A 113,307-nucleotide genomic window follows, 5' to 3' on the forward strand; every position below is an offset into this window, starting at 1 on the left:
AGATCCCCTACGATGACCGACTGGCTACCCGTCGAGCCCCCTACGCTCGGGGCGTTGGTCGCGTTCCGCCCTGGACCGTTTCCGCTGCTTCCGGTGCTCGCGGCTGTGCTCGCGGTGCTGTATCTGGCCGGGGCAGTTCGGCTGTGCAGGATGCGACGCCGCTGGCCTGTGTGGCGCGCCGTCAGTTTCCTCACCGGCTGCGCGCTGCTCGCCGCGGTGACCGGTCTCGGGGTGGAGGCGTACGGCTATGCCCTGGTGTCGGTGTTCATGTTCCAGCAGCTCACCCTCATGATGACCGTGCCCCCACTGCTGGTGCTCGGCTCCCCGGGGACGCTGCTTCTTCGTGCCACACCACACCACGGTCTCGGACGACACGTTCTGCATTTCACGCATCGCGGTTTGCGGAGTCGCGTCGTCGGCTGGGTGCTGAGTCCCTGGTGCATCATCCCGCTGTATCTGTTCGCGTTCTACGGCCTCTACCTGGCGAACGCGGCTGACGGGATCCTCACCCAACCCGGAGGGCATCTCATCCTAGAACTGGTATTCCTCGCCGCCGGTGTGCTGTTCACCATTCCCGTGCTTTCCTCCGACCCGTTACCGGTCCGATTGGGACACGGCGCCCGCGCTCTCGACGTGTTCGCCGAGGCCGCCCTCCACGCGTTCTTCGGCGTGTTCCTCATGATGGGGAGCACAATCCTCGTCGCGTCTTTCGTCACTCCCACCCTGGCCCTGGGCCTGGATCCGCTCGAGGATCAGCGGCTTGCCGGTGGGCTGGCGTGGTCGTACGGGGAAGCTCCAACCGTGTTGATGCTGCTGTACGTCATGCACCGCTGGTTCCGGGAGGACAGCGCCTCCGCGGCCGCCACCGATCGCTACGTCGACACCCACGGGAACGCTGATCTCGACGCCTACAACGCCTATCTGAACAGACTGAGCGCCCGTGATCCGGAACCCTGAACCCGCCACACACGGATCTCCTCAGGCGGCACCGTCCTCCGTTGCTCGGCCAGCCGCGAAACGAACCATCCCAGTACCGGGCGCTGTCGTTGTAGCCGCGGTCGCCGGGTTCTGTCTGGACCTCGCCTACCCGGAGACGGGATGGTGGCCTCTGGCGTTCGCCAGCGTCACCGTCAGCTTGTGGCTGCTGCGCGGTCGCTCCCTCCCAGCCTCATTCGTCATCTCCCTCACCTACGGGGCCACGTTCTACGTCACCCACCTCTCGTGGGTGTCCACCTTCCTCGGGCCTTTGCCTTGGGCGGCGCTGTCAGGACTGCAGGCTCTTCTCTTCGCTGCAGGCGGCCCCCTCATCACGCTGGCATATCGCTACAGTCGCGGACGACTGTGGGCGCTTGCGCCCGCGTGGGTGGCGGGAGTCTGGGTGCTGCGGGAGACCGTAATGGGTACCTGGCCGTACGGCGGCTTCCCGTGGGCCCGCCTCGGCGTCGTTCTGGTCGACACCCTGTTTGCCGAGGCGGCCTCTTGGCTAGGAACAACCGGGCTATCGTTCCTGATCGTCTTCCTCTGCGCTGGAGCCTTGGACGTGGCGCTCCGGCGACGCCTGAGCCACCTCGTTGCCCTCACGCTGATCGGCGCCGTCGCCGCGCTCGTCCCCGCATTCCCGACCACCTACATTGGTGATCTACGCGTCGGGTGGGTGCAGGGTAACGGGCCCAGCGCATACTTCGATCCCCGATCGGAAGGCGACATCTTCGATGCACAGCAGACCGCCACTACATCGCTGATCGGTGAGGACCTCGACCTCCTGGTGTGGCCGGAAGGATCGGTCGACAGCGACCCGCTCCGCGAAGCCGATACTGCCGAACGCTTGGACGCCCTCACCCAGACGATCGGGTCGCCGCTGCTGGTGAACTCAGCCACCACACGGGAAGGCTTGACGTTCAACACCTCTCTACTCTGGACCGGAACCACCGCCCCACAGGCGTACGACAAAGCCAACCCGGTGCCCTTCGGGGAGTACGTGCCCGACCGTTGGTTCTACGAGCTCCTCGCCCCAGACCTCGTCGGCATGATTCAAAGGGAATACACGCCGGGCACCAACCTTCCTGCGATGAGTGTTGCGGGCTCGCGCGTCGGCCTCGCAATCTGCTTCGACGTCATCTACGACCGGGTCATTCACGACAGCGCTGTGAAGGGTGCGGAGGTTTATGTGTTCCAAACCAACAACGCCGACTTCCGCGGCACGGACGAGAATTTGCAACAACTCGCCATCGCCCGCATGCGCGCCCTCGAAACCGGCCGCACCGTGGTGAACGTCTCCACCACCGGCACCAGCCAAGTCATCCGCACCGACGGAACAACCGTCGCCGCCGTCCCCGCAGACACTGCGGCCGCGAAGGTCAGCAGCGTTCCACTGCACAGGGGGATCACGCCGGCTGTCATCCTGATGCCCTGGATCGGTCCCGCGATAGGCGGACTGAGCGTATTGATGTTGATGCTCTCGATAGCAGAGCGGCGCCTTCGCTCACGGTCGCCTCACGTTAGATCGAAGTGAACGGTATTCCAGACGAAACCCATTGAACGCGACCGCGTAATTGGTCACTTATCGCTGTATAGTCATCTTGTGCTGACTATTGCTTCTCGTCTCGATGTGATGAATCGTCTAGGTCGCGCGATGGCGGATCCGTCGCGCTCGCGGATCTTGCTCACGCTCTTGGACGCGCCTGGCTACCCGGCGGAACTTTCACGTGATCTCGGTCTGACGCGCTCGAATGTCTCCAACCACCTAACGTGTCTGCGGGGGTGTGGTCTGGTCGTTGCGACGCCGGAAGGGCGTCGTACGCGCTACGAGATCGCCGACGCACATATCGCGGTGGGCCTGCGGCACATGCTGGAAGCGGTCGTCGCCGTCGACGCGGGCGTTCCGTGTGCGGACGAGAAGTGTGAGTGCTGCGCGTGAGTGAGGAGTGCTGCGGCCCGGATGAGCCCCGCAAGCCCCATACCGCCGGTGACGCGTGCTGTGTTCCCGAGCCGGTGCAGACTACCGTGCCCCCGGCTCACGAGGAAGGCGACGCGTGCTGCGGCCCAGCCCTGCCGTCCAAAGACAGCACGGGCGACGATGAACACGAGGTCCGTCCGCCGTGGTGGCGCGACATCGCCCTGCTCCCGTCCGCACTCTCTGGCCTGTTCCTGAGCGCCGGCTACGCGCTGGAATGGGCGGGTATCGAGATCCCCGCGCTCGTTCTGCAGTGGGCTGCTCTGCTGGCCGGGGCATATACGTTTGTTCCCGGTGCGATCCGCCGGCTGCTCCGGGGTCGGCTCGGCGTCGGGCTGCTGATGACCATCGCCGCGATCGGTGCGGTTCTGCTCGGCCACGTCGGTGAGGCTGCGACATTGGCGTTCCTGTTCTCGCTGGCGGAAGCTCTCGAGGACCGCGCGATGGATCGGGCGAAAGAGGGTCTGCGTGCGCTGCTGTCCCTGATTCCCGAGACGGTGCGTGTCTCTCGTCTCGCTGGTGACACGACGCTCCCGGTCACGGATGTCCGTGAGCTTGACATCCTCATCGTCGGGGCGGGTGAGCGCGTCGCCACCGATGGTGTTGTCGTCGAAGGCCGATCAAGCCTGGACACCTCGCCGATCACAGGAGAGTCCATCCCTGTCGACGTGTACCCCGGCAGTGCGGTCGCGGCGGGCTCGGTGAATGGTGCATCGACGCTGCGGATCGAGGCGACCGCGGATGGGCGCGACAACTCGCTCACTCAGATCGTGTCCCTCGTGGAGCAGGCCCACGCACGAAAGGGCGACCGCGCACGGCTTGCTGACCGGATCGCCCGCCCTCTCGTGCCCGTGGTGCTGATCGCAGCGGCCCTCGTCGCCGTGTTCGGGTTCGTCGTGGGAGATCCGTCGACGTGGATCGAGCGTGCACTCGTTGTTCTGGTCGCGGCGTCTCCCTGTGCTCTTGCGATCGCGGTGCCGGTCACGGTGATCAGCGCTATCGGTTCCGCGTCGAAGTTCGGCGTCGTGATCAAGTCCGGGGAGGCGTTCGAGCAGCTCGGCACCATCCAGGCAGTCGCGCTGGACAAGACCGGCACCCTCACACGCAACGAACCGACCGTTGTCGACGTGCGCCCCGCAGGCGGCATCTCACGCGACGAGCTGCTGACCTGGGCGGGAGCAGTCGAAGCGACAAGCAGCCACCCTCTCGCTGCCGCGATCACCGCGGCCGCACCCAGTTCAGCTGCGGCCGTGGACGTGGTCGAAGACGCCGGCCACGGCATCACCGGCCGCGTCGACGGCACCCTGGTCCGCGTCGGCAACGTCCGCTGGCTCGCCCCCGGCGTACTCGCCACGGCCGCTGACGAGATGGCCGAAGACGGCATGACCGTGGTCGTCGTTGAAGCGGACGGCACAATCGCGGGTCTCATCGGCATCCGTGACGAGCTGCGCCCCGAATCCGCAGAGACCTTACGGCTCCTGCAGGATGCCGGGATCAGGATCACAATGATTACCGGCGACAACCAGCGCACCGCCCGTGCGATCGCCGCGCAGGCGGGCATCACCGACGTCCGCGCAGAGCAGCTGCCCCCGGACAAGGCCGCGGTCATCGAACAACTCGCAGCCGGGCGCCCAACGGCCATGGTCGGTGACGGCATCAACGATGCCCCCGCCCTTGCGACCGCGACCGTCGGGATCGCCATGGGATTGAAGGGGTCGGCTGCGGCGATCGAGTCCGCCGACGTCGCCTTCACCAGGAACGACCTGCGACTGATCCCTGGCGCCCTCGCCCACGCCCGTCGCGGCCGCCGCATCATGACCGCGAACATCGTGCTCGCCCTCGCGATCATCGTCGTCCTCTTCCCACTCGCGCTCTTCGGTGTGCTCGGGCTAGCCGGCGTGGTCCTCGTGCACGAGATCGCAGAAGTGTTCGTGATCCTCAACGGCGTTCGTGCTGCGCGGCGCCCTGCAGCCCTGCGCGCCCTTGCAGCAACGCCCGAATCCGTCCGCGTCTGACCCACCCGACCTCGACGACAACCGCGCCACCGATCTGGAGATAGCCATTCAGGCGGCTCTTCGAGGCTGAACAAGTCACCCGTCGGCGACCCATCAGTGGGCGAGCCACCCTGCTGCGCGAAGCGAGAGACCGCGAACGCTTCGAAGCGGGGCGGTAGCACCGGAAGCGGATCGATTCGCCAGCTACATAGTCGGCCGAGTTTCCCGCAAGGGGCTGTCCCTCTATCGAGCGACGGGCCGACGATGAAGCTCACGACGAAAGGAGCAACATGCCTACCGGAGACGTTGAGACCTTCCACGAGGACGGCGCATGGCACAACCGCGTGACCGGCGACAGCTCGACCACAGGCGGCCCGCATCAGACGAAAAAGGATGCCGTGGCCGCGGGGCGTGACCTCGCGAGGGAACGTAAGGTTGAGCACATCATCAAGAACGAGAACGGGCAGATTGCGGAGCGCAACAGCTACGGCAACGACCCGCGAGACGTGAAGGGCTGAGCTGTGCCCCTGCCGGCCGGGCTGCGTCCGCCGCTAGGCGTGGCGTTGGCCCGGCCGGTGGAAACGGTCCCGGCCGCGGATGCGCTGCCCGGCGGGGCGAGGTATGAACCGAAGTGGGATGGATTTCGGCTGCTGCTCGTGGTCGACGACGACATCACTTTGTGGTCGAGACAGGGTAAGAACCTCACCCGCGCCTTTCCCGAACTGGTAGCGGCGGCCGCGCAGCTTCCCAACGGTGTCATCCTCGATGGTGAGGCCGTGGTGTGGTCGGACGACCGCCTGGACTTCGATGCGCTGCTGCGCCGCACGAACGGCAGCTCCAGCACCGTCGCAAAGCTCTCCCGCGCACAGCCGGCATCGTATGTGGCCTTCGACATTCTCGCGATCGCGGATCGTGACGCACGCGATCTACGCCTGGACGATCGGCGCACGTTGCTCGAAGAGTTGGCGCGGGAGTGGTCTCCGCCGCTGAACCTCTCTCCTGTCACCGCGGATGCTGCGGAAGCCGCACGGTGGTTCCGTGCGCTCGTGGCGTCGGGGATTGAAGGGCTCGTCGTCAAGGGCGGGGCACAGCCCTACGTCGGCGGCGATCGAACGTGGGTGAAGGTGAAACACCATGACACGCTGGACGTCATCTGTGCCGCCGTGATCGGATCGCGCGAGCGTCCCGAAGAACTCGTGGTCGGGCTGCCGATAGACGGCGAGCTGCGGATCGTGGGCCGCTCGGCACGCCTGGCGGCGAACACGGCGCGGAAACTGGGCCGACTGCTGCAGGAGCCTGCGGCATCTCACCCGTGGCCGCAGGAGGTGAAGCCGGGAGCCCTGAGCCGTTTCAACCGATCAGGACGAGAGCCGGTACGACTGACGCTCGTGCAGCCGCTGGTCGTCGAGATCTCAGCGGACGTGGCGATGGCGGGCCAGTCCTTCCGCCATGTCGTGCGGTTCGTCCGCGCCCGGCCGGAGATCCCCGTCGCGGAGGTCGAGCCCTCCCGCTGATCCAGGGTCACCAGACGTCGGTCGGCGCCGAAATGCGCTGGCACGCTCCCTGCCATATCCAGCACCGCAGCGTCTCATCGTCGATCGTCACCTCGACGCCCACGGCATCCGCGGTCCAGCGCTTCACCTGCACGACGCAGCGCACGTTCGTATCCCCGAACTGCAGCCACGCGTGACCCCATAGGCGCGTTTGCTCGGGAACGATCGTGAGAGGCTGCCCGTGCAACCGCAGCTGGAGTGCGTCGAGGGTACGCAACGGCCCGCGCTTGCGAGCCTCGCGCAGCTCTCGCTGTTCGCCCCTCTGCGCCGGCAGATGCGGGTAGCGCTTGTTCGTTCCCACCGCTACATCGTGGCGTCAGCAGCGGACGTTCGGGGTTTCGGTTAGCCGGCCCTATCGGTCCATCCCGCGATAACGTGTCCTCTGACGCTTGGCAGCGTCACGTGCAACCCGGGTGGCTTCGGCGTCGCGGGCGGTGCAAGCCGTGGCTTCCGCGGCTCGCGCGCTCTGCCGCTTGCGGGCAGTCTCGGTATCGCGCGCCCGTCGTTGCGTCCGATGAGCTGAAGACACGCGGCGGCGATCGATTTCTTCTGTTCGGCGTGCGAAAATCGTCACTGTAGTCGGACGAGCTGCGCAGGATCTTCAATCGCGACATCGCGTCCACTAACTGCAGGCGGTGCCGCCGAACTGCACCCCTCCGTGGTGTTCGTTGGCGCCCAGCCGGGAGTGGTGGGTACAAGGCTGCTCAGGCCGCGCTCTGAAGGGATGGATCGCTCGCCGTGAGTGAAGCGGTCGAAGTGGTCCTCCGTCAAAGCGCCCCCGATCTCCGATAAGGGTGCTCGAAAGTCGGGGAGGGTAGCGCGAGAGAAAAGTATGATCGCGTTCATGGTCTCGTCGGACACTGTCGATCTCACTCGTCGTCTCACCGCCGCCCTCGGTCCGACTCTCGTTTCAACGCTGGCAGGTTCCAGAGACACGCGAGCTGCGCTCAGTTGGAGCGAGGAAGGTGGGAACCGTCCTAGCCAGGACGCACTCCGGCGCCTCGAGTGCGCCGACGCGGTCTGGCGCACGGTTAGCGGCGCCGAAGGTGACCAGGTGGCCCGGCTGTGGTTTGTCGGCGCCAATCCGTTTCTTCATAATGAGGACACTGCGATCACTGCGATCCGTGACGGCCGATTCGATGAAGTCATCGGTGCTGCTCAGGCGCTGGCGGACGATTCATTCACGGGGTAGGCGGCTGCGATCGGTCGTTGTCGACTAGCGCTCGAAGTGCCGCCCGCATTTCGACTCGAGCTGCTTCTGGCGACAGGTTCCCAGCTAGTATTCGCCGAACGCGATCGACCTCCTCGCGGGCCAGTCGATGACCTCCGAGCTGGTGCCCAACCTCGATCGCAGCCAGCACTCGTCGCGCTTGTGGATCCAAAGACGAGTCATTGTTCATTGCTGTCCTCTGAGAATTGATAGCGAGCCCGCGACCCCGGGGGCACTGCCCACGAACGATCTCGTCATCGCTTTGGCGGTCGTCGCAATCTGAGTCGATGTTCGGCCCAGGCCACCTCAAGTCACCTGTCTGCAATTGAGGCGATGACTGCCGCAACCCGGTGAGGGTCGCGGTGGCCGAGCAACCACTGTGCTGGAGTTAGGTGCCTGAGTTCGAGGGACGGGTCCGTCATGAATGCATAGACACGGTCAGCCGGCCAGGACTTTGGGAATGCCTGTCCTACCACTGCGATGCCCTCGACAACCGTGCAGAATCTGTCGAACTGCCACACCGGATATCGACGTTTACGGTTCACGAGGAAGTAGTAGAGGGAGCCCTGCTGCGCGCGCCGTCGGACCTGGCGCAGGCCGATCATCAGGAAGTCGGCTGTTTCGTCATCGCTCCAGGAATCGATGACGGCTTCGAGCCGAAGCCGGTATTCGACGCGAAGCCGGCGGTTCGACCTACCGGGCGCTATGGTCTGGGCTGCCGCTGACTCACTGTCGGTGAGCGCCTCGGCGACGGACGTTTCAGGCGGCGCGAACAGATCGCCTGAGGTCTCGAGTACGAGGTCCACCATCGTGTGGAGCAGTGCGTCGACGAGCTTCCAATCGCGCCCAGCTTCCGCCGCGGCCTGCACAAGGCGCGTGAACGATTCGAGAACTGCTTCGATCCCCTCCTGGTCCTGGTCCTGGTCCTGGCGGTGGTCCTGGCCGTTGTCGCGATCGCGACTGCTGTCTTGATATGAGAGGGAACCTCCCTCAGGGTCTTGCGGCGCGCCGGGCACTGGACACCTCCGATGCCTCAAGCGCGTCGGCGACGCGGCGCGGATCGTTTCCGCGCATCAACCAATCGACCGGGGAAACTAAGCCGCCGTCTCCCTCAAGGTGCCGGTTCGGGGTCGTCATGAACGAGTTGATCGTCACTGTTGCCCAGTGCTTTGGGATGGCGGGAACAACGGTTGAGGCTCCCGGCACAACTTTGAATTTCGGGCGCCCGGCGAACTGCCAGGACGGGTACCGCAATTGCGAGCCGCATCCCACAGCATGCAGGTAGCCACGGCGGGTGAGCCGTCGCAAGACAGTCGGAGTCACACGCAGCAGCACGTGCGCGGCGTCCGCACTCAGCGAGTCCTCCGACTCAACGCGGTTCGCCAAGGACTCCCCGGGGCGCTCATGGCTGCTTTCGCGCGCTCGGGTGTTCCGCGCTCGAGACTGCGCGCGGAAGCGCGGACCTACTCTCAGACTCCGCGCCACTTGCTTGTCGTACCCGATATAGCCACGACGACGCCATTCGATGGCTACATGCCGACGGAGATCATTGGCTGCGCGTCGGCGATCCGAAGCGTCCCAATCCGTCGGAAGACGAGACGGTATTCCGCCCGACTCGGGGAGCAAGTGTTCGAAAAGCTCCCGAAACGTAGGTCCCTGCGAGTGGCGACGCCGATACTGGGCTATGAAGATCGCGGCGGCCAGCGCCCATTCGTCAGCTGTGTCGTCGCTTGTGAGCTCCTCGAAGGCGTAGCTCCAGGCTGCGGGCGGGGGGTGCTTTGTGGTTCGCCACCAAGCCGACCATGCCGTTTGTGCCACGATCACCCTCACAATCGCGGTCGCACGCGACGGGCCTGCCCTGCGGTGCGACCGCGGTGTCCGAAGGGCGGGCAGCACACGTGCAGAGTGGAGAGGATCCGGCAGAAGTCGATTGTTTCGTATGGCCACCAAAATTATGGCATACCTGTAAGCCCATACCGGTAAGCAATCCCGGAAACGCTAGAGACGTGACTGGGCGCAGGCGGACGAGCGACGTCGAATGGGCTGTGTTCGCACAGAGCCTCGGCGTGCGCCTCCGCCAGCTTCGGCAAGAAGCTGGATTGAGCCAGGAAGAGGTGGCTTCACGCGCGAACCTCAGCCGTTTCATCTATCGGCAGTACGAGAGCGGTGAGTCGAGGCGAGGCGAGCCGATGAACCCGGCGTTGCGTTCTATCATCGCGATCTCGCAGGTATTCGAAGTGTCGATCGACACGCTGCTTCCGCACCCTTTTCCCGACCTTCGCAGTCGTTGAGCCGCTGCTGTCGGGAGACGGTGACCTGGCCCTCTGCTGAGCTTCCAGAGCGCCAGCAGGACTCTCAGATCGATCGGAGATGTGGGCGCCCGGTGGACCGAAGGGGTGCGGGTGACCGGCGCCCACGTCCGGCAGAGTCCGCAGTATCCACCAACCTCCGGAATCCTGCTTTCTCTGACCTGGCGTTCGGAATGCCCTGCGCATTCGAGGGCACCTGCAACCGCGACACCCTCGCAGGCTCTCAATGAGTCACCGATCGATGTGTCAGACACGCTCTAGGTGGTCGGGGACAACCGGCCGTCTTCGAGCAACGCCGCAACGTACGTGGAGCGGGAAACAGCGAGCGCTTCATACCACTTGACGGCTGTGCGAATGTGTATGCCTGTGAGCGCCGCGAGGATAGTGGGATGGAGCTGGCCGGCCAGCGACGTGCGAGCGCCCCTGCGGGTATTCGCAACGGAAAGCCCTGCCCGATGCAACCTCGAGGTCAAGGTGGTGTTTGCGAGGTGGTACCCCGATCGCGTGCCCGGGAATAGCCAGAAGGTGTCTTCGACGGTGTGCTGTAAGCGCTGAGCTTCTCTCGCCTCCTGGGTTGCCAACGCAACGAGCCCGAGTTCCTCTGGCAGGTAGAGCGTCTCCGGGCCGAGGTCGATTCGCGCCAAGCCGTCCGAAGTGTCGATCTGATCCAATGTGATGCGAACGAGGCGATACGGATCGACTCCGTAGAGCAGCAGCAGCGCTCCCGCGAGCTTCGTCCCCGGCGCGAGAGACGCATCGTGCAGGATCTGGTGTAGCAGCGACTTTCGTTCCTCATCTGCTGGTCCTCCTGGTGTGGGGCCGGGGGGCTTCCTTCGGAAAACCGTCAACTCTCTGGCGAGACCGTTCCGCCTTGCCCACCTCAAGAATCCCGTTACACGATGCCGCTCCGTTCCCGTGAGCGCCCACTCATCGAGTTGCGACTGAGTGATATCGCGTAAGGAGATCCTGCGTTGATCGAACCAGCTCAGCAGGTCGATGACGATATACAGCTCACGTCGGCGTGACGTGGTCCGCGACCCCATGATCGGTGCAGGCAGTGCCTGGAGCTCCCGCACGTGCTTCCATCGTGCGTATTGAATGAACGCCGTTCTCTCAGTTGCGCCAGCGATATTCTCTGCGATGTCTGGTATCCACAGTTCGAATCTCCTCAGGTGGAAATCGACTGGCTCGAGAACTCCGTACTCGACGAGGAGAGAGCGAACGTGTCGCGTTGTCTGATCGACTCCGATGTCGTCGAGAGCTTCGTGCGTGATGGGGGTATCGGCCGAGAGCAGCGTCTCTAGTATTCGAAACGATTTCGTGCTGAGGAAGACATGGAGGTCCTTGCCCGCGGAATGCGCCAACAACCCGTCGCGAACTGCCGTCATCTCAGGGTGGAGTGAAAGCGCTTGCGAGGAGAACAGGGACGCAATGATGTTCCTGATCGTGCATCGGTCGCACAGTCCGAACCGCCGAACTCGTCCACGCTCGCCACACACGGCACAGTCATTGAAACTCGCCGGGTGATGGCGCCAACAGTGGTCACAATATGGCGCCCCGTCGACTCGGGCTATGACAGGACGGATGTTGCCGCAGCCTGCGCATTGATGGCCGGGTTTACGTCGACACGTGGCGCAGAGCGGGTTGCCGAGATCGTCTCGGGCGTGTACTCGGCGCATGGCCCCGCAGCTGAAGCATCGCACGACCTTACGACGGCACTTCTCGCAGACAGCGCGCGATGTGCCTGCGAATCGGCATTCTCCTATTAGGCCGCACCTGGTGCAGGTGTCCACTGCGGCGGCGAGACGGCACGATGAGCAGAGTGGCTCCTTGTCGCGCCATGAAGCTACCGGGCGTAGTTTGTGACAGGAACTGCACGTGCGTAGCCTATCCGGCAGCGTACGAGCACAGGTCTGACATAGCGGTGAGCCGTCCGGGAGTCTGGAAGAGACCGGGGCAATCTTCTTGCATTTGCTGCAGCTCTGCGCCCGTGCCTTCGTGGCGCACGGTGTGCAGGTTCGGCCCTGACTCGTTCGGTTCGGGAGTGGCTTTTCCGTCCGGCACACTGCGCATAGGACGGGAGGTAGGTCAGGAGAGTGTTCTCGCAGCTCGAGGTACAGGCGACCGAGAGCGGGGGTGCCGCTGGCCGGGTTGCTCAGCAGGGCTATTGGGTCGGATGCGAGTTCGAGTGCTACCTGAAGCTGTTTGGCGACGTTCGGAGACGCCGCCTCCAGTGCTCGTTCGACCTCCGAAGCGGTCACAGTGAGTCCGGCAGTTTCCGTCGCGGTGACCGCGATCCTGGTGCGTCTGTCGCAGAGACTGCGCCAGCAGGGTCGGCAGTACGCCAATTCGCCCGAACGCCGCGCGTTGCGGACGCTGTTGCCGCACTCCGCACAGTCGAGAGTCGTGCGCGTAAGCGTCTGGGCACAGGAAGGACACATCCGCGCCGACGCAACGCTAACGAGCGAGCGCTTGGGCGTAGCAGAGCATCTCTCGCAGGCGGGCAGGCGAAAGTGTTGCTGCGACGGGTCCGCTTCCCACACGATTCTGTGTAGCGCGCGTGGCATGCGAACATCACCGCGGATGGGCATAGAGGGATCATCCGTCAATGCAGCGAGCAGGCGGCGCGCCTGTGAGGTGCTGGTCAACACCGCAGTAGTGGCTGCCGCCACTGCGTCTGTGAAGCTCGGCTCGGCGTCGGGCGTAAGGATTGCTATGACTTTTTGGACAAGTTCATCAAGTGGGTGCATCTGGGAGGATTTGGGCTCGTTTGGGCCGCGCGCCGCTGGCTCTCAAGGCCGACGACCCGCCGGGGACATCGGCGTTGAGGGCGGTTCCCGTGCGTACGGAAGGGGTGTTGGCGGCGACTGGGCGGATGAGGTCGTCCGCGCTGCACTTCAAGATGTCCATGAGAGCGACGAGCACGTGGAGGTTGAGCCGGTCGGGCTTCTCAGTGACGAGTCGGTAGACCTGGCTGTAGGACATGTCGACGTCCCGAGACTTGAGCGCCCTCTGGATGTCGGCCGCTTTGAAAAGGCGCGCGGAGTTCATCAGGTCACGTAGGCACCACTCGTACTCGATCACTCTCACGATTTAACCGTGTTCAGGCTCTCCTGTGACCTTTCGAATCGCGTCTCGCATCATGCTGTTCATAAAATCCGATGCGAGGTGCGTGTAGATCGCGGTCGTGGACGCGTAGGTATGGCCGAGTTGTTCCTGGATGAACTTTGCGTCGACCTTCTGCAGCGCGAGGCCTGTGGCATAGGAGTGACGGAGCGAGTGGGGGGTCAGCGAGGGGTCGAGGGACAGCTCGTCCCGATAGAACGCGAAGCGGTCAGCGATGTCACGCGGCTTCATTCGGGTGCCTCTCTCGGTGAGGAATATGGTGTTACCGGAGATCCCCGGCTTCGCGAGGAGCGGCCGCACCTCGCTGAGGTAGTCCTGTAACGCCTCGACAGCCCACTCGTAGAGGGTCGCGACTGTGCGACTCTTCGGACCGCTCCCCTGGGAACCTTTGCCCATCCGAACTTGGACAACGCCGATGTTGCCGAACTGCGGTTGTCTCGGGGATCGGAATAGGTCGGTGATCTCGAGGTGGCATGCCTCATTTGCCCTCAATCCCCATGCGAATATCACTTTAAAGAGAGTGGCGTCTCGGTATGCGAGCGTGGCGCCCTTCCTCTTCTCTGTTAGTCGAATGTCTACTTCCCGATCCGCTCGGTCAAAAAGCAGCTGTAACTCATCCGACGAGAGTCCACGACGCCTGGGGTCGCCATCCACTCCCGGAGTGTGCCGAATGGAGTTCTCTTCGTGCACGATCTGGACCGGGTGCGTGCCAAATCGGTCCTCGCACTCCTCGACCCACGCGTAGTGAGGCGACAACAAGTACTCGCAGAAACCACGGATCGAGTATTGATAGTTGCGGCGCGTGGACAACGCTAGCCCCCGCGCTTCCAGTTCCGACGCCCACTCGTCGAACATCCGCGACGACCAGTTCCAAGGCCACTCGTCTACGAACTCTTGAAACGCGCACACCTGCGACTGGCTGCGAGCTACGAACGCCTTCCGGAGGCCGCGGCCGCCACGCATCTGAGCCCCCCACCCCGCGACCATGCCCGCGAAAACTGTCTCCCGCTCGTGTAGAAACTCCACCCCGGGGGTCAGGTGCAGCTTCGCTGAACCGGGGGGCAACTCGTTCGCGGCCATGAGACTCCTTCCGTTTAACGGTTCAATCATGCGTTAAGCGGAAGATTTTCGCAAGAGTGTCCATCCGACGCGGTTCGGGACGTGGCTCACAGTGCAAAGATGTAGGCTGGATGCACCTCGAAGCGCCGGAATTTCTTTCTTTTAAAGGAACTTCGCTCGCTCCAGGTTGTAGATGCAGAACCATCCGACTCCCCACGCGGCGATCAGCAGCCAGTGGCGGCGCTCCGGGAGCCGGATGCCGTGCCGCAGCGCGATGATCGTCAGCACGAGGGTGCCCACGGCCATGCGCAGCAGCGCCAAGGCCCCGGGGTCGTAGTGCGGCCCAGCGCCACGGATCCCGATGAAGGCCGAGGCCCAGAGCACCACCGTCACCGCTGCCGCGAGCAGGACCAGGGCGCCGCGCGATCGCGCCGGCGAGCCCTGCGGGTCGAGCCGCTCCGATGCCCTGATGTCCTGTCGCACCGTCCGATCCTGGCACCGGCCGCCGACATCGGCGATGCGCGGAAGCGACAGCCGTCGTCGCATTCCCGCCAGCGTCGCCGCGGGGCACTGCTAACGTCGAAGAGCAGCCACTGTCCGGGCAGGTCGAGCGTTCCGCTCCCACCGGGGAAGAACTGTCCTCCTCTCCCGGATACGGCTGCGCCCGATACATGACGGAAGAGTTTGAGGACGATACGTGACGAACAGTGAACGAGTAGCGATCATCGGCGCCGGCCCCTCGGGGATGGCGCAGCTGCGGGCCTTCGAATCCGCAGCCCGTGCGGGGGCGGAGATCCCCGAACTGGTCTGCTTCGAGAAGCAGGCCGACTGGGGCGGCCAGTGGAACTACACCTGGCGCACCGGGCTGGACGAGTACGGCGAGCCCGTGCACTCCAGCATGTACCGCAACCTGTGGTCGAACGGCCCGAAGGAGGCCCTGGAGTTCGCCGACTACACCTTCGACGAGCACTTCGGACGGCCGATCTCGTCGTACCCGCCGCGTCCGGTGCTGTGGGACTACATCGCCGGGCGCCTCGCGAAGACGCAGGTGCGCGACCTCATCCGCTTCGAGACCGCGGTGCGCTGGGTGGAGTTCGACGAGGACCGTGAGGTGTTCCGTCTCACCAGCGAGCACCTGCCGACCGGGCGCACGACCACGGAGGAGTTCGACCGGGTGGTCGTGGCCAGCGGGCACTTCTCCTTCCCGAACGTGCCGCACTTCGACGGCATCGAGACCTTCCCCGGATCCGTCGCCCACGCGCACGACTTCCGGGGCGCGGAGGCCCTCGTCGGGCGGGACGTGCTCGTCATCGGGTCGAGCTACTCGGCGGAGGACATCGGCAGCCAGGCCTTCAAGATGGGCGCCCGCTCGGTCACCGCGAGCTACCGGACCGCGCCGATGGGCTACGACTGGCCGGAGGGCTTCGAGGAGCGCCCGTGCGTCGAGCGCTTCGAGGGCCGTACCGTGCACTTCGCCGACGGCACCTCGAAGGAGGTCGACGCGGTCATCCTCTGCACCGGCTACCTGCACAAGTACCCGTTCCTGCCCGCGGAGCTCGCCCTGTCCTCGCCGAACAACGTCTACCCCGACGGGCTGTACCGGGGCGTGCTCTGGCAGGGCAACCCGCGCCTCGCCTACCTCGGCGCGCAGGACCAGTGGTTCACGTTCAACATGTTCGACGCGCAGGCGTGGTTCGTGCGCGATGTCATCCTGGGCCGGATCGCCCTGCCCGACGAGGGCGAGCGCGCCGCGTCCATCGCCGCGTGGCGGAAGCGGTTCGCGGAGATCGACTCGGCGGCGACGGAGATCCGCTTCCAGGCCGACTACATCCGCGACCTGCTGGAGTGCACGGACTATCCGGCGTTCGACCTCGATCGCGTCGTGGAGATCTTCCTCGCCTGGAAGCACGACAAGAAGGCCGACATCATGGGCTACCGCGATCGCGTGTACCCCTCGGTCATGACCGGGACGCTCGCCGCCGCACACCACACCCCGTGGCTGGACGAGCTCGACGACTCCCTCGAACGCTATCTCGAGGCCGACGCGCTCCTCGTCTGATCGCCGACCCACCCCCTTCCGGCCGTCCCACCCCTTTTCGCACGTTCGCGAGGGGGTGGGGCGCACGGGAAGGGGTGGGTCACGGCCGGGCCCGACGCCGCCCGATCCCCACGACGAGCGCGGCCGTGGCGAGGATGATCGCGGCGATGAGGAGCACCCAGAGGGCGACGCCGCCGTAGCCGCCGTTCAGCGCGGGATCGAGGAAGGGGTACGGGTACCACCACGGGTTCCCGGTCGCGGGTGCGGTCACGAGGTTCGCGCGGAGCAGGGTGTAGACGACCCACACGATCGGGAAGATCGCGGCGATCCCCACGGTGCCCCAGCCGAGCGCCCGACGACGCGGCGCGAACAGCACGTCGGCGAGCAGGACGAGCGGGATGACGACGTGCAGCACCTCGTTCGACCAGGCGACCGTGGCCCCCTGCGGCAGCGCGATCCCCCGGAGCAGCGTGTTGTAGACGACGCCCGTGACGATCATGTAGGTGCTCGCGCACACGAGCAGCGTTGCCAGCCACGTCGGCTCGACTCTGGCGTCGCGGTGCGTCAGCCCCCAGATCCCGCCGACGGCCAGCACCACCGCGGCCAGCACGTTGGAGAGGATCGTGAAGAAGCTGAAGAAGTTCGCGAAGACGGTGGGCAGGTGCGCGCCCCACGCGGTGTCCGCGGCGAGGGCGATCTCCAGCGTGCGCACGAGCTGCGCGACGATCGCCGCCACCGCGAGCGCCGCCGCCGAGAGTCGGACATAGGGCCACCACCGCGTCATCGCCACCTCCGTCGCCACTGTAGCGGCCCCCCGCGCCGTCCCCGTTACGCGCTCGACCCCGCGCCCCTCCCGGCACGATGCGGGACCGAAAAGGTGCCTCCGCGGCCCCGGGAAGGTGCGTGTTCCGTCCCGTATCGGCCTTCCCGGGGGCTGTCCGAGGCCTGCCGATAGGATGGGAGCGCCCGAAGAGGGCCAGCTCATCGGCCGGTGCAAACCCGGCGAAAGCCAAGGGGTTACCCATGCCAGGAATCGTTATCGTCGGCGTGCAGTGGGGCGACGAAGGAAAGGGCAAGGCCACCGATCTGCTCGGTGAGCGCACCGACTGGGTGGTGAAGTTCAACGGCGGCAACAACGCCGGGCACACCGTCGTCGTGGGCGATGAGAAGTACGCCCTGCACCTGCTGCCCTCCGGCATCCTGTCGCCCGGCGTGAACCCGGTCATCGGCAACGGCGTGGTCATCGACCTCGAGGTGCTCTTCTCCGAGCTGGAGGCCCTGTCCGCCCGCGGTATCGACGTCTCGCGGCTCAAGGTCAGCGCCAACGCGCACATCATCACCCAGTACCACCGCACACTCGACAAGGTCACCGAGCGCTTCCTCGGCAAGCGCAACATCGGCACCACCGGCCGCGGCATCGGTCCGGCCTACGCCGACAAGATCAACCGCGTGGGCATCCGCGTGCAGGACCTCTTCGACGAGAACATCCTGCGCCAGAAGGTCGAGGGCGCCCTCGACCAGAAGAACCACCTCCTGGTGAAGGTCTTCAACCGCCGCGCCGTCACCTGCGACGAGATCGTCGACGACCTGCTCTCCTACGCCGAGCGTCTGCGCCCGATGGTCGCCGACACGGGCTACCTCATCGACCAGGCCCTGAACCGCGGCGAGGTCGTCGTGTTCGAGGGCGGCCAGGCCACGATGCTCGACATCGACCACGGCACCTACCCGTTCGTCACCTCGTCCTCGGCCACGGCCGGCGGCGCCTCGACCGGCTCCGGGGTCGGCCCCGGCGCCCTCGACCGCATCGTGGGCATCGTCAAGGCCTACACGACCCGCGTCGGCTCCGGTCCGTTCCCGACCGAGCTGTTCGACGAGCAGGGCGAGTGGCTGCGCAAGCAGGGCTTCGAGTTCGGCACCACGACCGGGCGTCCGCGCCGCGTGGGCTGGTACGACGCCCCCATCACGCGGTACGCCACGCGCATCAACGGCATCACCGACCTCGTGCTCACGAAGCTCGACATCCTCACCGGGCTCGAGAAGATCCCGGTGTGCGTGGCCTACGACGTGGACGGGGAGCGGTTCGACGAGGTGCCGGTGAACCAGACCGACTTCCACCACGCGAAGCCGATCCTGGAGTACTTCCCCGGGTGGAGCGAGGACATCTCGACCGCGCGCACCTTCGAGGACCTTCCGCAGACGGCGCAGGACTACGTGCTCGCGCTGGAGGAGATGAGCAACACGCGCATCTCGGTGATCGGCGTCGGTCCGGAGCGCGATCAGGTGATCGTGCGTCACGACCTCCTCGACTGACCGGCATGACGCGGTTCTGGCTCGGGGGCTACGGCCCGGCGATGGAGGGCTCCGCCGAGGGGATCGGCGTGCTGGCGGGCGACGAGGGCCGTGAGGCCACGACGCTCGCCTACCGCGGACCCGTGACGCAGACGCCGTCGCCGTCGTGGCTCGCGACGCATCCGTCCCTCGACGTCGTGTACGCGGCGTTGGAGGGCGACGCCGCCGTGCAGGCGTTCGCGCGCACGGGGGAGCTGGCGCTGACGCCGCTCGGCGATCCGGTGGCGACGGGGGACGGCGTCTGTCATCTCGCGGTGTCGCCGAACGGCCAGACGCTCGTCGCCAGCTGCTACGGCGACGGGCGGGTCGTCCGTTTCGGACTCGCCGCGGATGGTCGTCTCGTGCCGGCGAAGGAGGATGCGGCGGCAGCCCTGCGTGCCGCCCTCTTCGGCGACGGCGACCCGGATGCGGCCCCCGCCACGCCCGCCGGGGACGGCATCGCGGCGGTCGACCCGTACGGCGCCACGGGCCGCGCATCTCACGCGCACGCCGCCGCCTTCCTGCCGGACGGCCGCGTGGCGACGACCGACCTCGGCTTCGATCTCGTCCGGTTCTGGCGCCTGCAGGGCCCCGGGCTCGTCCTCGACCAGGAGGTCGTGCTCCCGCGCGGCACCGGTCCGCGCCACATGGTCGTGCATCCGAGCGGTCACCTGCATGTCGTGACCGAGTACTCCTGCGAGGTCTTCACGCTCGCGGCCGCCGCCGACGGCACCTGGGGTGTCGTCTCCTCGGCTCCGGCCAGCCCCATCGCGCAGGTCGGCGTGGACTTCCCCGCCGAGCTCACCCGCTCCAAGGACGGTCAGTTCCTCTACACCGCCCTCCGTGGCAGCAACACCATCGCGGCGCTGCGGGTGCGCGGCAGCGGCGAGGCCCTGGAGCCGGTCGCGCTCGCCGACTCCGGAGTCGACTGGCCGCGACACCACCTCGTCTACCAGGGCAAGCTCCTCGTCGCCGGTCAGCGCTCCGACACCGTCACGCTGCTCGACCTCGACGAGCGGACGGGAGCACCGCTCGGAGTCCGGCACGAGGCGCAGGCTCCCGCGCCGACGAGCATCCTCCCGCTCCGCTGACTCCTTTCCGGACCTGCGTCCATCCGGGACTTGACCTCAACCATTCTTGAGGTTCTAGCGTCGTCCTCATGACGACCGAGACCGGGCGCACCGCGCCGTCCACGCCCGCCCCGTCCCGCATCCTCGGCGGCGAGTACGTCTGGATCACGATCGGCGCGTGCGCCCTCGTGTTCCTCGGCGCCTTCGAATCGCTGGCGGTCACCACGGTGATGCCGGCGGTCAGCGCCGACCTCGACGGCGAGCGGCTGTACGCGCTGGCCTTCGCCGGACCGCTCGCGACGAGCGTGATCGGCATGGTGGTCGCCGGCAACTGGTCCGATCGGCGGGGCCCCGTGGCGCCGCTATACGCGTCCGTCGCCCTGTTCACCGTGGGACTGCTCGTCGCGGGGCTCGCGCCGACCATGGAGGTCCTCGTCGCGGGACGCTTCGCGCAGGGGCTCGGCAACGGCGGACTCATGGTGGCTCTCTACGTCGTGGTCGCCCGGGTGTACCCGACGTCCCTGCATCCGGCGATCTTCGCGGGGTTCGCCGCCGCGTGGGTCATCCCCTCGCTGATCGGTCCGACGATCGCGGGTGCGGTCACGGAGGTATGGAGCTGGCACTGGGTCTTCCTCGGGGTCGTGGTGCTCGTCGTGCTCGCGCTGCTGATGGTCGTCCCGGCCCTCCGCGGCCTCGCGCGCAGCGGAGACGCCACCACGCCGTGGGCTCTCGGACGGCTGGGGTGGTCGGTGCTCGCCGCCTCCGCCGTGCTCGCCCTCGACCTCGTGGGCGAGGTCCCGGTCGCCGGGCCGTTCCTGTCGGCGGCCGCGGTGGTGATCGCGATCGCGGCGGTGCGCCCGCTCCTTCCGCGGGGCGCGCTCATCGCCCGCCGGGGCCTGCCGTCGGTGATCCTGGTGCGCGGTCTCGGGGCGGCGGCGTTCTTCGGGGCGCAGATCTACCTGCCGTACCTGCTCACCGATCGGTACCTGCTGTCGCCGACCCTCGCCGGGCTCGCGCTGACCGGGGGTGCGCTCGCCTGGTCGGCGGCGGCGACCGTCCAGGGGCGGATGGGCGAGCGCCTGTCGAGCGTGACCGCGGTGCGGGTGGGGACGGTCCTCGTGGTCATCGGGATCGCCTTGATCCTGGCGATCACGGTCACGCAGGCCACCCCGCTGCTCGCCGCCCTCGCCTGGGTCGTCGCGGGTGCGGGCATGGGGTTGATGAGCCCGCGATCCAGTGCGCTCGTCCTCGCGATGTCCTCCCCGGCGGAGCAGGGGTTCAACAGCGGGGCGATGACCGTGGCCGACTCCTTCGGAAGCGCGCTCGCCCTCGCCGTCACGGGCTCGCTCTTCGTCACGCTCGGGCCATTGCCGGAGTGGATGCGTTCGCGGGAGTGTTCGCGCTCGCCGCGGTGATCGGTGCGGCGGCGGCCGTCCTCGCCCCGCGGACCAGGAGTGTGGAGCCCGCTGCGGAGTGATTTGCGCGGGATGTGCGGGCGCCCCTACCCTGGTGAACGGTGTTCAGGTGAACACCGTTCAGGAAGGGACACCCGATGGCATCCACCCCCCGCGACACCTCCGCGACCCTCGGCCGCGTCGCTGTCTTCGCCGCGCTCATCATCGTGCTCGGCACGGTCGTCGTCCCGCTGCCCGGTGGGGTGCCCATCACCGGACAGACGCTCGCCGTCATGCTGGCCGGTCTCGTCCTCGGCCCCCGGGTCGCACCGTGGTCGGTCGCCCTCGTCCTCGTGCTCGCGGCGGTCGGTCTTCCCGTCCTCGCGGGCGGACGCGGAGGTCTCGGGGTCTTCGTCGGCCCCACGGCCGGGTACCTGCTCGGCTGGATCGCGGGCGTCGTCGTCATCGGACTCCTGATGCGCACCGGCCGCCCGACCTGGTGGCGTACCGCGCTCGCGGCCCTCGTCGGCGGTGTGCTCGTCGTCTACGCCTTCGGCATCCCCGTCCAGGCCCTCGTCACCGGCGTTCCCCTCGACCTCACGGCCCTCTCGACCCTGGCCTTCCTCCCGGGCGACCTCATCAAGGTGACCGCGGCGACCCTCATCGTCGTGGCCCTCCGTCGCGCCTATCCCCGGGCCTTCGCCGACACGCGTCCCGCGCGCCCCGCCGTCGTCGCCTGACCCCAGTACGGTCCCGGACGGTCCCGTCGGCACCGTCCGTCCCGTCGACTCCGTCTGTCCCGTCGACTCCGTCGGTCCTGTTGCGGATGCACGACCAGGACACGGCTGCCGGCGGATCGCCCCGTCCCGGTCGTGCATCCGTCCCGAGGTCGTGCATCCGGAACGTCTGCCCGACCCTTCTGACCCGACCCTTCTGACCGGACCCTTCTGACCGGACCCTTCTGACCCGACCTCTCTGACGGGACCCCGAAGAACGACTCGGCTGGGATCGAACCACCCCCGGGCTGGTCCGGGCAGTCCCGGTCGTTCAGGTTTCGGATGCACGACCGGGGCACGGCCGCCGGCGGATCGTCCCATCCGAGTCGTGCGGCCGTCTCCAGGTCGTGCATCCGGAGCGTCGGAATCAGGAACGTCGGAATCGGAAACGTCGGCGGAAGGAACGTCGTGCATCCAGGTCGTGCACCCGGAACATCGGAACCGGGAACCGAACGGGAAGGACGGGCATATCGGCGGACGGGAACAACTCACCCGTGACTCGACGTTCCTCATGAGCGAGACTGGGCCACGGACCGCCGCGGCCACGAGAGGGGCGAGCATGACTGCTGCCGACAAGACCGACGAATACGACCTCATCGTGCTGGGCGGTGGTCCGGTCGGGGAGAACGTGGCGGACCGTGCCGTGCAGGGCGGTCTCACAGCGATCATCGTGGAGAGCGAGCTCGTCGGCGGGGAGTGCTCGTACTGGGCGTGCATGCCGTCGAAGGCGCTGCTCCGCTCGGCCCAGGCGCTCCGTGCCGCGCAGCACGTCGCCGGCGCCGCGCAGGCCGTGACCGGATCCCTCGACGTGCGCGCGGTGTTCGAGCGTCGCGACTCCTTCACGAGCAACTGGTCCGACGACGGGCAGGTGAAGTGGCTGGAGTCCGCCCACATCGACCTCGCCCGGGGGCACGGCCGGCTGACCGGCGAGCGCGAGGTGACGGTGACCGACCAGGACGGCGGCACCCGGGTGCTGCGCGCGCGCCACACGGTCGCCATCAGCACCGGTTCGGATGCGGTCATCCCGCCGATCGAGGGTCTGCGGGAGGCCTCGCCCTGGACGAGCCGCGAGGCGACCAGCGCCGAGGAGCTGCCCGACAGTCTCGCGGTCATCGGCGGCGGCGTGGTCGCGGTCGAGATGGCCACCGCGTACGCCGCGCTCGGCTCGTCGGTGACGCTGCTGGCGCGCAGCGGGCTGCTGGGCGGGATGGAGCCCTTCGCCGGAGAGCGGGTGGCCGACGGCCTGCGTGAGCTCGGCGTCGACGTCCGCACCGACACAGGTACGACGGCGGTGCACCGCGACGGTGAGCGGGTCACGATCACCCTCGACAACGGCGAGACGGTGACCGCGGCGGAGGTGCTCGTCGCGACCGGACGCTCTCCCCGCAGCGCCGACATCGGGCTCGAGGCGGTCGGGCTCGAGCCGGGCCGCTGGATCGAGACGGACGACACCCTCCGCGTCCCCGGGCATGACTGGCTCTACGCCGTCGGCGACGTCAACGGCCGCGTGCTGCTGACCCACCAGGGCAAGTACCAGGCGCGCGCCGCGGGCGACGTCATCGTCGCGCGGGCGAAGGGCGACGCGGTGGACGACGCACCCTGGGGCCGTCACGTCGCCACGGCCGACCACGCCGCGGTGCCCCAGGTCACCTTCTCGATCCCGGAGGTCGGGTCCGTCGGGCTCACCGAGGCGGCGGCGAAGGACGCCGGCACCGCCGTCCGCGTCGTCGACTACGACCTCGGGTGGGTGGCGGGCGCGAGCCTGTACGAGGACGGCTTCGCCGGGCAGGCGCGCCTGGTCGTCGACTCCGACCGCGACGTCGTGATCGGTGCGACGTTCGTCGGCCCCGAGGTCGCCGAGCTCGTGCAGGCCGCGACCATCGCGATCGTCGGCGAGGTCCCGATCGCCCGACTCTGGCACGCCGTGCCCTCCTACCCCACGATCAGCGAGATCTGGCTGCGGCTGCTGGAGGGCTACGGCCGCGACTCGGCCTGATCCGGGCAATCCGATCCCGGTCGCGTGACGAACAGAACGCGCATTGTGTCCCAGATTGACGACCACGCGCGCAACCCCGTGCCGGATGTCGCACCCGTCTTATACGCTCGAACCCACATCCGAGGAGGCAGGACCATGAAGGCTGTACTCGCAGGAAACGTCATCGCCGAGGCCGACCAGGACGACCTCATCCGCATCGAGGGGAACTGGTACTTCCCGCCGGCAGCCGTCGCGCCGGACGTCCTCGTCGAGAGCCCCACGCCGTACACCTGTCCGTGGAAGGGCGAGTGCCAGTACTACTCCGTCCAGGTCGACGGAGAGCTGCACAAGGATCTCGCGTGGTCGTACCCGCACCCGTACCCGTCGGCGTTCGACCGGGTCGGCAAGGACTTCTCCGGCTACGTCGCCTTCGCCCCGGGCGTCGAGGTCTCGGTCTAGTCCCACACGACCCACGACCGCACGTCCGCACGACCGTCGGAGAGACACCCTCATGATCGAGTTCCGCAACGTCACGAAGCGCTTCCCCGACGGAACGCTCGCCGTAGACGACTTCAGCCTCGTGCTGCCCTCCCGCAAGACCACCGTGTTCGTCGGCTCGTCCGGCTGCGGCAAGACCACCCTGCTGCGGATGATCAACCGCATGGTGGAGCCGACGTCGGGAGAGGTCGAGATCGACGGGGAGAGCGTGCTCTCGGGCGACCCGGTCGCCCTGCGCCGGCGCATCGGCTATGTGATGCAGAACTCCGGGCTCATGCCGCACTTCACCGTCATCGACAACGTGGCCACCGTGCTGCGGCTGAACGGAGTGAAGCGCGCGCAGGCGCACGAGCGTGCTCGCGAGCTGCTCACGACCGTCGGCCTCGACCAGGCGCTCGCCGACCGGTACCCGAGTCAGTTGTCGGGTGGTCAGCAGCAGCGTGTCGGGGTGGCCCGCGGGCTCGCCGCCGATCCGAATATCCTCCTCATGGACGAGCCGTTCGGTGCGGTCGACCCCATCGTCCGCGCCGACCTCCAGCAGGAGACCCTGCGGCTGCAGCACGAGCTCGACAAGACTGTCGTGTTCGTCACGCACGACATCGACGAGGCCTTCCTCCTCGGCGACCAGGTCGTCATCCTCGACAAGGGCGCCCGGATCGTGCAGGTCGGCAGCCCCAGCGAGATCATCGAGAACCCGGCCGACGACTTCGTCTCCTCCTTCATCGGGGCCGACCGAGGCCGCCGCGCGCTGCACCTCAAGCAGACCCCTCGGGGGACCGTGGTCGTCGACTCCGAGGGCCGCACGCAGGGGGCGATCGTCGATGCGCCGGAGGGCGTGGTCGACGGAGCCGACACGGTGAAGGCGGCCCCGTGAACTGGGTCGGCGACAACCTCGGGCTGATCCTCGAGCTCACCGCGGTGCACCTGCAGCAGAGCGCGATCGCGATCGTGCTCGGTTTCGTGCTGGCGCTCCCGCTGGGGTGGGTGGCCTGGCGCTATCAGCTCGTGAAGGGTCCGGTCATCGTCCTCACCGGGCTGCTCTACACGATCCCCTCTCTCGCCCTCCTCATCCTGCTGCCGTCGGTGGCGGGCTACCCGGCGCGCAGCCCGGCCAACCTCGTCATCGGCCTGACGATCTACGCGATCGCGATCCTCGTCCGCGCGGTGTCCGACGGCCTGGACTCGGTCGACCCCGCGATCCGACAGTCGGCGGTCGCGATGGGCTACGGCGGGTTCCGCCGCTTCTGGACGGTCGACTTCCCGCTCGCCGGGCCGGTCATCCTCGCGGGCCTTCGAGTGGCGGCGGTGAGCACCATCTCGCTCGCGACGGTCGGCATCCTCGTCGGCGTCACGAACCTCGGCTACCTGTTCACGAACGGCCTCCAGCGCCGCATCCTCGCCGAGGTCTTCACCGGCATCGTCGCCGTCGTCGTCATCGCCCTGGTCATCGACCTCCTGCTGGTCCTCCTCGGGCGGGCTCTCATGCCGTGGACGCGGGCGGCGGCCACCCCTGCCGCTGCGCGGCGGACGATCACGTTGAGGACGGCCGCATGAACGTGTTCACCGAGGCCTTCGCCTGGCTGTTCTCTCCCGACCGCTGGGTCGGGACGTACTCGCTCCCCGTCCTGTTCGGCCAGCACGTCTTCTACACGGTGGTCTCCGTGCTGATCGCCGCGGTGATCGCCGTACCGCTCGGCTGGCTCATCGGGCACACCGGGAAGGGGCGGGAGATCGCGGTCGCCGTCTCCGGAGCGGCCCGCGCGATCCCGTCCTTCGGCCTCATGGTGCTGCTGGTGCTCCTGCTCGGGGTGCTGCGCACGCCCCTCGCGGCGATCATCACCTTCGTCGTCCTGGCGATCCCGTCCCTGCTGGCCGGCGCCTACACGGGCCTGGAGGCGGTCGATCGCCGCACCATCGACGCGGCGCGGGCGATGGGGATGACCGGCTGGCAGGTGTTCTGGAAGGTCGAGGTGCCGCTCGGCATGCCGCTGCTGGTCGGCGGCCTCCGCTCGGCCCTGCTGCAGGTCATCGCCACGGTGACGATCGCGGCCTACGTGAACCTCGGCGGCCTCGGCTGGCCGATCATCCAGGGCATCCCGCTCCGCCGCTTCGACCAGGTGCTCGGCGGCGCGATCCTCGTCGCGGTGCTCGCGCTCCTCGTCGACCTCCTGCTCGCGCTCGCCCAGCACGCCGCGGTGCCCCGCGGTGTGCGCACCCGTCCGCAACGCCGCCGCGCTCGGGCGACCGCCCCCGCGGCCGCACCCGCCTGAACCACAGCATCGTCCCCCAGAGAAGAGGAAGTCCATGTTCACTGCACGAAAGTCCCGCCTCGCCCTTGCCGGCGGCGTCGCGCTCGCCGCCGCCCTCGCCCTCTCCGGCTGCGCCAACAGCAACCCGCTGGACGCGCCCACCGACGACGCCGGCGACGGTGGCGGCAGCGACACCATCGTCATCGGTTCGCAGGCCTACTACTCGAACGAGATCATCGCCGAGATCTACGCGCAGGCGCTCGAGGCCGCCGACTTCGACGTCGACCGTCAGTTCAGCATCGGCCAGCGCGACGCCTACATGCCGGACGTCGAGTCCGGGGCGATCGACCTCTTCCCGGAGTACACGGGCAACCTGCTCGAGTACCTGGACAAGGATGCGACCGCCACGAGCCCGGACGACGTCTACGCGGCCCTGAAGGACGCGCTCCCGGACGGCCTCACCGCGCTCGACTACGCCGAAGCCTCCGACCAGGACACCTACACGGTGCTCAAGAGCTTCGCCGAGGAGAACGACCTCACCTCGATCGCCGACCTCGCGGACGTCACCACCCCGGTCACGATCGGCGCGGCTCCGGAGTTCGAGCAGCGTCCGTACGGTCCCGCCGCGGCCAAGGAGGTCTACGGCGTCGACCTGGCGTTCTCGGCCACCGGTCCCACGACGCTGGAGTCGCTGCTCGCCGGCGAGATCCAGGTCGCGGACATCTACTCGGCCGACCCGGCCTTCCAGACCGAGGACATCGTGGCGCTGGAAGACCCGGAGAACATCATCCTGGCCTCGAACGTCGTCCCCATCGCGTCCAGCGACGTGGCCGACGAGATCGCCGACGTCATCAACGGCATCAGCGCCAAGCTGACCGCCGAGGAGCTCGTCGCCCTCAACGTGCAGAGCACGGTCGACCAGAAGTCGGCGGAGGACATCGCGAAGCAGTGGCTCACGGACAACGACCTCATCTGAGTCGTCTCCCCGCGAAGCGCCCGGCCCTCAGGGGTCGGGCGCTTCGTCGTTCTCGACCGCCGCGTGCACAGCTTCGGAGATCTCGCCCGACACGCCGCGGAGGACCCTGGGCTCACGGCGTGTCGCCTCGGATCTCCGAAGTTGTGCAGGGGTGGGGTCAGGTGCGGGAGTCCTGCTTCGGCACGACCACCTGCTTGACGATGATGAGGATCGAGGCGGTGACGGGCACGGCCACGAGGGCGCCGAGCAGACCGAGGAGCGTGCCGCCGGCGAGGGCGCCGATGACGACGAGCGAGCCCGGCACGGCCACCGCCTTGTTCATGACCCGGGGGGTGAGCACGTACGCCTCGATCTGCATGTAGACGAGGTAGATCGCGGCGAAGACCAGCGCGGCGATCGGGTTCGTGAACAGCGCGAGGATGGTGCCGATCATCCAGAACAGCACGGAGCCGACGAGCGGGATGAGTGTGACGCAGAAGGCGATCGCGGCCATGAGCGGCGGGAACGGCAGGCCGAGCACGGTGTAGAGGATGAGGGCGAGGGTCGCGTTGCAGAACGCGAGGACGACCATCCCCATCACGTAGCCGCCGACCGAATCGGTGATCTGCTGGGAGATGTCGCCGGCGCGGTCGCGGTCGCGGGCCGGGACGAGACGCAGCATCCCCTGGCGCATGGCCGGCAGGGTCGCGAGGAAGTACAGCGTCAGCACGAGCACCACGATCGCGCCCGAGATCCCGCTCGCGATGGACGCGCCCACCTGGAGCGCCCCGCCGCCGATCGTCGCGAGGTTGCCGAAGTCGGAGAGGAACTTCTGCACCTCCGACACGAGGTCCTGGAACTGGTCACCGAACTGGTTGTTGAGGGTGGCGTAGAGGTCGGACTTCGTGAAGTCCTGGATCATGCCGGGGACCGACTTCACGAACCCCGCGATCTGATCGACGACGATGGGCACGATCATCCAGAGGACGAGGGCCACGACGACGATGAGAGCGAGGATCGTCACCACGACGGAGAGCGCGCGGGAGATACCGCGGCGTTCGAGGAAGCGGACGGCCGGGTCGAGGCCGAGCGCGGCGAACAGGGCGAGCGCGATGTAGATGAGGACGGTGGAGAGGTTGTAGAGCGCGCTGCCGATCACGATCGCCCCGAGGCCTCCGAGGGTCACGAGGAACCCGAAGACGAACGGCCGATCGATCCGCGTCCAGAACGAGCGGCTGGGCGTGGTCGGCTCGATCACCACGGGGACGGACGGCTTCGCGGCGGCATCGGGCGCCTCCACCGCGGCTCCGACCAGCGCGGCGTCGACGGGGGCGGGGACGGAGTCCGGGGCGGGACCGCCCTGGCCGTCGTGCGGAGCGGAGGCCGGCGACTGGTCGTTGCTCATGAGCACACGATAGCGGTGCCCCTCGTCGGAGGCCGGGTGATCCGCGGCTCTAGAGTAGGGGCATGACTGCCGCTGAGGATCCGAAGGCCGAACTGCTCCGGCTGCGTGCGAGCATCGACAACATCGACGCGGCCCTGATCTTCCTGCTCGCGGAGCGGTTCCGCGCCACACAGCAGGTGGGCCACCTCAAGGCCGAGCACGCGATGCCGCCGTCCGACCCGAACCGTGAGGAGCAGCAGGTCGCCCGGCTCCGCGCGCTCGCGGAGGACGCCCACCTCGACCCGGAGTTCGCGGAGAAGTGGTTCAACTTCGTCGTGGCCGAGGTCATCCGCCACCACACCGAGGCCGCCGAGGGGCGCTGAGCCCGAGCGTCAGGCCCCGCGCTCGGCGAGCAGCCGGTCGCGCACCTCGCGCCGCAGCACCTTGCCGATGAGCGACCGGGGGAGGTCGTCGACGGCGGTGATCCGGCGCGGCACCTTGTAGGCGGTCAGGTGGGTGCGGCAGAAGTCGCGGAGCCCGTCCATGTCCGCCGCCGCGCCCTCGCGGAGCACCACTGCCGCGGCGACCTCCTCGCCGCCGCTCGCCCGAGGGAGCCCCACGACGGCGGCGGCGACGACGTCCGGGTGGGCTTCCAGCGCGCTCTCCACCTCGCTGGGCGCGACGTTGAAGCCGCCGGTGATGATGAGCTCCTTCCGGCGGTCGACGATGGTGACGAACCCGTCGGGAGAGACCTCGGCGATGTCGCCGGTGCGGAGCCAGCCGTCCGGCAACAGCGTCTCAGCCGTATCGCCGGGGCGCCCCCAGTACCCCTGGAAGACCTGCGGTCCGCGCAGCAGCAGCTCACCGGGCTCGCCCGTGGGCACGTCGACATTGGGGTCGTCGGGGTCGACGACACGGATCTCCGTGCTCGGGAACGGGACGCCGACGGTGCCGGGGCGCCGCGTCGGACCCATCGGGTTGCCGAGCGCGACAGGGGAGGCCTCGGTCATCCCGTACCCCTCGACGAGCAGTCCCCCGGTGGCCTCCTCCCAGCGTCGCACCGTCGCCACGGGGAGGCTCATGGCCCCGGAGATCGCGAACCGCACCGTCGAGAGGTCGACTGTGCCGCGGCCGGCCGCGCGGGCCAGCTGGTCGTAGATGGGCGGGACGGCGGGGAGGAAGGTCGGCGGGCTCGTGCGGGCGGCGTCCGTGACCAGGCTCACATCGAAGGCCGGGAACAGCACCACCTTCGCCCCGATGCTCAACGCGAACGTGAGGCACAGGGTGAGTCCGTAGGCGTGGAAGAGCGGAAGCACGGCGTAGAAGGTCTCCTCGCCGTCGCGGAGTCCTGGCACCCAGGCCCGCCCCTGCATCGCGTTGGCCCGCAGATTCGCGTGGGTGAGGATGGCGCCCTTGGGGATCCCGGTCGTCCCGCTCGTGTACTGCAGGACGGCGGTGTCGCCCAGCGACGGCCCGGGGGTGCGGCGGGGGAGCCGCCGGTGCGACACGAGCTTCTTCCACGGCGTCAGGTGCCGCGCGCGGGGCGTGCCGGTCAGCTTCGCCCGCGATGCCCGGGCCTTCGGGACGGGGAGTCGCAGCAGGAGGCGCTTCGACAGGGGCATCGCCGCCGTGAGGTCGACGCTCACGATGTGGCCGACCCGGAGGTCGTCGGGGAACCCCGCGACGGTGTCGGCGACCTTGTCCCACACGATCGCGACGCGGGCCCCGTGGTCCTCGAACTGGTGGCGCAGCTCCCGCGCGGTGTAGAGCGGGTTGTGCTCGACGACGATCGCGCCGAGGCGCAGGACCGCGTAGAACGCGACGACGTGCTGCGGGCAGTTCGGCAGCACCAGCGCCACCCGGTCGCCCTTCGTGACCCCGAGGTGGCGGAGTCCCTCCGCGGCGCGGTCGATCTGCTCGCCGAGCTCCCGGTAGGTGGTCACGGCACCGAAGAACTCGAGGGCGGGGCGGCGCGCATACCGCCGGATGCCGGCGGCCAGCATCTGCGGCAGGGTCTGCGTCGGCTCGTCGATGTCGGCCGGCACGCCCTCGGCATATGAGCGGAGCCAGGGACGGGAAGACAGCGGCGCGTCGGTCATGCCCTCATCTTCCGACACGGACCTGTGCTCCGCCTCCCCCTTGCGCTCACCACCGTTCGGCGTGCAGTCACCCGTCCGCGAGGACGCTCATGACGATGGCGTCGACCCACTCGCCGTCCCAGCGCAGCGCCTCCCGACGCCGGCCCTCGACGACGAACCCGGCCTTCTCGTAGGCGCGCTGCGCCCGCGGGTTGAACGCGTACACCTCGAGCTCCACGCGATGCAGTCCCACGGTGTCGAAGGCGTGCCGGATGACCGCGCGCGTCGCCTCGGTCCCGTATCCGGCGCCGAACCACCGCGGGCCGGCGAGGGCGATGCGGAAACCGGCCGAGCCGTTGTCCTCGTCCAGGTCGCTGAGGACCACCTCGCCGATGTGCGCGCCGTCGTCGCGACGGAGGATCGCCCAATCCGCCCGGTCGTCCCGGTCGGCGAGCGACCGGAGCCAGGTCTCGACGCCCTCGCGGGTGAAGCGCGCGTGGGTGCCGGTCAGCCGCAGCACCTCGGGCTCCTGCAGGGCCGCCCAGGTGCCGTCGAGATGCTCCGGTCCGAGCGGCACGAGGTCCAGCCGCTCGGTGGTCAGGGTGGGGACGGGAGTGAGGGAGAGCGCCATCAGACGGGGAGCACCCGCCCCGAGACGATGCCCTCGACCGCGCGCACGTACGCTTGGCCGACCTCGTCGTCGGTGACAGGGCGGTGGCCGGGGAAGGTCGAGAAGTACCCGGGGGAGTTCGCCAGCACGTCGGGGGAGACCGCATTGATGCGGATCCCCCGCGGGGCCTCGGCCGCCGCCGTGATCACGAACGACTCCAGGGCGCCGTTGGCCATCGCCGCCGCCGCTCCCGTCGCGATCGGCTCCCGCGCGAGCACGCCGCTGGTGAGGGTGATGGAGCCGCCGTCGGTCACGTGGTCGAGGGCGACCCGCACGACGTCGAGCTGCGCGAGGGTCTTCCCGGTGAAGGCGGCGAGATAGTCGTCGCGGTCGAGATCGGTGAGCGGCTTGAAGGGCACGGAGCCCACGGCGACCACGACGGCGTCGACCGGGCCGACCCGCTCGAAGAGGCTGCGGATGGAGGCGGGGTCGGTCACGTCCACGTTCTGCTCGCCGGAGCGGGACGCCCGCACGACCTCGTGTCCCCGCACGTCGAGGGTGGCGGCGACCACCCCGCCGATGCTGCCGGTCGCGCCGATCACGAGTACCTTCATGCGGATTCCCTCCCAGGACGGATCGAGACGACGGACGGCCGCCTCGCGGGATCGAGTCTCCCATCCCTTCCGGGCGGGAGGGGACGGATGACGGGCGCGTCCGTCAGCGCGGGCTGAACTCGGCGGCCACCACGCGGGTCGCCGCGCCCAGCAGGACGGCGTCGTCGAGCGCGCTCGGCACCACGGTCGGTCCGAGGGAGGGGTGCGAGGCGGCACGGACCGCGGCGGCCGTCGCGTCCACGAACTCCGGGGAGACGATCCCGTCCGGACCGCTCAGGACGATCGTGGGCAGGTCGACGGCGGCGGCGATGACCGAGAGCGACGTGCCGAGCCGGGCGCCGGCGGCGGTGAGCACCGTCGCGTGGTCTGCGCCCGGCGTCTCCAGGCGCCGGGCGATCGCGGGAGCCGCGGCCCACGCGTGGACGCAGCCGTCGCGGCCGCACAGGCACAGCTCACCGGGGTCGCCACCCGCACCGACGTGCGCGAGCTCGCGGGCGCCGATGGAGCGTTCCACCGGGGCGCCGTCGTCGCCGACGACGCGGATCGCGGTGCCGATGCGGGTGCCGATGCGGACGAGCAGGAAGTCGGTGCCGACGGAGCCGAACCGCTGCGCGGCGTCGGCCACGAGATCGGCGTCGTCGAACAGGTGGACGGGCGCGTCGAGGACGTCCGCGAGTCGAGGGCCGAGACCGAGCAGCGCGGAGGAGCCGGTGGGCACGCCGATGCCGATGCCGAGCGCGGGACCGTCGGCGAGGGCCCGCAGCTCGGCGACGAGACCGGCGATGGCGGCGGCGGCGTCCGGGGTGCGCGGCCGGCGGAGGCGGTGCGCGATGCGGCCGTCCGGCGAGGCCAGTGCGCCGACGATGTCGTCGGGTGCGGAGAGGTCGAGTGCGATGACCTGGACGGCACGCTGGTCGAACTCGAGCATCACGGCGGGCTTCCCCGGCCGGGACTCCTGGCTGGGTCCGCTCTCCCGGATCACACCGTCGGCGAGCAGGTCGCGCACGACCTCGGAGACGGTGGGGCGGGCGAGGCCGGTGAGCCGGGACAGATCGGCGCGACTCAGGGCGGACTGCTCCATGAGGGTGCGGAGGACGAGGGCGCGGTTCCGCTCCCGGATACCGCGGGCGTGACCGTTGCCCGGTGGCTGCGCGGCTCGTGCCCGATCCGCGGGGCGCTCTAGGATCTGGGGGTAGCGCACGATGCTCCTCCCGATCGACGCTCGGGCTGACTAAGTTCAATGAATAAACTAACGGACCGAGCGTACGGAGCGGTACGCGCGCTGTCAATCGACGGACCTCGGCCCCGAGAAGGAACCCGCAGATGTTCACCCACGACGACGCGCTGGACACCCAGGCGGCGGTTCGGCGAGCGAACCTGCGACGGGCGCTCCAGCTCGTCTTCCAGGCCTCCGGTTCGCAGACCCGCGCCGGCATCGCGCGGGCGACCGGCCTCACGGCGGCGACCGCGTCGTCCCTCGTCGCCGAGCTCATCGAGAACCGCTTGATCGCGGAGGGTGAGCAGGCGGTGAGCACGGGGGGCAAGCGCGCGACCACGCTCAGCATCGACGCGGAGCACCACCTGATCCTCGTGCTCGTCGTGCAGCCGACCAGCGCGTACCTGGCGCTCGTCGCCCTCGACGGCTCCGAGGTCGAACGACGCAGCATCTCCTACACGATGCAGACCCGGGACCGGGTCCTCGACGAGACGGTCGCGGAGGTCGTCGCCGCAACCGGGTCGCGGCTGCTCGCGGTCGGTGTGCAGGTCCCGGGGACGACGGACGGGCGCACCGTGCTGGAGAGCGTGCAACTGGAGTGGCACGAGGTGCCGCTGGCGGAGCGCTTCGAGAGCATCGCGGGCGTCCCGGTCCTCCTCGTCAACGACGTCGACGCCGAGGCCATCGCGGAGGCCGGGCTGGACGCCGCCCCCTCGGGCTACCGCCTGTTCATCCACAGCGGCGGGGGCATCGGCGCCGCGGTCACCCTCGACGGGGAGCTCGCGCCCGGACCCCGCGACCGTGCCGGGGAGATCGGGCACGTGCAGGTGGTGTTCGGCGATGCCGCCCGCCCGTGCCGCTGCGGGCGGCGCGGCTGCCTGGAGTCGGCGGCCGCGATGGGACCGATGCTCGGCGAGGAGTTCTCGGACGCCCTGGACGCGTCGGCGGTCCGTGCCCTCGTCGCCCGGGCGGATCAGACGCTGATCGACGACGGGGCGCGGGCGCTGGCCCGCGCCATCAAGCTCATCGGGGCGCTGCTCGATCCGATCGAGGTCGTCATCGGCGGCCCCGCGACGGAGCTCGGCCCCCGGTTCCTGGAGCGGGTGCGGGCCGAGAGCGGCTACCCCGCGCGCGGCACCGCTGACATCCCGATCCGGTACGCCGACCCGCGCGTGGCCCCCTCCGCCGGCCCCGCGCAGGCCGCCCTCACCGCCGTCCTCGGCGTGCGATGGAACCCCGAGCAGCTCCGCGCCGGCGGCCCCCGCCCCTGATCCCGCCCCCGACCCGCCCCTGACCACTCCCGTCGGATGTTCCGGCGGCACGATCCGGGTACGGGCGCACGACCGGATCCGCCCGGAACCCCTGCCCGCGCGCCGCGGTCGTGCAGGGGCGCCGGACGGGAACCCGGGGGACGGGAACCGGGACGGGCTACTTCACGCTGCCGGCGGTGAGGCCGCCGACGAGACGCTTCTCGATGAGCATGAAGAGGATGATGACGGGCAGGATCGCGACGATCGAGACGCCGAACACGTACTGCCAGCTCGTCTCGTACTGACCGACGAACTTCGTGAGCGCGACCGACAGCGGCTGGTTCTTGTCCGTCGACAGGATCACCAGCGAGGCGGCGAACTCGTTCCAGCAGGCCACGAACGTGAACACGATCGCGGTGACGATGCCCGGCCAGACGAGCGGGAGGTTGATCCGGAACAGGACCGTCAGGCGCCCGGCGCCGTCGATCTGCGCCGCCTCGTCGACCTCCTTGGGGATGCCGGCGAAGAACGAGTGCATGATCCACACGGCGAACGACAGGTTGAAGGCCGCGTTGATGAAGATCATCGCGGTCCAGGTGTCGCCGAGGCCGAGGACGGTGAACTGCCGGAACAGGCCCGACGTGAGCACCGCCGGCTGCAGCATCTGCGTCACGATCACGAGGAACAGGAACACCATGCGGCCGGGGAACCGGAACCGGGCCGTGTAGTACGCCGCCGGGAGCGACACGAGCAGCACCAGGAGCGTCGCGAACACGGAGATGACGATGGTCGAGACGAGGTTGTACGGCAGCGGCGTCTCGGGCGTCGACCACATCGTGAGGTAGTTCTCCCAGTGCCACTCCACCGGGAGGTAGGTCGGGTCGACCGAGCGGATCTGCGCCTTCGTCTTCACCGATCCGAAGAACATGATGAGGTACGGCAGCACGAAGATGGCGAGCACGAGGAACCCGGCGGCGGTGCGCAGGATCACCCGGGGCAGCGTCACCTGATCCGCGGTGTAGCGGCGCCGGCGGCCGGGGATCGGCGGGGTGCGTCGTCCGCGGGAGTCGGCGGTGGTCACGAGGGCGGTCTCGGTCACGGTCATGATCAGACCTCCTTCATGGGCTTGACGATCTTGACGTAGGCCGCGACGATCGCGATCACGATGAGGAAGGCCACGACCGACAGGGCGCTCGCGACGTCGACCTTCTTCTGCAGCTCGATGTACTTGAAGATGAGCGTCATGATCGTGTCGGCGCCGTAGCCCGGGATCGACCCGGTCATCACCTTGAGGATCGGCAGCGAGTTGAAGACGTTGATGATGTTGATGAGGATCGCCACGGCGAGGGCGCTCCGCAGCTGCGGCAGGACGATCGACCAGTAGGTGCGGGCCGCTCCGGCGCCGTCCATCTTGGCCGCCTCGATCGCGTCGGCGGGGACGGACTGCAGCCCCGCGAGGATCGTGTAGGTCGTGAAGGGCAGCGACACGAACACCGCGATGACGATCGACCAGGCGAACGCCGTCGTCGGGTTCTTCGTCCAGCCGTAGCCCACCGCGTCGTCGGAGAGCCCGATGTCGTAGAGGAACTTGTTGAAGACCCCGAAGTACGGCTCGAGGCTGTAGTAGAAGACCATCGTGGTCATCACCACGGACGCGGCCCACGGCACGATGACCGCCATCCGCACGAGCTGGCGCCCCGGGAACGCCTTGTTGAGGATCTGCGCGAGTCCGAGCGAGATGACGACCGTGAACAGCACGACCGACACGACCCACACGATCGTGCGGACGAAGATCGGCCAGAACTCCGGGAACGTGAAGACGGTCACGAAGTTGTCGAAGCCGACCGAGCCCTTGTCCAGGCCCGAGAGCGAGATGTCGCGGGTGGAGTTGAAGAACATGACGCCGGCGGGGAACAGCACCACGCCGATGATGAGCACCAGCGCGGGGGCGATCCACGGCAGCGCCTGCAGGAGGTCCCGCCCGCCGGGGCGACCGCGCACGGCCGTCCCGGCGTCCGGGGTGCGGGGGCGGCCGGTGGCCGCCCCCGCGAGGTTCGAGGATTCTGTCGTCTGGCTCATGGGGGATTCCCGAACCTCTCCGTTCCGCGGGTCAGCCCGCGTCCACCTGGTCCTGGATCTGCTTCAGCACATCGGCGGCCGGCTGATCCTGGATCTGTCCGAACAGCGACTTGAAGGCGCCGTCCGCTGCCGACCACTTCGGGTTGGTCGACGGGTAGAACTGCGCGTCGGGCAGCACGTCGAGGAACGGCTTGAGGGCCTCCTCGCCGGACAGCTCCTCGGCGCCGGACTTCGTGACGGGGAGGAAGCCCTCCGCCTGCACCCACGGCACGTAGACCTCGGGCGAGTAGAAGTAGTCGAGGAACTTCGTGATCGCCTCCTGCTTGTCGCCGTCGTTCTCGAACGCCATGAGCTGGTCCATGACGCCGAGGGTGAACGGCGAGCCGTCCTCGGTCGGGATCGGGACGATCGAGTAGTCGAGGTCCGGGTTGTTGTCGGCGATCTGGCCGACCGTCGGCGGCAGGCCGACCTGCATGCCGATCTTGCCCTGGATGAAGATGTCCATCAGCGGGGAGCGCTGCGTGGAGCCGGGGTCGGCCTGGGTCGCCCCGGCGTCGATCATCTTCTTGATCTGCTCGGCGCCGACGAGGTTCTCCGGGGTGTCGATGGTGATCTCCGACGCGTCGCCGAAGGATCCACCGCCGCCCCAGAGCCAGACGGCGGCCTCGGCCTGCGCCTCCTCCGAGCCGAGCGGCATGCCGTAGCCCGCGACACCGCCGCCGAGCCCGGACACCTTGGTCGCCGCGTCGAGCAGGGAGTCCCAGTCGGTCGGCGCCTCGACGCCCGCCTGGGACAGGAGGTCGTTGTTGACGAACAGGGCACGCGCGGAGGCGATCATCGGCAGGGCGTAGGCGGTGCCGTCGACCTCGGCGTTGGCGAGGAAGGAGTCCTGGAAGTCGGAGTAGACGTCGTCCGACACGACCTCCTCGACCGGGTAGAGCAGCTCGTCCTCGACGAAGCCCGCGAAGGGGCCGCCGTTGTAGATGTCGGGCGCCTCGCCGGCCTGGACCTTCGTGGAGATGACCTTCTCGAGGTTGTCCCACGACTGCACCTCGAGGTTGACGGTGATGTCGGGGTTGTCCTTCGTGAAACCGTCGATGACGTCTTCCCAGAGACCCTTCGTGGCGTCGGAGTAGCTGGGGACGAGCAGGTCGAGCGTGCTGGCGTCGTCGCCGCCGCCGCTGTCTCCTCCCGATCCACCGAAACCGCAGGATGCGAGCGACAGCGTGGCGACGGCCGCGACCGCTGCGGCCCCGTATCGCCGTGACTTGTTCATGGGCATTGCATTCCTCACTGTGGGTGCTGCTCCAGCGGGCGGGATCCGCTCTCCGGAGAGGGGGGTGGTGCACAGTCGCAGAACACTCCACGCGACGGTGCGTGTTGATCACGCCGCCGAGGTGGTCGCGATCGTCCGAGCGGGGGCTCGGGGGAACTCGTCCCGATTATTTGTCAGGCAAACAAACAAATCAAGATGTTGCTCTCTTGGGACGAAATACTATGATCGGATCACGCCCGAAACAATCACAAGTACGCAACAACTCGTCCGAAAGGCCTCCTCATGACCGATTCGCTGCCCGGCGCGCACATGCGCGAAGAGCTCCGCTCCCAGCCGCAGATGTGGGCCACCGCCGCCGAGCTCACCGCCGAGCAGGCCCTCCTGCCGACCCGCGGGGCACGGGTCGCGGTCGTCGGCTGCGGCACCTCGTGGTTCATGGCCCAGTCGTACGCCGCGCTGCGCGAATCGTCCGGCCATGGCGAGACCGATGCCTTCGCGGCGTCCGAGGCCTTCATCGACCGCGGCTACGACGCGGTCGTCGCCCTCACCCGCTCCGGCACCACGACCGAGGTGCTGGAACTCGTCGACCGCATCAAGGCGCGCACCCGCACGATCGGCGTGATCGGCGACCCCGACTCCCCGCTCGTCTCGCTCGTCGACGACGCGGTGCTGCTGCCGTTCGCCGACGAGCAGTCGGTCGTGCAGACGCGCTTCGCCACGACCGCGCTTGCCCTCTTCCGCGCGTCGCTGGGCGAAGACCTCTCCGGAGCCATCGCCGACGCCACCACCGTGCTCGCCGAGGAGGGCGACGACACCGAGCTGCGCGACGCCGAGCAGTACACGTTCCTCGGGCGGGGCTGGACGATCGGCCTGGCCCACGAGGCCGCCCTGAAGCTGCGCGAGTCCTCGCAGTCGTGGACCGAGGCGTACCCGTCGATGGACTACCGTCACGGTCCGATCGCCATCGCCGCGCCGGGCCGGGTGACGTGGCAGTTCGGAGAGGCACCGGAAGGCCTGGCCGCGGAGGTGCGCGCCACGGGCGCCCGTTTCGAGCACCGGGCTATCGACCCGCTCGCCGACCTCGTGCGCCTGCACCGGACGGCCCTCGACCGTGCCGTGGCCCGCGGGCTCGACCCCGACCAGCCGCGCAACCTCACGCGATCCGTCATCCTGGATGCATGACGCCAGCGATCCCCGGAGCCGAGCGATGACCCCGAACGACGCCGCGGACGCGATCCCCGACGTCGCGAGGGACGAGGCCGGCGAGAAGCTCGCCGCGGTGCGCACGCTCGGCGCCGGGTCGCCCGTCCTGGCCTTCGACGTCGGCGGGACGGACATCAAGTCGGCGCTGTTCGACGCGGAAGGGCGGGCGCTCGGCCTCCGTCGCACGCCCACCCCCACGGCCGACGGCGACCGCACCCCCGCGCTGCTCGACCGGCTGCAGGTGCTCGCCGCGCACCTCCGCGACGAGCATCCCGACGTGACGCCGCGCGCCGCCGGGCTCGTGGTGCCGGGGATCGTCGACGCGGCCGCCGGGGTCGGCGTCTTCGCGAGCAACATGGGCTGGCGGGACGCGCCGCTGCGCGCGCTCGCCGCGGAACGTCTCGGCCTTCCCGTCGCGTTCGACCACGACGTGCGCGCCGCGAGCTGGGCCGAGCACGAGCTGGGCGGCGCGCGGGCCTACGACGACGCGGTGATCCTCGTGATCGGCACCGGCATCGCCGGCGCCCTGCTCGTCGGCGGCCGCCCCTACACGGCCGGGGGCTACGCCGGCGAGATCGGGCACTCGCCGATCGCCGACGGACCGGTGTGCCCGTGCGGTGCCCGCGGCTGTCTGGAGGCCGTCGCCTCGGCGGGCGCCATCGCGCGCCGCTACCGGGAGGCCACGGGGACGACCCCGGACGGCGCCAAGGACGTCATCGCCCGAGCGGCCGCCGGGGATCGGGTCGCCGCCGACATCTGGGACTCGGCTCTGGACGCGCTCACCCTGTCGCTCGCGCAGCTGACCGCCGTGGTCGCCCCCGAGGCCGTGGTGATCGGCGGCGGACTGTCGCGGGCGGGCGGCGCGCTCTTCGACGAGCTGCGCACCCGCCTCGCCGCCCGCCTCAGCTTCCACCGCCTCCCCGCGCTCGTCCCCGCCGAGCTGTCCGGCAACGCGGGCCTGATCGGCGCCGCCCTTCGCGCCCGGGAGCTCGCATGATCCTCACCGTCACCCCGAACCCCGCTCTCGACCTCACCTGGCACGTGGAGCGCCTCGTGGAGGGAGGGACGCACCGCGCCGACACCGGGGCGTCCCGCGCCGGCGGCAAGGGTCTCAACGTCGCGCGGGTCGCGCATGCCGAGGGGGCCTCCGTCCTCGCGCTGACCACGGCCGGCGGTCCGGTCGGCGCGGAGTTCGCCGCGGAGCTCACGGCCAGCGGGGTGCCCCATGTGCTCGTGCCCGTCGCGGCCGACACGCGTCGCAGCATCGCCCTCGTCGACGAGGCCGCGGGCGACACCACGATCGTCAACGAGCGAGGGGTGAACCCGACCGATGCCGAGTGGGGCGGGCTTCTTGCGGAGGTCGTCGACCGGCTTCCCGGCGCCGCGGTCCTCGTCGTCTCAGGGAGCCTTCCGCCCGGGGCGCCGGAGTCGCTCGTGCCGATGCTCGTCGCGGTGGGTGCGGACGCCCGCGTCCCGGTGATCGTCGACACCTCCGGCCCGGCCCTCCTGCGCGCCGCCGACGCCGGGGCGACCGTGCTCAAGCCCAACGCCGCGGAGCTCGCCGAGGCCACCGGGATCGCCGACCCCGTCGAGGACGCGCGCTCGCTGCTGGCCCGCGGTGCCGAGCTCGTGCTCCTGTCGCTCGGTGCCGACGGCATGCTCGCGGTCACCGCGACCGATCTCCTGCACGCCCGACTCGACGAGCCGCTCTCCGGCAACCCGACCGGCGCCGGAGACGCCGCGGTCGCGGCCTGCGCCGTGCTCACCGCGGAGGGCGAGCGCGACCCCGAGGTCATCCTCCGTCGCGCGACCGCGTGGTCGGCAGCCGCCGTCCTCATGCCGCTCGCCGGCGACATCTCCCCCCGCTGGCGCGCGCTCGAGGAGCAGCTTCGCGTCTCCCGCCCCGACCCCGCCTCCTTCCGGAAGGACCCTTCGTGACCCTCGTCTCCGCTCGGGAACTCGTCTCCGCGGCTGCCACCGCCGGCACCGGCATCGGCGCGTTCAACGTCATCCACCTGGAGACCGCGGAGGGCCTCGTGCGGGCCTCCGCGCTCGCCCAGCTCCCCGTGATCCTGCAGATCTCGCAGAACTGCGCCGACTACCACGGCGGTCTGGAGCCGGTCGCCCTCGCGACGCTCGCCGCGGCACGACGCGCGGAGACCCCGGTGGCGGTGCACCTCGATCACGCGGAGCGGCCGGAGCTCGTGGACGAGGCCGTGGCCCTCGGCTTCGGCTCGGTCATGTTCGACGGCGGCGCGCTGCCCTACGACGAGAACGTGGCGGTCACCGCCGAGGTCGCCGCCCGGGCCCGCGCGGCGGGGGTGTACGTGGAGGGCGAGCTCGGCGAGGTGGGCGGGAAGGACGGCGCCCACGCCCCCGGTGTGCGCACCGATCCGGACGAGGCGCGGGCGTTCGTGGCCGCCACCGGCGTGGACGCCCTCGCCGTGGCCGTGGGGTCGTCGCACGCCATGACCGACCGCACCGCCTCCCTCGACCTCGACCTCATCGGCCGCCTGCGTGCGGCTCTGCGTGGCGCCGCCGCGGACGGGACCGACGTGCCCCTCGTGCTGCACGGCTCGTCCGGAGTGGCCGACGCCGTGATCGCCGATGCCGTGCGCGCCGGGATGACGAAGGTCAACGTCTCCACCCACCTCAACGGCTTCTTCACCCGGGCGGTCCGCGAGGTGCTCGCCGCCGACGACCGTCTCGTCGACTCCCGCAAGTACCTCGCTCCCGCCCGCGCCGCCCTCGCGGACGAAGCGGCCCGGATGCTGCGACTGTTCGCCCTGCTGCCGTCGCAGAATCCCGCTCCGGTCGCAGAGGTTCCCGGCACGGCTGCGACCTCGACGCGAAACGACGACCGGTGAAGCGCGCGGCCCGACTGCACGCGATCCTCGACCTCCTCGCGGCGGACGGAGAGGTCACGGTGGAGGAGCTGGTGGAGCGGTTCGGTGCCTCCCCGGCCACCACCCGCCGCGACCTCGACTCCCTCGCCGAGCAGCGGCTGCTCACCCGCACGCACGGCGGTGCCGTGGCCCAGACCGTCGCCTATGAACTGCCGCTCCGCTACAAGAGCCATCTCCGCACGCACGAGAAGGAGAGCATCGCGCAGACCGCGGCGGGGCTCGTCACCCCCGGCATGGTAGTCGGCCTCTCCGGAGGCACGACGACCACCGCCATCGCGGCCGCGCTCGCCGCCCGCGAGGACCTGGCGGCGGAGGGCGGGATCACGGTGGTCACCAATGCCGTGAACATCGCCGCCCAGCTCGCGACCCGGCCGGAGATGAAGGTGGTCGTCACGGGCGGGGTCATCCACTCGCGCACCTACGAGCTCGTCGGCCCGTTCGTCGAGCAGCTCCTCCGCGGGGTGCGGCTGGACCTCGCGTTCATCGGCGTGAACGGGATGGACGCGGCAGCCGGGGCGACCACGCAGGACGAGCGCGAGGCGGCGGTGAACCGGATGATGGCGGAGCGGGCGCGGCGGGCGGTCGTCGTGACCGACGGCAGCAAGCTCGGGGCCGAGGCCTTCTCCACCGTCGGCGGGGCGGAGCTCTTCGCCACGGTCATCACGGATCGAGGGGCCGACGGGGCCGCCGTCGACGCGCTGCGCGCTGCGGGCTACACGGTCCTGCTCGCCTGAGGCCTCAGGCCGCACGCGGACGCCCCGAGGGCCTCGGCGTCCCCAGATCGCCGAGGCCCTGCGGGAGCATCGCGGCTGCATACCGCGACGCTCCCGGAGCAGATGGTGTCCGTCTCGTCTTCCCGCTCCCCAGCGGCGTTTCCCCAGAACCGACGGCGCCTCCCTCGTGCCTCTCCCTTCGAGGCCTTTCGCTCGACACCTTCCGAAGAACAGGAGAAGGCGGGTGCGATTCTGATACCCCGATCCGGGAAAAAAGTCAGAATCCGTTGCCGTGACACTGGAACGGGGCGGAAACCCCCGTCCTGAGCGCGGCGCTCGCCAGGGCGTCGGCGGGGGACGCGCCGCCGGCGAGGCCCTCGTGGACCGCCGTCAGGAGCTCGCACGCGTCGTCGTCCGGCACCGTGACGGGAGCCGCGATCACCGCCTCCGCGCCCGCGTGCAACCACACGCGCGTCATGCCCAGGGCCTCCTCGCCCCAGCGCACGGAGGACCGACCCAGCTCGCACGCCGAGAGGATCACGGTCCGCGGCACCCGGTCGATGAGGTCGACGTCGTAGCCGAAGAGCACGCCGTCGGCGAGTTCGAACCCGGAGAACAGCGGATTGTCGACCGCGTGACGCCCGTGCGCGGCGATATGGAGCACGTCGACGGAGGCCGCCAGCGCGGTGACGGCGCTCACGGTCGCGGTGGTGTCCTGCAGCGTCCGGGTCGTTCCCCGTCCCGCCCACGACTCCGCCGCGCGCTGGACCTCTTCCGCCGCCCGCGGCACGCGCGGTCCCGCCGCGAACCCGACGCTCGGGGCTGAGGGAGCAGAGGCCTCCCCGTCGAACCAGCGCGAGACCGAGGTCGCGAGGGTGAACGGCACGCCGTGCATGCCAGGGAGCATGGCCCACGGCACCCCGCCGAGGATCCCGGGAACGGTGATCACGAACCGCGCGGCGCCCGCGGCGGCCCGGCGCATCGGCCCGAGTAGCTCGTCGTCGAGGACAGCGAGACGCGCCGTCAGAGCGCGCGCGGTCACCGGCCCCATCGCGCCGTCCCGGGTGAGGGCGGCCATGTCGAGGTCGGCGCGCAGGCCGTCGAGAGCGGCCCGCACCCGCGGCCAGGACAGGTCGACGAGGGTCGCGCCGTCCGGCTGCACCACGACCCCGTGCAGTCCGGTGACGGTGTAGACGTAGGCGAGCACCGCGGTATCGGCGGAGAGGAGCGCGGTGGTCTCCGCCAGTGTTCGGCGCTCCCTCGTCGCCCCGGAGCCGGTGGCCGACCACTGCCGCTCGCGCACCCGGTCGCGGAGCGCGCGCACGGTGGGGTCGGTCGTCCAGTCCGCCCCCGCGAGGTCGGCGCGCAGCATCCGGAGCTCGGCGAGGTCGGCGGCGAGGGCGTCATCGTGCGGGGGACGGACCGGGGCGACCTGCTGACTGAGGTGCCGGGCGCGCTCGGACCACTCGAAGAGCGTCGCCGGGTCGCGGCGGCGGACGGCAGCGGCGAGTCCCGTGAACACGAGGTCGCTGGCATGCATGGCGACGGAGGCCTGCAGGTCGAGGGCGCCGAACGAGCGCTGCCATGCCGACAGCAGGTCGAGCCCCGTGGCCGCGGCGCGCAGCGCCTCCCCGTCGCGACCGCGTCCGGCGGCGCGGGCCGCGCGCACCTCCTGCGCGCGGAGTCGGAGCGGCGTCGGGGCCGAAGCGGGGATGCGGGGGAGGCGGCCGGTGCCGTCGCGGCGGGCGCTCAACCGCAGGGCCGTGGCCTCGGTGCGGAAGCCGCTCCGGTCGAGCTCCTGCGCCACCTGCTCCCACGCGGCGGCGTCGAGCGGGCGATCGGGCCGGATCCGCTGTCGGGCTTCCAGCTCCACCGCCGCGGCGCGGGCCGCCCAGCCGCTGCTGCCGAGGGCGGTGAAGCGGCGGGCGGCCGTCCTCGCCGCCCGCGCCGCGGCTCGCGGATCGTGGCGGACGAGTGAGCGGGCGAGGTGGAACTCCGCCTCCCCACGGGCCTGGCGCATCCGCTGGGCACCGAACTGCACGGCCACGCGGGCGAGCAGCGCCTCCGCCTCGGTCGTCAGCCCGGCGTCGCGGAGCACCTCGGCGCGGTCGAGGTCGCTGATGGCGGTGGCGAGGGCGCTGGTGGCGGCGAACGTCGGCCGGGATTCGGCCATCAGGCGCAGCGCCGACACGAGGTCGCCGCCGAGGAGTGCGGCATAGCCGAGGTTGTGCGTGGCCTCGGCGAGCGAGTCCCGTTCGTCGTGCGCCTCGTAGATCGAGATCGCACGGCGGAGATCGGCCATGCAGGTGTCCAGCTGATGGCGCTGCATCCGCACCACCGCCCGGTTCATCAGGCAGTTGGCGAGGGCGGGGGTCTCGGTCCCGGTCGCGGCCAGGGCGTCGATCGCGGTGGTCAGGCTCGCCTCGGCCTCCTCCATCCTGCCCCCGTGCATGAGGAGGGCGCCGAGCTGCCCGCCGAGGAGGGCGACCGTCTCGGCCTGCAGCCCGTCCCTGGCCAGCGCCTCCCGGCACAGCGCCTCCGCGGCCGCGGGCTCACCGGTCTGCGCGAGCACGTAGGCGGCCGTCCCGTCGATGCGGGCGCGGAGGTCGGCGTCGTCGGTGCGGGCGGCGGCCTTCTCCAGTTCCCGCCTGGCACGGGTGAACTGCCGGGCGTTGGCCGCCTCGACGCCGCGTCGGTGCAGCGCGCTCGCGGACAGGGGCATCCGTCCAGGATGCCGTGCCGGAGCGGTCGTGCGGAAGGGTGCGAGGGGTCAGAGCCGCTCGTGCGGCGTCGGCAGGGACTTCAGCACGGCGGCGACGGCCTTCCCGGCGACGGCGGGCTTCACCCCCGCGGCCGGGACGGCGCCGAGCTGGGCCGCGACCCGACCGGCGATGTACGGAGCGGCGAAGGAGGTGCCGCTCCACACCGCGAAGCCGCCGCGGTAGTCGTCCGGGTCGAGCGTCTCGCGCGGCAGCCCGTCGATGTCCGCGCGGGTCGCGGCCTGCGCGCCGCCGACGAAGGCGGGCGAGGTGCTGACCACGGCGGCGCCCGGGGCGTACACCTGCACCCAGGGGCCGACGTTCGAGAACAGGGCGACGGAGTGCGCCGACGGGTTCAGGGCGCCGACCGACACGTGCGGAGCGCCGTCGTCGGACGGCAGCCCGTTGTCGGCGCCGGGCCACGGCCACAGCGAGGCGGGGAACGAGGGCCGATCGATCGCGTCGTTGCCGGCCGAGCAGACGACCACGCAGCCGAGCTCCCTGGCCTTCGCGAGCAGCTCGTACAGAGTCCTGCTGAAGAGCCCGTCGGTCGGGGTCTCGTGGTAGTAGCTGAGGGAGAGGTTGAGCACGTCGATCGGGAAGCCGGTCGTCGGATCCTCGCGGTGCCGCCGCAGCAGTTCCACGACCTGCGCCACGGTCTCCAGGAGCGTGCTCTCGTCGACCACCCCGAGCGCGCCGGCGACGCGGATGGAGAGGATGTCGGCGTCCGGGGCGGCCTGACGCACGAGGCCCGCGATGAAGGTGCCGTGACCGGCCACCGCGTCGATCTCGCCGTCGAGCTGCCCGTACAGGTCGGGGTAGCGTTCGGGGTCGGCGTCGTCCGTGAAGCCCACGGGGACGCCGTCGAGTTCGACGTGCCGGGTGACGATGTCCGACGGCAGCCAGGCGTGCTCGCCGCAGCCGGTGTCGAGGATCGCCACGACCGGTCGTCGTCCGCGCTTCGGAGCGGCGGCTCGAGCCGGAGCGGGGCCGAGCCAGGTGACCGGCTGCCGGGCCCCGCGTCCGGGCTCCAGGTAGTCGTCGCTGCCGCCTCCGCCGGGAGCGGCACCGCGGACGGGATTCGTCCGGGTGAACGGGTTGGTCCGGGTGAACGGGTTCGTCCGGGTGAACGGGTTGAGTCCGACCGGATCGATCGACAGCACGTGCTCCAGGCTGGTCCGCGGCATGGTCGAGCGCGACAGTCGGCGCGCGCGCTGCAGCACCCGCCAGGCGTCGGGCGCCACGGGGGACTCGCCCCTGGTCGGCTCATCCGGCGTGGTCAGGCGCGCCCGCAGGAACCCCGCGACACCCGGGACGAGCTCGCCGTTCCCGATCTCTCGCTCCGGCGACTCCAGCTCCAGCCGCCAGCCGAAGGAGTCCGCGGCATCCCTCAGGGCGCGCAGCTCGCGGTCGTACGCCTCCTCCTCGCCGAGGGCACGCGTGATGAGCAGCCGCTCGGGCAGGTACGCGGTGGGGAACGCGCGGATCCCATCCACCGGTTCCGTGCTGGGGTCGAGGGCGGTGCCGCGGCGGATCGATCCCTCCGCGCGGTCCTGCCAGGTCCATCCCTGGGGCTGCTCCATCGGTCATCCTCTCCGTGGGCATCGCCGGCGACGGCGCCGGCGATGCGGGGTCACAACTCGAACTGCGGGGTCTCCAGGGTGCGGGTCTCATCGCCGACCGTCGCGGTCAGGCGCACGCGGCTGAGCCCAGACGGCACCTCGTCGAACACGAATCGGCCGGTCTCCGCCGGGGTCGTGCGGCGCTCGCGCTCGCCCTGCAGCAACAGGATCTCCGCGGCGGCGGTGTCCACCCAGCCGTCGATCCGCCGTCGCCCGGACGCGGTCGTCGTGACGTGGAGGAGGATGCTCGTGCTGCCGTCGCTGAACTGCAGGGTGAGGGCGTCGGTCTCGCCGCGGACCGCGCCGAGCTGGCCTTCCACGAGCGTGAGCAGAGCGTACTCGCGGTTGAGCCCGTCCGCGGCGACCGCGGCGACCATCCGGTCGATCAGCCCGGCCGGGACGGGATCGACCTCTCTCCAGAGGCTGCGCAGGCGGGCGAACAGCCGGGCGTCGTCCTCATCGCTCATGATCGTCCCTCCGTCCGGGTGGCCGGGGCGTCGAGGAGGTCGCGGAGCTTCGCGAGGCAGCGGCTGCGGGTCGGGCCGATGCTGCCGACCGGCATGGAGAGGTCGCGGGCGAGGCGCGCGTAGTCCGGGCGGTCCTCGAAGGCGATCACCCGGAGCAGGCGCTGACAGCGCTCGGCGAGGCGGCGGACGGCGGCCCAGAGTCGGCGGTTCTCGTCGTCGAGCGCGGCGTGCTCCTCGGCGGACGCCTGCTCCGGAAGGAGGGCGTCCAGGTCGTCGGATTCCGCGGTGTCGACGCGACCGACGGCCTTGCCGACCTTCCAGGCCTCGCGGCGGGCGGTGGTCGTGAGCCAGGCCGAGACGGCACGCGAGTCGGCGATGGCGCCGTGGCCGCGCACAAGCTGGAGCCAGGTCGTCTGCACGACGTCTTCCGCGAGGGTGCGTTCGAGGCCGTAGGCGCGCACGACGTGCCAGAGCACGGGCGTCATCAGCCGCACCAGGTCGTCCATCGAGCGGCCGTCGCCATCGCGCCACGCATCGAACAGGTCCGCGGCGCGTTCCCAGCGTGCGCGCCCGTCGTCGGATGCCGGATCGAAGGCGGCGCCGGGGGCACCGTCGATCATGAAGCCCATTGTGATCACAGCTACCAGGAGCACGGCAAGGGCTCGGTGATACATGTCGCCGTCCAAGAATTCCGGCAGCCCGATCCGTGGTGCGACGACGCCCTCGCTAGCGTGGAGGGGTGATCGCTCTCGTCGTCGTGCTGTTCCTCAACGCCGGTTTCAACGTGCTCGTCTGGCCGCGGTTCTACAGCCGCGTCGCGAAGGACCCGCGTGCCAGGGACGAGAACGGCAAGGCCACCCCGTTCCTCCGCGTGCACGTCATCCTCATCGCGATCGCGCTGGTGCTGGCCGTGGCCTCCGCGGCGGCGGGGATCACCGTGCTCGCGCTCGCGCCATGAATCGGTGGTCTCCTATCGGCTCTGATGTGACGGCGACCGACATCGATCGCGACCACTGTCCCGGGTGAGCCGCCGGCGAGATGTGTTCAGCTCTACGCGTTAGACGTCTTTGAACAAGACGAGAATCGGGAGAATCGGCACGGCGGTTGTTGTCGCAGGATTGGTTGCTGAAGGGTGATTCGTGCGGATCGGTAGCCTGGGAGCATGCCGGAACTCTTCCGAAGTGCCGCCGGAAGCTTGCAGGAAGCCGGGTGGACGTTTGAGCCGCCGACGTCGATGGAGAACGGCGTTCCCTCCCCGCTGCGCGCGGCACCCGAAACGGTGATCCGCTGGGTGTCCTCGTTCTCACTCCTGTCGAGCTCAGACGAGACGGTGTGGTTCTTGTCCCGCGACGACTACTCGACCGGCGCGGAGGGGGCGTTCGCGTGGAACGAGTGTGAACTGCTGAGCATCCAGGCTGCGACGACGGATGATGAGGCGGTCGCGGTCTCCCGTTTCTGGAGGCGCCACGCACCCATCCTGCTTTCCGTTCGCAACGGATACGAGTACCTGGCGGTGCGAGACGACGGAGCAGTCGTCCACGGTTCCGAGCCAGAGTTCGAAGAAGCGGTCGTCGTGTTCTCTCACTTCGAAGATCTGCTGAGGTACACCACCGCGCGGCCGGCCCGGCGCGACCAGGTCGTCGACAGCTTGCTGTTCGGTGCCGCCGACGTCACTGGCCCGACGCCAGGCGACTAGCGCAGTGTCTCCACCTCAGTCCCCCTCGTACCGGGCGGCGTGCGCGGCCCAGCGAGACTCGACCGGGAGGCTGCGGAGGGCGCGGTTCCCGATCGCGAGGGCGGCGGCGACCACGCACAGGGCCGCACAGATGAGGATGGTGCCCTGTCGTCCGAGCCCGGCCAGGCCGAAGCCGGCGATGAGCGGGGCGAGCGGCATCGCGCCCATCGCGAGGACCCCCATGGCGCTGTTCGCGCGTCCCAGCAGACGTGACGGCGTGGCCACCATGAAGTAGCCCATCATCCCGGCGTTCAGGGCGGGGACGAGGAGCACCGTAGCACCGAGGACGGCGGCGACGGTCCACGGTGCCGACGCGAACGACAGCACGACGGCGCCGAGGGCGACCACTGCGAGCCCGCCGATCGTGAGCACGCCCGCCGGGATCCGGGGCACGAGGAGCGGGGCGACGATCGCGCCGACAAGCATCACGGCGCCGATGGCCGCGCTGACGGTTCCGATGAGGAGTTCGGAATGGCCCGCCTGCTGCAGCGCATAGACGGCCGTGGTGATCGCGGCGTTGAAGCCGAGGTTCACGATGGTCATGATGAGCATGACGCCGCCGAGGTCGGGGCGGGACAGCAGCCAGCCGAAGCCCTCGCGGAACTCCCGCCAGGCGTTCGGGCGCGCGGGGGGCGCGCCGCCGTCGTCCTCGTCCAGAGCGCCGACGTCGGCGATGCCCGCGCGCCGGACCTGTCGCCCGAGGAGCCCGGCGGTCACGGCGGCGACGAGGTGGCACAGGGTCATGACCGCGCCGACGAGCCAGCCGCCCACCCCGAGGAGCAGGCCGCCCAGCGGGCCGCCGGCGAGCTGGAGGGCCGCATCGCGCCCCTGGTTCGCGGCCTGCGCGCGCCCCATCGCGTCGTCCGGGACGATCTCCTTCAGCGCGCTCTCGCCGGCGACGTCGAAGAGGCCGCTCCGCGCGGCCAGCAGCACGTCGATCACGAGGAGGGTCGCGAAGGTGAGGGCGCCGCCGAGGGCGAGGAGGGTGAAGGCCCCGGCCAGCACGATCCCCAGAATCGAGCCGACGAGCATGAGCACGATGCGCCGGTGCCGGTCCGCGATGATCCCGCCCACGAGGGTGAGCAGCACCCGCGCCACCATGCCCGCCCCCGCGATGATGCCGGCCTGTGCGGGGTCGTTCGTGATGACGAGCGCGAGGAGCGGGACGGCGAACCCGAAGAGCGCCGAGGCGAGCCCCTTGCTCGTGTCGCTGACGAGCCAGGTGAGGTAGCGCGTGTTCTGCCACAGGCGGTGCGGCGTGGTCGTCGTGCTCATGGCTCGACGATAGTTCCGCAAGAATAATTGCGCAACTGTTCGTGCGCATTTGCGTGACTAGGATCGGGGAATGGCTGACGACGCGGAGAAGACCTCTCGGGAGGACGCCGCCTTCATGACCTCGGCCATGCTCAAGGCCTACTCGCACCCGCTGCGCCGCCAGATCCTCCGCCTCATCGCACGCCGCGGTTTCCTGCGCGCCGCGGACATCGCCGGTGCGCTCGACGTGCCGGCCAACAGCGCCAGCTTCCACCTGCGGGTGCTCGCCGAGGCGGGGCTCATCGAGGAGGCTCCGGAGCAGGCCAGAGACCGCCGCGACCGCGTGTGGACGGGACGCAAGGGGGCCCTCACCGTCGGCGGTCCGGAGAATCCGGTCGCGGACGAGGCGCTCGGCGATGCGGTGGTGGCCGCGCTCGCAGAGGACCACGTCGACCTGCTGCGCCGGGTGGTGGCCTGGACGCCCGAGTACGTGTCCGGTCGCACCGCCGAGGTGCATGCGTCGTTCGTGCAGCGCACCATCCGACTGACCGAGGCCGAGTTCGACGACGTGATGCACAAGATCGATGACGTGCTCTCCGCCGCCGACGACGCGCACGACGACACCGACCCCGCGGGCCGTCACTGGCAGCTGGACATCGTCGTCGCCGACGACACCATCTGACTCACTCGTCTTCGTCGTCGAGGCGCTCGCCGCTGAGGATGAGGATGCGGCGGAGGTGCATCGCCGTGAGCACGCCCGGTCCCATCGAGCTGCGCACGTCGAACGTGCGGTCGTCGACCTTCTCCAGCAGGAGCCGGATCGCCCGCGCCGCCTCCGCGCGGCGGCGGTGCGCCGCGCTCGAGGCGGGGTCGTCCTCCGCGATGACGTCGGCGACGGCGTGGCAGGCCGCCGACAACGGCTCGGGCAGCGCCGGATCCAGGGGCATGGCCGCCGGACGCTTCCAGATCGTGTCGGCCGTCGCGTCGGCGATGTCCCGGATGAGGTGCGCGATGCGGTCGAGCGTGGAGAGCTGCTCGTGGATGTGGGCGGTGCCCGCATGCCGGCGTCGCGCGCGCGGGTTGTAGCGGACGCTCTCGTCGGCCTCGGCCAGGGCGGCACGGAGGTCGGCGGTGGTCTCGGCGAGCGCTGCGGCATCGTCGGCCCACTGTGCGGTCTCCGGCGGCCAGGACTCCGAGACCGCGGAGCCGATGTCGTGGAGGTGCCCGGCGAGCTGTCGTCGGAACTCCTCCACCCGCGCCTCGGCCGATCCGATGAGCGGGGCGGGGGCGAAGAGGAGGTTCACCACCAGACCGATGACGATCCCGACCCCCATCTGGGCGAGGTAGCCGAGGGAGTAGTCGTCCGCGTTCTGACCGCCGATGATGAGCACGAACAGCGCCGCCATCGGGACGTACTCCTTGCCGACGCCGAACCAGCCGGTGCCGGAGACGAGGACGCCGAGGCCGACCACGAGGGGGATCGTCCACCACGTCGGCCCGACCGTGAGCACGATCAGCGCGGCCAGACCGATGCCGGTGGCCAGACCGAACAGGGTCTGCAGGCTCGACCGCATGGATCCCATGAGCGTGGGGTACATGCTCACGAGCGCGCCCAGGGGAGCGTAATACGGGTACTCGTCGGTGACCCCCGGCATGTGCGGCGCGATCGTCCACGCGAGCCCGACGGCGAGTGCTGTCTTGGCCACGAGGAGCAGACGAGCGGGGCGGACGGCCTCGCGGACGGTGCGGGCGAGGTACGAGCGGCGTTCGCGGACGCGCAGGCGCGAGAGATCGGGCGTCACGTCATCCTCTCCTCGCGGCGGTCGGGTGGTCCTGTCCGGCGAGGATAGGGCCGCAGGCGGCGTGCGGCCACCGGGTTGCCCCGGCTCCGGTCGCCGGGTAGAGGGCGGCTGGACGCGGATGCCGCGACCGCGCGGGGTGCGCGGCCGCGGCATCCGCGGATTCCGGACCGTCCCTCAGGGCGTGGCTCGACGGAACGCGAGGAACGAGATGACGCTGAGGACGGCGACGACCACGAGCCCCCAGAGGGCGAGGCCCACGGCCCCGAGGTCGAGGATGCCGAGCCACACGTCGCCCCATAGCTCGAGCCGTGTCACGAGGAACACGACCCCCACGAGGAGGAGCGCCAGGGCGACGCCGACGATGGTGAGCACCATCGGACCCCAGCTCTTGTAGATCGTCGCGCCGGTGAACCCGACCACGAAGAAGAACAGCGCGAGCGTGAAGTAGACGACGAAGGCGCCGAGCGGGCCGGCTTCCCACAGCCACGGCAGGTGGAACACCCAGCCGTTCACTCCGTACCCGTTCGTGGCCAGCTCGATCGCGCCGCCCAGGAGGAAGAGGATCCCGAGCAGCGCGCTGCCGAGGATCGCGGTCAGCAGCGTTCCGATGAAGAACTCGCGCCGCGTGACGCTCATGGCCTGCGAGAACGGGAAGGTCAGCGTCATGGCCGACAGCCCGATTGCGAAGAAGTACCACAGCGGGGCCTGGCCGCCTCCGCCGTACTTGGGGGCGTCGCCGGGGATCATCGCGTAGATGAGGACCGAGATCACCACGGCCGAGGCGAGGATGATCAGCGGCACCCAGACGAAGGTCTGCCGGTTGATGAGCTGCAGGCGGATGACGTTGAGTGTGCGTCGCATCAGCGGACTCCTTCCGTGGTGGCGTCGGCTCTGGTGCCGGAGCGGGTCTCGGCCTTCTGGGTGAGGCGGACGATGAGCTGCTGCAGCGAGACGGGGGCGAGGTCGAGGCCGGCGGCCCGCACCTCCGCGCGATCGTCGGCGGTGAGCGCACCGAGCACGGTGACGGAGGCGACGCGGCCGAGCTCGTCCCGGTGCAGCACCTCGCGATCGCCGACCCAGGCGTCGACCTTCGCGGCATCCCCGACGACGGTCACGGCGCGGTCGCGGACGGCATCCGTGTCCTCGTTGAGGAGGATCTGGCCGTTGTCGATCACGATGACCTTCTCGATGAGGTTCGCGACCTCGTCGATCAGGTGCGAGGAGAGGATGATCGTGCGCGGGTGCTCCGCGTAGTCCTCCACGAGGCGGTCGTAGAAGATCTGCCGGGCGACCGCGTCGAGCCCGAGGTACGGCTCGTCGAAGAACGTGATCTCGGCGCGGGAGGCCAGGCCGATGATGACGCCGACCGCGGAGAGCTGCCCGCGGGAGAGCTTCTTGATGGTCTGCTTCATCGGCAGCTGGAACTCCGCGATGAGCTCGTCCGCGAGGCCCTGGTCCCAGTGCGGGAAGAACAGGCGCGCGGCGGCGAACGCGTGCCGCGGGGTCGCATCGTCCGGGTACTTCTGGCTCTCCCGGACGAAGCAGATCCGGCCGAGCACATGGGCGTTCTCGTACGGGTGCTCGCCGAACACCTTCACGGTGCCGGAGGATTCGAAGTTCTGGGCCGTGAGGATCGACATGAGTGTCGTCTTCCCGGCGCCGTTGCGGCCGAGGAGCCCGTAGATCGAGCCTCCCTCGAGAGCGAGCGACACGTTGTCGAGCGCCCGCTTCTCCTTGTAGCGCTTGGTGAGGTTCTGCACCTCGATGACGGCGGTCATGCGGGGTTCTTCCCTTCTGGGGTGGGGGCGGATGCGGCGCGCTGCCGGAGCAGGTCCGCGAGGTCTTCCGCGCCGAGGCCGAGCGTGCGGGCCTCCGCGAGGAGCGGGTCGATGTAGCGGTCGGCGAAGGCCGCGCGGCGCTCGCCGAGGAGCAGCTCCCTGGCGCCTTCCGAGACGAACATGCCGATGCCTCGGCGCTTGTGGAGCACTCCCTTGTCGGTGAGCATGGCGACTCCCTTCGCAGCGGTGGCGGGGTTGATGCGGTAGAACGCGGCGAGCTCGTTCGTCGAAGGGGCCTGCGCCTCCTCGGCCAGCGAGCCGTCGAGGATGGAGTCCTCGATCTGCTCGGCGATCTGGAGGAAGAGCGGCTTGCCTTCTTCGATCACGAGTCCTCCGTGGTTGCTGGGTTACTTACTTGACTAAGTAACCACGGAACCGGCCACGGTGTCAACCCCTCTGGATGTGGGCGGGCACAGCTTCGGAGATATCCGTCGACATGCCGCCCGTCGGTCGGTTCCGGCGGCGTGTCGGCGGTCAGCTCCGAAGTTGTGCACGGGGAGGGGGGTGGGGCGGGCCGCGTACAGTGGGCTGGTGCCGGAGTTCCCCTACAGCCGCCTGCGTCGCTGGCCCGACGTCGAGGCGGACAACCTCCAGGCCCACGATGCGACCGACCTCCTGCTCGTGGAGCGCGCACTCGCGCTCGACGTGCCAGGGGCGGAGACGGTCGTGATCGGTGACGAGTACGGCGCGATCACGCTGGCGCTCACGGCGGCCGGGCGCTCCGGTGTCCGGGTGCATCAGGACCTCTCGACCGGACGCCGCGCCCTCGCACGCAACGCGGAGGCGCTCGGAATCGGCGGGTTCGCGCCGCATGAGCTCGATGCCGATCTGCTCGCCGGAGCGAGACTGGTGCTGCTGCAGCTGCCGAAGGCCCTCGCCGAACTCGAGGAGATCGCCGACGCCGTGGCCCGCTGGGCCGCCCCGGAGGTGGTGCTCGTCGCGGGAGGCCGCGTGAAGCACATGTCCCTCGGTCAGAACGACGTCCTGGCGCGGAGCTTCGCCCACGTGCAGGCGCAGCGCGCCGAGCGGAAGTCGCGGCTGCTCGTCGCCGCTGGACCCCTCCCCGTACCGGAGTCCCCGTCGTTCCCGGTGTCGGCGCGGCACGGCGATCTCGTCCTCGTGGCCCACGGCGGCGCCTTCGCCGGACCCCGTCTCGACATCGGCACCCGCACGCTGCTCGATGTGCTCGACCTCGACGGGAACGATGCCGGCCGCCGCGTGCTCGACCTCGGCTGCGGGACGGGAGCGCTCGCCGTGTCCTGGGCGCGTGCTCGCCCGCAGGACCGGGTCGTCGCCACGGACCGCTCGGCCGCCGCCGTCGCCTCCGCCCGCGCCACCGCGTCGGCGAACGGGGTGGCCGATCGGGTCGAGGTCACGCACGATGATGCGGGCTCGGCGCTCGCCGCGGGGAGCTTCGACACGGTGCTCCTGAATCCGCCGTTCCACCTCGGCGCCAGCGTGCACACCGGCGCCGCGACCCGCCTGTTCGAGGCCGCCGCGCGCCTGCTCCGACCGGACGGGGAGCTGTTCACGGTGTACAACTCGAGCCTCGGCTACCGGGCCGAGCTGACACGGCTCATCGGCCCCACCGCGCAGCTCCGGCGCACCCCGAAGTTCACGGTGACGCGCTCCGTTCGTCGCCCGTGAGCACGGTGCGCCGAGATTGCTAGACGCTCGTACTATCCCCCGGTCAGCGCCGGAAACCCGGGCACGTCCGCAGTGCAGGATTTGCCGCTGACCGGCCATTTCGTTACGTTGGTCTGCGGGCCTGACGGCCCATAGACCAGTCCGCGGTCACGTCCTTCCTTCGATGAGCTGTGCGGCGAAGAGGCGTGGGCGTACGGTCGATCCCCTCTGCGGCGGATCCGAAATCCGCCGCCTGTGCCGCCACAGCGAAGACGTCGAACGGCCTCGTGAGGATCACCCGGGCGTGACCGAAGCAGGCTCAGCCACCCGAAGGCCGAGCCGCAGGGGAAACGTGTCCGAAACAGCACTCGAAGCGCGCCATCTGTACAAGGTGTTCGGGAGGAATCCGAGCGCCGCCGTCCGCCGGCTGAAGGCAGGGGAGAGCCGTGCCGCCGTCGCCGACGCGGGGACCGCCGCCGTCATCGACGCCAGCTTCACCGTCAACCGCGGTGAGATCTTCGTCATCATGGGCCTGTCCGGATCGGGCAAGTCCACCATCATCCGCATGCTCAACGGGCTGCACGACATCACCGCGGGCACCGTCACCGTGGGCGGCGACCCGATCACGGGCATTCCGGCCGCCCGCCTGCGGGAGATCCGCCGCGACCGCATCTCGATGGTGTTCCAGCACTTCGCGCTGCTGCCGCATCGCACGGTCGCCGCGAACGTCGCCTACCCGCTCGAGCTCAAGGGCGTCGGCAAGGCCGAGCGCCAGGCCAAGGCCGAGGAGATCCTCGCCCTCGTCGGGCTCGAGGGTCAGGGCGACAAGCTGCCGTCCGAGCTGTCCGGCGGCATGCAGCAGCGCGTGGGCATCGCCCGCGCCCTCGCGGCCGACAGCGACATCCTGCTCATGGACGAGGCCTTCAGCGCGCTCGATCCGCTGATCCGCCGCGAGATGCAGGAGCAGCTTCTGGAGCTGCAGCAGAAGCTCCAGAAGACCATCGTCTTCATCACGCACGACCTCAACGAGGCCATGTTCCTCGGTGACCGCATCGCCGTCATGCGCGACGGCCGCATCGTGCAGATCGGCACGCCGGAGGACATCCTCATGGACCCGGCGAACGACTACGTCGAGCAGTTCGTGCAGGACGTCGACCGTGCCCGGGTGCTCACCGCCGCCAACGTGATGGAGCGTCCGCGCCCCGTCGTCGCCGAGTCGGCCGGTCCTCGCACCGCGCTCCGCCAGATGCGCGACGCCTACATGTCGGCGACCTACGTGGTCGGCAAGGACCGCCAGCTCGTCGGCGTGGTCACCGACCGCGACGCCGTGAAGCTCGTGCGACAGGGCGCCACGCGCCTCGACTCGATCATCAAGCCGGTGCTGCAGAGCGTGCGCGAGGACGACGTCCTCATGAACCTGTTCGTCCCCGCCGTCGAGTCGCCGCTGCCCCTCGCGGTGACGGATGCCGACGGCCGCCTCGCGGGAGTGATCCCGCGCGTCACCCTGCTCGCGGCGCTCGGTCCCGGGCCCGGAGCGACCGAGGAGATCCTGCTGCCGATGACCCCCATGCCCCAGGCCGAGATCGACGCCGTGCTCGACGACGGATGGACAGCCGAGCCCGGTCCTTCGACGAGCTCAGGGACCCAGGATGGGTTCGGCTCAGGGACCCAGGGTGGGTTCGGGTCAGAGGCACAGGCGGAGGAGGTGCGCTGATGGACGGTTTCCGCATCCCCGTGGGCGACTGGGTCGCCGCCGGTGTCGACTGGATCACCGCCAACCTCGACGGCCTGCTCGACGCGGTCTCGTTCGTGGTGAGCTTCCTCGTCGACGGTCTCACCCGTCTGCTCCTCACGCCGCACTTCGCCGTGATCATCGTGATCGCGGCGCTGATCGCCTGGCTCGTGCGCTCGTGGCAGCTCGCCATCGGCACGATCCTGTCGTTCGGGCTCATCGTCGCCATGGACCTCTGGGTCCCGGCGATGCAGACGCTCGCCCTGGTGCTCGTCGCCGCCGTCGTGGCCGTGCTGATCGCGGTGCCGCTCGGCATCTGGTCGGCGCGCAATGCGACCGTGCGCGCGACGCTGAAGCCGGTGCTCGACTTCATGCAGACCATGCCGGCCTTCGTGTACCTGATCCCGGCGATCGTGTTCTTCGGCATCGGTGTGGTGCCCGGACTCGTCGCCACCGTGATCTTCGCGCTGCCTCCCGGCGTGCGCCTGACCGAGCTGGGCATCCGCGGCGTCGACGCGGAGACCGTCGAGGCCGGACACGCCTTCGGAGCCACGCCGGGGCAGATCCTCCGCGGGATCCAGCTTCCCCTCGCGATGCCGACCATCATGGCCGGCGTCAACCAGGTCATCATGCTCGCCCTGTCGATGGCGGTCATCGCCGGCATGGCCGGTGCCGACGGGCTCGGGAAGATGGTCGTCGAGGCGATCTCGACGATCAACATCCCCAAGGGTGTCGAGGCCGGACTGGGCGTCGTGCTCATCGCCGTGTTCCTCGACCGGGTGACCGCCGCTCTGGGCGCGCCCGGCGAGAACCGCTCCTCGCTCCTCGGCATGCTGAAGCGCCGCGGTTCGTCCCGGCCGTCCGCTCCCGTGGCGTCGGAGTCCGCAGCCTCCGCGCCCGCCGAGGAGGCCCCGACCGAATCCGAGCTCGCCCGCGCCTGAGCCCCCGCGTCCCCGTTTCCCTCCCACCCCGCTACGTCCGGTGCGGGACGGAAATGGGGCGCTGGGGCGCGGATCCCGGCACGGTTTCGATCCCGGCACAGCTGTCCCGCGGCCTCGTCCGCACCTCCTGAACCACATACGGAACGCAAGAGAGAGAGTCACATGAAGAAGAAGATCCTGACCATCACCGCCCTCGGGGCTGCCGCAGCGCTCACCCTCGCCGGATGCAGCGGCGACGGCGCCGGTGGCACGAGCGGCGGCGGCGACGGTGCCGAGGACAAGGGCACCATCACCCTCGGGTTCCTGCCCTCCTGGACCGACGGCCTCAGCACCGCCTACCTCCTCCAGGACCAGCTCGAGAAGATCGGCTACACGGTCGAGATGAAGACGCTCACCGAGGCCGGCCCGCTCTACACCGGGCTCGCACAGGGCGATGTCGACATGTACCCGTCGGCGTGGCCGGAACTCACCCACGCCTCCTACATGGACAAGTACGGCGACGACATCGAAGACCTCGGCACGTACTACGAGAACGCCAAGCTGACCCTCGCGGTGCCGGAGTACTCCGAGCTCACCTCGATCGAGGACCTCGCGGGCAAGGGCGCCGACTTCGACGGCAAGATCTACGGCATCGAGCCGGGTGCGGGCCTGACCGCCCAGACCCAGAAGATGATGCCCGAGTACGGCCTCGACGGCGAGTACGAGCTCGTCACCTCGTCGACCGCGGCGATGCTCACCGAGCTCAAGACCGCGACCGACAAGAAGGAGGACATCGTCGTCACGCTGTGGCGTCCGTTCTGGGCCAACGACGCCTTCCCCGTGAAGGACCTCGAAGACCCGAAGGGCGCCATGGGCAAGGCCGAGGGCCTGCACTTCCTCGGCACCGCGGGCTTCGCGGACGAGTTCCCGGAGGCGGCGGAGCTGATCGAGAAGATCAAGCTCGACGACGAGCAGTACGGCGCGCTCGAAGACCTCGTGGTCAACGAGTACGGCGAGGGCAAGGAAGCCGACGCGGTCGACGCCTGGCTCGAGGAGTACGGCGACCAGTTCGACTGGACCGTCACGAGCTGACACCCGTCGCACGTCTCGAAGGAGGGTCTCCCGCAGCGGGAGGCCCTCCTTCGTCATGGGTGACCCCACTTACATTCGGGGGCGGAAGGTGGAAGCATGGCGCGAAACCGGCGGGTCGACCGGCCCGCGGATGGGGGACACGACCATGTGCACAGGACTGAGCTTCACGACCGCCGACCACTACTTCGGGAGGAATCTCGATCTGGAGTTCTCGTACAACGAGACCGTGACCGTCACACCGCGGAACTTCCCGTTCCCGTTCCACCGGCTGCCGTCGATGCCGACGCACCACGCGATCATCGGGATCGCGACGATCGCCGACGGCTACCCGCTCTACTACGACGCGGTCAACGAGAAGGGGCTCGGCATGGCGGGGCTCAACTTCCCGGACAACGCGCACTACCCGGCGCCGGGGTCGGGGGACACCGAGGTCACCCCGTTCGAGTTCATCCCCTGGGTCCTCGGGCAGTTCGAGACGGTGGCCGAGGTGAAGGAGGCCCTCCGGTCGGTGAGTCTCGTGGACATCGACTTCAGCCCGGAGTTCCCGCTGTCCCCGCTGCACTGGATCATCGCCGACAAGAGCGCATCGATCACGGTCGAGAGCGTGCGCGGCGGCCTCAAGGTCTACGACAACCCGTGGGGCGTGCTCACGAACAACCCCACGTTCGACATCCAGAGCTTCCGACTCAACGACTATCAGCACCTCTCAAAGCGGCAGCCGGAGAACACGTTCGCCTCGGACGTGCCGATGGACCTCTACAGTCGCGGCATGGGCGGGATCGGGCTGCCGGGCGACCTGTCGTCGTCGTCGCGGTTCGTGAAGGCGGTGTTCACGCGCATGAACTCGGTGTGCGGCACGTCGGAGTCGGAGTCGATCAGCCAGTTCTTCCAGATCCTCGGCTCTGTCGCCCAGCAGCGCGGGTGCGTGCAGGTCGGCGACGAGGAGAAGTACGAGATCACCATCTACTCGTCGTGCGCCAACACGGCGACGGGCGTGTACTACTACACGACCTACGAGAACAGCCAGATCACCGGTGTGGACATGCACAAGGAGGATCTCGACGGCTCCGAGCTCGCGGCGTACCCGCTCGTGAAGGGGCAGCAGATCGCGATGCAGAACTGATCTCCGCTCCGCGCAACCCCCTCATCGGGAGGGCGGCCGCGGCGTAGCCTGTGGCCGTGGACGGGTTCGCGGCGGTCGACTTCGGGTTCGCCCGCGAGGTCCTGCAGCGGGGCATCGCGGCGCTGTACCTCGTCGCGTTCGTCTCGACGCTCAACCAGTTCCGTCCGCTCCTCGGTGAGCACGGACTCCTGCCCGCGCCCGTGCTGCTGGACTGGGTGGCGCAGAAGCGCGAGCGCCGGAAGCTGCTGCACCCGACGCTCTTCACCCGCGTTCGCTACACCGACCGGCGTCTGGTCGCGCTGTGCGGGGCGGGAATCGTCATCGCCGCCCTGCTCATCGCCGGGGTGCCGCAACTCGGACCACCGTGGGTGCCGATGCTCGCCTTCCTCGTCCTGTGGTTCGGCTACATGTCGGTGGTGAGCATCGGGCAGACGTTCTACTCGTTCGGGTGGGAGATGCTGCTGCTGGAGGCGGGGTTCCTCGCGGCCTTCCTCGGCTCGAACGACCAGCCGCCGCCGACCGTGGTGATCGTGCTGTTTTGGTGGCTGCTGTTCCGGCTGGAGTTCGGCGCCGGGATGATCAAGATCCGCGGCGGACGGGAGTGGCGCGACCTCACCGCGATGACCTTCCACCACGAGACCCAGCCGATGCCCGGGCCGCTGAGCCGCCAGGCGCATCTGCTGCCGCGGTGGTTCCACAAGCTCGAGGTCGTCGGGAACCACGTCGCGCAGCTCGTGGTGCCGTTCTTCCTCTTCGCCCCGCTGCTGTCGCTGTGGCTCCCCGACAGCGGTGGCTGGGCCCCTGAGCTTGTCGAAGGGGTCGCGTGGGTCGGCGCCGTCGCCGCCGGGATCGTGATCGCGACGCAGCTGTGGCTCGTGCTCACCGGGAACTTCGCGTGGCTGAATTGGGCGACGATCGTGCTCGGGTTCTCCGCGATCGGCCTCCCCGGCATCGGGGCTCCGGAGCGGACGCCGGAGACCTCGCTGCCGTGGACGGTGTCCGGCATGCCGCTGTGGTGGGTCGTGGTGACCTCGGCGGTCGGCGTGCTGTTCGTAGTGCTGAGCGTGCCCGCCGTGCGCAACCTCTTCGCGCGACGACAGCTCATGAACGCGAGCTTCCACCGCTGGCAGCTCGCCAACGCCTACGGAGCCTTCGGCACGGTCACGCGGGAGCGGATCGAGATCGTCGTGGAGGGGTCGGACGATGAGGAGGGCCGGCACTGGCGCGAGTACGAGTTCCGCGGGAAGCCCGGGGACGTGCGGCGGATCCCGCGGCAGTTCGCCCCGTATCACCTGCGGCTGGACTGGCTGATGTGGTTCCTGCCGCTCGGGCACTCGCTGGACGACTGGTTCTCCGTGTTCCTCGTGCGGCTGCTGGAGGCGGATGCCCCGACGCTGCGGATGCTGCGCGTGGACCCCTTCCACGGCGAGCGGCCGCGGTGGGTGCGCGCCGTGACGTACCGCTACCGCTTCACGACCCGCGCCGAGCACCGTGCCGACGGCGCCGTCTGGGTCCGGACCGGTCGCCGCGTGGTGCTCGGTCCGGTCGGCCTCCGCTGACTTCGAGTCGCGCACTGTGCGGCAAATCCGGGCCGGATGGAGCCATTCAGGCGATTCGAACGGCCGCCGAGCGCGGCGAAACGCCCCGGCCGGGGAGAGTCCCCGGTCGGAGCGTTCCGTCTCGCTGAGCGTCGATCAGCTGACCTTCTTCCGGTACGAGATGATCGCGAACACGTAGGCGACTACGAGGATCCCGACGCACCAGGCGAGAGCGACCCAGATGTCGGACCCGACCGGCTCCCCCGCGAACAACGCCTGGATGGAGTCGACGATCGAGGTCACCGGCTGGTTCTCGGCGAACCACTGCACCGGTGCCGGCATGGTGTCGGTCGGCACGAACGCCGAGCTGATGAAGGGGAGGAAGATCAGCGGATACGAGAAGGCGCTCGCGCCGTCGACCGTCTTGGCGTTCAGGCCCGCGATGATCGCCAGCCACGTGAGTGCCAGTGTGAACAGCATCAGGATGCCGATCACTCCGAGCCAGGCCCAGACGCTCGCGCCGGTGCGGAAGCCCATGAGGAACCCGACCCCGAAGATGATCGCGAGGGTGATGGCGTTCGCCGTGAGAGATGTCAGCACGTGGGCCCACAGCACGCTCGACCGGGCGATCGGCATGGAGTGGAACCGCTCGAAGATGCCGCTCTGCATATCGGTGAACAGCCGGAACGCCGTGTAGGCGATGCCCGACGCGATCGCGATGAGCAGGATGCCCGGCAGCAGGTAGTTCACGTAGTTCTCGGCGCCGGTGCTCTGCTGGAGCGCGCCGCCGAAGACGTACACGAACAGGAGCATCAGAGCGATCGGGGTGACCGCGGTGGTGATGATCGTGTCGGGGCTGCGGAAGATGTGCCGCATCGAGCGGCCGGTGAGCGTCGCCGTGTCGGCGGCGAAGTGCGTGGTCATGCTGCATCTCCTCTCTGGACCTGGGTCCCTGCCTGGGTCCCTGAGCTCGTCGAAGGGGTCGAAGGGGATGAGGGGCCGATGAGGGTGAGGAAGATCTCCTCGAGCGTGGGCTGCTTCTCGACGTACTCGACCTTCGCGGCCGGAAGCAGCCGCTTGAGTCCGGCGAGCGTGTCGTTCGCGATGATGCGGCCCTCGTGCAGGATCGCGGTGCGGTCGGCCAGCTGCTCCGCCTCGTCGAGATACTGCGTGGTGAGCAGCACGGTCGTGCCACCGCCCGCGAGCTCCTTCACGACGTCCCACACCTCGATGCGCGACTCGGGGTCGAGGCCCGTGGTCGGCTCGTCGAGGTAGATGACCTCGGGGTCGCCGACCAGGCTCATCGCGATGTCGAGCCGTCGCCGCATCCCGCCGGAGTACGTGCCGACCTTGCGGCCCCCGGCCTCCGTGAGCCGGAAGCGCGCGAGAAGCCGATCGGCCACCGCGCCGGCGTCGGGCAGATGCCGCAGCTTCGCGACCAGCACCAGGTTCTCGCGTCCGGTGAGGATCTCGTCGACCGCGGCGAACTGTCCGGTGAGGCTGATGCGCTCGCGCACTCCGACCGGGTTCGCCGCGACGTCGATGCCCTGCACCGTCGCCGTGCCCGCATCGGCCGTGAGCAGCGTGGAGAGGATGCGCACCATGGTGGTCTTGCCCGCGCCGTTCGACCCGAGGAGGGCGAAGATCGATCCCCGCTCCACGTCGAAGTCGACGCCGCGCAGCACGTGCAGATCCTTGTACGACTTCTCGATGCCGTGCACCGAGAGGGCTGGCGTCGTCATGACTCGTCCTCCTTCTTCCTCGCCTCCGCGACCGCCTTGTTCAGCCGCGCGCGCTCCTTGTCGACCCACTGCGTGCCGCCGTAGGCCTCGGCGTAGTTCTCGGCGAACTCCACGGGGTCGTCGCCGATGATGTCGTCGATCGGGGTGCCGTCGATCGCGGCGCGCTCCCACAGGTCGGCGAGGTCGAGGAAGATCTGCACGAGCGTGTCTCCGTCGGTGATGCCCCCGTAGTACATGGTGTAGCGGTGCTGGGCGTTGGCGACCGTGCGGTACGGCTCCGGCAGAGCCTCGATCCGCGCCTTCGCCTGCTTGTACTGCTTCTTCTGCTCGAGCGATCCGGTGAGCGCTTCGATCCACTTGGCGGCCATGTCAGTTCTCCTTGTTCGTGGTGTTCGTGGTGTTCGTGTTGAGTCGTTCGATGTGCGTCCGGAGGAAGTCCCAGGTCGTCCAGAACTCCTCCAGCTCCTGGCGGCCCTGCGCGTTGAGGGTGTACACCTTGCGGGGCGGTCCCTTCTCGCTCGGCACCTTCTCGACGTCGACGAGCTTCTTCTGCTCGATCCTGACCAGCAGGGCGTAGACGGTGCCCTCGGCGGTGTCGGTGAAGCCGTGCTCGCGCAGCCGGGTGGTGATCTCGTATCCGTAGGCCGGCTGCTCGGCGAGGAGGGCCAGCACGATGCCCTCCAGGGTGCCCTTGAGCATCTCGGTCATCTGCTTGCCCATCGTCCCCTCCTCTCATTCCTGTGTCTTTCATTCGGTACTCAGTGTTGCTGGGTACCGGTACAAAGTAACACTGAGTACCGGTACTTAGCAACACCGAATACTGAACTTTCTCATCCCTCTTTTCCGCCGAGACCCCGGGTACGCGGCGAGACCCCGGGCGACAGACGCAGAAACCCCGGGGTGTCGACGACAACCCGGGGTCTCGGCAGAAAGAAGAGGAGGGCGCATCGGGATCCCGGTGCGCCCTCCGGCGTGCGCCCGGGGTGAAAACGAGGGGTGAATTCCTCCGCTTCGGCCGGAGGGCTCCGCGGCGGACCGGCAGGCTGGCGGAGGCCCGGACCGAGTCCACCCTGCCCGAAAGGGTGCTCGGCGGTCGCCTGAGGGGGCGGGGGCTTCCGTGTGCGCGGATGCGTGCCGGAACGCGATGAATGGGGAGAGCAGTCATGGGATTCCGTGTTGCCCGCAAGGACCGCACGTCCGATGGCCTTCCGCCGGAGCGGCACAGCCGCTGGCGGGGCCGGACGAAGAGGCTGATCGGCGGTGCCGTGAGCACGGCGCTCGTCGCGTCGTCGATGATCGTCGTCGGCGGGACGCTGACCGCCGCACCGGCCGCCGCGGCGGAGCCGTTCCTGTGCACGCCGGGAGCGGTGTACGTGCAGAGCGCCACCGAGGTGCGTGAGTTCGCCGTGAACGAGCAGGGCGGTGCCCCCGGCGACGGCGGCACGCTCAGCTCCATCAACCTCGGCACCAACCACTCGAACAACGCCCTCGGCCTCTCGTCGAGCGGGCGGTACGCCTACACGGTCACCAACGCCGCCGGTACCAAGACGCTCGCCAAGCATGACCGCGTCACCGACACGACCGCGCAGACGACGTTCACGCTGAACTCCTCGGTGCTGCGCGGCGCCGTGCACCCCGTGACGGGCGTTTACTACTTCGCCAGCGGCACGGTGAACGGCGCCATCAACCTCTACGCGTGGAACGAGAACGTCACGCCGCAGACCTACACGCAGGTCGGAACCCTCCGTCCGACCACGGGCAGCAGCGCGTTCGGCGCCAACGGCGACATGGCCTTCAGCGCCTCCGGTCAGCTCGTGCTCGTCGCCGACAACTTCATCTACTCCTCCGACCTCCCGGCCACGCTCGAACCCAGCACCGCGACGATCGACGCCAAGCAGGTGCACGACATGGGCGCCGGCGTGCAGGGCAACGGCATCGCCTTCGGAAACCTCGGCCACATCTTCGTCTCGGTCTCCGGTGGCGGCAACCGCATCATCGAGGTCGACCTGCCGCGCGGGGAGACGGTCAACACGACCCAGCTGGGCACCTTCTCGCCGACCGACATGGCGAGCTGCACGTTCCCGAACACGCTGACGCTGAAGAAGGACCTCCCCGAGGGCCGTCACGCCGCGACGGACCAGTTCGGGCTTCGCGTGCAGTCCCCGGCCGGTTACCAGGTCGCGCAGACCGACGCCGTCACCCGCGGCGACCGCTCCGGTCTGCAGCCGGACTACGCCGGTCCCGTCTTCACGAATCAGGGCGACACCTTCCGGCTCTCCGAATCGGCGGCGGGCTCGACCGACCTCACGAAGTACGACGCCTCCCTCGTCTGCCGGCAGGTGAACGCCGACGGCTCGACCACCCCGGTGGCCGTCACCGCGGACGGGCAGGTCACCCAGCCGGCCGGGCCGCTCGGCACCGACGTCACCTGCACCTACACGAACGTCCGCCTCGCGCCGGACCTCGCTCTCCGCAAGACCTCCGACCCCGCCGACGGCACTGCGGTGCAGGCCGGCCAGCGACTGACCTACACGGTGCAGGCCGAGAACACCGGCAACACCCGCCTCGACCCGGTCACCGTGACCGACGACCTGTCGGGTGTGCTCGCCAACGCCGAGTACCAGGGCGACGTGGTGACGGCGATCGACGGTGACCCGGTGTCGTCCGGCGCCGCCACCGTCACGGGCGACGACCTGTCCTGGACCGGCGCCCTCGAGCCCGGGCAGGTGCTCACGATCACCTACTCCGTCGTCGTCGACGAGGGCGTGGAGGGCGAGCGCATCGCCAACCGCGTCACCGCATCCGGCACCCCGCCCGGGGGCCTGCCCCCGACGACCCCACCGGCCGTCACCACCGAGCACCCGGTCGCCGGCTTCGAGGTCGCGAAGACCTCCGATCCCGCCGCAGGCACCGTGGTGGAGCCGGGCCAGACCATCGAGTACACCGTCACCGGCACGAACACCGGCGCGACCGTCCTCGACCCGGTGACCGTCACCGACGACCTCTCCGGCGTGCTCGCGAACGCCGCGTTCAACGACGACATCACGACCACGGTCGGCGGCACGACCGTGACCACGGGCGGTGCGACCCTGACCGGCAACGACCTCGCCTGGACCGGAACGCTCCAGCCCGGACAGACCGTGACGATCACGTACTCGGTGACCGTGGGCGACGACACCTCCGGCGAGATCCTGCGCAACAGCGTGACCGGATCGGGCACCCCGACCACCCCGAACCCGGGCGACCCGACCGGGCCGCAGGTTCCCGGTGAGCCGATCGTCCCGCCGACGGTCACCACCGAGCACCCCGTGATCGGCTCCGGCTTCACGATCTCGAAGTCGGCCGACCCCGCCTCCGGCACGGCCGTGTCGGCGGGCGACACGATCACCTACACGATCATCGGCACCAACACGGGCGACACCGACCTCGATCCCGCGGAGATCGTCGACGACCTGTCGGGCGTGCTCGGCTCCGCCGGCTACAACGACGACGTCACGGCCGACCGCGGCTCCGTGCGGGTCGCCGACGCCACCCTCACCTGGACCGGGGCCATCCCGCGCGGGGAATCGGTCACGATCCGCTACACGGTGACGGTGGATGCGGGTGTCGAGAAGGCCCTGCTGCACAACGTCGTCACCGGATCGGCCACGCCGCAGATCCCGACCGACCCCGCCGACCCCTCCGGAGCGAAGACCCCGGGGACCCCGATCGTCCCGCCCGCGGCGGAGACGGAGCACCCCGTCGTCGACACCGGCTTCGAGGTCTCGAAGTCGGCCGACCCGGCCTCCGGCACCGCCGTCCGCGCGGGCGACACCCTCACGTACACGGTCTCGGGCGTCAACACCGGCAACACGGTCCTCGACCCCGCGACCATCGTCGACGACCTCTCGGCGGTCCTCGCGAACGCGGAGTACGGCGGCGACGCGAAGGCCTCGTCCGGATCCGTCGCGCTCTCCGGCACCACGCTCACCTGGACCGGGACGCTCGCTCCCGGCGACCGCGTCGACATCACCTACACGGTGACGGTGGACGAGGATGCGACCGGCGTGCTGCTCCGCAACACGGTGTCCGGTGAGGGCACCCCGCTGATCCCGACCGACCCGACCGACCCGGAGAGCCCGACCACGCCGGGCACCCCGGTCGAGACCCCGCCGGCGACGACGGAGCACCCCGTCGCGACCCCCGGGTTCACCGTCACCAAGACGGCCGACCCGGAGTCGGGCACGCGCGTCGACCCCGGCAGCGTGATCACGTACACCGTGACCGGCCGCAACACGGGCGACACCGTCCTCGACCCCGTCGAGATCGGCGACGACCTGCGCGCGGCGCTGGCCCACGCGTCGTACAACGACGACGTGTCCGCCACCCGCGGCGCCGTCCGCGTGGCCGACGGCGCCCTCTCGTGGAACGGCGTGCTGCGTCCCGGCCAGGACGTCGTGATCACCTACTCGGTGACCGTCGACGCCACCGCCGGCGGCGAGACCATCGCGAACACGGCCACCGGAGAGGCGACCCCGCTGATCCCCGCCGACCCGAGCGACCCCGAGAGTCCCACGACTCCCGGCACGCCGATCACGCCGCCGCCGTCGAGCACGGAGCACCCCGTGAACGAGCCCGGCTTCACGTTCGCCAAGACCGTCGACCCCGCCGCCGGTACCGCTGTCGACCCGGGTGACGTGCTCACCTACACGCTGACCGCGGCCAACACGGGCCAGACGGTGCTCGACCCGGTGACGATCACCGACGACCTGTCCGGTGTGCTGCCGTACGCGACGTTCAACGCGGACGCCGTGGCGAGCATCGCAGGTGCTTCTGCGGCTCCCGCGACCCTGGACGGCACCGAGCTGTCGTGGACGGGAGCGCTCGCAGTCGGCCAGACCGTGACCGTCACCTACTCCGTGACCGTGAGCGCCGACGGCGTCGGCACCGTGATCGAGAACGCGGCGTCCGCGACGGCGACCCCGCCGGGAGGATCGACGATCACGCCGCCGCCCGGTGTCACGACCAACCCGGTCAACGAGCCCGGATTCTCCGTCTCGAAGAGCGTCGACCTGGCTGCGGGCACGGCGGTCGACCCGGGCACCGTCCTCACCTACACGGTGACCGGTGTGAACACGGGCGAGACGGCTCTCGACCCCGTCACCATCGCCGACGACCTCTCCGGTGTCCTGGCGCACGCGGAGTACAACGACGACGCGACCGCGACGATCGGCGGCACGGCGACGACCGCGCCGACGGTGGCCGCGGACCGGCTGTCCTGGACGGGTGCGCTGCAGGTCGGCGAGAGCGTCACGATCACGTACTCGGTGACCGTGCGCGCCGAGGCCGGCGGCGCCGTCCTCGAGAACTCGGCCTCCGGCTCGGCGACCCCGCCGGGTGGGGTGCCGCCGATCGAGACGCCGCCGGCGACGACCGAGAATCCCGTGAACAAGCCCGGCTTCGAGCTGCGCAAGTCCGCCGATCCCGCGTCCGGCACCCGGGTCGACCCGGGCAGCGTCGTCACCTACACGGTGACCGGCGTGAACACGGGGGAGACGGCGCTGACTCCGGTCCGCATCCTCGACGACCTGTCGGGCGTGCTCGCCCACGCCGCCTACAACGGCGACGCGACGGCGACCCTGAGCGACGGCACCGCGCCTGAGCCCGTCGTCGCGGACGACGAGCTCACCTGGGCCGGTGACCTCGCGGTCGGCCAGCGTGTCACGATCACCTACTCGGTGACCGTGCACGGCGACGCGGGCGGTGCGATCATCGCGAACACCGTCGAGGGCACGGCCACGCCTCCCGGCGGCGCCGAGCTGACCCCGCCGCCGGTGACGACGGAGAACCCCGTCGGCACCCCGGGCTTCACGTTCGTCAAGTCGTCCGACCCCGCGTCCGGCTCCGCCGTCGCGACGGGCAGCGTCGTGACGTACACGCTCACCGGCACCAACACCGGCGAGACGGGTCTGGACGAGGTCGTCGTCACGGACGACCTGACCGGAGTGCTGCGGCATGCCGACCTCCGCGGCACGGCGACCGCCACGGTGGGTGACCGTGTGGTGGCCGCGCCGACGATCGACGGCACGACGCTGCGCTGGACGGGCAGCCTCGCCGAAGGAGAGCGCGTCGTGATCACCTACGCGGTGACCGTGCACGCCGACGCGGCGGGGGCGACGCTGCGGAACGTGGCCACCGCCTCGGCCACGCCGCCGGGCGGGGAGACGATCACCCCGCCGACGAGCACGACCGAGAACCGGGTGCTGACGCCGCTCGCCCTCACCGGCGGACAGCTGGCACCGTGGATCCTCGGCCTCGCGATCGCCCTGCTGATCGGCGGCGCGGTGCTGCTGCTGGTGCGACGTCGCCGCATGCAGAGCTAGCGGTTTCCGAAGAAGGCCCCGCCCGTCGTCTCCGACGGGCGGGGCCTTCGTCATCCCGGGAGGAGTCCGTGCCGGGCGGCCTGTTCGAGCGCCTCCGTGCGGTTGGCCACGTCGAGCTTGCGGTAGATGCTGCGGAGCTGCGTCTTCAGGGTGTTCGGCGAGATCCGCAGCTCCGCGGCGATCTCGGGCAGCGGCGCCCCCGTGGTGAGTGCGTGCAGCACCACCTGCTCCCGCGAGGAGAGCTTCGGGCGCGCCGCGAACGACGGCAACGCCGAGCGGGTGGGCAGCGGCGGGTCGCCGACCGGAGCGAGGTCGGCCCGGACGGCGGCGAAGTCCTCGGCACCGAGCAGGGCCAGCGGAGTGCGCAGGTCCCGGTCGGCGAGCTGAGCGTGCAGCGCCTCGGTCACGGCCTGCGCAGCGGCGGGACTGACGCGGTGGAGCGCCGCACTGTGCACCGCGGCGGCCTCCGCGCGCTCGCGGGAGGTCGTCGGCTCGAGGCGCGTCGCGGCGAGCAGCCGCACCGCATCCGGAGCGCGACCGTCGATCAGGGCGATCCTGGCCCGTTCCAGGAGGGTGCCGAAGCGGTCGGTCCCGGCGTCGCGCTGCTTGATGCCGCGCGCGGCACGGACATCGCCGAGCGCCAGGTGCAGCAGGATCCGGGGGCGGCTCAGCGCCTGGCGCGCCGACGTCGACCCGGCCTCGCGCCCGCGCATCCGGGCGAACGACTCCAGCCGCTCCAGTCCGCCGGCGGCCTCGCCGTCGTGCAGCGCGATCCACGCCTCTACCGCCGCCATCGTCGTCCAGTGCTCGCTCGTCGCCCGGTGCGGCAGGAAGGCGCGCACGTGCTGCTTGGCCGCAGCGAGGTCGCCCTCCTCGACCGCGAGCATCGCCTCCGCGACGCGGTAGAACGTGCCGCGGTACCCGTCCAGCAGCGCGGGGTCCCACGAGCCGTCCCGGATGATCTCGACGTAGTGCCGCGCCTCCGGGAGGTCGCCGTTGAGGGCGTGGATCCCGCTGAGCAGGCTCACGGCGTGGAAGGCGTTTCCCGTGCCCTGGGACGCGGCGAGGGCGGCGGCCTCGGCGAAGAGGCGGAGGGCCTGCTCCCGGCGACCGCCGTAGTACAGCGAGATCCCGAGGTGCGTGCAGAGCAGCGGCATCTCGATCGCGTACTGCTCCCACTGCGACTCCGAGGTCTCCGTGTACAGCGCGAGCGCGCGGGCCGCGACCTGCCCGGCCCGCTCGGGCATCCCGACCACCCGCAGCGCCGCGCTCTCCGCGGTCCAGATGAACAGGCGCTCCGTCGGCGAGAGGGCGCTCCGCCGGGCGTTCGCGGCGGAGATCGCCATCCGCAGCAGCTGCAGGCCGCGCACCCGTCGGAGTCGGTTGGCGTTGAGGCAGATGCCCAGCAGCATCGCCACCAGCGGCTCCTGCTTGAGCCGAGCGAGGGGCAGGTCGCCCAGCAGCGCCACGACCCGGCGACCGTCGTGATCCAGAAGGTGGCTCCAGCCCGACATGATGACGTGGGCGGCGAGGTGGAGGTCGTCCTCCTCCATCGCCAGGCGGAGCCCCTCGAAGGGGGCGTCGCGCCGCAGCGCACCCTCGATCGCGAGGCGTCGGAGCAGGCGGATCTCGGCCGGGAAGCGCTCCAGGAGGTCGCGGCGCAGAAGGGCGCGAGCCGGCGCGGCGATCGTGAAGGTCCGGCGCCCGGATTCCGTGGACCACCGCCCGAAGCCGAACGCCTCGGCCTCGTCGAGGGCGGCGCCGATGTCCGGATCACTGCTGAGAGCCTGCGCCAACGGCAGATCGACCGTGTCCGTGATGCTGATCCGGATCAGGCCCTCGAGGACGCCGGCGCCGAACGTGCCCTCCTCCATGCGGCTGCGGAGGTAGTCGTCGACCGCCGCGGTCGCGACCTCCACGATCGTCGTGCCGTCGGGGACACGGCCGCGGAGGGCGACGGCGCGGATGACCGCCGCGAACCCCTCGGTCGCCTCCCGCACGGCGAGGGCGGTGTCCTCATCGACGTCGAGCGCGCGGCGGATCTCGTCCGTGTCGAAAGCGAGGTCCTCCGGAGAGATCAGCGCGGTGTCGATCACGAGGCCGATGCCGTCGCTGTCGAAGGGGCTGGGGCGGTTCGTGGCGACGATCAGGCGGACGTGCGGGGGGCCGGCGACCGTGCGGCACAGGTCGAAGACCGCATCCCGGTCGAGCGCGGCGGCGTCGTCGAGCACGAGGACGAGAGGCTCCTCGTGATCGCACAGGTACTGGGCGACGGCTGGCCATCCCTCCCCGGCGTCCGAGGCGGGATGACGGCCGCCGACGGCCTCGCCCGCGCTGCGCAGCACCCGCAGCAGGGCGGCGGCGAGGGCCGCGCTCGTCGCGAGCGCGGGCGTGGCCGTGAGCCACACGACGCGGTCGCGGGAGGTGAAGGCCCAGCCCACGAGGGCGGTGGTCTTCCCGGAGCCCGCGGCTCCGCGCAGCAGTGTGAGCGGAGCTCCCTCGTCCAGCGCGGCGTTCACCCGCGGACGTCCGATGACGTGCGCGGAAACCCGCGGCAACCTCTTGTCCCCTTGCGCGCCGAAAGCCGGCATCGTCCCTCCCCAGGTACGCATCCCCACCCCTACGATATCCAACCCGCCCGCGGTTCTAGGCTCGGAGGGGTGAGTGGTCCGACAGTCCCCGTGTCCTCCCGCCGCGTGCCGACCAGCGCCCTCCTCGTGAGCGCCGCGCTCGGCGCGGTCCAGGCCCTCGTCTTCCTGGCCGTCGTGCCGATCACGAGCGTGCTGGCCGCCACGTCCCCTCCCGCGTACGCGGTGGTCGCGGGCGTCCACACCGCGCTGCCGTTCCTCGCGCGCGTCGTCACCCGCGTGCCGGGGATGGCGACACTGGCTGCCTTCGTGACCGGCGTGCTGACGGTCGCGGTGTCGCCCATCGGGCTGCTCGGCGTCGTGCCGCTCGTCCTCGGCGGCGTGGTCCTCGACCTGGCGCTGCCGTTCCGGCGGGACGCCCCCGTCCGCCCGGCCCGGGTCCTGCTCGCCGGCGCCGTTACCGGTGCGGTGCTCTTCGTCGTCGCCCTCCCGGTGTTCTCGCCCGAGCACCTCGTTCCGCCGGTGCTCGTCGCCACGCTGTTGGGCCGGGTGGTGGGGGAGCTCGCGGTGGCGGGTGTCGTGCTCGCCGTCCGCCGACTGCTGCGGCGCGCTGGCGTCGCCCGCTGAGCCGGCATGCCGGTCGACATACCCCCACGGGGTACCATGAGCACATGGTCGGTCGTCGCGTGCTCCAGGGGGCGCTGCTCGCCGTCCTCCTCGTGGGCGGCGTCCTCCTCGGCCTCCTCGGCATGCACGCCCTCGACACCCACGGCACCCCGGGGGCGCATGCCGTCGCGGGGCACGCGGCCCCCGCGCACCCTGCGGCGTCGGCAGCGCATGAGGCGGGCGGAGCGGATGAGGCCGTCGTCCCGGATGACCCTGCGCACGACGGCGGGGCGGCCTGCGTCCTCGCCCTGCTCGGCGGACTCCTCCTGCTGCTGCGCCCCTCTCGCGCTCTCCTGACCGGACCTCTGCTCCGCGCTCTCCGCTCGCTCGTGGACGCGGCCGCCGCCCCGCTTCGTCCTCCCTCACTCCACGTCCTCTGCATCAGTCGGACCTGATCGGCGCCGATGCGCCCGGGCGCCGCGACCGCGGACGCCCTTCCGACAGACAGAGATGAGAGAGAAATGACCAATCGAACCACTGCCGCCGCTGTCCTCGTCCTGGCGGGAACCCTCGCGCTCGCGGGATGCGCCTCGACGGCACCCGCGGGGCCGGCCGACCACTCCGGCATGGGGCACTCCACCTCGGACGCTCCGCTGGCCGGCGCGAACGAGGCCGATGCGATGTTCGCGTCCATGATGATCGTCCATCACGAGCAGGCCGTCGAGATGTCGGACATCGTGCTCGCGAAGGACGACGTCGACCCCCGGGTCGCCGACCTCGCGGAGCGGATCACGGCCGCTCAGGGTCCGGAGATCGAGAAGATGCAGGGCTGGCTCGACGACTGGGGTGCCGAGGCCGGTGACCCGGCCGCGATGGACCACGGCGACGGCATGATGAGCGACGACGACCTCGCCGCGCTCGAGGCCGCGGCGGGCCCGGAGGCGTCCCGGCTGTTCCTGGAGCAGATGATCGCGCACCACGAGGGCGCGGTCGCGATGGCCGAGGCGGAGGTGGCGGACGGCGAGAACGCCGACGCCGTCGCCCTCGCGCAGGACATCGTCGATGCGCAGACCGCCGAGATCGCGGAGATGAAGGAGATCCTCGCCACGCTCTGATCGGCACCCGGCCCCGCGTCGCCTCCGCGGCGCGGGGCCCGTCGCCCGTGTGCGATCGTCCTTACCGCGCTGTTTTGTACGTTTCGCACTATCATGTACTCATGAGCGAGATCGCGATCACGGAAGCCCGGGCGCGGCTGGCGTCCATCATCGACGAGGCGCGTGACGAGCCCGTTTACCTCACCCGACGAAACCTCCCGGTGGCGGCTGTCGTCGATGCCAGCCTGCTGGAGCGACTCCTCGAAGATGCGGAGGAGCTGGCCGACATCCGCGCGGTCGATGCCGCCTGGGACGAGACCGCGCGACTCGACGAGACGCCGATCCCGTGGGAGGAGGTGAAGCGGGACCTCGGGCTCGTGCCGTGACCTACGACGTCCAGGTCCTGCCTGTCGCCGTGCGGGCGATCCGCAAGCTCCCTCCCGAGGCGAGGCGACGTATCCAGGCCGTCATCGAGCTCCTCTCCGAAGACCCGCGGCCCCCCGCGGCACGCAGGCTCACCGGCCGACCGGAGTGGCGGGTGCGGACGGGTGACTACCGGGTGCTCTACCGGATCGAGGACGGGATCCTGACGGTCGTCGTCGTGCACGCCGGCCACCGTCGCGAGGTCTATCGCTAGCGATCGCGGCGGCGCAAGCGGCGCAGCGGAGCAGACAGGCGGTGCCACAGCGTCGGTGCGGGCTCCTCGTCCTCGGCGGGAGGCGGGGCGACGGCGAACTGGACGAACTCCTCCGCGCCATGGTGCACGACGCGATAGAGCGCCGTGCCGATGAGCACGCCGAGCGCGATCGACATGACCGACACCAGGGCCGCGGTGAAGTCGGCGAGGCCGTTGTCGGTCGCGACCGCCTCGGTGAGCCCCACCAGCCCGGCGGCGCCTGGCACCAGCAGCCAGAAGGCCGGGAGGAACGTCAGCTGCGACGGGGCTCCGTGACGCAGCCCGGCGATCCAGAACACGACCGGCGTGACGGCGACCGCGCCGACGAAGCCGCCGACCGCCGGGTCGATGAACTCGGTTCCCGCCCACTGGCCGAGGTACGCGACGACCAGGGCGAGCAGCACCCACCCGAACGTGGACGGCGGGGAGGAGAAGTGCAGGTAGTTGCCGAGTGCGAACACGAGGATGCCGAGCAGCGGCACCCACCAGGGGAGGTACGAGGAGGAGGCGTCGAGAGCCTCGTACGAATCGCTCGAGACGCCCACCACGGCGCCGGCGGCGAGGATGCCGAAGGCGAGGAGCGCGAGCTGCACGAACCCGTAGATGAGGCGGGATGCACCGGAGATCATCTGCCCGGCCGCGAGCTCGACCGTCGCCGTGGTCAGCACGCCACCGGGGAGGAAGGTGACCAGCGGGGCGATCAGGAGGCGGATCGGGTCGCCGATCTCGATGACCTCCGCGAGCAGGAACACCGCAGCCGCGCACACGAAGGCCGCGGCGATGGGCATGACGAGCTGCAGGGTGGGAGAGCGCACGAGTTTGAGCAGGCCGATCCCGAATCCGAGCACGAAGGCGACGAGGGCGCCCTGCCAGGTCGGTGCGAGCAGGAGGGCCAGGCCGGTCGTGAGGATGGCATGGCCCAGCGTCCGGGTGAACCAGCCGAGGCGCGGACGCATCGCACCGATCTCGTTGAGCCGCCGGATGCCGTCCAGCGGGTCCACGTCGCCGGTCTTCGCCTGCGCGATGAGGTCGTACAGCGCGGCGATCTGATCGAAGCGGAACGAGGCGTTCGTGGCCGAGCGGAAGGCGACCCGCTGCTCCTCCGCGTCCCCCGTCTCCACGATGATGATGGTGGGCAGGACGACGAAGTCGGCGCCGTCTCCGCCCGACGCCGTGGCGACCTCGGCGATCGTGTCCCGGATGCGGTCGACGGACTCCGCCGACGCGTTCATCCCCTGGGCCAGCCCCAGCAGGAACTGCCGCAGCGCCGAACGGTCGACGACGTCGGTCATGTCACCAGAACAGGAACGACAGCGCCACCCCGACGACGATGGCCGTGCCGACGTAGACGAGGTTCGGCAGCTGGAACGAGTGGTCCAGGACGAACTTGCCCATCTTCGTCGTCCCGGTCTGGTCGAACGCGACCGTGGCCACCTGGCTGCCGTTGGCGGGCAGCGTGTAGATGCCCATCGCCGCCGGCCACAGCCCCACCAGCAGCGAGGCGGGCAGCCCGATCGTGATGCCGATCGGGACGATCGCGTTCGTGGCGCTCGATTGGCTGGTCGTGAGCATGGCGACCGCGAACAGCGCCAGCGCGAACAGCAGCGCTCCGAGGAAGGCGGAGGATCCGGAGACCACAGAGCCGAGTCCGTCGACGATGAGGGTCTGGTTCGCGGCGACGAACGTGTTCGCGAGCCAGGCGATGCCGAACAGGGCGATGGCGCCGACGATGCCCGCGGGGAAGGTGGACTGCTTCGGCACGTCGGCGGCCTTCACCTTGCAGAACACGAAGATCAGTGCGGCGATGATGCCCATGACGACCTCGATGATCACGGTGACGCTCAGGCGCAGCGGATCGCCGTCGTCGTCGGTGCCGATGACCGGACGGAGGTTCTCGAACAGGCCGAAGAAGACGATCACCGCGACGCCGGCGAGGAACAGCGAGGCCGAGAGCACGGCGGTCGCCGGGAGCTTGTTCTCGTGCGCGTCGACCACGGGCGGCTTGATCTGTCCCTCCGCCAGGCGCTTCTGGTACTCCGGGTCGTCCTCGAGGTCCTTGCCGTGGCGCATCATGACCAGCGCGGCGACGAGCAGGCCGGCGATCGAGGCCGGCCACATGATGAGGAGCAGGCCGCCGAGATCGACGCCCTGCGGTGCGAGCAGCACGACCATCGATGCGGTGGCCGCGGAGACCGGAGAGCACAGGATGCCGACCTGCGAGGCGACGGCCGAGACCGACAGTGCCCGCTCCGGCCGGATCTTCTGCTGGTACGAGACGTCGTAGATCACCGGCAGCAGCGGATAGAAGATGTTGCCGGTGCCCGCGCCGACCGTGAAGAGGAACGACATCGCCGGCGCGAGGAAGACGACGGACTTCGGGCGTTTGCGGATGACCTTGGCGGCCACCGACACCATCCAGTCGATACCGCCAGCGGCCTGCATGGTCGAGGCCGCGGTGATGACCGTGATGACGATGAACACGGCGTCGACCGGGGCGTTGCCGGGGGCTTCCCCGAACACGAACACGAGCACCGCGACGCCGACGAGGCCCCACACGCCCAGGCCGATCCCGCTCGTGCGGGTGCCCATGAAGATCGCCAGGACGACGACGATGAGCTCGGCGACGAGGATCCAGACGCTGTCGTTCACGACGACGGCCCCTTCACGATCGGCGCCGATCCGGTGAGGACCTCCACCGGCAGCTCGGTCTCGACGATCGCCCCGTCGACCGCCTCGACCTTCAGCGCCAGCGGGTTCTCGACCGGGCTGACCGCGGTGACGAACTCGCCGTTCTCGAAGTGCAGCGACTGGAGGTTGCCCACCGCATAGCCGGTGGACAGCTCACCGCTGAGGAGCGAGGCGTGGAAGAGGGGCCGGCGCTGGTCCTCCGCGTCGTAGTGCGGGCAGAAGCTGCCGTGCAGGAAGCCCAGGCCCTCCGGGAGCACCTGCAGCGTGGGCCCGTAGCTGTCGGTCGTGCCGCCCTCGAACCAGCAGATGCCGCCCGCGCTGCCGCCGGTGAACACCACGTTCGAGGAGGGGTCCTCCCACATCTCGCGCATGATCTCGTCGAGGCACTGACGCTTCCACACGTCGAGCATGTTGGCGGTGTTCCCGCCGCCGACGTGGATGACGTCGAAGCCCTTCACGAAGCCGGCGAGGTCGTCGACCGCGCGGTGGAACAGCGGCAGGTGGTGCGGCGCGCATCTGTCGGAGTCGTACGTGGAGTAGAAGCTCACGATGTAGGCGGTGTCGTCGCCCGTGGCGGTGCCGACGAAGAGGACCCGGGGCCGCTCCTTGCCGGTGAGCTTCAGGATGTACTCGTGCGTCGGATCGTTCCGACGTTCCATCATGGCCTTGCCGGCCCCGGTTGCGACGACGTGCGACATGCCCCCACCTCACTGTCGGATGTGAATGCGCTCAACCTAGCGTCGCGCCGTCACCGCCGTCCAGAGCGGTCACCCGGGGCGGGTGAAATGCCGGCCTCTCAGCCGAAGACGCGGGCCGTGCCGACCAGGCCTTCGAGGAGGGCGGCCGTGCGGGCGCGCGGACCCTGCGGCGCGATGCCGAGGACGCGGGCGAGCTCGAGGGCGAGAGCGGCGTGGCCGACCGCGCTGGGGTGGAACGGGTCGTTCATGAGGCCCCACGGCACGCCGCCGTTCCCGAGCTCCGCGAAGTGCGCGTGCTGGTCGACGAGGATCACGTCCTCCGCGGCCGCGACCTGGCGGACCGCCTCGGCGAAGTCGGCGATCCGCGCCCGCTCCGGCGCATTGCGGACGTCGATGGCGGGCGGCGTCTGGAGCACCGGGATGGCGCCGAGCCCGCGCACCCGGCGCACGAAGTCGTGGAGGGAGGCGGCGTAGTCGTCCGGCGAGATGACCGGTCGCGGCCCGCCGTCCGAGGCGTCGTTGGTGCCGACCATGAGGGTGACCACGTCCGGCTGCCAGCCGGCGACCCGACGCTCCCAGTCGTCGAGGATGTCGACGATCCGGTTGCCGCTGATCGCGGTGTTGAGGACGATGTCGCGGACGCGCTCGAGCTCGCCCCTGATCAGCTCGTGGAGGTGCTCCGGGTAGCTGCGCCCGCCCTGGGTGTGCACCAGGCCATGGGTGATCGAGTCGCCGGTGATAATCCAGTTCAACGGTGCGGGGTCGCGGAGGGCGGCGGCGAGGCGGCCCAGGTCGTCGGAGGCGGTGGCGGGGGAGGCGGAAGCGGCGATCGGCACGCCTCAGAGCTTATCCGTCGCCCGCCTTCTGCTTCGCGCGGGAGCGTAATGCCCCGGCGCCGTCTCCGTCCTGTTTGCCGCGGGGCGTGGGTCTCAGGCGCTCGCGCGAGGTCAGGCAGTTACCGCTGGCGTGGCCTGTTGCCCGGTGAATGCCTGTTCCGGCGGGTCAGTCCCGGTCGGCGCGACTGATGAGGTCCATCAGCTCGTCGAGCGTGTCGACGTCGATGACCTCGGTGCCGTCGGGCTCGCGCACCTCGATGCCGTCGACCTCCAGCTCCTCGTCGAGCTGCACGAGGATGCGCGACTCCGGGAACTGCTTGGGGGCGACGAACGCGAGCAGCACGGCATCCGCGAACACGACGACCGAGGTGGCCTCGAGGTCGTCCCGCAGGTCGATCTGTTCGACGACGGGCTCGTCCTCCACCGCGTCCTCGATGTCGAGCGCGACCTCCTCGACGATCGCCCGCCAGCGCTTCTCGCTCATCGAGAGCACGCGCGCGATGGCCGCGACGAGCTCGTCGGGATCCAGGTCCTCCGCGGTCTCATCGCCCTCCAACTCGGGGTCGACGTTCACGTTCACTACGGTGCCGGCCGCATCCAGGCTCGCCCGGCCGTAGACGAGACCGTTCTCGGAGACGGGGTCTTCGAGCAGACCGCTCTCGACGATGCGGGACAGGAGGAGATCGAGCGCCATGCTTCCAGTCTCGCGCATCTCGCCCGCCGTGGGCCCTGGTTCTTCACGCCGGAGGGAGCTCCTGGGCGCGCTCCGTGCCCGCAGACCGGCCGCGTTCCGGCGTTCCCCGTGACCGCCTGCGCGTCAGAGCCACCTCTTGTACTTGAACACCCCATAGAGCCCGACCGCGAACGCGGCCATCGCCCCGATCGCCATCGGATACCCGAACGCCCAGTGCAGCTCGGGCATCACGTCGAAGTTCATGCCGTAGACCGTGCCGACGAGCGTGGGCGCGAAGATGATGGCCGCCCACGAGGAGATCTTCTTGATCTCGTCGTTCTGGGCGAGCCCCGCCTCCGAGTGCCGCCGGGCGACCAGCGCCGACTGCACCGTCAGGGCGTTCTCGAGGATCGCGCGGAACGAGTCGACCCGCTCGTTCACGCGGATCGTGTGGTCGAGCACGTCGCGGAGGGAGCGCTGCAGCTCCTCGTCGATGCGGTACTTCTCCGATCCGCGGCGCAGCCATTCCAGCATGCCGCTCAGCGGGTGCACCGCGCGCTGGAAGTTGATGACCTCGCGGGAGAGCTCGTAGATGCGGCGGGAGAGGGCGTCGTCGTCGCTGTCGCCGAAGAGCTGGTCCTCGATCTCGTCGATGTCGTTCTCCAGGCCCGCCACCACGGGCTCGTACTCGTCCACGACCTCGTCGAGGATCGCGTAGAAGACCGCCTCCGGTCCCATCGCGAGCAGCTCCGGGTTCGCCTCCATCCGGCGGCGGACCGCGGCGAGGTTCGGCGACTCCGCGTGGCGGATCGTCACCACGAAGTCGGGGCCGATGAACAGGTGCAGCTCCCCGAACTCGATCGACTCCTCCTTGTCGCGGTAGCGGGCGGGGCGCAGCACGGCGAAGAGGGTGTCGCCGTAGCGCTCCACCTTCGAGCGCTGATGCCCCGAGAGCGCGTCCTCGACGGCGAGCGGATGCAGGTCGAACTCGCGGGCGACGGAAGCGACCTCTTCGGGACTCGGCCGGTACAGGCCGATCCACGCGATCCCGCCGGCGGCATCCAGCATCCGGTAGGTCTCGTCCAGGTTCTTCGGGGTCTCCACGCGACGTCCGTGGACGTACACGCCGTTGTCGATGAGCGCCATGATGCGGCTCCGTTCTCGCGGGCGCACGGATGCGAGGGTCCGTGCGGATTCGTCAGGGGGCGGGAGACGCCGCCGATGACTGCGAGGCGAGAGGCGCGCACGCGGAGCAGGAGCTCAACGCGTGGGCGCGGGGAAGCGCGACGCAGCGAGGGCGGCGTCGTTACTATCGTCGGACATCGCCATCACCGCCTTTCCGTGCTTCTCCGGGGGCCAGCTTACTCCTCCGTTTCGAATCGCCCGAATGGCCCCATTCCGGCCGCAGATGCCGCCATGTGCGCGATTCGAAAGGTCAGGGGACGATCGCGTCGATGTAGCCGCCATCGACCCGGACGGCGGCACCCGTCGTCGCCGAGGCGAGAGGGGACGCGAGGTACGCGACCATGTTCGCGATCTCCTCCGGTTCGATGAGCCGCTGCAGCAGGGACTGGGGGCGGTGCACGCGCATGAACTCGCGCTGCGCCTCCTCCCACGGCAGCTCCGGGTCCACGAGCGAGTACACGAAGTCCTCCACGCCGCCGGTGTGGGTCGGCCCCGCGAGCACCGAGTTCACGGTCACCCCCGTGCCGGCCGCCTCCTTCGCGAAGCCCCGGGACACGGCGAGCAGCGCGGTCTTCGACATCCCGTAGTGGATCATCTCTGCGGGGATCACGACCGCGGAGTCGCTGGCGATGTCGAGCACCCGACCCCAGCCGCGCTCCGTCATGCCGGGCAGGGTCGCGCGGATGAGCCGGACGGCGGCGAGCACGTTCACCTCGAAGTACCGGCGCCACTCGTCGTCGGAGATGTCGAGCGCGGGGGTGGCCCCGAAGATGCCGAGGTTGTTGACGAGGATGTCGACGTCTCCGGTGGCGGCGAGCACGCGGGCGGCGCCGTCTTCCGTGGTGACGTCGCCCGGAGCAGGGACGAGGTTCCGGTCCGGATTCTCCTCCTGCAGTGCGGCGACGACCGACGACACGGTCTCGGGGTTCCGGCCGTTGACGGCGACCCGTGCGCCCGCGTCGGCGAGGGTCGTGGCGATGGCGAGCCCGATGCCCTGGGTGGAACCCGTGACGAGGGCGGTCTTCCCGGCGAGGTCGATGCGCATGTTGTCTCCTCCGTGTCGCTGCGGCCTCCGGTGCAACGCCCGCAGCGCCGGTTTCATGCCCGCGCGCTCCCTCCGGGACGGGAGGGGCTGGGACTCCGGCATGCGCGCACCGTCTCCGTGCGGGACGGGAAACGTTCCTGAGGAGGCGGAGCGGGGAGCGTTTTCGATCCCGCGAGGGGGAACTCGGGGCGCGGAGAAGGGTGCGGGACGGGAAAGGTGCCGGGGGAGACCGGAAGGGGAGCGTTTTCGATCCCGCGAGGGACGGGGCGGGGGTCAGAGGGGGATGGGGGTGCCGGCGCGGGACGCGGACTCCTGCGCGGCCTTCACGATCTCGACGGTCCGGATGCCGACACCGGCGTCGGGCTGAGGCTGACGGCCCGCGCGCACGGCCTGCACGAACTCCTCGAGCAGCAGGGCGTCGAGGTCGGCCCCGACCGGGGTCCAGGTCTCGCCGTGGGCATCGTGTCCGGCCACGCCCTTCGCGAAGGGGCTCACGGTCACGGTCCCGCGCTCGGCCACGACCTCGAGGGTGAGGCCGCCCCAGGTCGGCGAGCTCAGCGGCCAGCTCCACGAGCAGTCGATCGTGGCGATCACCCCGCTCGGGTACTGGATCGTCACGAGGCCGCCGGTCTCGACCGCGAGGTCGCGCTCCCCGTGCAGGATGCTGTTCGACACCCCGCGGACGGTCTGCGCCCGCTCGCCCAGGAGCTCGTCGAGGAGGTCGGCGCAGTGCACGACGTGGTCGACCAGGGCACCGCCGCCGGCGAGCGCGGGATCGGTGAACCAGGCCCGGTCCTGCGGGAGCTTGCCGTTGTTGATGCCGGTGACGCCGAGGATCTTCCCGAGGCGTCCGCTGCGCAGCTCGGCGACGGCATCGCGCACCGCGGGAGAGAAGCGCACCGGGTACGCCACCATGAGCAGCACGCCCGCCCGGTCGCAGGCGTCGCGCATCGCGATCGCGTCCTCGACCGTCGTCGCCAGCGGCTTCTCGCACAGCACGTGCACGCCGGCCGTGGCAGCCTGCTCGACGAGGGCGCGGTGACGGGAGTTCTCGGCGGCCACCACGACCGCGTCCGGACCCCAGGCGAAGGCCTCGTCGTAGGTCTCCACATAGGCCACCCCGAGTTCCGCGGCCAGGGTGGCACCGCGCGGAGCGTCGTCCGGGGCAGAGGCGCCGTCGGGGTCGGCGGCGATCAGCTCGACACCGGGCATCTGCTGCAGCGCGTGCACGTAGCTGAGGGCGTGCGTGTGCGCGAAGGACAGCACGGCGATCCGCAGCGGGCGGGGAGCGGTCATCGGGTGGCCTCCTCGGCGACGGCGACGGCGGGGGACGAAGCGGGGAGGGCGACCGGGGCTCCGGAGGCGATCGAGGCGTAGGCGGCCTCGGCGACCGCGACCGCCTGGATGCCGTCCTCCGGGGTGACGACGGCCTCGCGTCCCTCCGCGATGGCAGCCACGAAGTCGGCGATCTCCGCGTAGTACGGGCTCTCCTCCGGCGACATCGGCGGGAGGTAGTCGGTCGCGCCCTCGACGAGCACGGCGTCGGTGCGCAGCGTGTGGTCCTCGGCGCTGTCGTAGCGCAGGCGCCCCTCGGAACCGGCGACCTCGACGCTCGTGCGGAACGGCATGCCGGGCTGCACCCAGCTCGCGTGCACGTGGCTGATGACCCCGTTGCGGTGGGTGAGCACGACATGCGCCGTGACCGGGGCGGGCACGCGGTCGTCGACCGTCGGCGGGTTCTGCACGGCGTAGACGCTGTCGACCGGGCCGGCGAACCACAGCGCCTGATCGATGTCGTGGATCATGAGGTCGCGGATGACGCCGCCGCCCGCCCGCTCCGAGAAGAACCAGGGGGCCTGCGGCGCGGCGCCCAGGCGACGGAAGCGCTGCACGGCGGGGGTGCCGATCTGCCCGGCGTCGATGCCGGCCTTGATCCGGCCGTACTCCCCCATGTAGCGCACGACGTGGGCGGGGAACAGCCGCACTCCCGCGGCGGCTGCGGCCGCGGTCACCTCGGCGGCGGCCTCCGCGGTCGCGGCGAGCGGCTTCTCGCAGATCACGTCGACCCCGCGGGCGATGGCCCGAAGGGCGAAGTCGGCGTGGGTGCTGCTCGGCGTGACGATGTCGACGACGTCGACCTGCTCCAGGAGCGCGTCGACGTCGGCCACGACCTCGAAGCCGTACTCGGCGGCGATCTCCTCCGCGCCCTCCTTCGAGGTGACGAAGCCCTGCACGCCGAGCGCCCGCCAGGCGTCGGCGTGCACGCGGGAGATCCCGCCCGCGCCGATGAGTCCGACCTTCAACGTGCTCACTGCTTCTCCTCGGGGTCGTCGCCGGCCGCGGGGTCGTGCGGCAGGGGGGTGATCGGTGGGGCGGGCATGTCCTCGATGCCGTAGATGTCGCCCGGATGCCGCTGGAATGCATGCACGACGGCGCCGTGGGCGGCGGCTTCCGCTCCCAGCCGCGCCTCCGCGACGGGCACCTGGAACGGCAGACCGAGGTGGCCGGGCAGAGCGGCGCGCAGGGGGTCGAGCAGCTGCTCGTGCGCGGCCGAGAGTCCGCCGCCGATGACGACCATGGCCGGATCGACCGTCATGATCAGCGTCGCGATCCCATGGGCGAGCTCGTCGATGAAGCCGTAGAGCTCCTCCCGGGCGGCCTGCTCTCCGCTGCGCGCCAGGGCGAACACCTCGGCGGCGGTCGGGGCGGTGCGCCACGAGATCTGACCGGTCTCGGTGTTCAGGCCCCGGAACGCGAGGCGGCCGATGTCTCCCGCCGCGTTGTGGATGCCGCGCCGGGGGCGGCCGCCGAGGATGAGGCCCATGGCGATGCGGTTGCCGACCGAGAGATAGATCACGTCGTCGACGAGCTGCGCGACGCCGAGGTGATGCTCCGCGACGGCCGCGAGCCGCACACCGTTGTCGACCGCCACGGGGCAGCCGAACGCCTGGCGCAGCTGCGAGCCGATGTCGATGCCGGACCACTCCGGGATGACGACCGAGGTGGTGACCCGTCCGTCGTCGTCGACGATGCCGGGCAGGGAGACGCCGATCGCCCGCAGACCGGTGCGCGGCAGCGAGAGCCGGGCGAGCGTGCGTCGCACGTCGTCGATCACGGCGGCGAGCTTGGCCGGGCCGTCGGGCTGCTCCGCGACGCCGGGGAAGGTGCGCTGAGCGATGACCACCCCCGCGAGGTCCGCGACGACGACCCGCACGCTCGCGACGCCGACGTCCACGCCCACCACCACACCGGCGGCGGCGTGGAACGAGTAGCGGCGGGCGGGCCGACCGGCGCCTCCGCCGACCTGCGCCGGGGCGTCGACGAGGAGGCCGGAGTCGGAGAGCACCGCCACGGCGTTCTCGACGGAGGTGCGGGAGACCTCGAGTGACCGGGAGAGGTCGCTGACCGTCGCCGGTCCGGCGTCGCGCAGCCGGAGTGCGGACCGCGCCACGATCGAGAGCGGACTGGTCGCGCCCATCGGGTCCCTCCTTCGTCTCCGCCGTTGGTGCGATCAAATTAGCACACCCGATTCTCAGATCGGGGATTGTTGTTCACGGCCGAGAAACACGGCCGAAACAAGGCTCTGAGAACTTGTGCTTGACGAATTATCCAAAGCCAATGTCATAATGAACCGTACTCAGCACGGTTTACGCAAAGGAGCACCATGCGCGTCAGCAAGATCACCGGCGTCGTCGCGGGAGTCGCGGCCGCCACCCTGTTGGCCGGATGTTCGGCCGGCGGAGGCAACACCGCAGAGGGCGAGCAGGACATCACGGTCTGGCTCTACCCCGTCATCGCCGACGAGGCGGTGCACAAGGACTTCTGGGACTCGACCATCGAGGCGTTCGAGAAGGAGAACGAGAACGTCAACGTGAAGTACGAGATCTTCCCGTGGGCGAACCGTGACGAGGCCCTGCAGACGGCGATCGCCGCCGGCAAGGGACCGGACGTCGTCTACCTCATCCCCGACCAGCTCGCGGCGTACCAGAAGTCGATCGCCCCGCTGAACGACCTGCTCAGCGAGGAGCGCCAGGGCGACCTGCTCCCCAACGTCAAGGAGTCGGTCACGCTCGGCGGCGACATCCTCGGCGCCCCGATCCTCACCAGCGCGCAGCCGCTCATCTGCAACGCGGCCGCGTTCGAGGCGGCCGGGGTGACCGAGTACCCGGAGACGTGGGACGACATCGCCGATATGGCTCCGGCGTTCATCGACAAGGGCATGTACGCCCTCAACTACCCGGCGTCGGCCGAGAACACCCTCAACCTCACCTACTACCCGCTGCTCTGGCAGGCCGGCGGCGAGGTCTACACCGAGGACGGCGAGGTCGGCTTCGACAGCAAGGCCGGCGAAGAGGCGCTCACCTTCCTGACCGATCTGGCCGAGGAGGGCGCGCTCGACCCGGAGGCCCTCACCACCAACGTCCCGCTGGAGCAGACCGCCATCGCTCAGGGCAAGGTCGCCTGCACCTGGAACAACGCCGTGACCGAGGTCGCGCCGTTCTGGGGCGAGGAGAACGTCAAGGTCCTCGCGCCGCTGACCGACAAGGAGTCCGTGGCCTACGGCACCGTCGGCTCGCTGTCCGTGCTCAAGGGCTCGAAGGCCCCCGAGGCCGCAGCCGCGTTCGCCGAGTTCGCGACCGGCGCCGACGTCGTCGAGCCGTATCTCAAGGCCGCCGGCTACTTCTCCGCGCTCAGCACCACCGAGCCGCTGTACGCCGACGACCCGCTCCTCGGTGAGGTCGAGAAGTACGTCCCCGACACCACGGTGGGCGAGCTCGACGCCAGCTCCCGTGCGCTCATGGGCGTGCTCTCGCCGGAGATCCAGGCCGCCCTGCTCGGCCAGAAGTCCCCGGCCGACGCCCTGAAGGACGCCGCGGCCGCCGCAGCCCCGCTGCTGCAGAAGTGACACCCGGGGGCGTGCGGGTACCCGCCGCACGCCCCCTCTCTCCCGCCCCCCACGTGAGGAATCGACAATGACGACGGCCACCACGGCGCCGAAGCCCGCAGGACGGGTCGCCCGGGTGCTCGCCCGACGGGAAGCGCGCGTCGCGTTCCTGTTCGTGCTCCCCGCCTTCCTGCTGTTCATCGCCTTCCGCTTCGGCCCGAGCATCGCGGGTGTGGCGCTGAGCTTCTTCGACTACGACATCTCCGGCGAGATCGCCTGGCGCGGCCTCGACCACTTCCAGCGCCTCGTCGCCGACCCGCTGTTCTGGCGGGCGCTGGGGACCACCCTCATCTACACGGTCTTCGCGGTGCCGATCGCGCTCGTGCTGTCGACGATCATGGCCCTCGGCGTGCGCCGGGCCTTCCGCGGCGCCCGGTTCTTCCGCTCGATCTTCTTCCTCCCCGTCATCACCTCGCTCGTGCTGGCCGGCTCGATCTTCGTCTGGATCTTCTCCGCCAACGGTCCCTGGTCCGCGCTGATGGCCCCACTCGGCCTCGGCGGCTCCTGGCTCGGCAGCACCGTGCTCGTGATCCCGGCGATCGTCGTCGTGGGCGTGTGGTCCCGGTTCGGCTACGGGATGATGATCCTCATCGCCGCCCTGCAGGACGTGCCGCGCGAGCTGGAGGAGGCGGCGCTGGTCGACGGCGCGAACGCCTGGCAGCGCTTCCGGTGGATCATCCTCCCGCACCTGCGCCCGACCTTCTTCTTCCTCGCGGTGATCGAGACGACGGCCGCCTTCCAGGTCTTCGACGTCATCTACGTGATGACCCAGGGAGGGCCGGCGAATGCCAGCTACTCCCTCGTCTACATGCTCTACGACCAGGGCTTCCGCTACTTCGACTACGGCTACGCGGCCGCGGTGGGCGTGGCCCTGTTCCTCATGACCCTCGTGGTCGCCCTCATCCAGCGCCTCGTGATCGGAAAGCAGAAATGACCGCCCTCCTGCAGCCGCCGACGCAGACGACGCCGCCCGCGACCCGTCCCGCCGCGCGGAAGCGCCGTTCGTTCCGCGCGCTCGAGCCGACCGGCTGGGGTGTCGCCGTCCGCTGGATCTGGCTGAGCATCGCCGGCATCCTCAGCTTCTTCCCCTTCTACGCCATGGTCGTGCTGAGCCTGAAGCCGGGCATGCTCGTCGAGCTCCCCGGCTCGCTGCTCCCCTGGAACGACATCTCGTTCGAGGCGTACGAGCAGGTGCTCGCCGGGCAGAACATCCTCGTCTGGCTGTTCAACACGCTCGTCTACTCGCTCGTGTCGGTCGTGGCGGTGCTGTTCCTCTCCGCGCTCGCCGGATACGCCTTCGCCAAGAAGCGCTTCCGCGGCAAGGAGGTCATGTTCTGGTCGTTCCTGGCGATGGTCATGGTGCCGTTCCACGTGACGCTGATCCCGACGTTCATCCTCATGGCGAACCTCGGCGGCATCGACACCTACTGGGGCCTCATCCTGCCGACGCTCGCGAACGCGCAGGCGGTCTTCCTCATGCGCCAGTTCATCCAGGGCCTTCCCGACGAGCTCTTCGAGGCCGCCCGCATCGACGGGGCCGGCGAGTTCCGCATCTTCCTGCGGATCGTGCTGCCGCTGTGCAAGCCGATCCTCGCGACGCTCGGGATCTTCGTCTTCCTCTGGCACTGGAACGACTTCCTCTGGCCGCTCATCATCGCCAAGTCCAACTCGATGTTCACCCTCACCGTGGGCATCTCGTCGCTGCAGCAGCAGGATGTGCCGCTCAGCACCATGCTCGCCGGCTCCGTCGTGGCGCTGCTGCCGATCTTCCTCGCGTACCTCATCGCTCAGCGGTACGTGCAGGAGGGCGTCACCGGCACCGGGATCAAGGGCTGAGAAGAAGGGAACCGCACGACAATGACGCAGTACGCATTCGCCTCCGAGGCCGAGCTCGAGGAGGCGCTGGCCACTCCGAGCGACGGGCTCGTGGCCGACCTCGCCCAGGGTTCCGGAGACCTCGTGATCCTCGGCGCCGGCGGCAAGATGGGACCGACCCTGGCGATGCTCGCCCGGCGCGGCCTGGACGCCGCCGGCCGCACGGACGACGCCGTGTACGCGGTCTCCCGCTTCGGCGACGCCGCCATCCGCGAGCGCCTGGAGGCCGCGGGGGTCCGCGTCGTGCCGTTCGACCTCATCGAGAACGACGACCTCGCCGGTCTCCCCGACGCCCCGAACGTGGTGTTCATGGTGGGCGCGAAGTTCGGTGCCGCGACCAACGCCTCCTGGGCGTGGGAGGTCAACGCGGCTCTTCCCGACCGCATCGCCCGCCGGTACCGCGACAGCGCGATCTCGGTGCTCTCCACCGGGAACGTGTATCCGTTCGTCCCTGCCACCTCGGGCGGTGCCGCCGAGGAGACCACGCCCGCGCCGATCGGCGAGTACGCGCAGTCCTGCCTCGGTCGGGAGCGCGTGTTCGAGTTCGGGGCGCAGGAGCGCGGCACCAAGGTCGCGATCATCCGCCTGAACTACGCCGTCGACCTCCGCTACGGGGTGCTCGCCGACATCGGCAGCGCCGTGCACGCGGGCGAGCCGGTCTCGGTCGCCACCGCGAACGTCAACGTGATCTGGCAGGGCTACGCGAACGAGGTCGTGCTGCGCAGCCTCGTGCATGCCTCGACCGACCCCTTCGTGATCAACCTCACCGGTCCGGAGCTGCTCAGCGTCTCCTCGATCGCCCACCGCTTCGGCGAGCTGTTCGAGCGGGAGGTCGAGATCGTCGACGAGCCGCAGCCGACCGCGCTGCTCAGCGACGCCCGCCGCTGCATGGCCCTGTTCGGCTATCCGTCCGTCTCCGCCGAGGAGCTCATCCGCATGCAGGCCGGCTGGATCCGCGACGGGCTGCCCATGATCGCCAAGCCCACCAAGTGGGCCGTCCGGGACGGGAAGTTCTGATGACCGACGCCGCTGCACGGACGGCGACCGTGCCGTCGCTGCGCCCTGAGGCCGCCGCGACCCTCGCCCGCGGTGCCGTGATCCCGGCCCATCCGCTCGCCCTCACCGCCGCGCGCACGCTCGACGAGCGGCGGCAGCGGGCGCTCTCCCGCTACTACCTCGACGCCGGGGCCGGCGGCCTCGCCGTCGGCGTGCACACGACGCAGTTCGAGATCCGCGACCCGGAGCATGCGCTCTTCGAGCCGGTGCTCGCACTGGCCGCGGAGGAGATGGACGCCCGCGACGATGCGACCCTCGTGCGCATCGCCGGCGTGGCGGGCGACACGGCTCAGGCGGTCGCCGAGGCGGAGCTCGCCCGCTCCCTCGGCTACGACGCCGTGCTGGTGAGTCCCCGCGTCGCGGGTGCGGACGAGCGTGCCCTGCTCGACCGCGCCCGCGCCGTCGGCGAGGTGCTGCCGCTGGTCGGCTTCTACCTGCAGACCGCGATCGGCGGACCGGTGCTCGACCGCGAGTTCTGGCGGGAGTTCGCCGCGATCCCCTCCGTCGTCGCGGTGAAGGCCGCTCCCTTCGACCGCTATCGCACGCTGGAGCTCGTACGGGGCGTGGCCGCCTCGGGCCGCGCCGACGAGATCGCGCTGTACACGGGCAACGACGACGCGATCGTCGCCGACCTGCTCTCCGAGTTCCACGTGGACTCCCCGTCCGGGCGGCGCACCCTCCGGTTCGTCGGCGGGCTGCTCGGTCAGTGGGCGGTCGGCACGCACGCGGCGGTCGCGCTGCTGGAGCGGGTGCATCGCGCCCTGGCGGGAGACGCGGAGGCCTACCGTGAGGTGGGACGCCGTGCCTCGGACATGGTGGACGTGAACCAGGCCGTGTTCGACCCGGGCAACGACTTCCACGGGGTCATCGCCGGGGTGCACGAGATGCTCCGCCAGCAGGGGCTTCTCGAGGGCACCTGGTGCCTCGACCCGGCCGAGGGCCTCTCCCCGGGACAGGCGGAGGAGATCGCCCGCGTCCGGCAGGCGTACCCGGAGCTCAACGACGACGCGTTCATCGCCGAGAACCTCGAGGCCTGGCTGCGATGACCGCCGGGACGAGCGCTCCGACCGTCGTCGCGGTCGTCTCCGCGGAGCTGTTCGCCGAGTTCTTCTCGCCCGACGATGCGGCGCGCCTGGAGGCCGTCGCGGCGCGGCTCGGCGGGACGTTCGTGCGGGTGGACCGGCTCGCGGATGCGGTGCTCGACGAGGCGCGCGTCGTGGTGACGAGCTGGGGCGTGGGTCCTTTCGATCACGCCGTGCTCGCCACCCTTCCGAAGCTCGAGCTCATCGCGCACACCGGGGCCACGATCAAGCCGTTTGCGACCGACGCGCTCTTCGACCGCGGCGTGCGGGTGACGCAGGCCGGGGCGGGGATGGCCCGGTCGGTGGCTGAGGTGTCGCTGACCTTCACGCTCGCCCTGCTGCACCGGGTGCCGGAGATGCACGACGCCCTGCGCGCCGGCGACGGCTGGTGGGACGCGGAGGCCGTCGGGGTGCAGCACGAGATCCTCGGCGCGCCCATCGCGGTCATCGGCGCCTCCCGGACCGGGCGGGCGTACCTCGAGCTCCTCCGTGCGCTCGGCGCACAGCCGCTGCTCGTCGATCCCACGCTCGACGCGGCCGAGGCGTCGTCCCTCGGGGCGGAGCTCGTGACGCTCGACGAGGCGCTCCGCCGTGCGCAGATCGTCGCGGTGCACGCCCCGACCCTGCCGGAGACGCATCACCTGATCGGTGCGTGCGAGCTCGCGCTGATGCCGGACGGGGCCGGCCTGGTCAACACGGCGCGGTCCTGGCTGGTCGACGAGGCCGCCCTGCTCGCCGAACTGCGTCGTGGCCGGTTGAGTGCGGCGATCGACGTGTTCGACGAGGAGCCGCTGTCCGCGGAGAGTCCCTTCCGTTCGGCACCGCGCGTGCTGCTCACCCCGCACCGCGCGGCCGGGACCAGGGAAGGCCGGCTGCGGCAGGGGCGGATCGTCGCCGACGAGCTCGACGCCTTCGCCGCGGGGCGTCCGCTCGCACACGCCGTCGACCGCGCCCAGCTCTCCTCGATGGCATGAGCGCCGTGGTCGTGCGGTCGGCGCGGGCGGAGGACCAGCCCGCTCTCGCGGCACTGTGGGCGGCCGCCTTCACGCCGCCCCTCGCGCCGGACCAGTGGCTCGTGGACGACGAGCGGCTGAGCCACACGCTCGTCGCGGAGGACGACGAGGGCGTGTGCGGGTCGATCTACGGACTGCCGAAGAGCCTGCGGGAGTCGGACGGCGCGGTGGCGCGGGTGCACGCGATCGGCAGCGTCGCGGTCGCCGAGCGGGCTCGGGGCCGGGGACTGGCCCGCCGGCTCGTGGCCGCCACCCTGGACGCGGCGGGTGACGCCGACTGGGCCCTGCTGTTCACCGGAACCCCCGAGGTGTACCGGTCGAGCGGCTTCACGACCTTCTCGATGCCCCGCATGATGGCCGGACCGTGGGCGGCGTCGGCGACGGCCGTGGAGCTCGCCTCGGTCGTGCGCGAGTCCGTGGGACTCGGCGTCCTCGGCCCGCTGCGCGAGGTCTACGAGCGCTCCCGCACCGGTGTGGTCGTGCTCGCCCCGGTGCGCGGCGACCGCGACTGGACGATGGCGGAGGTGCGACTGCGGGGCGCGACGCTGTACCGGCTCGCCGAGGCGGACGCGACGGTCGGCTACGCGGTGGCGGAGGTGCGCGACGGCGTCGGGCTGCTGCACGAGAGCGCGACCGATCCCACTGCGGCCGATCCGGCCGGGGTGCGTCACGCGGTGCTGGAGGCCGTGGCCGCGGACTGGGCCGCGGCGGGCGTCCGCACCTGCGAGCTGGCCGTCCCCGCGCTGGCGGCGGAGGAGCGCGCTGTCCGCGCATTCGCTCCGGCGGCCGTGCGGCAGGACGACCGCACCGGGATGATCCGCCCGCTGCGCCGCGAGGCCCGGGTGGACGGCATCCGCCACTTCACGGCGGGCGACTACTTCTGAGCATCCGCTCGGAGAGCGCTGGGGATCGGGGACTGATCGGTGACCGCGATCCGGCCGAGGGCCGGACGCCTGACCGCGGCGAGGACGCCGCAAGGAGGATGAGCATGACCCAGCTGGACACCACCACCGAGACCGCGGCGATGCGCAGTCGACGGATGCTGCTCGCCGGTTTCGGCGCCGCCGCCCTGGGCGGGGTCGCCGCGATCGGCGCCCCCGCCGCCGCCCAGGCCGCCGGACCCGTCGTGCCGCAGGAGTCGTCGGGCTCGAAGAACGTCGCGCACGGAGGCGTCGCCGCCGCCCTCGCGACGCGCAAGGGCAAGGACGGCGACCTCGTGCGCACGAGCGGCTACGCGGCCCCCGGCGACGGCGGTGACGGGCTCTACCGCTTCGTGAAGAAGGACGCCCCCGCGGCCAACGGCGGCACGGTGCTCGCGGGGTCGAAGGGCGGCGCCTGGGTGCTCGTGCACGACGGCACGGTCGACTTCCGGAAGTTCGGCATCATGGACGCCTCCGCGCCCGCGGACGACGCGCTCGACGCGATGGTGGGCGACGCCCGGGTGCGGCGCGTGGAGGCGCACACCGACCTCAACTTCGTCCGCCGCCATAAGTTCTCCCGGTCGAACATCGCTTTCGACTTCGGGAATCACCTCATGACGACCGAGGGCATCGAGAACGCCGGGAAGGACGACCCCTTCGCGGCCGTCATGTTCTTCCGCGGCGAGGTGACCGACGCGGTGCAGGAGGCGAAGCTCGGCGAGGACGTGCCCGACCTCGCCGACATCTTCCCCGTCGCCGACTCGTCGTTCTTCGCGGTCGGGGAGTGGTACGCCGCCGAGGTCAACGCGCTGTCTGGTCGCTGGGAGCGCGAGCTGCAGCGGCTGGTCCAGGTGACCCAGATCGTCGACGGTCGGCACATCCGCGTGAACTACAAGAACGGCTGGCCGCTCGGCAAGGACCGCACGATGACCTGGCGGCACGTGAAGCCGGTGCAGGACGTGACGGTGTCGAACCTGAAGTTCCTCGGCAAGGGGACGGACGAGTACACGGGATCGCACCCGCTGGCCTTCGAGTACGCGGTGCGCTGCGACGTGGACCACATCGACGGCACGGCGACCTTCTGGCCGCTGATCCAGCGCCGATGGAACACGTACTTCACCACGGAGAGCTGCACGCTGAAGAACCCGACCTCCGTCACGTGGGGTGGAGCCGGCTACCTGACGCAGCAGATCTACTGCCTGTACGGGTACGTCGCCAACTGCCACACCGCCAACGCCCGGCACCTCAACGACTTCACCGCGAGCGCCTACTGCCTCGTGGAGAACTGCCACGGGGACGGCGACGACCAGGGTCCCTTCGTCACGCACGGCCAGTACGAGCACGACCTCACCTACACGGGCAACTCCGGTCTCATGACCTTCGCGAACTCCGGGGCGGCGTGGGGCTCGGCGGCCAAGCGCATCACCGTCCGCAAGCACGTGTGCTCGTGGTTCGTCGCGCGCGTGCGTATCACCGACCTGACGCTGGAGGACGTGCAGGTGATCGGCAAGCCCTCGCTCACGGGCTCCGGGATGCTGTGGATCAACGCGGACGGCGCGCAGCTGCGCGGCTGCACCGCGTCGGACACGCTCATCATCACCCAGGCCTCCGACAACTCCGCCCGGCCGACCGTGATCGCCGACTCGCACTTCACGTTCGTCGCTCCCGGCGAGCTCACCAACGCGACGGTGACGACGCCGGTGACCTTCGTCGACACGGTGCTGGACCGGGTCGGTGGCATGAAGATCAACGGCCCGGGTGCGGTCACCTTCCGCGGCTCGACCCTCTCCGGCGCCGACGATGCCGCCCCCATCTCCTCGGCGACGGCGAAGCTGCGCGTCGAAGGCTCCACGCTCCGCAACGCCCGCATCGCGGCCGCCGGAAAGGACCGTCAGGTCGTCGAGATCGCGGGATCCGAGGTGTCGGCGAAGGGCGGGACGACGGTGTCGCGGTCGGGTGCGGGCGAGCTGCACCTGACCCTCTCCGACAGCACGTTCCGCGCCGAGGGGGCGACCACGCACGTCGCCGTGACGAGCGGAGCGACCCACTACCGCGCGGTCGGCAACCGGTTCGAGGGCGGCGCCCTGGAGCTCCGCGACGACGCGTTCGGGGCCGGGTCGACGCTGCTGCACACCGGCAACGTGGAGGCCGGCGTCACCCGCACGGCGTTCCCCGCCGAGGGCGACCGCGTCGTCGACACCGCCAACCTCGTCGTCGGCTGATCCCGCCGGGCACGACTTCGGAGCTGCGGCGCGACCCGCCGCCTCCTCGGCCCCGTCTACGGCGTGTCGCCGGGGGTCTCCGAAGTCGTGCCCGGGCGGTGCCGGGGGCTGTCCGGGTTCAGGAGCGAGTGCCGACGGCTGTAGGCGAAGTACACGACGAGTCCGATCACGAGCCAGACCCCGAACCGGAGCCACGTCTCGGGGTGGAGCTGCGAGATGAGGAAGAGCGAGAAGCCCACGCCGACGATCTGGACCACGGGCATGAACGGCAGCCGGAACGTCCGGGGTGCATCCGGCTTGGTGTAACGGAACACGATCACGGCGATGCAGACGACGACGAAGGCGGCGAGGATGCCGATGTTCGTGAGGTCGGCGACGGCGCGGATGGGGAACACGCCCGCGAAGAACGCCGCGCCCAGCCCGGCGATCCAGGTGACCCGCTGCGGGACGCCGCGGCGGTCGACCCGCGCGAACCAGCCGGGGAGCAGTCCGTCGCGGCTCATGCTGAACCACACCCGGGTGGCGCCGAGCAGGAACGTGAGCATGACGGTGAGGATCGACACGACGGCGAACACCGAGATGACGGAGGCGACGACCGGGAGCCCCACGCCCGTGAACGCCGAGGCGAAGCCCGCCTTCGGATCGATGTCCTGGTAGTTCTGCATGCCCGTGAGCACGAGCGTCGCGGCGACGTAGAGCACCATGGCGATCACGAGGGACAGGATGATCGCCTTCGGCATGTGCCGACGCCCGTCCTTCGCCTCCTCGGCGGCCGTGCTCATCGCGTCGTAGCCGAACACCGCGAAGAACACCGTCGCGGCACCGGTGAAGACGGGGCCGAAGCCGTTCGGCAGGAAGGGATCGTAGTTGGCGGGGTCGATGAAGAAGACGCCGAGGACGACGATGAACACCACGAGGAGGATCTTGATGGCCACGGCGACGAGTTCGAAGCGGCCGAACGTGCGGGTGCCGCGGCTCAGCAGGAACGTCACGAACAGGCAGATGAGGATGGCCGGGATGTTGACCACACCCCCTGGCTGGTCGGCGGTCTCCGTGATCGCGGTCGGCAGCTCCAGCCCGAATCCGGAGAGGAATGCGTCGAGATAGCCGGAGATGCCGATCGCGACGACGGCCACGATGGCGACGTACTCCAGGAGCAGGTCCCAGCCGATGAACCAGCCGACGAGTTCGCCGAGCGCGACGTAGCCGTAGCTGTAGGCGGAACCGGCCCGCGGGATCATGCCGGCGAACTCCGCGTACGACAGCGCGGCCGCTGCCGACGCGAGCCCGGCGATGAGGAAGGAGAGGACGACGGCGGGACCCACGGCGGGAGTCGTCGCGTCGCCGTGGGCGACGAGCCCGGCGAGCGAGAAGATCCCGACGCCGACGATGCCGCCCACGCCGATCGCGGTGAGCTGCCAGAGCCCGAGCGTCCGGAACAGACCGCTCCCGCCCGACTCCTCCGTCATGTCGCTGACGGGCTTGCGGCGCCACACGGACGTCGTGGAACGGGGTCGATCTGTCCGGGGCATCGTCGCCTTCTCTCGTCAGGAACGGGAGAACGTTACCTTCGCCGACGCGCCGTCACAAGACCGTGGATCCGGCGGCGGACGCGGTGCAGCAGCGGCATCTCCAGGTAGATCACGAGGGGGACGGCGATGGTGACGAGCACCAGCGTGCGCACGACGATCGGGAGTCCGGAGAGCGGCGCGGCGAGGACGAGGTTCAAGACCGTGAGGGTCGGGAAGACGGCGATCCAGATCATCAGCGCGAGCTGGTGCTGCGTGGGCGGGGGACGGGGGTCGCTGTCGGGGCGGGTGCTGTGGACATTGCTGTGTTCCTTCTCTCGGGGGTCAGGCGCCGCGGTGGGTCGCGAGCTGGGCGGCGAGGTCGTCGTCGGTGAGGTCGGCGTTGAGGGCGATCGCGGCGGCGGAGCCCTGTCCGGCCGCGGTGATGAGCTGCGCACGCGGATCGGCGACGTTCCCGGCGACGGAGACCCCTGGCACGCTCGTGCGCCCGCCGGCATCGTGCCGGACCCACCCGTTCTCGTCGGTCTCGCAGCCGAGAACGTGGAGGAGGGCGTCGTGAGCGCGCATCTCGGGGCGGACGAACACCGCGGCGCGCTCGACGTGCGTGCCGTCGCTCAGCTCCACGCTCTGGAGGCGGTCGGCCTCGACGATGAGGCGGGAGACCTCGCCCGGATGCACCCGGACGCCGCGCGCGTCGAGACGTTCCCGCTCGTCGTCCGTGAGCGGCCGGGTGTGGGGGAAGTAGACGACGTCGGCGGACCACTGGGCGATGAGGAGCGCGTGGGCGACCGACGCAGCCGTGCCGCCGATCACCCCGAGAGCGCGATCCCGCACCTCGTACCCGTGGCAGTACGGGCAGTGCAGCACATCGCGCCCCCAGCGCTCCCGCAGACGAGGGATGTCGGGGATCTCGTCGCGCAGGCCCGTGGTGACCAGCACCCGTCGGGCTTCCAGCCGTCGCCCGTCGTCGAGGGTGGCCGTGAAGCCCGGGGACAGCTCGGCGACGCGTCCGTCGATGATCGTGCCTCCGTAGCCCGCGACCTCGTCGCGACCGCTCGCGAGCAGCGCAGCGGGCGCGGCGCCGTCCCGGGAGAGGAAGCCGTGCAGGTGCGCCGCGGGGGCGTTGCGGGGCTCCCCCGCATCGACGATCGCGACCGTGCGTCGGGCGCGGAGCAGGACCAGGGCGGCGCTGAGGCCGGCGGCACCGCCGCCGACGATGAGCACATCGAATCTCTTCATGCCAGGAGAGTCGCCCCGGACGTGCCGGGCCGGCAAACTTCTTTGCTGCTCCTGGGAAATGCGGCCAGACTGAGGACGTGCAGGGGGACGAGATCGACGCGACGCTCGACGGCGTGGGCCCGCGGTTGCGGTGGCTCCGGAAGCAGCGGGGGATGACGCTGACCGACCTGGCCGACGCCACGGGGATCTCCACGAGCACGCTCTCGCGGTTGGAGACCGGGCAACGCCGACCGAGCCTCGAGCTTCTCCTCCCGCTCGCCCGCGCCCACCGGGTGCCGTTGGACGACCTCGTCGGGGCGCCCGACGTCGGCGATCCGCGCGTGCGATTGAAGCCGCGCCGCGTGCACGGCCGGATCGTCGTGCCGCTGACCCCGCACGCCGGTCCGGTCCAGGCCTGGAAGATCCTCATCCCGGGGAGTCAGGTGAATCCGCGTCCCCGGGCGCACGAGGGGCGCGAATGGCTCTACGTGCTCAGCGGCACCATGCGGTTGATCCTCGGCACGCGCGATCTGCGCATGGCAGCCGGTGAGGTCGCCGAGTTCGACACGCACGTGCCGCACTGGTTCGGGAGCGCGGACGGGGAGCCCGCCGAGGTGCTCAGCCTGTTCGGCCGACAGGGCGAACGCGTCCACGCGGGCGAGTCGGGCGCGCAGCCCGAGGGGTGACGGCCGAGGCCCACGCCTCGGGGGCGATCAGCGGACGAGCTCGGCGATCCAGTCGGTGGCGATGACCGCTTCCCGGCGCTGGAAGTCGCGGAGCGTCGTCATCCCGTCCGGCGCGGGAAGACGGCACTTCTCGAACCAGGCGCCGCCCGCGGCGGACAGGAGGGCGACATGGTCCTGCGTGGTCGACCCGGCGAAGACGGGGTGATCGAGCAGGGGATCGACCTCGGCCGCGGCGTCCTCCACGCGGAGGTCGAGCAGGTAGAGGAGGGCGTCCTCCCACCCCGCGCCGCGGGCCGCCCACGGCCAGTCGAGCAGCCGTGCGCGGCCGGAGTCCTCGATGAGGATGTTGTCGGCCCGGAGATCGGCGTGCAGGAGCCGGTCGCCCGCGACCGCGGTGCCCACGCGTTCCGCCGCCGTGCGGAGGAGGTCGACGTTCTGCGCACACCACGGCGTGGTCGTCTCCAGGAGCCCGGCCTCCTCGAGCCGCCGCCAGGATCCGGAGTCGTCGTGCAGCTCGTCGGCGAGGCGGGGAAGCGTGCGCGGCGCCTCGGCGGTGGCCAGGGCGGCGATCGCATCCAGGATGTGCGCGGTGTCGGGCGCGGTGGCCGAGCGTTCCGGATGACGACCCTCGACGTCTTCGATGAGAAGCACCGCCCACCCGTCCGCGGTGAAGGCGTCGACGAGGTGCGCGGCGGGGAGGGAGCGGGGGATCGCGCCGAGCACCTCGGCCTCCCGCACGTAGAGCGCGAACGTGCCTTCCGCGGACTCCTGCACCGCCTTGACGAACAGCCGCCGTCCGTCGGCGAAGGTCAGCCGTGAGGCCAGTCCCGCGGAGAAGCCGCCGTCCTGCGATTGCGCCCGTGTCACCGGTGAACCGGCGAACTCCTCGACCCGGGCTCGGAGAGCGGGAGGGAGCTGGGTCCAGTCGAGGCGCGCCATCGCCCCAGCGTAGACGGCGGGCGCTCAGCCCCCGGCCACGCCGACGAGCGCGGCGCTGCGCTGCCAGAGGGCCTCAGCGAGAGCGGGGTCGTGCACCTGCGGGTTCACGCGGGTGCTGAGGACGCGCTCGTCGTAGTAGCCGCCGGAGGCCCAGGTCTCGCCCGGCGTTCCCTCGAGGAACCAGCGCAGCGTCGCGCCGCCGCGGTCGCTGCCGATGAGGACGAGGCGGCGCAGCGGGGTGCGGTAGACGAGGCGCATGATGCTCGACGACTCGGCGGCGAAGTTCGTCGCCACGGTGCCGGGGTGGAAGGCCACCGCGCTGAGCCCCTGCGCATGGAACTTCTCGTGCAGGCTCTTCGCCATCAGGACGTTGGCGAGCTTGGCGTCGCCGTAGGCCTTGTTCGGGGAGTACCGGCGGGTGTTGTCGAGATCGTCGACGTCGAGATGCCCGAAGAGGCGATGCGCGACGCTGGAGGTGTTCACGACCGCGCCGCGGGCGGCGAGCAGCTGCGGGAGCAGGAGGTTCGTCAGCAGGAACGGGGCGAGGTGGTTCACCTGCATCGTCTTCTCGTGCCCGTCGACCGTGGGGGTGCGGTCGCCGAAGATGCCGCCGGCGTTGTTGGCAAGCACGTCGATGCCCGCTGCACCCACGGCGTCCGCGAGCTGGGCGGCGAGCGCGCGCACGTCGTCCAGGCGCGCGAAGTCGGCGGTGAACCACTCCGCGCCGGTCTCGTCCGCGACGGCCCGCATCTTGTCGGGCGAACGGCCCACGAGGAGCAGGCGGTGCGGGGATCCGGCGAGCTGGCGGGCGGCGGCGGCGCCGATCCCGTCCGAGGCTCCGGTCAGCACGATGGTGCGTGCGGCCACGGCGGCGCTCACTCGGCCGACGGCGTGATGCGGCGGACGGCCCTGGTCACGTGCTCGGTGATCACCGCGCGCGCCTGCTCTGGATCGCCGGTCGCGATGGCGTCGACGATCTGCTGGTGGCTGCGCACGTGCTCCTCCTGCTCGGCGGGGTCGAGGGCGGAGTTGGCCGCCTGGATGAACCCGGCGATCCGGCCACGGAGCTGGGCGCTGAGCTCGTCGAGGAACCGGTGCTCGGCGAGGTCGGCGAGGGTCTCGTGGAAGAGGCGGTCCTGGCGCAGGACCTCGGCCACGTCGCCCGGCGCCGCCGCCGCCATGGCCTGGATGATCGCTTCCAGCCGGGCCGCCGACTCGTCGTTCCACCGCTCCTGCACCCGGATCGCCATGAACTGCTCCAGCACGATCCGCAGGCTCGAGATCTCCTCCAGGTCCTGCGCGCTGAGCTGGGCGACGCGGGCGCCGCGGCGGGGCTCGCGGGTGATGAGGCGCTCCTCGGCGAGCCGGGTCAGGGCCTCGCGCACGGGGATGTGGCTGACGCCGAGACGGTCGGCGAGCTTGCGCTCCACGAGCCGCTCGCCGGGGGCGAGCTCTCCGGAGTGGATCGCCGCCCGCAGCTCGTCCGTGACCTGCTCGGCGATGTTCTGATCCGACACGCTGCGCATCCGGGGCCCTTCTCGATCTCGCGCGGCCCGGTGCTCGTCGAGCGGGGGCTCCTTCGCTCGGTCGATGCTATGGCATGAGCAGGGGACTGGACAGGAGCCGCGCGGTGCTAGATGCTATAGCAAAACCCGAAACCGATGACGAAGGAGTTGTCATGTCCGGCAGAGAGACGCTCGCGCAGGCGCGCGCCGCGGAGGACGCGGTGGGAGCCGCCGCCATGAAGAAGGCGATCTGGAGACTCGGTCCGTTCCTCGGCCTGCTCTACCTCGTCGCCTACATCGACCGGAACAACGCCGGCTTCGCGAAGCTCGAGATGACGGCCGCCCTCCAGATCACCGAGGCCGCCTTCGGCTTCGCGGCGGGCATCTTCTTCATCGGCTACCTGCTGTTCGAGGTGCCGAGCAACCTGCTCCTGGAGAAGTTCGGCGCCCGCAAGTGGATCGCCCGCATCATGATCTCGTGGGGCATCGTCGCGGCGCTGACCGCGTTCGTGCAGGACGCGACCCAGTTCGCGATCGCGCGCTTCATCCTCGGTATCGCGGAGGCCGGGTTCTTCCCCGGCGTGCTGCTCTACCTCACGCTGTGGTTCCCGCGGCAGTACCGCACGCAGGTGCTCGCCGTCTTCGTGCTCTCGAACCCGATCGCCAACGCGGTCGCCGCGCCGCTGTCCGGCTGGATGCTGGAGCTGCACGGGCTGTGGGGCCTGGACGGCTGGCAGCTCGTCTTCCTGCTGCAGGGCATCCCGGCCGTGCTGCTCGCGTTCGTCGTGTTCTTCTGGCTCCCCGACCGCCCGCAGGACGCGCGCTGGCTGACCCCCGCCGAGCAGCGCTGGATCACCGACACGCTCGCCGCCGAGACCCAGGCGACCGAGCAGCGGCACGGACGCCTGCGGCTGGGCGAGGTCTTCCGCAACGGCCGCCTCTGGACGCTCATCGTGCTCTTCTTCGGCGTCGTGTTCGGTGCCTACGGGCTGGGGATGTGGCTGCCGACGATCGTGAAGAGCATGGGCGACTTCTCGAACGCCACCACCGGCTGGCTCGTGGCGCTGCCGAACCTGTGCGCGGCCCTCGTGATGCTGCCGTGGGAGCGCGCCGCCCGGAAGCAGGGCAACATCCCGCTGCAGATCGGCATCACGCTCAGCATCACCGCCCTGTCGCTCATCGCGGCGGTCGCGGCGCAGGGCACGCCGGTGCTCGCGCTCGCCGCGCTGTGCGTCGGGATGTCGGCGCTCTTCTCGACCACCCCGCTGTTCTGGAGCCTGCCGCCCATGGTGCTCACCGGCACGGCGGCCGCGGCCGGCCTCGCCTTCATCAACTCGGTCGGCAACCTCGCCGGCTTCGCGGGACCCTACGCGATCGGCTGGATCAGCGAGACCACGGGGTCGGCGGTGTGGGGCCTGCTCCTCATCTCGGGGCTCACGCTGCTCGGAGCGACGATCGCCTTCGTGCTCAGCCGCCGCACGGACTTCACGACGGCGCCCGCGCTGGCCGTCGAAGCGTCCAGCGCCCGCCGGTGACCGGTCCGGGCCGGCGGTCGTGACGAGAACGTGACCCCGCCGGCCCGGTTCGCTCTAGACGCCGTTTGCCTTTTGCTACATGCTATAGCGCAACACCCTTACCCGAAGCACCACCCGACCTTGGAGGCACCCATGTCGCGTCGTCGTGTTCGGCTCGGCGGAGCAGCGATGCTGCTGACCGCCGCGCTCATCACCGCTGGTTGCAGCACCTCATCCACCCCCGACGGCCAGGCGCAGGACGGCGGCACCCTCACCGTCGCCGCCGCGCAGGGCATCCCGCAGCTCAATCCCGCCATCCGCACGTTCGCGTGGGAGGAGGTGCTGTTCCCGCTGCTGTGGAACGGCCTCACCAAGACCGACGAGTCCGGCGAGGTCGTCGGCGATCTCGCCGAGAGCTGGGAGGCGTCGGATGACCAGAAGACCTGGACCTTCACGCTCCGCGACGGCGTGACGTTCTCGAACGGCGAGGACTTCACCGCCGACGACGCGGTGGCCGCGTTCGACTACTACCTCGACCCGGACACGGCGACGCAGGAGAAGAACAAGATCTCGATGGTCACCGACGTCACCGCGCCGGACGAGAAGACCGTCGTGGTGACGCTGTCCGAGCCCATCGCGACCTTCCCCGCGGGTATCGTCTGGGTGAAGATGATCGACGTCGACGCACTCGACACCATCGACAAGGAGCCCATCGGCACCGGTCCGTACGTCGTGGACGCCTTCACTCCGGACGACAGCCTCACGCTCGTCCCCAACCCGGAGTACTTCGGCGAGGCTCCGGCGCTCGACGAGATCACGATCGTGAAGGCCGCCGAGTCCACCGCCGCCGTCACCGGTCTGCGTTCCGGCGACATCGACGTGCTGTGGTCCGTGCCACAGGGCGACGTGGCGGGTCTGGAGGGCGGCGACATCGCCCTGGTGAAGCCCGAGAACCCGAGCCAGTGGCCGTCGTGGGAGATCGACACGACGTCGCCGCCCTTCGACGACGTGCGCGCCCGGCAGGCCCTCGCGTACGCGACCGACCGTGAGGCCATCCTCGACGCCGCCTACTACGGCCAGGGCACGGTCTCCCCGACGAACAACGCGCTCGGCGAGGTGAACCCGTGGTTCGGCGGCGAGCTGACCGACTACTCCTACGACCTGGACAAGGCGAAGGAGCTGTTCGCCGAGGCCGGGGTGACCGAGGGCAGCACGCTCACCTGGTGGGGCGTGGCCGGACAGTACCCCGAGTGGAACACGAGCGGCGAGATCCTGCAGGCGAGCCTGAAGGAGATCGGCATCACGCTGACCATCGACAACAACGACATCGGCACCTGGGTCGACGCGTTCTACCCCGCGGGCAAGAGCTACCCCGGGTACATCGTGCCGAACTTCCAGTCCACCCCGCCCGAGCCGGCCTACTCGCTGAACTTCTACCTGGAGGGGCGGTGCGAGTGCAACTGGGTCGACCCCGACTTCCAGACGGCGTTCGCCGACGCCGTGGCCGAGCCGGACGAGACCGCCCGGGCCGCGAAGTGGGGCACCGTGCAGACCATCATCAACGAGCAGGTGCCGCTCATCGTGCCCCTGCAGTCGACGGTCGTCACCGCCACCAGCACGGCGGTCGACGGCGTGTGGGTCGAGGGCGGCGGACAGCTGCACCTCGAGGGCGCGCAGCTGAAGGGCTGACGTGGTCCTCTCCGTCCTCCGGCGGGTGGCGATCAGCATCGCGATGCTGATCGCCACCTCGCTCCTCGTCTTCGTCGTGCTCCGGCTGCTGCCGGGCGACCCCGTCATCACCCGCCTCGGCTCGACGCCGGGCGTGGATGCCGAGACCATCGCCCGGCTCCGGGAGGAGGCCGGCCTCGACGCCCCCGTCATCGAGCAGTACCTGCGCTGGATCGGCGGCGTCTTCACGGGCGACTTCGGTCAGTCCTACTTCAACCAGTACTCGGTGACGGAGCTCATCGCCCAGCGCCTTCCCGCGACGCTGGAGCTCACGCTCATCGGCGTGCTCCTGGCCGTGCTCATCGCCACCCCGGCCGCCGTGTTCGCCTCGCTGCGTCCGCTCGGCGTGGTCGACCGGGTGCTCACCGCGATCTCGACCGCGGGCATGGCCCTTCCCCAGTTCCTCATCGGCATCGTGCTCATCGTCGTGTTCGCCGTGCAGCTCAAGGTGCTGCCGGCCCGCGGCTACACGCCGTTCGCGGAGGACCCCGCCGAGAACCTCGTGCGCATGATCCTCCCCGGCCTCACCCTCGCCTTCGCGGCGGCGCCGCTGCTCATGCGGTTCCTCCGGGCCTCGATGGTCGAGGTGCTGGACGCCCCCTACATCCGCACCGCGAAGGGCAAGGGACAATCGGCGAGCGGCGTCGTCCTCGGCCACGCGCTCCGCAACGCCCTGATCCCCGGGCTCACCATGCTCGGCCTGATCGTCGGCTACACCCTGGGCGGCGTGGTGATCGTGGAGTACGTGTTCGGCGTCCCCGGGCTCGGCTCGCTCGCGATCGACGCGGTCTTCAAGCGGGACTACGCGGTGCTGCAGTCGGTCGTGCTGCTGATCTCCGCGATGTTCATCCTCACCACGCTCATCGTCGACCTCCTCTACGGGGTGCTCGACCCGCGTCTTCGTGCAAGGAGCAGCCGTGGCTGACACCCTCACCCTCGCGCTGCGCTCCGCGCGTCCCCGCCGACGGGTCGCCGTCGCCTCCTGGATCCCGCTGGGGCTGCTGGCGATCATCGTCCTCGCCTGCGTGCTCGCCCCGCTCCTGGCCCCGTACGACCCCGCGGCGCAGTCGTCCGACCGGTTCGCCGGTCCCTCGGCGGCGCACCTCTTCGGGACCGACGAGCTGGGCCGCGACCTCTTCAGCCGCGTGCTCTACGGCGGCCAGCTCACCGTGTTCATCGCCGGGGGCGCGACGCTCGTGGCCATGGTCCTCGGCATCGCCTGGGGAATGGCGGCGGCGTTCGCCCGCGGCTGGGTCGACGAGATCCTCATGCGCCTCGCCGACACGGTCATGGCGATCCCGCAGATCCTCTTCGCGCTCGTCTTCATCTCCGCCTTCGGCGCCGACCCCGTCAAGCTCGCCGTCATCATCGGGGTGCTCCTCACGCCGACCACCGCGCGGCTCGTGCGGTCGTCGGTGCTCAGCGAACTGCAGGAGGACTACTTCACGGCCGCGGTGGCGTTCGGCTCGACCCGGCGCCGGCTACTCTTCGCCGAGGTGCTCCCGAACGCCAAGGGGCCGATCATCGTGCAGGCGGCCATCAACGCCGCCAACGCGATCCTCCTGGAGGCGTCGATGAGCTTCGTCGGGCTCGGCATCGCGCCGCCCGAGGCCACCTGGGGCACGCTCGTGCAGCAGGGCTACCAGAAGATGTACCAGTCCATCGGATACGTGCTGTTCCCCGCCCTGTTCATCTTCGTCACCATCTGGCTGCTCAACGTGCTCGCCGACCAGTTCGGCGGCGATCGGAAGGGGAGGGGCCGATGACCGACCTCATGCCCGTCCTGCAGGTGCAGGACCTCACCGTCTCCTATGGGGACGTCATGCCCGTCCAGGGCATCACGTTCGCGGTGCGGCCCGGGGAGCGCATCGGCCTCGTCGGCGAATCCGGCTCCGGCAAGTCGCTCACGGCGCTGTCGATCATGCGGCTGAACGACGGGGCGACCCTCGGCGGCAGCATCCGGCTGCGCGACCGTGAGCTGCTCACGCTGAGCCCGCGGGAGATGACCCGCGTGCGCGGCGGCGAGATCGCGATGGTCTACCAGGACCCGATGTCGTCGCTGAACCCGGTCCGCACGATCGGGCACCAGCTCGTCGAGGCGATCCGGCTGCACGACCGGGTCTCGGCGGCGGCCGCCCGCGCCAGGGCCGTCGAGCTGCTGACCGAGGTCGGGGTGCCGCTGCCCGAGGAGCGTCTGGGCCAGTACCCGCACGAGTTCTCCGGCGGGATGCGGCAGCGCGTCATGATCGCGATGGCCATGTCGTCCCGGCCCGCCGTGCTCATCGCGGACGAGCCGACCACGGCCCTCGACGTCACGACGCAGTCCCGGATCATCGACCTCCTCGACCGGCTCGCGGAGGACCACGGGACTGCGGTCGTGCTCATCACGCACGACCTCGGCGTCGCCGCCGGGTTCTGCGAGCGCATCCACGTGATGCGGCACGGGCGCGTGGTCGAGGAGGGCCCGGTCGACCGCATCTACGCCGCCCCGGAGCACCCGTACACGCAGGCGCTCCTCGGCGCGGTCGTCGACCTCACGGTGGACGTGCAGCAGCCCATCCGCACCGCCGCGGAGGTGCTCGAACGCGGGACGGAGCCGCTCGCCGAGGCCGGGTCGATCAGCGCGGTGGATCGGGCGCGGGAGTCCGGCGACGTCCTGGTGGACGTGCAGGGCGTGTCGAAGGTGTTCACGCTCGGCTCCGGACGCCGGGTGACCGCGGTCGACGACGTGTCGTTCCAGATCCGGCGCGGCGAGACGGTCGGGCTCGTCGGCGAGTCGGGCTCCGGCAAGTCGACCGTGTCGAAGGCCGTGCTCGCGCTCGGCGGCATCGACGGCGGGACGGTCGTCTTCGACGGGCAGCGTCCGCACGACCTCCGCGGCGAGGAGCTGCGGCGGCTGCGCAAGCGCATGCAGATGGTGTTCCAGGACCCCTTCTCGGCGCTGAACCGGCGGCAGACCGTCGCGCAGATCATCGAGGCGCCGCTGCGCGCCCACGGCATCGGCACCCGGGCATCCCGCGCCGAGAAGGTGCGCGAGACCATGCACCGCGTGCGCCTGGACGAGGAGTTCGCGCACCGGCTGCCGCGCTCGATGTCCGGCGGGCAGTGCCAGCGCGTGTCCATCGCCCGGTCGCTCGTGCTGGAGCCGGAGTTCCTCGTGCTCGACGAATCGGTGTCGGCGCTCGACGTATCGATCCAGGCACAGGTGCTCAATCTGCTCCGGGAGCTGCAGGCCGAGCTCGGCCTCACGTACCTCTTCATCAGCCACGACCTGGCGGTGATCCGGTACATGTCCTCGACGGTCGCCGTGATGCAGCAGGGCCGCATCGTCGAGATCGGCGCGCGCGACGCGCTCTTCGCGAATCCGCAGCACGAGTACACGCGCGGGCTCATGGCGGCGATCCCGGTCGCCGACCCGGTCCTCGAGCGCCGACGGCGTGCGGAGGCCGCGGCGCTCTGGCAGAGCCACGGCGGGCAGACGGGTGCGGTCCCCGCGACGACCGCCGGACGAGGAGGACGATGATGACCATCACGGATCAGGGGACGGGGGCCGCGGCGGACACCGCGGGTGCCGGCGCGGCGGTGCGGTCCACCGGCCGCCGCGCGCTCATGGCCGGGCTCGGCGCGGTCGCGCTCGGCACAGCGGGCGCGCTCGCGAGCACGGCACCGGCGCAGGCCGCCCCGGTCGTCGCCGGCGCCAAGGACGTCACGCGAGCGGAGTCCGTCGCCGATCTGGGCCGCCTGCGGGCCCGTGACGGCGAGGTGGCGGTCGTCGCCGGGTACCGGAAGCCCGGCGACGCCGGGCTGCTCGTGTATGTGGGCAGCGAGAACGCGAAGACCGCGCCCAACGGCGGCACGGTGATCGCGGGGAAGCACGACACCCGCTGGGTCCTGCAGCATGACGGTACCGTCGACTTCCGCGTCTTCGGCATCACGGGACCGGAGAAGCCGGCCGACGACGCGCTCGCCGCGATGGTGAACGATCCCCGCATCCGCCGGATCGAGGCGAGCACGGATCTGCTGTTCCGGCGACGACACCGCTTCACCCGGTCGTACGTCGAGATCGACTTCGGCGGACACGTCATCACGACCGACGGCATCGAGAAGAACACGCACGACAACCCGTTCGGCGCCGTGATGTTCTTCACCGGGGTGTCGAAGGACGTCACGGTCGAGCACGCGCTGGCCGAGGCCTGGCCCGAGCTGACCGACGCGGTCGCCGTGCCGGATGCCTCCCGGTTCCCCGTCGACTCCTGGTGGGCGGTGCAGTGCGACCCGGTCGCCGGAGGAGGGGCGGACGAGCGCGAGCTGCAGCGCTTCGTGCAGGTGACGCAGCAGATCGACGCCACCCACATCCGCATCGACTACCTCAACGGCTGGCCGCTCGACACCGGGCGGAAGCTCATCTGGCGGCAGATGGAACCGGTCGCGGGCGTGCGCATCGCGAACATGCGGTTCCTCGGCGCCGGACCTTTCGACGGCCCCACCGACGGCTCCTTCCCCGACTCCCGCGAGCTCACCGGCTCCCACCCGATCGCCTTCGAGTACGCGATCCACTGCGACGTCGCCGATGTGCACGCGAGCCGCACCTGGTGGCCCGTGATCATGCGGCGCTGGAACACGCACTTCACGACGGAGCGCTGCTCGGTGGAGAACCCGCCGACCGTGTTCTACGGCGGTGCGGGCTACCTCACGCAGCAGATCTACAGCCTCTATGGACGGGTCAGCGACTGCACGTCGTCGAACGCCCGGCACCTGAACGACCTCACCGCCAGCGCGTACTGCATCGTCGAGAACTGCCACGGCGACGGCGACGATCAGGGCGGCAACCCCTTCACCACGCACGGCCAGTACGAGCACGACCTCACCTTCATCGGCAACTCCGGGCTCATGGACATCGCCAACTCCGGCGCGCAGTGGGGCACGGCCGCCAAGCGCATCACGGTGCGCGACCACGTCTGCTCCTGGTTCGTCGCCGGCACCAAGATCAGCGATCTGACGCTGGAGAACGTGCGGGTCATCGGCCGCTCGACCTTCGATCCGCAGGCGACCATGACCATCAACGCCGACGGCGCCCAGGTGCGCGGGTGCACCGCGGGACTTCTGGCGATCGGACAGCGGTCGCAGCGCTCGTCGCGGCCGACCGTGATCGCGGACTCCACCTTCGCGCTGCCGAAGGACCAGGTGCTCGTGCAGACCCCGGTCACGGCTCCCGTGCGCTTCGTGGACTGCACGATCACCGGGATCGACGGGGTGAAGGCCCGCGGGTCGGGTCCGGTCGAGTTCGTGGACTGCCGCCTCAGCGGCCCGGCGGCGGGTGCGCCCTTCGAGCTCGGCGCCTCCCGCGTCACCATCCGCGGCGGTTCCGTGCGCGACGTGCGCCTGACCGCGACCGCGGTGCGCGATCAGCTCGTCGCTCTGGACGGCGTCGAGCTGGCCACGGAGCGGACGGACGGCGCGCTGCTGAGCAGGGCTGCCGGTGCCGGCGTCGTCACCTGGCGGGTGAGCGGGGTGACCTCGACCGTGCCGAAGGGCGCGGCCCACCTCGACATCGGCGCGGGCGTCAACCACGCCCGCGTCACCGGCAGCCAGTTCGTCGGCGGAGGACTGCGACTGGCGGACGGATTCGCCGAGCCGTCGACGCTGCTGTACAGCGACACCGTCGAGCGCGGCGTCGAGACCGCACTGCCGGAAGCCGGACCGCGCGTCGTCATCGCGGACGTGCTGGCGAGCGCGTGACGGACGGCATCATGGACATCAGGGAGGACCAGGCGTGAACGACACCGCAGCGGCGACGCACCTCGGAGACCGCATCCGCATCCCCCGCACGCGGGCGCGCATCGGCGTCGCCCGGCGCGACATCACGCCGCCCGTCGGCATCCGCGCCAAGAACTGGGGCCCGGCCGACTGGGAGCGCTCCGAGGGGGCGCACCGGCCGTTCGAGCTGACCGCGCTCGCGGTGGTGGCCGCGGACGAGCGGCCCCGGGTGCTGCTCGCCGTGGACGGCACGTGGTGGCGCCGAGTCGCGGATGAGCAGGGCGTGCGCGGGGCCATCCTCGACGGTCTGGGCCTCGCGCCCGATCAGCTCATGCTCTCCCTCTCGCACACCCACGCCGGGGCCGTGCTCTGTGCCGCGGATGCGCATCTGCCGGGCGGGGAACTCATCCCCGGGTATCTGGAGGCCCTTGCTGCCGCGGGCATCGCCGCCGGGCGCGAGGCGCTGGAGACCGCCCGACCGGGACTGATCGAGTGGACCGCGGGCACCTGCACCCTCGCGGCGGAGCGGGAACTCGACCTCGACGGCCGCGCGCTCGTCGGCTACAACCCCCAGGGCACCGCCGACGACACCGTGGCGATCGGCCGGATCAGCATCGACGGGGAGGTGCGGGCGACGCTCGTGAACTACGCGTGCCATCCGACGACCCTGGCCTGGCAGCACCGGGAGGTGTCCCCGGACTACGTCGGCGCGATGCGCGAGATCGTGGAGGCGGCGACCGGCGCACCGTGCCTGTTCGTGCAGGGGGCCTCGGGCGAGCTGGCCCCTCGGGAGCAGTACACCGGCGACGTCGCGGTGGCCGACCGGCACGGACGCTCACTCGGGCACGCGGTGCTCGCGGCGCTGGACGGGCTCCCGGTCCCCGGCGAGGAGCTGACGCTGGACGGCGTCGTGGAGTCGGGGGCTCCGCTCGCGATCTGGACCGGGACCCCGCGGACGGCGGCGACGGGGCGGCGGGAGTCGTCTCGGCCGTCGAGCTGCCGCTGCGCGACCTGCCCACCCTGGACGAGCTCGCCGAGGAGTGGAAGGACATCGACCCCCGGTCGCGGGAGGAGCGCCTCGGACGGGCGCGGAACCTCCGTGACGGCTACATCGACGGTCCGACCGTGTCGCATCCGGTGTGGGCCTGGCGGCTCGGAGACGCCGTGATCGTGGGGCATCCGGGCGAGGCGTACTCGCGGCTGCAGACGACCCTGCGGGAGCGGTTCCCGGAGACGCCGATCGTGGTGATGAACCTCACGAACGGCCCGGGGTTCGTGTATCTCCCGACCCGCGAGGCCTACGACCGCGGCGCCTATCAGTCCTGGCAGACGCCCCTGGCCCCCGGTGCCCTGGAGCTCCTGGAGTCCCACGCCGTGTCGGTCGTTGCCGGGTTGCTGGGGTAGGCCCCCGTTCGAATCGCCCACTTTGCTCCATTTCCGGCCGAAATCGAACCAGTTGCGCGATTCGAACGGGATAGAGTTGCTATAGCAAATCCCCGAGGTAGAGGAGAGACATGACCGCGCGCCCCGTCGCCATCGTCACCGGAGGCTCGGCCGGCATCGGCTGGGAGATCGGACAGCGGCTCTCCGCGGACGGGTATCTCGTCGTCGCGACCGACCGCGTCCCCGGGCTCACCGCGGGCGAGAACCCCGCCGGGATCCTGTGGCGGGAGCTCGACGTCACCGACCATGCCGCCGTCGACCGGGTCTTCGGCGAGATCGAGGCGGAGCTCGGGCCCCTCGAGGTGCTCGTGAACAACGCGGGCATCCAGCGGCATCGCGGGATCGAAGACCTCACGTGGGACGAGTGGTCCGCGGTCGTGGACGTGAACCTGCACGGGGTGTTCTCCGCGCTCCAGGCTGCCGGGAAGCGCATGCTCGACCGGGGTGAGGGCCGCATCGTCAACATCTCCTCCATCTCCTCGCGAGGCTCCGCGGGGCGGGCGCCGTATGCCACGACCAAGGCCGCCGTCATCGGACTCACTTCGACGGCCGGAGCGGAGTGGGCGGCGCGCGGTGTCCGTGTCAACGCTGTCGCCCCGGGCTATGTCGACACCGGAGTGTTCCGGCAGGGCGTCGAGCAGGGGACGTTGAGCCTCGACACGATCCTGTCCCGCATCCCCGCGAAGCGCCTGGCCGACGCGAGTGAGATCGCCGCGGCCGTGAGCTTCCTCGTGTCGGACCAGTCGCGCTACATGAACGGGCAGACCCTGTACGTCGACGGCGGGTTCATGGTCGACTACGGCGTGCCCCTCGCGAAGAAGCCCGAATGACCACCGTCGCCCGGATCGACACGGCCACCGCGGTCCTCCCCCTCCCGGCACCGCTGCAGCTCGGCGCGATGACGGTCACGCGGCGGGAGTACTCCGCGGTGCAGGTGACGACGGACGACGGCACCACCGGGGTCGCCTACTGCCTGTCGCGCGAGGCCCCGATGGCGGAGATCGTGGAACGCCTGGTGGCTCCGCACGCGGTGGGGCTCGACGCCGACGACCCGGCGGCCGCGTGGGACCGGATGCTCCGCGGCAGCGCGATCGTCGGACGGGTGGGACTCGTGCGGCGGGCGATCGGCCTCGTCGACATCGCCCTGTGGGACATCGCGGCCCGTCGCGCCGGTGTGCCGCTGTGGACCCTGCTCGGCACGGGTGACGCCCCGCGGGAGGGGATGCTCGTCGCCGCGTATCCGTCTCCGCAGCGCCCGCCGCGGGAGGTCGCGGACGAGGTGCTCGCGCAGGCGGAGGGCTGGGCGCAGGTGAAGATTTCGCGCATTCCCGATCCGGCATACATGCGCGAGCTGCTCG

At 70.3% G+C, this 113,307-nt stretch carries 106 protein-coding genes (2 of these 106 only partly in view); 61 read left to right on the forward strand and 45 right to left on the reverse strand.

The features are described 5' to 3' along the window. The 7 genes from IZR02_RS00575 to IZR02_RS00605 form a co-directional block, all read left to right on the forward strand. On the forward strand, positions 1-16 hold the 3' end of the coding sequence (locus tag IZR02_RS00575) for a DUF6804 family protein (protein ID WP_025105245.1). It extends 332 nt beyond the left edge of the window; only the last 16 of its 348 coding nucleotides appear in the window; the start codon falls outside the window, past its left edge; its stop codon occupies positions 14-16. Further along, positions 13-957, forward strand: a complete 945-nt coding sequence (locus tag IZR02_RS00580) for a cytochrome c oxidase assembly protein (protein WP_025105246.1) — start codon at positions 13-15, stop codon at positions 955-957. Before IZR02_RS00575 ends, IZR02_RS00580 begins: the two co-directional genes overlap by 4 nt. Further along, positions 941-2,512: an apolipoprotein N-acyltransferase gene (gene lnt / locus IZR02_RS00585; RefSeq protein WP_025105247.1), complete on the forward strand. Its 1,572-nt coding sequence runs from the start codon at positions 941-943 to the stop codon at positions 2,510-2,512. Before IZR02_RS00580 ends, lnt begins: the two co-directional genes overlap by 17 nt. A gap of 69 nt (positions 2,513-2,581) precedes the next feature. Continuing rightward, on the forward strand, positions 2,582-2,917 hold the full coding sequence (gene cmtR / locus IZR02_RS00590) for a Cd(II)/Pb(II)-sensing metalloregulatory transcriptional regulator CmtR (protein ID WP_029989944.1): 336 nt from the start codon (positions 2,582-2,584) through the stop codon (positions 2,915-2,917). Beyond that, the gene (locus IZR02_RS00595; RefSeq protein ID WP_438803950.1) at positions 2,914-4,968 is read left to right on the forward strand and encodes a heavy metal translocating P-type ATPase; all 2,055 of its coding nucleotides are present in this window, start codon (positions 2,914-2,916) and stop codon (positions 4,966-4,968) included. Before cmtR ends, IZR02_RS00595 begins: the two co-directional genes overlap by 4 nt. Before the next feature lie 269 nt (positions 4,969-5,237). Beyond that, positions 5,238-5,465: a DUF2188 domain-containing protein gene (locus IZR02_RS00600; RefSeq protein ID WP_025105249.1), complete on the forward strand. Its 228-nt coding sequence runs from the start codon at positions 5,238-5,240 to the stop codon at positions 5,463-5,465. Between the two features lie 3 nt (positions 5,466-5,468). Continuing rightward, positions 5,469-6,461, forward strand: coding sequence for an ATP-dependent DNA ligase (locus IZR02_RS00605; RefSeq protein ID WP_313959678.1), 993 nt, complete (start codon positions 5,469-5,471; stop codon positions 6,459-6,461). A 7-nt stretch (positions 6,462-6,468) separates the two neighbouring features. On the opposite strand, the gene IZR02_RS00610 is transcribed toward IZR02_RS00605, so the two are convergent. Beyond that, positions 6,469-6,801 (reverse strand): hypothetical protein, encoded by a 333-nt coding sequence (locus IZR02_RS00610; RefSeq protein WP_025105251.1) that lies wholly within the window; start codon positions 6,799-6,801, stop codon positions 6,469-6,471. 531 nt (positions 6,802-7,332) lie between these two features. On the opposite strand from IZR02_RS00610, the gene IZR02_RS00615 reads away from it, so the two are divergent. Further along, positions 7,333-7,692, forward strand: a complete 360-nt coding sequence (locus IZR02_RS00615; protein WP_025105252.1) for a hypothetical protein — start codon at positions 7,333-7,335, stop codon at positions 7,690-7,692. Positions 7,693-8,021: 329 nt separating this feature from the next. Here IZR02_RS00615 and IZR02_RS00620 read toward each other — a convergent pair whose 3' ends face one another. Continuing rightward, positions 8,022-8,726, reverse strand: a complete 705-nt coding sequence (locus IZR02_RS00620; RefSeq protein ID WP_025104224.1) for a hypothetical protein — start codon at positions 8,724-8,726, stop codon at positions 8,022-8,024. A gap of 990 nt (positions 8,727-9,716) precedes the next feature. Here IZR02_RS00620 and IZR02_RS00625 point away from each other — a divergent pair. Further along, the gene (locus IZR02_RS00625; RefSeq protein ID WP_025104223.1) at positions 9,717-10,001 is read left to right on the forward strand and encodes a helix-turn-helix domain-containing protein; all 285 of its coding nucleotides are present in this window, start codon (positions 9,717-9,719) and stop codon (positions 9,999-10,001) included. 275 nt (positions 10,002-10,276) lie between these two features. On the opposite strand, the gene IZR02_RS00630 is transcribed toward IZR02_RS00625, so the two are convergent. The 4 genes from IZR02_RS00630 to IZR02_RS00645 all read right to left on the reverse strand — a co-directional run bounded on the left by IZR02_RS00630 (position 10,277) and on the right by IZR02_RS00645 (position 14,687). Then, complete coding sequence (locus tag IZR02_RS00630; RefSeq protein WP_126894221.1) at positions 10,277-11,407, reverse strand: hypothetical protein; 1,131 nt, start codon at positions 11,405-11,407, stop codon at positions 10,277-10,279. Positions 11,408-12,755: 1,348 nt separating this feature from the next. Continuing rightward, entirely contained in the window at positions 12,756-13,103 is a 348-nt protein-coding gene (locus IZR02_RS00635; RefSeq protein WP_231729555.1) for a helix-turn-helix domain-containing protein, read from the reverse strand. A 9-nt stretch (positions 13,104-13,112) separates the two neighbouring features. Continuing rightward, complete coding sequence (locus tag IZR02_RS00640; RefSeq protein WP_025104220.1) at positions 13,113-14,225, reverse strand: tyrosine-type recombinase/integrase; 1,113 nt, start codon at positions 14,223-14,225, stop codon at positions 13,113-13,115. A 141-nt stretch (positions 14,226-14,366) separates the two neighbouring features. Further along, the gene (locus IZR02_RS00645) at positions 14,367-14,687 is read right to left on the reverse strand and encodes an EamA family transporter (RefSeq protein ID WP_231729556.1); all 321 of its coding nucleotides are present in this window, start codon (positions 14,685-14,687) and stop codon (positions 14,367-14,369) included. Positions 14,688-14,901: 214 nt separating this feature from the next. Here IZR02_RS00645 and IZR02_RS00650 point away from each other — a divergent pair, with 214 nt between their 5' ends. Then, the gene (locus IZR02_RS00650; protein WP_025104218.1) at positions 14,902-16,263 is read left to right on the forward strand and encodes an NAD(P)-binding domain-containing protein; all 1,362 of its coding nucleotides are present in this window, start codon (positions 14,902-14,904) and stop codon (positions 16,261-16,263) included. Positions 16,264-16,342: 79 nt separating this feature from the next. On the opposite strand, the gene IZR02_RS00655 is transcribed toward IZR02_RS00650, so the two are convergent. After that, positions 16,343-17,026: a Pr6Pr family membrane protein gene (locus IZR02_RS00655; protein ID WP_029989539.1), complete on the reverse strand. Its 684-nt coding sequence runs from the start codon at positions 17,024-17,026 to the stop codon at positions 16,343-16,345. Positions 17,027-17,265: 239 nt separating this feature from the next. Between IZR02_RS00655 and IZR02_RS00660 the strand changes: the two genes are divergently transcribed. From IZR02_RS00660 to IZR02_RS00705, 10 genes are all read left to right on the forward strand, one after another. After that, positions 17,266-18,552: an adenylosuccinate synthase gene (locus IZR02_RS00660; RefSeq protein ID WP_025104217.1), complete on the forward strand. Its 1,287-nt coding sequence runs from the start codon at positions 17,266-17,268 to the stop codon at positions 18,550-18,552. Positions 18,553-18,557: 5 nt separating this feature from the next. Then, positions 18,558-19,661 carry a lactonase family protein gene (locus tag IZR02_RS00665; RefSeq protein ID WP_025104216.1) on the forward strand — a complete coding sequence of 368 codons (1,104 nt, stop codon included), beginning with the start codon at positions 18,558-18,560 and terminating at the stop codon, positions 19,659-19,661. A 68-nt stretch (positions 19,662-19,729) separates the two neighbouring features. Next, positions 19,730-21,055: an MFS transporter gene (locus IZR02_RS00670; RefSeq protein WP_367997124.1), complete on the forward strand. Its 1,326-nt coding sequence runs from the start codon at positions 19,730-19,732 to the stop codon at positions 21,053-21,055. A gap of 137 nt (positions 21,056-21,192) precedes the next feature. Then, positions 21,193-21,774: a biotin transporter BioY gene (locus IZR02_RS00675; RefSeq protein ID WP_025104214.1), complete on the forward strand. Its 582-nt coding sequence runs from the start codon at positions 21,193-21,195 to the stop codon at positions 21,772-21,774. 595 nt (positions 21,775-22,369) lie between these two features. Next, positions 22,370-23,806: a dihydrolipoyl dehydrogenase family protein gene (locus IZR02_RS00680; RefSeq protein ID WP_025104213.1), complete on the forward strand. Its 1,437-nt coding sequence runs from the start codon at positions 22,370-22,372 to the stop codon at positions 23,804-23,806. Between the two features lie 135 nt (positions 23,807-23,941). Further along, complete coding sequence (locus IZR02_RS00685) at positions 23,942-24,244, forward strand: DUF427 domain-containing protein (RefSeq protein WP_025104212.1); 303 nt, start codon at positions 23,942-23,944, stop codon at positions 24,242-24,244. Positions 24,245-24,296: 52 nt separating this feature from the next. Next, positions 24,297-25,157: an ABC transporter ATP-binding protein gene (locus IZR02_RS00690; RefSeq protein ID WP_025104211.1), complete on the forward strand. Its 861-nt coding sequence runs from the start codon at positions 24,297-24,299 to the stop codon at positions 25,155-25,157. Further along, positions 25,154-25,837, forward strand: coding sequence for an ABC transporter permease (locus IZR02_RS00695; protein WP_025104210.1), 684 nt, complete (start codon positions 25,154-25,156; stop codon positions 25,835-25,837). Before IZR02_RS00690 ends, IZR02_RS00695 begins: the two co-directional genes overlap by 4 nt. Further along, the gene (locus tag IZR02_RS00700) at positions 25,834-26,553 is read left to right on the forward strand and encodes an ABC transporter permease (RefSeq protein ID WP_025104209.1); all 720 of its coding nucleotides are present in this window, start codon (positions 25,834-25,836) and stop codon (positions 26,551-26,553) included. Before IZR02_RS00695 ends, IZR02_RS00700 begins: the two co-directional genes overlap by 4 nt. Positions 26,554-26,587: 34 nt before the next feature. Next, positions 26,588-27,508, forward strand: a complete 921-nt coding sequence (locus IZR02_RS00705; RefSeq protein WP_025104208.1) for an ABC transporter substrate-binding protein — start codon at positions 26,588-26,590, stop codon at positions 27,506-27,508. Positions 27,509-27,665: 157 nt separating this feature from the next. Here the strand turns inward: IZR02_RS00705 and IZR02_RS00710 are convergent, their stop codons facing one another. Further along, positions 27,666-28,892 (reverse strand): AI-2E family transporter, encoded by a 1,227-nt coding sequence (locus IZR02_RS00710; protein ID WP_025104207.1) that lies wholly within the window; start codon positions 28,890-28,892, stop codon positions 27,666-27,668. Between the two features lie 62 nt (positions 28,893-28,954). Between IZR02_RS00710 and IZR02_RS00715 the strand changes: the two genes are divergently transcribed. Further along, positions 28,955-29,254 carry a chorismate mutase gene (locus IZR02_RS00715; RefSeq protein WP_025104206.1) on the forward strand — a complete coding sequence of 100 codons (300 nt, stop codon included), beginning with the start codon at positions 28,955-28,957 and terminating at the stop codon, positions 29,252-29,254. 9 nt (positions 29,255-29,263) lie between these two features. Here IZR02_RS00715 and IZR02_RS00720 read toward each other — a convergent pair whose 3' ends face one another. The 4 genes from IZR02_RS00720 to IZR02_RS00735 form a co-directional block, all read right to left on the reverse strand. Then, positions 29,264-30,970, reverse strand: a complete 1,707-nt coding sequence (locus IZR02_RS00720) for a long-chain-fatty-acid--CoA ligase (RefSeq protein ID WP_025104205.1) — start codon at positions 30,968-30,970, stop codon at positions 29,264-29,266. Between the two features lie 67 nt (positions 30,971-31,037). Continuing rightward, a complete protein-coding gene (locus IZR02_RS00725; protein ID WP_025104204.1) occupies positions 31,038-31,580 on the reverse strand; it encodes a GNAT family N-acetyltransferase in 543 nt (180 codons plus the stop codon). Then, positions 31,580-32,173, reverse strand: coding sequence for a short chain dehydrogenase (locus IZR02_RS00730; protein ID WP_025104203.1), 594 nt, complete (start codon positions 32,171-32,173; stop codon positions 31,580-31,582). Before IZR02_RS00730 ends, IZR02_RS00725 begins: the two co-directional genes overlap by 1 nt. A 103-nt stretch (positions 32,174-32,276) precedes the next feature. Further along, complete coding sequence (locus tag IZR02_RS00735) at positions 32,277-33,374, reverse strand: ROK family transcriptional regulator (RefSeq protein ID WP_062766072.1); 1,098 nt, start codon at positions 33,372-33,374, stop codon at positions 32,277-32,279. A gap of 122 nt (positions 33,375-33,496) precedes the next feature. Here IZR02_RS00735 and IZR02_RS00740 point away from each other — a divergent pair, with 122 nt between their 5' ends. Continuing rightward, a complete protein-coding gene (locus IZR02_RS00740; protein WP_025104201.1) occupies positions 33,497-34,660 on the forward strand; it encodes an ROK family protein in 1,164 nt (387 codons plus the stop codon). 157 nt (positions 34,661-34,817) lie between these two features. Here IZR02_RS00740 and IZR02_RS00745 read toward each other — a convergent pair whose 3' ends face one another. From IZR02_RS00745 to IZR02_RS00755, 3 genes are read right to left on the reverse strand one after another with little or no spacing between them, the layout of a single operon-like run. Next, positions 34,818-35,744 carry a carbohydrate ABC transporter permease gene (locus tag IZR02_RS00745; RefSeq protein WP_025104200.1) on the reverse strand — a complete coding sequence of 309 codons (927 nt, stop codon included), beginning with the start codon at positions 35,742-35,744 and terminating at the stop codon, positions 34,818-34,820. 2 nt (positions 35,745-35,746) lie between these two features. Next, positions 35,747-36,718, reverse strand: a complete 972-nt coding sequence (locus IZR02_RS00750; protein ID WP_025104199.1) for a carbohydrate ABC transporter permease — start codon at positions 36,716-36,718, stop codon at positions 35,747-35,749. A gap of 31 nt (positions 36,719-36,749) precedes the next feature. Then, the gene (locus IZR02_RS00755) at positions 36,750-37,994 is read right to left on the reverse strand and encodes an extracellular solute-binding protein (RefSeq protein ID WP_025104198.1); all 1,245 of its coding nucleotides are present in this window, start codon (positions 37,992-37,994) and stop codon (positions 36,750-36,752) included. Positions 37,995-38,276: 282 nt separating this feature from the next. On the opposite strand from IZR02_RS00755, the gene IZR02_RS00760 reads away from it, so the two are divergent. From IZR02_RS00760 to IZR02_RS00780, 5 genes are read left to right on the forward strand one after another with little or no spacing between them, the layout of a single operon-like run. Beyond that, on the forward strand, positions 38,277-39,176 hold the full coding sequence (locus IZR02_RS00760) for an SIS domain-containing protein (protein WP_025104197.1): 900 nt from the start codon (positions 38,277-38,279) through the stop codon (positions 39,174-39,176). 25 nt (positions 39,177-39,201) lie between these two features. Further along, a complete protein-coding gene (locus IZR02_RS00765; protein WP_025104196.1) occupies positions 39,202-40,194 on the forward strand; it encodes an ROK family protein in 993 nt (330 codons plus the stop codon). Then, positions 40,191-41,135 carry a 1-phosphofructokinase family hexose kinase gene (locus IZR02_RS00770; protein ID WP_217316539.1) on the forward strand — a complete coding sequence of 315 codons (945 nt, stop codon included), beginning with the start codon at positions 40,191-40,193 and terminating at the stop codon, positions 41,133-41,135. The genes IZR02_RS00765 and IZR02_RS00770 overlap by 4 nt, the downstream gene beginning before the upstream one ends. Beyond that, on the forward strand, positions 41,132-42,064 hold the full coding sequence (locus IZR02_RS00775; RefSeq protein WP_025104194.1) for a class II fructose-bisphosphate aldolase: 933 nt from the start codon (positions 41,132-41,134) through the stop codon (positions 42,062-42,064). Before IZR02_RS00770 ends, IZR02_RS00775 begins: the two co-directional genes overlap by 4 nt. Next, positions 42,061-42,837: a DeoR/GlpR family DNA-binding transcription regulator gene (locus IZR02_RS00780; protein WP_025104193.1), complete on the forward strand. Its 777-nt coding sequence runs from the start codon at positions 42,061-42,063 to the stop codon at positions 42,835-42,837. Before IZR02_RS00775 ends, IZR02_RS00780 begins: the two co-directional genes overlap by 4 nt. 256 nt (positions 42,838-43,093) lie before the next feature. Here IZR02_RS00780 and IZR02_RS00785 read toward each other — a convergent pair whose 3' ends face one another. The 4 genes from IZR02_RS00785 to IZR02_RS00800 are packed head-to-tail and all read right to left on the reverse strand — an operon-like array spanning position 43,094 to position 48,284. Beyond that, complete coding sequence (locus IZR02_RS00785; protein ID WP_025104192.1) at positions 43,094-45,538, reverse strand: CHAT domain-containing protein; 2,445 nt, start codon at positions 45,536-45,538, stop codon at positions 43,094-43,096. Between the two features lie 48 nt (positions 45,539-45,586). After that, positions 45,587-47,158, reverse strand: coding sequence for a S8 family peptidase (locus IZR02_RS00790; protein ID WP_025104191.1), 1,572 nt, complete (start codon positions 47,156-47,158; stop codon positions 45,587-45,589). A gap of 50 nt (positions 47,159-47,208) precedes the next feature. Further along, positions 47,209-47,664 carry a hypothetical protein gene (locus tag IZR02_RS00795; RefSeq protein ID WP_025104190.1) on the reverse strand — a complete coding sequence of 152 codons (456 nt, stop codon included), beginning with the start codon at positions 47,662-47,664 and terminating at the stop codon, positions 47,209-47,211. After that, positions 47,661-48,284: an RNA polymerase sigma factor gene (locus IZR02_RS00800; RefSeq protein WP_231729557.1), complete on the reverse strand. Its 624-nt coding sequence runs from the start codon at positions 48,282-48,284 to the stop codon at positions 47,661-47,663. The genes IZR02_RS00795 and IZR02_RS00800 overlap by 4 nt, the downstream gene beginning before the upstream one ends. Before the next feature lie 119 nt (positions 48,285-48,403). Between IZR02_RS00800 and IZR02_RS00805 the strand changes: the two genes are divergently transcribed. Together IZR02_RS00805 and IZR02_RS00810 are read left to right on the forward strand one after the other, a co-directional pair. Continuing rightward, complete coding sequence (locus tag IZR02_RS00805) at positions 48,404-48,622, forward strand: SCO4848 family membrane protein (protein ID WP_025104188.1); 219 nt, start codon at positions 48,404-48,406, stop codon at positions 48,620-48,622. Positions 48,623-48,826: 204 nt separating this feature from the next. Further along, positions 48,827-49,360 carry a hypothetical protein gene (locus tag IZR02_RS00810; RefSeq protein WP_025104187.1) on the forward strand — a complete coding sequence of 178 codons (534 nt, stop codon included), beginning with the start codon at positions 48,827-48,829 and terminating at the stop codon, positions 49,358-49,360. A gap of 15 nt (positions 49,361-49,375) precedes the next feature. On the opposite strand, the gene IZR02_RS00815 is transcribed toward IZR02_RS00810, so the two are convergent. Then, on the reverse strand, positions 49,376-50,674 hold the full coding sequence (locus IZR02_RS00815) for an MFS transporter (RefSeq protein WP_025104186.1): 1,299 nt from the start codon (positions 50,672-50,674) through the stop codon (positions 49,376-49,378). A 70-nt stretch (positions 50,675-50,744) separates the two neighbouring features. Between IZR02_RS00815 and IZR02_RS00820 the strand changes: the two genes are divergently transcribed. Beyond that, positions 50,745-51,335, forward strand: coding sequence for a winged helix-turn-helix domain-containing protein (locus IZR02_RS00820; protein ID WP_025104185.1), 591 nt, complete (start codon positions 50,745-50,747; stop codon positions 51,333-51,335). A 1-nt stretch (position 51,336) separates the two neighbouring features. Here IZR02_RS00820 and IZR02_RS00825 read toward each other — a convergent pair whose 3' ends face one another. The 4 genes from IZR02_RS00825 to IZR02_RS00840 all read right to left on the reverse strand — a co-directional run bounded on the left by IZR02_RS00825 (position 51,337) and on the right by IZR02_RS00840 (position 54,619). After that, positions 51,337-52,455, reverse strand: a complete 1,119-nt coding sequence (locus tag IZR02_RS00825) for an FUSC family protein (protein WP_231729560.1) — start codon at positions 52,453-52,455, stop codon at positions 51,337-51,339. A gap of 174 nt (positions 52,456-52,629) precedes the next feature. Next, on the reverse strand, positions 52,630-53,316 hold the full coding sequence (locus IZR02_RS00830) for a hypothetical protein (protein WP_025104183.1): 687 nt from the start codon (positions 53,314-53,316) through the stop codon (positions 52,630-52,632). Continuing rightward, the gene (locus IZR02_RS00835; protein ID WP_025104182.1) at positions 53,316-54,233 is read right to left on the reverse strand and encodes an ABC transporter ATP-binding protein; all 918 of its coding nucleotides are present in this window, start codon (positions 54,231-54,233) and stop codon (positions 53,316-53,318) included. Before IZR02_RS00835 ends, IZR02_RS00830 begins: the two co-directional genes overlap by 1 nt. After that, positions 54,230-54,619: a GntR family transcriptional regulator gene (locus IZR02_RS00840; protein WP_025104181.1), complete on the reverse strand. Its 390-nt coding sequence runs from the start codon at positions 54,617-54,619 to the stop codon at positions 54,230-54,232. The genes IZR02_RS00835 and IZR02_RS00840 overlap by 4 nt, the downstream gene beginning before the upstream one ends. A gap of 205 nt (positions 54,620-54,824) precedes the next feature. On the opposite strand from IZR02_RS00840, the gene IZR02_RS00845 reads away from it, so the two are divergent. From IZR02_RS00845 to IZR02_RS00870, 6 genes are all read left to right on the forward strand, one after another. Further along, on the forward strand, positions 54,825-55,940 hold the full coding sequence (locus IZR02_RS00845; RefSeq protein WP_025104180.1) for a class I SAM-dependent methyltransferase: 1,116 nt from the start codon (positions 54,825-54,827) through the stop codon (positions 55,938-55,940). A gap of 331 nt (positions 55,941-56,271) precedes the next feature. Beyond that, complete coding sequence (locus IZR02_RS00850) at positions 56,272-57,633, forward strand: quaternary amine ABC transporter ATP-binding protein (RefSeq protein ID WP_025104179.1); 1,362 nt, start codon at positions 56,272-56,274, stop codon at positions 57,631-57,633. After that, on the forward strand, positions 57,633-58,592 hold the full coding sequence (locus IZR02_RS00855) for an ABC transporter permease (protein WP_025104178.1): 960 nt from the start codon (positions 57,633-57,635) through the stop codon (positions 58,590-58,592). Before IZR02_RS00850 ends, IZR02_RS00855 begins: the two co-directional genes overlap by 1 nt. Before the next feature lie 162 nt (positions 58,593-58,754). Further along, positions 58,755-59,663, forward strand: a complete 909-nt coding sequence (locus IZR02_RS00860) for a glycine betaine ABC transporter substrate-binding protein (protein WP_025104177.1) — start codon at positions 58,755-58,757, stop codon at positions 59,661-59,663. Between the two features lie 145 nt (positions 59,664-59,808). Beyond that, positions 59,809-60,786: a choloylglycine hydrolase gene (bsh, locus tag IZR02_RS00865; RefSeq protein WP_025104176.1), complete on the forward strand. Its 978-nt coding sequence runs from the start codon at positions 59,809-59,811 to the stop codon at positions 60,784-60,786. 56 nt (positions 60,787-60,842) lie between these two features. After that, positions 60,843-62,345, forward strand: a complete 1,503-nt coding sequence (locus IZR02_RS00870; protein WP_025104175.1) for a lipase maturation factor family protein — start codon at positions 60,843-60,845, stop codon at positions 62,343-62,345. 135 nt (positions 62,346-62,480) lie between these two features. On the opposite strand, the gene IZR02_RS00875 is transcribed toward IZR02_RS00870, so the two are convergent. From IZR02_RS00875 to IZR02_RS00890, 4 genes are read right to left on the reverse strand one after another with little or no spacing between them, the layout of a single operon-like run. Continuing rightward, positions 62,481-63,248 carry an ABC transporter permease gene (locus IZR02_RS00875; protein ID WP_025104174.1) on the reverse strand — a complete coding sequence of 256 codons (768 nt, stop codon included), beginning with the start codon at positions 63,246-63,248 and terminating at the stop codon, positions 62,481-62,483. Beyond that, positions 63,245-64,066: an ABC transporter ATP-binding protein gene (locus IZR02_RS00880; protein ID WP_025104173.1), complete on the reverse strand. Its 822-nt coding sequence runs from the start codon at positions 64,064-64,066 to the stop codon at positions 63,245-63,247. Before IZR02_RS00880 ends, IZR02_RS00875 begins: the two co-directional genes overlap by 4 nt. Then, entirely contained in the window at positions 64,063-64,434 is a 372-nt protein-coding gene (locus tag IZR02_RS00885; protein WP_025104172.1) for a DUF1048 domain-containing protein, read from the reverse strand. The genes IZR02_RS00880 and IZR02_RS00885 overlap by 4 nt, the downstream gene beginning before the upstream one ends. A gap of 1 nt (position 64,435) precedes the next feature. Next, positions 64,436-64,786, reverse strand: coding sequence for a PadR family transcriptional regulator (locus IZR02_RS00890; RefSeq protein WP_025104171.1), 351 nt, complete (start codon positions 64,784-64,786; stop codon positions 64,436-64,438). Between the two features lie 443 nt (positions 64,787-65,229). Between IZR02_RS00890 and IZR02_RS00895 the strand changes: the two genes are divergently transcribed. Continuing rightward, complete coding sequence (locus tag IZR02_RS00895) at positions 65,230-70,428, forward strand: isopeptide-forming domain-containing fimbrial protein (RefSeq protein ID WP_217316540.1); 5,199 nt, start codon at positions 65,230-65,232, stop codon at positions 70,426-70,428. A gap of 50 nt (positions 70,429-70,478) precedes the next feature. On the opposite strand, the gene IZR02_RS00900 is transcribed toward IZR02_RS00895, so the two are convergent. Continuing rightward, positions 70,479-72,947, reverse strand: coding sequence for a helix-turn-helix transcriptional regulator (locus IZR02_RS00900; protein WP_025104169.1), 2,469 nt, complete (start codon positions 72,945-72,947; stop codon positions 70,479-70,481). 141 nt (positions 72,948-73,088) lie between these two features. On the opposite strand from IZR02_RS00900, the gene IZR02_RS00905 reads away from it, so the two are divergent. The 5 genes from IZR02_RS00905 (at position 73,089) to IZR02_RS00925 (ending at position 75,353) form a co-directional block, all read left to right on the forward strand. Next, complete coding sequence (locus IZR02_RS00905) at positions 73,089-73,643, forward strand: ECF transporter S component (protein WP_029989525.1); 555 nt, start codon at positions 73,089-73,091, stop codon at positions 73,641-73,643. Between the two features lie 44 nt (positions 73,644-73,687). Then, on the forward strand, positions 73,688-74,077 hold the full coding sequence (locus IZR02_RS00910; protein WP_025104167.1) for a DUF6153 family protein: 390 nt from the start codon (positions 73,688-73,690) through the stop codon (positions 74,075-74,077). A gap of 66 nt (positions 74,078-74,143) precedes the next feature. After that, positions 74,144-74,737, forward strand: coding sequence for a DUF305 domain-containing protein (locus tag IZR02_RS00915; RefSeq protein ID WP_025104166.1), 594 nt, complete (start codon positions 74,144-74,146; stop codon positions 74,735-74,737). A 101-nt stretch (positions 74,738-74,838) separates the two neighbouring features. Beyond that, a complete protein-coding gene (locus tag IZR02_RS00920; protein WP_025104165.1) occupies positions 74,839-75,102 on the forward strand; it encodes a type II toxin-antitoxin system Phd/YefM family antitoxin in 264 nt (87 codons plus the stop codon). Next, positions 75,099-75,353 (forward strand): type II toxin-antitoxin system RelE family toxin, encoded by a 255-nt coding sequence (locus tag IZR02_RS00925; protein ID WP_025104164.1) that lies wholly within the window; start codon positions 75,099-75,101, stop codon positions 75,351-75,353. Before IZR02_RS00920 ends, IZR02_RS00925 begins: the two co-directional genes overlap by 4 nt. On the opposite strand, the gene IZR02_RS00930 is transcribed toward IZR02_RS00925, so the two are convergent. The 10 genes from IZR02_RS00930 to IZR02_RS00975 form a co-directional block, all read right to left on the reverse strand. Continuing rightward, complete coding sequence (locus IZR02_RS00930; protein ID WP_025104163.1) at positions 75,350-76,684, reverse strand: threonine/serine ThrE exporter family protein; 1,335 nt, start codon at positions 76,682-76,684, stop codon at positions 75,350-75,352. The two genes, IZR02_RS00925 and IZR02_RS00930, sit on opposite strands and share 4 nt — an antisense overlap. A gap of 1 nt (position 76,685) precedes the next feature. Beyond that, on the reverse strand, positions 76,686-78,041 hold the full coding sequence (locus IZR02_RS00935; protein WP_025104162.1) for an anaerobic C4-dicarboxylate transporter family protein: 1,356 nt from the start codon (positions 78,039-78,041) through the stop codon (positions 76,686-76,688). Continuing rightward, positions 78,038-78,778, reverse strand: coding sequence for a peptidase E (locus tag IZR02_RS00940; RefSeq protein ID WP_217316541.1), 741 nt, complete (start codon positions 78,776-78,778; stop codon positions 78,038-78,040). The genes IZR02_RS00935 and IZR02_RS00940 overlap by 4 nt, the downstream gene beginning before the upstream one ends. A gap of 98 nt (positions 78,779-78,876) precedes the next feature. Beyond that, entirely contained in the window at positions 78,877-79,614 is a 738-nt protein-coding gene (locus IZR02_RS00945; RefSeq protein WP_025104160.1) for an SGNH/GDSL hydrolase family protein, read from the reverse strand. 166 nt (positions 79,615-79,780) lie between these two features. Beyond that, positions 79,781-80,308: a hypothetical protein gene (locus tag IZR02_RS00950; protein ID WP_025104159.1), complete on the reverse strand. Its 528-nt coding sequence runs from the start codon at positions 80,306-80,308 to the stop codon at positions 79,781-79,783. Between the two features lie 123 nt (positions 80,309-80,431). Next, complete coding sequence (gene corA / locus IZR02_RS00955) at positions 80,432-81,433, reverse strand: magnesium/cobalt transporter CorA (protein ID WP_025104158.1); 1,002 nt, start codon at positions 81,431-81,433, stop codon at positions 80,432-80,434. 289 nt (positions 81,434-81,722) lie between these two features. Further along, positions 81,723-82,517, reverse strand: coding sequence for an SDR family NAD(P)-dependent oxidoreductase (locus tag IZR02_RS00960; protein ID WP_025104157.1), 795 nt, complete (start codon positions 82,515-82,517; stop codon positions 81,723-81,725). Between the two features lie 273 nt (positions 82,518-82,790). After that, positions 82,791-83,813, reverse strand: a complete 1,023-nt coding sequence (locus tag IZR02_RS00965) for a Gfo/Idh/MocA family protein (RefSeq protein ID WP_025104156.1) — start codon at positions 83,811-83,813, stop codon at positions 82,791-82,793. After that, complete coding sequence (locus IZR02_RS00970) at positions 83,810-84,829, reverse strand: Gfo/Idh/MocA family protein (RefSeq protein WP_025104155.1); 1,020 nt, start codon at positions 84,827-84,829, stop codon at positions 83,810-83,812. Before IZR02_RS00970 ends, IZR02_RS00965 begins: the two co-directional genes overlap by 4 nt. After that, positions 84,826-85,995, reverse strand: coding sequence for an ROK family protein (locus IZR02_RS00975; protein WP_025104154.1), 1,170 nt, complete (start codon positions 85,993-85,995; stop codon positions 84,826-84,828). Before IZR02_RS00975 ends, IZR02_RS00970 begins: the two co-directional genes overlap by 4 nt. Positions 85,996-86,181: 186 nt before the next feature. On the opposite strand from IZR02_RS00975, the gene IZR02_RS00980 reads away from it, so the two are divergent. From IZR02_RS00980 to IZR02_RS01015, 8 genes are all read left to right on the forward strand, one after another. Then, positions 86,182-87,423, forward strand: a complete 1,242-nt coding sequence (locus tag IZR02_RS00980) for an ABC transporter substrate-binding protein (RefSeq protein WP_025104153.1) — start codon at positions 86,182-86,184, stop codon at positions 87,421-87,423. Between the two features lie 67 nt (positions 87,424-87,490). After that, positions 87,491-88,396: a carbohydrate ABC transporter permease gene (locus IZR02_RS00985; protein ID WP_025104152.1), complete on the forward strand. Its 906-nt coding sequence runs from the start codon at positions 87,491-87,493 to the stop codon at positions 88,394-88,396. Next, positions 88,393-89,298 (forward strand): carbohydrate ABC transporter permease, encoded by a 906-nt coding sequence (locus tag IZR02_RS00990; protein ID WP_025104151.1) that lies wholly within the window; start codon positions 88,393-88,395, stop codon positions 89,296-89,298. Before IZR02_RS00985 ends, IZR02_RS00990 begins: the two co-directional genes overlap by 4 nt. Positions 89,299-89,319: 21 nt before the next feature. Then, positions 89,320-90,354, forward strand: coding sequence for an NAD-dependent epimerase/dehydratase family protein (locus IZR02_RS00995; RefSeq protein WP_025104150.1), 1,035 nt, complete (start codon positions 89,320-89,322; stop codon positions 90,352-90,354). Then, complete coding sequence (locus IZR02_RS01000) at positions 90,354-91,439, forward strand: dihydrodipicolinate synthase family protein (protein WP_051582230.1); 1,086 nt, start codon at positions 90,354-90,356, stop codon at positions 91,437-91,439. The genes IZR02_RS00995 and IZR02_RS01000 overlap by 1 nt, the downstream gene beginning before the upstream one ends. Beyond that, the gene (locus IZR02_RS01005; RefSeq protein WP_025104148.1) at positions 91,436-92,449 is read left to right on the forward strand and encodes a hydroxyacid dehydrogenase; all 1,014 of its coding nucleotides are present in this window, start codon (positions 91,436-91,438) and stop codon (positions 92,447-92,449) included. The genes IZR02_RS01000 and IZR02_RS01005 overlap by 4 nt, the downstream gene beginning before the upstream one ends. Then, entirely contained in the window at positions 92,446-93,372 is a 927-nt protein-coding gene (locus tag IZR02_RS01010) for a GNAT family N-acetyltransferase (protein ID WP_025104147.1), read from the forward strand. The genes IZR02_RS01005 and IZR02_RS01010 overlap by 4 nt, the downstream gene beginning before the upstream one ends. Positions 93,373-93,476: 104 nt before the next feature. Beyond that, positions 93,477-95,630, forward strand: coding sequence for a hypothetical protein (locus IZR02_RS01015; RefSeq protein WP_025104146.1), 2,154 nt, complete (start codon positions 93,477-93,479; stop codon positions 95,628-95,630). A gap of 56 nt (positions 95,631-95,686) precedes the next feature. On the opposite strand, the gene IZR02_RS01020 is transcribed toward IZR02_RS01015, so the two are convergent. From IZR02_RS01020 to IZR02_RS01030, 3 genes are all read right to left on the reverse strand, one after another. Then, positions 95,687-97,162 carry an APC family permease gene (locus IZR02_RS01020; RefSeq protein ID WP_025104145.1) on the reverse strand — a complete coding sequence of 492 codons (1,476 nt, stop codon included), beginning with the start codon at positions 97,160-97,162 and terminating at the stop codon, positions 95,687-95,689. Positions 97,163-97,194: 32 nt separating this feature from the next. Then, a complete protein-coding gene (locus IZR02_RS01025) occupies positions 97,195-97,395 on the reverse strand; it encodes a hypothetical protein (protein WP_217316542.1) in 201 nt (66 codons plus the stop codon). Between the two features lie 88 nt (positions 97,396-97,483). Continuing rightward, the gene (locus IZR02_RS01030; RefSeq protein WP_029989520.1) at positions 97,484-98,398 is read right to left on the reverse strand and encodes an NAD(P)/FAD-dependent oxidoreductase; all 915 of its coding nucleotides are present in this window, start codon (positions 98,396-98,398) and stop codon (positions 97,484-97,486) included. A 77-nt stretch (positions 98,399-98,475) separates the two neighbouring features. Between IZR02_RS01030 and IZR02_RS01035 the strand changes: the two genes are divergently transcribed. Continuing rightward, positions 98,476-99,063 (forward strand): helix-turn-helix domain-containing protein, encoded by a 588-nt coding sequence (locus tag IZR02_RS01035; protein WP_025104143.1) that lies wholly within the window; start codon positions 98,476-98,478, stop codon positions 99,061-99,063. Positions 99,064-99,090: 27 nt separating this feature from the next. Here the strand turns inward: IZR02_RS01035 and IZR02_RS01040 are convergent, their stop codons facing one another. From IZR02_RS01040 to IZR02_RS01050, 3 genes are read right to left on the reverse strand one after another with little or no spacing between them, the layout of a single operon-like run. Next, positions 99,091-100,002, reverse strand: coding sequence for a phosphotransferase (locus IZR02_RS01040; RefSeq protein WP_025104142.1), 912 nt, complete (start codon positions 100,000-100,002; stop codon positions 99,091-99,093). Positions 100,003-100,026: 24 nt separating this feature from the next. Then, positions 100,027-100,869, reverse strand: coding sequence for an SDR family NAD(P)-dependent oxidoreductase (locus tag IZR02_RS01045; protein ID WP_025104141.1), 843 nt, complete (start codon positions 100,867-100,869; stop codon positions 100,027-100,029). Positions 100,870-100,877: 8 nt separating this feature from the next. Beyond that, entirely contained in the window at positions 100,878-101,528 is a 651-nt protein-coding gene (locus IZR02_RS01050; RefSeq protein WP_025104140.1) for a GntR family transcriptional regulator, read from the reverse strand. Between the two features lie 152 nt (positions 101,529-101,680). Here IZR02_RS01050 and IZR02_RS01055 point away from each other — a divergent pair, with 152 nt between their 5' ends. From IZR02_RS01055 to IZR02_RS01100, 10 genes are all read left to right on the forward strand, one after another. Continuing rightward, positions 101,681-103,042, forward strand: coding sequence for an MFS transporter (locus IZR02_RS01055; RefSeq protein WP_025104139.1), 1,362 nt, complete (start codon positions 101,681-101,683; stop codon positions 103,040-103,042). Positions 103,043-103,174: 132 nt separating this feature from the next. Beyond that, a complete protein-coding gene (locus IZR02_RS01060) occupies positions 103,175-104,710 on the forward strand; it encodes an ABC transporter substrate-binding protein (RefSeq protein WP_081811588.1) in 1,536 nt (511 codons plus the stop codon). A gap of 1 nt (position 104,711) precedes the next feature. Beyond that, a complete protein-coding gene (locus tag IZR02_RS01065) occupies positions 104,712-105,674 on the forward strand; it encodes an ABC transporter permease (protein ID WP_025104137.1) in 963 nt (320 codons plus the stop codon). Continuing rightward, positions 105,667-106,515 (forward strand): ABC transporter permease, encoded by an 849-nt coding sequence (locus tag IZR02_RS01070; protein WP_025104136.1) that lies wholly within the window; start codon positions 105,667-105,669, stop codon positions 106,513-106,515. Before IZR02_RS01065 ends, IZR02_RS01070 begins: the two co-directional genes overlap by 8 nt. Next, positions 106,512-108,272 (forward strand): dipeptide ABC transporter ATP-binding protein, encoded by a 1,761-nt coding sequence (locus IZR02_RS01075; protein ID WP_062766082.1) that lies wholly within the window; start codon positions 106,512-106,514, stop codon positions 108,270-108,272. The genes IZR02_RS01070 and IZR02_RS01075 overlap by 4 nt, the downstream gene beginning before the upstream one ends. Beyond that, the gene (locus IZR02_RS01080) at positions 108,269-110,488 is read left to right on the forward strand and encodes a peptidase C14 (protein WP_240183566.1); all 2,220 of its coding nucleotides are present in this window, start codon (positions 108,269-108,271) and stop codon (positions 110,486-110,488) included. The genes IZR02_RS01075 and IZR02_RS01080 overlap by 4 nt, the downstream gene beginning before the upstream one ends. Positions 110,489-110,522: 34 nt before the next feature. Then, positions 110,523-111,674, forward strand: coding sequence for a hypothetical protein (locus IZR02_RS01085; protein ID WP_217316543.1), 1,152 nt, complete (start codon positions 110,523-110,525; stop codon positions 111,672-111,674). Then, positions 111,632-111,910, forward strand: a complete 279-nt coding sequence (locus tag IZR02_RS01090; protein ID WP_217316544.1) for a hypothetical protein — start codon at positions 111,632-111,634, stop codon at positions 111,908-111,910. Before IZR02_RS01085 ends, IZR02_RS01090 begins: the two co-directional genes overlap by 43 nt. Before the next feature lie 110 nt (positions 111,911-112,020). After that, on the forward strand, positions 112,021-112,779 hold the full coding sequence (locus tag IZR02_RS01095) for an SDR family NAD(P)-dependent oxidoreductase (RefSeq protein ID WP_025104132.1): 759 nt from the start codon (positions 112,021-112,023) through the stop codon (positions 112,777-112,779). Continuing rightward, positions 112,776-113,307, forward strand: partial view of an enolase C-terminal domain-like protein gene (locus IZR02_RS01100; protein ID WP_025104131.1) — the beginning only. Its footprint extends 545 nt past the window's final position; 532 of the gene's 1,077 nt are visible here — the first part of the coding sequence; it begins with the start codon at positions 112,776-112,778; the stop codon falls past the right edge of the window. Before IZR02_RS01095 ends, IZR02_RS01100 begins: the two co-directional genes overlap by 4 nt.

It is taken from the genome of Microbacterium paraoxydans (assembly GCF_019056515.1).
Lineage (GTDB): Bacteria > Actinomycetota > Actinomycetes > Actinomycetales > Microbacteriaceae > Microbacterium.

Bases quoted from the DNA above. Each gene is read 5' to 3' on its own strand.
- IZR02_RS00580 (WP_025105246.1), top strand. From the start codon at position 13: ATGACCGACTGGCTACCCGTCGAGCCCCCTACGCTCGGGGCGTTGGTC.
- IZR02_RS00600 (WP_025105249.1), top strand. From the start codon at position 5,238: ATGCCTACCGGAGACGTTGAGACCTTCCACGAGGACGGCGCATGGCAC.
- IZR02_RS00615 (WP_025105252.1), top strand. From the start codon at position 7,333: ATGATCGCGTTCATGGTCTCGTCGGACACTGTCGATCTCACTCGTCGT.
- IZR02_RS00630 (WP_126894221.1), bottom strand. From the start codon at position 11,407: ATGACGGCAGTTCGCGACGGGTTGTTGGCGCATTCCGCGGGCAAGGAC.
- IZR02_RS00640 (WP_025104220.1), bottom strand. From the start codon at position 14,225: ATGGCCGCGAACGAGTTGCCCCCCGGTTCAGCGAAGCTGCACCTGACC.
- IZR02_RS00655 (WP_029989539.1), bottom strand. From the start codon at position 17,026: ATGACGCGGTGGTGGCCCTATGTCCGACTCTCGGCGGCGGCGCTCGCG.
- IZR02_RS00660 (WP_025104217.1), top strand. From the start codon at position 17,266: ATGCCAGGAATCGTTATCGTCGGCGTGCAGTGGGGCGACGAAGGAAAG.
- IZR02_RS00665 (WP_025104216.1), top strand. From the start codon at position 18,558: ATGACGCGGTTCTGGCTCGGGGGCTACGGCCCGGCGATGGAGGGCTCC.
- IZR02_RS00670 (WP_367997124.1), top strand. From the start codon at position 19,730: ATGACGACCGAGACCGGGCGCACCGCGCCGTCCACGCCCGCCCCGTCC.
- IZR02_RS00675 (WP_025104214.1), top strand. From the start codon at position 21,193: ATGGCATCCACCCCCCGCGACACCTCCGCGACCCTCGGCCGCGTCGCT.
- IZR02_RS00680 (WP_025104213.1), top strand. From the start codon at position 22,370: ATGACTGCTGCCGACAAGACCGACGAATACGACCTCATCGTGCTGGGC.
- IZR02_RS00685 (WP_025104212.1), top strand. From the start codon at position 23,942: ATGAAGGCTGTACTCGCAGGAAACGTCATCGCCGAGGCCGACCAGGAC.
- IZR02_RS00690 (WP_025104211.1), top strand. From the start codon at position 24,297: ATGATCGAGTTCCGCAACGTCACGAAGCGCTTCCCCGACGGAACGCTC.
- IZR02_RS00700 (WP_025104209.1), top strand. From the start codon at position 25,834: ATGAACGTGTTCACCGAGGCCTTCGCCTGGCTGTTCTCTCCCGACCGC.
- IZR02_RS00705 (WP_025104208.1), top strand. From the start codon at position 26,588: ATGTTCACTGCACGAAAGTCCCGCCTCGCCCTTGCCGGCGGCGTCGCG.
- IZR02_RS00710 (WP_025104207.1), bottom strand. From the start codon at position 28,892: ATGAGCAACGACCAGTCGCCGGCCTCCGCTCCGCACGACGGCCAGGGC.
- IZR02_RS00715 (WP_025104206.1), top strand. From the start codon at position 28,955: ATGACTGCCGCTGAGGATCCGAAGGCCGAACTGCTCCGGCTGCGTGCG.
- IZR02_RS00720 (WP_025104205.1), bottom strand. From the start codon at position 30,970: ATGACCGACGCGCCGCTGTCTTCCCGTCCCTGGCTCCGCTCATATGCC.
- IZR02_RS00725 (WP_025104204.1), bottom strand. From the start codon at position 31,580: ATGGCGCTCTCCCTCACTCCCGTCCCCACCCTGACCACCGAGCGGCTG.
- IZR02_RS00730 (WP_025104203.1), bottom strand. From the start codon at position 32,173: ATGAAGGTACTCGTGATCGGCGCGACCGGCAGCATCGGCGGGGTGGTC.
- IZR02_RS00740 (WP_025104201.1), top strand. From the start codon at position 33,497: ATGTTCACCCACGACGACGCGCTGGACACCCAGGCGGCGGTTCGGCGA.
- IZR02_RS00745 (WP_025104200.1), bottom strand. From the start codon at position 35,744: ATGACCGTGACCGAGACCGCCCTCGTGACCACCGCCGACTCCCGCGGA.
- IZR02_RS00750 (WP_025104199.1), bottom strand. From the start codon at position 36,718: ATGAGCCAGACGACAGAATCCTCGAACCTCGCGGGGGCGGCCACCGGC.
- IZR02_RS00755 (WP_025104198.1), bottom strand. From the start codon at position 37,994: ATGAACAAGTCACGGCGATACGGGGCCGCAGCGGTCGCGGCCGTCGCC.
- IZR02_RS00760 (WP_025104197.1), top strand. From the start codon at position 38,277: ATGACCGATTCGCTGCCCGGCGCGCACATGCGCGAAGAGCTCCGCTCC.
- IZR02_RS00765 (WP_025104196.1), top strand. From the start codon at position 39,202: ATGACCCCGAACGACGCCGCGGACGCGATCCCCGACGTCGCGAGGGAC.
- IZR02_RS00770 (WP_217316539.1), top strand. From the start codon at position 40,191: ATGATCCTCACCGTCACCCCGAACCCCGCTCTCGACCTCACCTGGCAC.
- IZR02_RS00785 (WP_025104192.1), bottom strand. From the start codon at position 45,538: ATGCCCCTGTCCGCGAGCGCGCTGCACCGACGCGGCGTCGAGGCGGCC.
- IZR02_RS00790 (WP_025104191.1), bottom strand. From the start codon at position 47,158: ATGGAGCAGCCCCAGGGATGGACCTGGCAGGACCGCGCGGAGGGATCG.
- IZR02_RS00795 (WP_025104190.1), bottom strand. From the start codon at position 47,664: ATGAGCGATGAGGACGACGCCCGGCTGTTCGCCCGCCTGCGCAGCCTC.
- IZR02_RS00800 (WP_231729557.1), bottom strand. From the start codon at position 48,284: ATGATCGACGGTGCCCCCGGCGCCGCCTTCGATCCGGCATCCGACGAC.
- IZR02_RS00810 (WP_025104187.1), top strand. From the start codon at position 48,827: ATGCCGGAACTCTTCCGAAGTGCCGCCGGAAGCTTGCAGGAAGCCGGG.
- IZR02_RS00815 (WP_025104186.1), bottom strand. From the start codon at position 50,674: ATGAGCACGACGACCACGCCGCACCGCCTGTGGCAGAACACGCGCTAC.
- IZR02_RS00820 (WP_025104185.1), top strand. From the start codon at position 50,745: ATGGCTGACGACGCGGAGAAGACCTCTCGGGAGGACGCCGCCTTCATG.
- IZR02_RS00830 (WP_025104183.1), bottom strand. From the start codon at position 53,316: ATGCGACGCACACTCAACGTCATCCGCCTGCAGCTCATCAACCGGCAG.
- IZR02_RS00835 (WP_025104182.1), bottom strand. From the start codon at position 54,233: ATGACCGCCGTCATCGAGGTGCAGAACCTCACCAAGCGCTACAAGGAG.
- IZR02_RS00855 (WP_025104178.1), top strand. From the start codon at position 57,633: ATGGACGGTTTCCGCATCCCCGTGGGCGACTGGGTCGCCGCCGGTGTC.
- IZR02_RS00860 (WP_025104177.1), top strand. From the start codon at position 58,755: ATGAAGAAGAAGATCCTGACCATCACCGCCCTCGGGGCTGCCGCAGCG.
- bsh (WP_025104176.1), top strand. From the start codon at position 59,809: ATGTGCACAGGACTGAGCTTCACGACCGCCGACCACTACTTCGGGAGG.
- IZR02_RS00875 (WP_025104174.1), bottom strand. From the start codon at position 63,248: ATGACCACGCACTTCGCCGCCGACACGGCGACGCTCACCGGCCGCTCG.
- IZR02_RS00880 (WP_025104173.1), bottom strand. From the start codon at position 64,066: ATGACGACGCCAGCCCTCTCGGTGCACGGCATCGAGAAGTCGTACAAG.
- IZR02_RS00885 (WP_025104172.1), bottom strand. From the start codon at position 64,434: ATGGCCGCCAAGTGGATCGAAGCGCTCACCGGATCGCTCGAGCAGAAG.
- IZR02_RS00890 (WP_025104171.1), bottom strand. From the start codon at position 64,786: ATGGGCAAGCAGATGACCGAGATGCTCAAGGGCACCCTGGAGGGCATC.
- IZR02_RS00895 (WP_217316540.1), top strand. From the start codon at position 65,230: ATGGGATTCCGTGTTGCCCGCAAGGACCGCACGTCCGATGGCCTTCCG.
- IZR02_RS00910 (WP_025104167.1), top strand. From the start codon at position 73,688: ATGGTCGGTCGTCGCGTGCTCCAGGGGGCGCTGCTCGCCGTCCTCCTC.
- IZR02_RS00915 (WP_025104166.1), top strand. From the start codon at position 74,144: ATGACCAATCGAACCACTGCCGCCGCTGTCCTCGTCCTGGCGGGAACC.
- IZR02_RS00920 (WP_025104165.1), top strand. From the start codon at position 74,839: ATGAGCGAGATCGCGATCACGGAAGCCCGGGCGCGGCTGGCGTCCATC.
- IZR02_RS00930 (WP_025104163.1), bottom strand. From the start codon at position 76,684: ATGACCGACGTCGTCGACCGTTCGGCGCTGCGGCAGTTCCTGCTGGGG.
- IZR02_RS00940 (WP_217316541.1), bottom strand. From the start codon at position 78,778: ATGTCGCACGTCGTCGCAACCGGGGCCGGCAAGGCCATGATGGAACGT.
- IZR02_RS00950 (WP_025104159.1), bottom strand. From the start codon at position 80,308: ATGGCGCTCGATCTCCTCCTGTCCCGCATCGTCGAGAGCGGTCTGCTC.
- corA (WP_025104158.1), bottom strand. From the start codon at position 81,433: ATGGCGCTCATCGACAACGGCGTGTACGTCCACGGACGTCGCGTGGAG.
- IZR02_RS00960 (WP_025104157.1), bottom strand. From the start codon at position 82,517: ATGCGCATCGACCTCGCCGGGAAGACCGCCCTCGTCACGGGTTCCACC.
- IZR02_RS00965 (WP_025104156.1), bottom strand. From the start codon at position 83,813: ATGACCGCTCCCCGCCCGCTGCGGATCGCCGTGCTGTCCTTCGCGCAC.
- IZR02_RS00975 (WP_025104154.1), bottom strand. From the start codon at position 85,995: ATGGGCGCGACCAGTCCGCTCTCGATCGTGGCGCGGTCCGCACTCCGG.
- IZR02_RS00980 (WP_025104153.1), top strand. From the start codon at position 86,182: ATGCGCGTCAGCAAGATCACCGGCGTCGTCGCGGGAGTCGCGGCCGCC.
- IZR02_RS00985 (WP_025104152.1), top strand. From the start codon at position 87,491: ATGACGACGGCCACCACGGCGCCGAAGCCCGCAGGACGGGTCGCCCGG.
- IZR02_RS00990 (WP_025104151.1), top strand. From the start codon at position 88,393: ATGACCGCCCTCCTGCAGCCGCCGACGCAGACGACGCCGCCCGCGACC.
- IZR02_RS00995 (WP_025104150.1), top strand. From the start codon at position 89,320: ATGACGCAGTACGCATTCGCCTCCGAGGCCGAGCTCGAGGAGGCGCTG.
- IZR02_RS01000 (WP_051582230.1), top strand. From the start codon at position 90,354: ATGACCGACGCCGCTGCACGGACGGCGACCGTGCCGTCGCTGCGCCCT.
- IZR02_RS01005 (WP_025104148.1), top strand. From the start codon at position 91,436: ATGACCGCCGGGACGAGCGCTCCGACCGTCGTCGCGGTCGTCTCCGCG.
- IZR02_RS01010 (WP_025104147.1), top strand. From the start codon at position 92,446: ATGAGCGCCGTGGTCGTGCGGTCGGCGCGGGCGGAGGACCAGCCCGCT.
- IZR02_RS01015 (WP_025104146.1), top strand. From the start codon at position 93,477: ATGACCCAGCTGGACACCACCACCGAGACCGCGGCGATGCGCAGTCGA.
- IZR02_RS01020 (WP_025104145.1), bottom strand. From the start codon at position 97,162: ATGCCCCGGACAGATCGACCCCGTTCCACGACGTCCGTGTGGCGCCGC.
- IZR02_RS01025 (WP_217316542.1), bottom strand. From the start codon at position 97,395: ATGATCTGGATCGCCGTCTTCCCGACCCTCACGGTCTTGAACCTCGTC.
- IZR02_RS01030 (WP_029989520.1), bottom strand. From the start codon at position 98,398: ATGAAGAGATTCGATGTGCTCATCGTCGGCGGCGGTGCCGCCGGCCTC.
- IZR02_RS01040 (WP_025104142.1), bottom strand. From the start codon at position 100,002: ATGGCGCGCCTCGACTGGACCCAGCTCCCTCCCGCTCTCCGAGCCCGG.
- IZR02_RS01050 (WP_025104140.1), bottom strand. From the start codon at position 101,528: ATGCGCAGCGTGTCGGATCAGAACATCGCCGAGCAGGTCACGGACGAG.
- IZR02_RS01055 (WP_025104139.1), top strand. From the start codon at position 101,681: ATGTCCGGCAGAGAGACGCTCGCGCAGGCGCGCGCCGCGGAGGACGCG.
- IZR02_RS01060 (WP_081811588.1), top strand. From the start codon at position 103,175: ATGTCGCGTCGTCGTGTTCGGCTCGGCGGAGCAGCGATGCTGCTGACC.
- IZR02_RS01075 (WP_062766082.1), top strand. From the start codon at position 106,512: ATGACCGACCTCATGCCCGTCCTGCAGGTGCAGGACCTCACCGTCTCC.
- IZR02_RS01080 (WP_240183566.1), top strand. From the start codon at position 108,269: ATGATGACCATCACGGATCAGGGGACGGGGGCCGCGGCGGACACCGCG.
- IZR02_RS01095 (WP_025104132.1), top strand. From the start codon at position 112,021: ATGACCGCGCGCCCCGTCGCCATCGTCACCGGAGGCTCGGCCGGCATC.